Raw genomic sequence first — 115,343 nt, 5'->3', positions numbered from 1 at the left:
CGCGTGCCGGCGAACCCTATCGCCCAGATGCTGCTGGAAACGCTTGGCGAACCGATGCTCTCGACATCCTTGATGCTGCCAGGTAATGAATTCACGGAGTCCGATCCGGAAGAGATTAAAGACCGTCTGGAGAAGGTGGTCGATCTGATTATTCACGGCGGTTATCTCGGCCAGCAGCCGACGACGGTTATCGACCTGACCGAAGACGCGCCGGTGGTGCTTCGTGAAGGCGTCGGTGATATCAAACCCTTCCAGTGATGCTTCTCGCGGGTGGCGTTTCACGCGTCGCCCGCGGCTTAAATTTATTTTAAAATCCTTTCCGCATTGAGTCGCTCCTTTCTTATTTATATTATTAGTCCGCTTACGATATCACTCACTGATATTGCTTCCAGAAAGAAATTCAACATTATGCATAAGCTGACTATTCAACCCTCTGACGCGTTTAAGAGGAAGAAAGTACTGTTAAATTTTTTCATGCTTTCTAGTGTTACCGTTAATATATGCCAAAGCTGACCCCAAATACCTATCCCATCACCCTGGTAAAAAGCGTGCTGGTGGTTTCACTGCTGGCGCTAATACTGATTATTATCAGTTTGACTGGCTTGTTTAACTATCAGTCGCGTCAGGTCAGTAGTGCCATTGATAAAAAAATCATTGGTTCTCAGTATGCGTTTATTCAGCATACACTTGAGGATGCCGTCGATCGCCCACGACAAATAACGAATCTATTTTTACAATATATTCAGGGCGAAAGTAACAACATCGATAAGGATACTTTAGTTCCTGAAATGGTGTATTTGACGGCGCGCGCGTTTAAAACTATGCCCGCCTTCCAGAGCCTGTCGTGGTTTGCGGAAAATGGCTCCAGTATTGCTGTTATTCGTGACAATCATAGTAATCAAATTTATTTACAACGAACCCAGCGTGATAATCATCACTCCCTGGTTAAATACAGCGGTTTAAGCCCGCAGACCAATATTGTCAACGTCAATAACGCGTTTAATGTTGCTGATTTACCGCAGTTTCGCCGCGCTCGCCAGCAAACGCAAGGTTTCTGGCAACGCTCTCTCTCTACCGGCAGTTTGATCATGAGCTGGAACCAGCCAGTGTACGATAAACAAGGCCGCTTCATCGGGGCGATCGCCAGCGGCGCCACACCTGCAGATATGACCGCTTATTTACAGAGTCTCCTGCCGGATAAAAGCTATGCTCTTCTGCTTATCGATGACAACAATCGCATTGTCGCGCGTTCCGGCAACCAACATAAATGGCAGCAGGACCGCCAATTGATAGCAAAGCTTACCTCGGCGCAGCCGTCGCCGACGTCATTTTCCTTGCGTACAGAGGACGAGTCTTTGTTGGCGACCGCCTTTAGCGTGCAGGACCGCCAACATCTGCTGAACTGGAAGGCGGTACTTATCGCGCCACAGCATGCGGAAATGGCGGAAATGAATAAACAGCGTCAACTTGTGACCTTCGCCACGACACTGTTTATTTTTATTCTGATATTGATTCTGATGATGATTATTTCTCATTTCACCGGCGCCTTAAAGGACGTTGCAGATAAAGTGCGTCTGGGGTTAATGCCGTGGAAGAAACCAACTAAACGCGTATTTCCGGAAATAGCCTCGTTGGATGCAGCATTGAGCAACCTGTATGCAATTATTCCAGACACTTTCGAATCTAAACGCCGCAAACTGGAAGAAGATAGCGAAACCGGTTTTTTAACACGTAGCGGTTTACTGCATTGTGAGTCGCTGTACCGTCATCGCAATATGTTGGCGATGGTATACGTTAACAACTACAACTCGGTTAAGAATGTGCTCGGTACGACTCAGGCCCGACAGTTTATTCACCAGTTTACTTTACGCCTTCGCAAAATATTGCCTGAAGGGGCACTATGTTGTCGTGATCGAGAAGACTTGTTCATTATCGCTTTTGATGGCATGTATGCCGAAAAGGATGTCGACTGGTACAGCGCGCTACTTGCTTCTGTTTTTCGTATGTCTGCTTCTGATATGCCCGGCGAATCGCATATATTTACTGGTCATATTGGCATGTTGATTGAATCATTAACCCCAGAGAACATCGGCGAATGTCTGATGAATGTTAGTCTGGCTTTACAGCATGCCCAGATGGAGCGTAGCGGTACGAGTAAACTTTTCACGGCCGCCATGCGTGAAGAGGAAGTGAATAATCTACGTCTGCATCAGGCGTTATGCGACGATCTCCATTCGGAAGGTTTCCATCTCGTTTTGCAGCCGATCGTTTCATTTGAATCGCAGCGGCCTTGTAAAGAAGGTGAATGCCTGATCCGCTGGCAATCAAATGTGTTGGGCTTCGTGCCGCCCGACAAATTTATCGCCCTTGCCGAGCACACCGGCATGATTGTGCCGTTAGGGAAATGGATAATTGAAACCGCCTGTCGTGAACTTGCCGCGTTTATCACGCGCGGCGCGCCGCGTGATTTTAAACTGCACGTCAATATCTCGGCAATTCAGCTTCAGCAACCTGATTTTGCTCAGCATCTGCTGGAATCAATTCACGCTAATGATTTGATGAACAGCAATATTTGTCTTGAAATCACCGAAAGTGTCTTGCTGCATGACACTTGGCGAATTGTCGAAATACTGGCTTATCTACGTCGTCTTGGCGTATGTATAGCGATTGATGATTTTGGTTCCGGTTATTCCAGCCTCTCGTATCTGCATTCGCTGCCATTTGATTGTCTGAAGATTGACCGCGGGTTTGTCAGCAATGTGCTTGATGATAAAAAAAACGAAGCGGTTATCGCCTCGGTGTTAATGTTGGCGCGAAGTTTTTCCGTGCCGCTGGTGGCCGAAGGCGTTGAAACGCGCGAAATGGCAGAAAAACTGCAGGAGATGGGCTGTGATTTGGCCCAGGGATATTATTATTCCCGGCCGAAAACGTTTGATAGTTTTGACGTCGCCAATGGGTTTTTCGTTGTTGAACCGGAATGATGAGATAGACCAACGGCGATAATAACAATGCAAATATTAAAAAAACAGCTTTCGGTCAACAGCTACCCGTTCACCCTAACTCAGGCCATCATATTTACCTTAGCCACGACAATTCTCGTCGTGCTGCTGACGACATATGCTTTTCTCTACTACGAAGGTTATGCTTTTTTTGATGAGGTGAGTGAGGATATTCTGCGTGCGAAAAGAGTCAATATCGAGGAAGTCATCCACGATTATATTGATGTTCCCGCGCAATCGAACGCGATACTGGTTCATGCGATCGGACGTCAATCCAGTACTGCGATCCCGGTTCGCAGCCTGATCGGCGAAATGGTCAATACCACTAATAACGTCTTCAGCAACAAACATTATCTGAATCTGCTCGGATTTGGCGCGGTCAATGGCGATTTTATTCAAGTGGCGCGCGGCCAGGCCGAGTCGAATGATTATCTTGCGGTAAAAGATGCGCAAACAGATCACCATCTGACGGCGTATAGTCACCTGACGGTGAATTCATTAGTAAAAGCGGTGCGTGCGGATTATCAAATAACGCAGCGCGAATGGTATGCGGCGGTTGCCAAAGACCAGCGTCCGCACTGGACAAAACCCTTTCGCGATTATGAATATGAAAATGAAATTGGCGTTGCGTTCAGCTCACCGGCATTCAATCGCCAGGGACAGTTTGTTGGCGTCGTCGCCAGCGAGTTGCACCTCAACGAACTAAATAAAAGCCTGGAAAAATTTAAACCCCATCCTGAAAGTATTCTGCTGATTGTTAATGAAAAAAATGAGCTCATTTCTTCATCAGTGCCATCATTGACGCGAAATATGCTGGCCGGGGGAAAACACTCACGGCTGAATCTACAAACGCTTGAAAACACTCATTTACCGGTTGTTGTGGCAGCCAGTCGCACGTTAAAAGCGAATCACCATACGGGATTGCAGTTTTTCAGTTCCGGCAAAGAAGAATATTATGTTGATGCTTTTCCAATCACCGACCGTGATGACATATTGCACTGGACGGGGATTGTGATTAGCCCGGCGAGAATGATTACCCGTACCATCATTAAATATATAGCCATTACCATGATCATGCTGTTTGTCATTTTTGTACTTGGTCTGCTGGTGGTTTTCTATGGCCTGGCGAAGGTGGTAAAACCGTTGCGAGATATTGTCCGTAAAGCGGATCAGCTTGCGACGCACCGCTGGACGCCGCCAGATAATAAGCGTCATTTCCCGGAAATAGCCTCTCTGGAAACCACATTTATGGCGCTATCGCATAAGCTGGCAGAAAGTTTCGACGCCCAACGGCGTGAAATAGAGGAGGATAAAACCACCGGGTTATTCTCGCGGACAGGGTTACTGCGTCAGACATCGCTATATCAAGGTAGAAACCTGCTCGCGCTGGTACATATCAGTAATATGAACGCTATTATCAATTCCTTAAGTACGGAGTATGGTGAAAAATTTATTAGCGATTATATTCTTCGCCTGCATAATTTACTGCCGACGAATACGCTGATTGCCCGCGATACAGTGGATAAGCTCATCGTGGTTTTTCCAGGACAAACTCAGCCAAAAGAGCGTCAGCGCTACAGAGAACTGCTCTCCTCACTATTTATCGACGTCAATAATGAAGCGTCTCCTACGGCAAGCAAATACGTTTATACCGGCAATATTGGCCTGGTGACGACTGAGATCCACGCAGAGAATATTGAACAAACGTTGCGTGAGGCATGGATTGCATTACGCCATGCGCAGAAACAGGGAAACGGCGTTGCGACGTTTTTCAGCGGCGAGATGCATGAGGCTGAGCTTTATAATATCCAACTCCATGAGCATCTTCATGATGCGATCCAGCAACATGAATTTCATCTGATGCTACAGCCAATTGTGGATTTGCAGGATCAAAGCGCTTTTCAGGAAGGAGAATGTTTGCTTCGCTGGTGCTCCGAAACGGTAGGCGAAATTCCTCCCGATCGTTTCCTCCCCCTGGCGGAAGAGAGCGGGTTGATAATCCCGCTGGGACGCTGGATTATTGAACAGGCCTGTCGGGAACTTTCCGCGATGATTCTCCGCGGGGCGCCGGCGAACTTTATTCTGCATATCAACGTATCGGCGATTCAACTCCTGCAACAGGATTTTGCCTGGCATTTAATGGATGCAATTTATCGTCATGGGCTGGTCGCGGGCAATATTTGTCTTGAGATAACCGAACGGTTATTGATGAATGATGCTGTGCGAATTAGCCGGATGATTGCTTATCTCCGCCGCCATGGTATTGCCGTCGCGCTGGATGATTTTGGCGTCAATTTATCCAGTTTGCCTTATTTACATACGCTGTCATTTGATAGCATCAAAATTGACCGCCGTCTGATTTGCCAATTTGCCGATGATGATAAAGCAGAATCGATGATTGCATCGCTGATTGTGCTGGCTCAGGGGTTTAAGGTACCCGTCGTTGCTGAGGGTATTGAAGATGAGGCGATAAAAAACCAGTTACGCGACCTCGGTTGCCAGAAAGCGCAAGGTTATCTGTTTGGTCACCCGGCGCCATTTGCCGACTTTCCCTTCCTGGCAAGTGCATTGACGGCGAGCGATAATCTATAGACAGAGAAATGTATCGCAGTGAAGCATTCATTTTGAAGTTAGTGTAGTATGTTCGCCCACGCAGGCGCGCGCGCTGTTTTACAGTGCTGACGAATGGCGCCTTAAAATGTGTAAAGTATTTATATAACAACAGGTTGGTGATTTTATATGGCCTGTTGTTGCCAAAGCATATCAGACGCCTGGGAAGGCGACACCTAAAGGAAGCTCTATGAGCGAGAAATTACAGAAAGTGCTGGCTCGTGCTGGCCATGGCTCCCGCCGCGAAATTGAAACTATCATCGAAGCTGGACGCGTCAGCGTGGATGGTAAGATCGCAACCCTCGGCGATCGTGTTGAAATCGTACCTGGTTTGAAAATCCGTATCGACGGTCATCTTATTTCGGTAAAAGAATCTGCCGAGCAAATTTGTCGGGTATTGGCCTATTACAAACCAGAAGGCGAACTCTGCACCCGTAACGATCCGGAAGGGCGCCCAACGGTTTTCGACCGTCTGCCGAAACTGCGCGGCGCGCGCTGGATTGCGGTAGGTCGCCTCGATGTGAACACCTGCGGCCTGCTGCTGTTTACCACCGATGGTGAACTGGCGAACCGTTTGATGCACCCAAGCCGCGAAGTTGAGCGTGAATACGCCGTCCGCGTTTTCGGCCAGGTCGATGAAGACAAACTGCGCCAGCTGGCGCGTGGCGTACAGTTAGAAGATGGCCCTGCAGCGTTTAAAACGATTAAGTTCACTGGCGGTGAAGGGATCAACCAATGGTATAACGTTACCTTGACCGAAGGGCGCAACCGCGAAGTGCGTCGCCTGTGGGAAGCCGTCGGCGTTCAGGTTAGCCGTCTTATCCGCGTACGCTACGGCGATATTCTGCTGCCGAAAGGCCTGCCGCGCGGCGGCTGGACTGAACTGGATCTGGCACAGACCAACTATCTTCGTGAACTGGTGGAGCTGCCGGCGGAAACCGAAAGCAAAGTAGCGGTGGAGAAAGATCGCCGTCGTATGAAAGCGAATCAAATCCGCCGCGCCGTCAAGCGTCATAGCCAGACCAGCGGCAATCCTCGCCAGGGGAATAACGGCAACCGCCGTTCCAGCACCCGCAACAAGACTAACGGCTAATGCTGTACATTCCGGCGGGTTCCCGCCGGGATGCTCCTCTTTTCCCTCGCTTGTGACATTTTTCACACTTTCGCATAAAGACAAGAAACAGGAATTACGCAGACAAATAACGCAAAGTGATGTTATTAGCGTCGCCATATACTGTCGGCACTGATTACAAAACAGGTAGCCCGCAATGAGTACAACAACAAAGTTATCGGCAAGCTATGTGGTCATCGGCGTAAAAGAAAAGATAGGCTATGGCTTAGGCGATTTCGCCTCTAATTTATCGTTCGGTTTTGTCTCGTTATTCTTACTATTTTTTTATACTAATGTTTATGGCATCAGCGCGGTACAGGCGAGTCTGATCTTTGTGATTGCCCGAGTGATTGACGCAATTTTTAATATCCTGATTGGCTTTGCAATTGATAAAACGCAGAGTAAATATGGCAAATTGCGTCCCTGGCTATTATATGGTGCGATACCGTTAGGCTTTTTAACCGTGTTGTGTTTTGTGCCATTTGGTGGGGAAGCTAAATTTTATTTCGCGCTGGCCTCCTATACCATCTATTGCCTGGCCTATACGGCGGTTAACACACCTTATTCGGCATTGACCAACCGTTTGACGCAGCATGAGGCCTCGCGTTCGTCGCTGTCGGTATATCGCTTTGTGTTGGCTATTGTCGGGTATCTGATTGTTTCCACAACGGCAGACTGGCTGATTTCGCCCTTTAACGACAAACAAATGGGCTATGTCTTTGCCGTTTCCTGCTTTGCGCTGTTAGCGACTTTTATGTTTCTTGCCTGTTTTGGCATGACCAAAGAACGCGTTGGCGAAGAGGATAAAATGAATGCGCCGACGCTTCGCGAAATGTTCCGTGCGGTATTAGGTAATGCACCACTGATTCATCTTTCATTATTTACCGTGTTTTTCTATATCGCCTATACAGTCTGGATGGCGATCGCCATTTACTTTATTAAATACATTATCGGCAGCGAAGGGTTTACCGCTACTTTCTTCATGATTCAGTCTGGTGCTTATATTATTGGAACCATTATCTCTGAGAAAGTGATTGCGTTAATGGGGAAAAAGAAAATGGCGCTTCTGGCGTTGTTAATTGGCGTGCTGGGGGTACTGATGCAATATTTCATCGCTGGTAATAACCTGTGGCTGATAATGATCGGCGTGTGTCTTTACAGCATTACGCTTGGCATGGGCTTTGTCGCCATGTGGTCGATGATTGCCGACACCGTCGAATATGCTGAATGGCATCACGGTGTACGCTCTGAGGGGGCCATCTACGGTTTCTTTAACTTCATCACCAAAATTGCGATGGCGATTGGCGGCGGCTGCGCGGGCTGGATGCTGGATCTTTATCACTATGATGCGGGTAATGTGACCAGCGATGCGATTAATGGCATCAATATTCTGATGACGCTTTTCCCCGGCGCAATGTTCGCCATCAGCGCCATCTTCGTGGCCTGCTATGCGTTAGATGAAAATACCTATCGCGATATCGTGCAGAAAATCAGCCTGCGTAAGCAAAACGCGCTTTAACCTCAAGGAGTCAGAGAGATGAACAACGATTTTAGTACCGTTATCGCCGCCATGTCGGTAGAGGAAAAAGTGGCGCTGCTGACCGGCAGCGGCCTGTGGCGCACGGCATCGATGCCGCAGCACGGTATCCCCGATATCGTGATGACCGATGGTACCTACGGCGTGCGCTATAGCAGCGCGCAAATAGATGGCAATGAAAAGTGGAGCATGGATGACTTCATCTCGGTGATTACCCAAACCGCCGACCAGGCCAGCGCCGACGAGCCTGTCGCCAAGGGCGGCAGCGAAGCGTTGTTCAGCGCCTCGCTGCCGGCCACCTGTTTTCCGAATGGCTCCAGTCTGGCCTGTAGCTGGGATGTTGAACTGGTACGGGAGATGGGCGAAGCGCTGGGTCGCGAATGCCAACAGATGGGGGTGGGTATTCTATTGGGGCCGGGAATTAACATTCGGCGCACCCCGCTGGCTGGACGCGGCTATGAATACTATTCAGAGGACCCGGTCGTTAGTGGGGATATCGCCGCGGCGCTGATTAACGGCTTACAGGCCGAAGGCGTCGGCGCCAGCCTTAAACATTTTGCCGCCAATAACTCCGAGTATCGGCGTACCGAAATGGATTCGATTATTGAGGAGCGGGCGCTGCGTGAAATCTATCTCGCCGGATTTCAACGAGCGATCGCCAAATCCCAGCCCTGGACGGTGATGTCTTCTTATAATCGTCTTAATGGCGTTCAAACATCGCAGGATCCGTTCTTACTGACCCAGGTATTGCGTGATGAATGGGGGTATGACGGTCTGGTGATGTCCGACTGGTACGGTATTAAAGATCGCCCGGCATCGCTGCTTGCCGGCAATGACCTGGCAATGCCGGAAACCCGCCGGGACAAACAAACCCTGCTGGCGGCAATCTCCTGCGGGGAGGTACCGATGCCGGTGGTCGACCGGGCGTGTCTGCGGATGCTGGAACTGGTTGATAAAGTGCAACGACATCGCCGGCCGCACACGCGTGCTGACTTTGCCGCACATCATGCGTTATCACAGCGTTTAGCGGCAGAATCCATCGTATTACTGAAAAATGAAGACAACCTGCTGCCGCTGAAGCCACACAAAACGCCGCGCATCGCGGTGATCGGTAAACCCGCTCAGGAGCCGGTTATTCAGGGCTCGGGTTGCGCCACTACGGTTCCCTATTTACTCGACCGTCCGCTGGATGAGATTTTCGATCTTGCCGGGGATGACTTTAAGGTCACGTGGGCGCCGGGCGCGCCAGACGACAATCAAAGCGACGAGCAGGCGCTGGCGCAGGCGCGTGACGTCGCCGGAGCCGCCGATGTGGCAGTGATTTTTGTCAGCACGGCGGTCGGTGAAGATGGCGAGAATGGCGATCGCCAGGATCTGAATATTCTTCCCGCGCACGAACAGCTGATCCGTGAGGTCGCCGGGGTACAGCCAAACGTGGTTGTGGTGTTGGCCAACAGCGATGCGGTGGTGATGCCATGGCTTGGCGAATGCCGGGCGCTGCTGGAAACCTTCTTCGCCGGACAGGGGATGGGGCGCGCCGTGGCTGAAATTCTCTTCGGTAAGCGCAACCCCTGCGGTAAGCTAACCGTCACGGTGCCAAATACCCTCGAAGAGACGCCTGCCTGGCTGCAGTATCCGGGGGAAAATCTGCGTCATCACTATGGCGAGGGCCTATTTGTTGGCTATCGCTATTACGATAAACGCCTTCTTTCGCCGCGTTTCCCGTTTGGCTTTGGCCTGAGCTATACCCAATTCAGCTATGCCAATCTTGCGCTTTCCGCATCGCGGCTTGCCGAAGGCGAAACCCTGCATGTCGCCTTTGATTTAACGAATACCGGCGATTGCGAGGGCAAGGAGATTGTACAGCTGTATGTTACGGCCCCGAAGGGGGAGCTGATCCGCGAGGTTCGCGCGCTGAAAGCCTTTAGCAAAGTGTCGTTGCTGGCAGGGGAAACGCGTCGCGTTGAGCTTGCGCTGCCCGTCGCTGATTTAGCCTGCTATCATCCGGGGCTGGCGGATTGGCTGGTGACCCCTGGGCAGTGGCAAATCTACGTGGGCGCCTCGTCTCGCGATCTTCCCTTAACGGCAAGCGTTGAGATTGATTGCCCTGCGCGCTACGTACCGCTGCGCGACGACAATTCTCTGCAGCAGCTTATTCAACAGCCGGAAGCCTTTGCCCGCGTGGTGGCGCTGATATCGGCGAAGAGCGGGGTAGCGCCTGACCTGGTACGTGAAAAGCTTATCCGCCTGGCGCCAGATCTGTTCTGTGGTTTGCTGATTGCATTGACTGAGTTCCTGGCGCTGGATATCGATCGCGACGAACTCAATGCCGTGCTGGCGGGTCATTAATCAACAAAAGTTCAGGAGGTACTCCGTGTTCCCGTTTTCAGTGACGCATCCCCGTCAGGTGACACAAAGCGGGCAGCCGGCGACCAATAGCGGCTACGAGCTGATCGCCTTCGACGCTGAGAAACTCAACGTCTTCGCCGCCGAGGTGCGCTACTGCGAACCTCACTGGCACCCGGCGCCGGAGCTTATCACCGTCCTGCATGGCGGTTTCACGCTGGCCGTCGGCCAGCGGGAGTGGCAATTGCGCGCGGGCGATATGTTGTATATCAACGCGGAGGAAGTGCATTCACTCAGCGCGGAGATGCCCGGTAGCCAACTGGTCACCGTGCAGTTTTCGCCAGGTCTGTTTGATGAAATGCATCCCTCTCCGCGGCTGGAGTGGTGTACCGCCGGGCGTATTGCGCAGAGCGTGGATTGGCAGGTGCGCCAGCGGTTAACGGCGCTGCTGCAACAGCTTGTCGATAACCGTACGCCATTCCAGCGTATCGCGGCGATATATTTGCTGCTTGATGCATTGGTGACGGCAGGAGAGCCTCAGGAGCGTGAGGAGAGCTCGCTACGCGAAGAGTCGATGATTAAAAAAGGCATTGATTATATTAATCTGCATTACGACCGGCCATTGACCTTGAGCGAAGTGGCAGAGCACAGCGGCATGAGCTATTCGTGGTTTTCCCGGCTGTTTAAGCGGGTGAGTCGTTACAACTTTAAAGAGTATCTGACCCTGGTGCGGCTGAATAAGGCTCGCAATCTACTGCGTGATACGCGTACGCCGATCACCGAAATCAGCCATAGCTGCGGTTTTCAGGAGCACAAATACCTGATCGCCGCCTTTAACAAATACTGCGGACTGACGCCGACCGAGTACCGCAAACGCTTTGTTTCGCGGCAAAACGTCCTCGACCAACAGCTGGCGCTCGGCGAGGACTGCGTATGCCTGCCATTAAACGGCCAACTGCTGGCGAGGCTGGCGGTTAGTAATCAATCCCCATCTGCGCTTTGACCCCGGCGTCAAAGGCGTGCTTTACCGGGCGTAGTTCGCTGACGGTGTCAGCTATCTCGATAATCTCGCGGTGGCAGCCGCGGCCGGTAATCATCACCGTTTGATGCGCTGGGCGGTTGCGCAGCGCCGTCAGCACCTCTTCCAGCGGCAGATAGTCGTAAGCCACCATGTAGGTCAGTTCATCCAGCAGTACCAGATCCAGGCTATCGTCGGCGAGCATTCGGCGCCCGTGCTGCCAGACATCGAGGCAGGCGGCGGTATCGCTGTCGCGATTTTGCGTATCCCAGGTAAAGCCGGTGGCCATCACCTGGAACTCGACGCCGTGCGGCTCCAGCAAATTACGCTCACCGTTAGGCCAGGTACCTTTGATGAATTGCACCACGCCGGCTTTTTTACCGTGTCCAACCGCACGGGTGACGGTACCGAAGGCGGCGGTGGTTTTGCCTTTGCCGTTACCGGTAAATACCATGATCAACCCGCGTTCTTGCTGGGCGGCGGCGACCCGCGCATCGACTTTGTCTTTTACCCGCTGCTGGCGCTCGCGGTAGCGTTGATCGCTCATTGGGAGATCCCTGGTTTACGCCCCGGCTGGGCATCGAAGGTCATACCGGTTTTGCGCCGGCTATCGTCGCCCATCAGCCATAAATAGACCGGCATGATATCGGCGGGGGTTTTCAGCTTTTGCGGATCTTCTGTCGGGAAGGCGCTGGCGCGCATTTTGGTACGCGTCCCGCCGGGATTAATACAATTTACCCGCAGATGACGGCTTTGGTACTCTTCGGCCAGGACCTGCATCATCCCTTCGGTAGCGAATTTAGAGGCCGCGTAGGCGCCCCAGTTGGCGCGGCCCTGGCGGCCAACGCTGGAAGAGGTAAACACCAGCGAGCCGGAATCGGACTTGAGTAATAAAGGAAGAAGCGCCTGGGTAAGCATAAACGTGCCATTAACGTTCACCTGCATCACCTGCTGCCATACCTCAGGATCCTGCTGGTCCATCGGACAGACGTCGCCAAGCAGGCCGGCATTGTGCAGCACGCCGTCAAGGCGCGGGTAGTGAATCGCGATTTTCTGCGCCAGCTGCTGGCACTCCTGCGGCGTGCAGGTCAACAGGTCGAGGGTGAACCAGCGTGCCGCAATACCGCCAGCCTGTTCAATTTCTTGCGCGACGCCGCGCAGTTTTTCTTCATTGCGACCAACCAGGACCACGCTTGCGCTGTAGCGCGCATAGGTGAGGGCGGCTTCACGGCCAATGCCGTCGCTGGCGCCGGTGACCAGAATGATACGGTCTTTAAGTAGGTGATATTGCGGTTGATAGTGCACGGCGACTCCTCTGCTGGCCTGCGTACGGCCATGTCTTATTCGGTATCTTACTTTTGCGCTTTATGCCTCAAACGATTGATGATTGCAATCAGTCAAAGGGAAACTCTTCGCAGAATTAATATCTTGCAACGATTTCATTGCGACAAAAAAAACGGGAATGCGCCTCGCAGCGCACGGAAAGCGCAGAGACTTGATGATAAAGGCTGATGTACACTGTGCGTCAACGTCAGTGCTTTACACAAGGTGAAAACGTGGAATTACTTGCTCAGTACGGCTTATTTTTAGCCAAGGCTGCGACTATCGTCGTCGCCATTGCGGTTATCGCCGCCATTATCGTTAATCTGACTCAGCGTAAGAAGCAGCGCGGCGAGCTGCGGGTAACGAATCTTAGCGAGCAATATAAGGAGATGAAAGAAGAGCTGGCGGTGGCGCTACTGGATGGCCCGCAGCAAAAACTCTGGCATAAAGCGCAGAAGAAAAAACATAAGCAGGAAGCCAAAGAGGCCAAAGCCCGGGCAAAATTGGGTACCGCGGAACCCAGCGGCAAGGCGCGTGTCTGGGTGCTGGATTTCAAAGGCAGTATGGATGCTCACGAGGTAAGCGGCCTGCGCGAAGAAATTACGGCGGTGCTGGCTTCGGCGAAGGCGCGCGACCAGGTGGTGGTGCGTCTGGAAAGCCCTGGCGGAGTGGTTCACGGCTATGGCCTGGCGGCTTCGCAGCTGCAGCGCTTACGTGATAAACAAATCCCGCTAACGGTCGCGGTCGATAAGGTCGCTGCCAGCGGCGGCTATATGATGGCCTGCGTGGCGAACAAAATCGTCTGCGCACCGTTTGCTATCCTTGGCTCGATTGGCGTAGTGGCGCAGATCCCCAACATCAATCGCTTCCTGAAAAACAAAGACATCGATATTGAACTCCATACCGCCGGGCAATATAAACGCACGTTAACCATGTTGGGCGAGAACACCGAGGAAGGTCGACAGAAGTTTCGCGACGATCTCAATGAAACCCATCAGCTTTTTAAAGATTTCGTCCATCAGATGCGCCCGTCGCTGGATATCGAAAAGGTGGCGACCGGCGAGCACTGGTACGGCGTGCAGGCGCTGGAAAAAGGGCTGGCGGATGCGGTACAAACCAGCGATGAACTCCTGTTGAGCATGATGGATAATCACGATGTGATTAGCGTGCGTTATCAGCAGCGTAAGAAATTGCTCGATCGCGTTACCGGGAGTGCGGCGGAAAGCGCTGACCGTCTATTGTTGCGCTGGTGGCAGCGTGGACAAAAACCGTTAATGTAATAAAAACAACGCGAGGCTGATACCTCGCGTTGTTGTTTCTGGCTGGCTTAAGCCGAGAGCCGGCCCATCAATGACTGGCGATTAATCAACCAGGTGATACTTATCTGACAACTCATGAGCGAGATACTTGAACATGTTAAATACGGCAGTGCTCTTCGCTGTCGGCAAACCTTGTTCATCAAGATAAAACTCGCCGCTGAACACCAAAACCCCGTTACGCTGAACGACGTTGGTGGCTTCAATTCCGGCTAACGTATCTTCATGATCGCGAATGAGTTGGTTGGCAATTTCAAGTAACGCCTGGCGTTCGATGGGTTGGGTTGTACCTTGCATAACGGACTCCTGTAGTTCTTCGCCGGTAGTCTACGCCGCGAGAGGGCAACGGGCAAATTTTCCATTGATTGTGCAGGGGTAATTGCAACTGGCTAAGAAACATCACTTTACTGGCGGAGTTAGCTTTTGCATGCTAATAAAGTTGCGTAACGAATTTTATCAGGTACAGTGTGACGCTTTCAGCGATCTGGCAACAGATTTGCTTGACATTCGGCCAAAAATTCTTCGTGCTATGCAACCTGGCTCGCAAAAGCCAGCAAACTCAGCTATCTGGTTTTATGGATGTGAAACTGGGCGTGCAGAGGGTTGATATCCATCGACGTGGCCGCAACATATCAGGCACGTCGCTAGTGGATGGTGAATCAATGTGCGATGTATTCCTGGATGAATTAAATTAGGTAAAGGTGAATATGGGTAAAGCTCTCGTTATCGTTGAGTCCCCGGCAAAAGCCAAAACGATCAATAAGTATCTGGGTAATGACTACGTGGTGAAATCCAGCGTCGGTCATATCCGCGATTTGCCGACCAGTGGCTCAGCTTCCAAAAAGAGCGCCGACTCTACCTCCACCAAAGGGGCTAAAAAGCCTAAAAAGGATGAACGTGGCGCTCTGGTCAACCGCATGGGCGTGGACCCATGGCACGACTGGAATGCGCATTATGAAGTACTTCCGGGTAAAGAAAAGGTAGTTTCAGAACTCAAACAGTTGGCGGAAAAAGCCGACCACATCTATCTCGCAACCGACCTTGACCGCGAAGGGGAAGCCATTGCCTGGCACCTGCGGGAAGTTATCGGTGGTGATGAGCAACGGTACAGCCGCGTGGTGTTTAATGAAATCACCAAAAACGCGATTCGTCAGGCTTTTGAGAAGCCGGGCGAGCTGAATATCGATCGTGTTAATGCCCAGCAGGCGCGCCGCTTTATGGACCGCGTCGTGGGCTATATGGTTTCTCCACTGCTGTGGAAAAAAATTGCCCGCGGTCTGTCCGCAGGACGCGTGCAGTCTGTCGCAGTCCGCCTGGTCGTTGAACGCGAGCGCGAAATTAAAGCCTTCGTACCGGAAGAGTTCTGGGAGATCGACGCCAGTACTACCACGCCGGGCGGCGACGCGTTACCGCTGCAGGTGACTCACAAGAATGACAAGCCGTTCCGTCCGGTTAACCGCGACGAAACCATGGCTGCCGTCGCGCTGCTGGAAAAAGCGCGCTATAGCGTGCTGGAGCGCGAAGATAAGCCGACCAGCAGCAAGCCGGGCGCGCCCTTTATCACCTCCACGCTGCAACAGGCCGCCAGTACCCGTCTTGGCTTCGGCGTGAAGAAAACCATGATGATGGCCCAGCGTTTGTATGAAGCCGGCCATATTACCTACATGCGTACCGACTCAACCAACCTGAGTCAGGATGCGCTGAACATGGTTCGCGGCTATATCGGCGATAACTTCGGCAAAAAATACCTGCCTGAAAACGCGAATCAGTACGCCAGCAAAGAAAATTCGCAGGAAGCGCACGAAGCGATTCGTCCTTCTGACGTGAACGTGATGGCGGAATCGCTGAAAGACATGGAAGCCGATGCGCAGAAATTATACCAACTGATTTGGCGTCAGTTCGTCGCCTGTCAGATGACACCGGCAAAATACGACTCAACCACCCTGACGGTACAGGCTGGCGAGTTCAAACTGAAAGCCCGCGGTCGTACGCTGCGCTTTGACGGCTGGACGAAAGTAATGCCCGCGCTGCGTAAAGGCGATGAAGACCGTACGTTACCGGTGGTCAATCAGGGCGACAGCCTGAGCCTGGTGGAACTGACCCCAGCGCAGCACTTCACCAAACCGCCTGCGCGTTTCAGCGAAGCCTCGCTGGTGAAAGAGCTGGAAAAACGCGGCATTGGTCGTCCGTCCACTTATGCGTCGATCATTTCGACCATCCAGGACCGCGGCTATGTACGCGCCGAGAACCGTCGTTTTTACGCTGAAAAGATGGGTGAAATCGTCACCGACCGTCTGGAAGAGAACTTCCGCGATCTGATGAACTACGATTTTACCGCCCAGATGGAAGATCGCCTCGATCAGGTGGCTAATCATCAGGCCGAGTGGAAACAGGTACTGGATAACTTCTTTGGCGATTTCACTTCTCAGCTACAGACTGCTGAGAAGGATCCTGAAGAAGGCGGCATGCAGCCGAACCCAATGGTGCTGACCAGCATCGACTGCCCGACCTGCGGGCGTAAAATGGGCATTCGTACCGCCAGTACCGGGGTATTCCTCGGCTGCTCTGGCTACGCGCTGTCGCCGAAAGAGCGTTGCAAAACCACTATTAACCTGGTACCGGAAAACGAAGTCCTCAACGTGCTGGAAGGCGATGATGCCGAAACCAACGCGCTGCGCGCTAAACGTCGCTGTCAGAAATGCGGCACCGCGATGGACAGTTACCTTATCGATCCGAAGCGCAAACTGCATGTCTGCGGCAACAACCCGACCTGCGATGGCTATGAGATTGAAGAGGGCGAGTTCCGTATCAAAGGCTATGACGGCCCTATCGTGGAGTGTGAGAAATGCGGCTCCGAAATGCACCTGAAAATGGGGCGTTTTGGTAAGTACATGGCTTGTACCAACGACGAGTGTAAAAATACGCGTAAGATCCTGCGTAATGGCGAAGTGGCTCCGCCGAAGGAAGATCCGGTGCCTTTACCGGAACTGCCATGCGAGAAGTCCGACGCTTACTTCGTCCTGCGCGATGGCGCGGCGGGCGTTTTCCTGGCGGCAAACACCTTCCCGAAATCACGTGAAACGCGTGCGCCATTAGTGGAAGAGTTGTACCGCTTCCGCGATCGCCTGCCTGAAAAGCTGCGTTATCTGGCCGATGCGCCGCAGCAGGATCCGGAAGGCAATAAAACGCTGGTACGCTTTAGTCGTAAGACCAAGCAACAGTACGTCTCCTCCGAGAAAGAGGGCAAAGCGACCGGCTGGTCCGCTTTCTTTATCGACGGCAAATGGACTGAAGCGAAAAAGTAACCTTCTGAATGGGCCGCAATGCGGCCCATTTTTTCTCCTGTTATCCACGCGCACCGCCTCGTCGCTCCCGCTTTATAACCGACTTATTATTTTTTGTTACCATCTATACACTGTAGATATAAATGATATAGTGGTTATAGCGAATCACTTTTTTATTATCAAATCGTCTTATACATCATCGGTTTCAGGACGCGTTGTGGCGCTGGTTCGGCGCGCCACAGGGAATGTCTGGCATTTTGCCGCCAGCAGGCAGCAGTCTGAACGTAATGTGTATTAAGCGGATTCATTTTACGCGTTTACGGATATCAGCCATGAAACTACAGCAACTCCGCTACATCGTTGAGGTTGTTAACCATAACCTGAATGTCTCCTCTACCGCCGAAGGTTTGTATACTTCGCAGCCAGGCATCAGCAAGCAGGTGCGGATGCTGGAAGATGAGTTAGGGATTCAGATATTTGCCCGCAGCGGTAAGCATTTAACTCAGGTCACTCCAGCCGGGCAGGAAATTATCCGCATCGCGCGCGAAGTGCTGTCCAAAGTTGAGGCCATTAAATCCGTGGCAGGGGAGCACACCTGGCCGGATAAAGGCTCATTGTACGTCGCCACCACCCATACTCAGGCGCGTTACGCGCTGCCTGGGGTGATTAAGGGCTTTATTGAGCGTTATCCGCGGGTCTCTTTGCATATGCATCAGGGGTCGCCGACGCAGATTGCAGAAGCGGTTTCAAAGGGCAATGCCGACTTTGCCATTGCTACCGAAGCGCTGCATCTGTACGACGATTTGGTGATGCTGCCGTGTTACCACTGGAACCGCTCAATTGTGGTGACCCCGGATCACCCGCTCGCTTCTAAAGGCTCGGTGACCATCGAAGAGCTGGCGCAGTACCCGCTGGTGACTTATACCTTCGGCTTCACCGGACGTTCCGAACTGGATACCGCGTTTAATCGCGCCGGGCTCACTCCGCGTATCGTCTTCACCGCGACTGATGCCGATGTTATCAAAACCTATGTGCGTTTAGGGCTTGGCGTTGGGGTCATTGCCAGCATGGCGGTCGATCCGGTGTCCGATCCGGACCTGGTAAAACTTGATGCCAATGGTATTTTCAGCCACAGCACCACCAAGATAGGCTTCCGCCGAAGCACCTTCCTCAGAAGTTATATGTATGATTTTATTCAGCGTTTTGCGCCACATTTGACGCGGGATGTGGTAGACACAGCCGTGGCGCTACGTTCGAATGAGGATATAGAGGCGATGTTCAAAGATATTAAACTGCCGGAAAAATAATCGTATTGCTAAATGGCATTTCCTCCGGGGAGTGCCATTTTTTATTATGGACCTTATCAGAACTTATAAACCTCGTTGTAATCACATTTCTGCGTATTTCACTTCATTACTTTTTCATTATACCCGCTGCGATCAAAATAACGGCTAAAAGCCTTTTACCTGTTCCTGAATTAGCTGGATCTATTTTATATATCTTATTAAGATTTATCTGTACCTGATGATTTTAGCAATTGGTGGTGATGAAATGATAAACAATATCGATTATACAAAACTCGCGATGGCATACCAAAGTGACAAAGCGGAAATCGATCCAACGCTGCGCAGTCAGGTCTGGGGCTCACTACTGGTGGGGCTTAGCGCTTTCTGGTGCATCGTTGCATTATTCATCTGGATTATTAGCTAAAGCAGTTTATCAGAGAAAGTTATATTTCACTTTTGTGACAAAAGGAGGTTGGTAAAATTAGCACCCGGAATTGTGAAACACTGTGGAAGAAATTATTTTCCGACTTATCAGCTTTAAATGTTAATCCATCCTGAGCTAATCACGACAAGCCGTGATTAGCTCTTTTTCGATCACACTTCTTTAGCTGTTTGGAACTTACTTAACCTCATCAAATATCTCCTCGTTGTAATATCGCTATCATCAAATTTTCTGAATTGTACGGTTTTGTCAATTTTAGCAATTTGAGTTGTTATCAAAGTGTTATGTCAGGTTTGTGTTATCTTTAATAAAGACCCTGAGGAGTTCAGGGCATGCATCCCTGTGATAAAGGAGGAGCTATGTCGTCAACACTACGAGCAGCCAGTAAGGATACGCTACAGGTCAAAGACAAAACCTACCATTACTACAGCCTGGCGCTGGCCGCTAAACATCTGGGCGATCTCACTCGACTGCCCAAATCTCTCAAAGTTCTGCTTGAAAACCTCCTGCGCTGGCAGGACGGCGATTCGGTCACCGAACAGGACATTCAAGCGCTGGCCGGCTGGCTGGCGACAGCGCATGCTGACCGCGAAATCGCTTATCGCCCGGCACGCGTGCTGATGCAGGATTTCACCGGCGTACCGGCGGTGGTCGATTTAGCTGCCATGCGCGAAGCGGTAAAACGTCTGGGCGGCGATACGGCGAAAGTGAATCCGCTCTCGCCGGTTGACCTGGTGATTGACCACTCGGTGACGGTGGACCGTTTTGGTAATGAAAACGCTTTTGAAGACAACGTGCGTCTTGAAATGGAGCGGAACCACGAGCGTTATGCTTTCCTGCGCTGGGGACAGCAGGCCTTTAGCCGCTTTAGCGTTGTGCCGCCGGGGACCGGGATCTGCCACCAGGTGAACCTTGAATATCTCGGCCGTGCCGTCTGGAGCGAACTGCAGAATGGCGAATGGGTGGCGTACCCGGATACGCTGGTGGGTACCGATTCGCACACTACCATGATCAACGGCCTTGGCGTATTAGGGTGGGGCGTCGGTGGGATTGAAGCGGAAGCCGCGATGCTTGGCCAGCCGGTATCCATGCTCATTCCCGATGTCGTTGGTTTCAAGCTGACCGGTAAACTGCGTGAAGGGATCACCGCGACCGACCTGGTGCTGACAGTGACCCAGATGCTGCGCAAACACGGTGTGGTAGGCAAGTTCGTCGAATTCTATGGCGATGGTCTCGACTCGTTACCGCTGGCCGACCGGGCGACCATTGCGAATATGTCGCCGGAATATGGCGCGACCTGCGGATTCTTCCCGATCGATGCTGTGACCCTCAGCTATATGCGCCTGAGCGGGCGCAGCGAAGAGCAGGTGGCGTTGGTTGAAGCTTATGCCAAAGCGCAGGGTATGTGGCGGCAGACGGGCGATGAGCCGGTCTTTACCAGCACCCTGGCGCTGGATATGGGCACGGTTGAGGCCAGCCTCGCCGGGCCGAAACGGCCGCAGGATCGCGTCGCGTTGGGCGATGTGCCGAAAGCGTTTGCCGCCAGTAACGAACTGGAAGTGAATCAAAGGCAAAAATCGCGCCAGCCGGTTGATTATACGCTCAATGGGCAACGCTATTCGCTGCCGGAAGGCGCGGTGGCGATTGCGGCAATCACCTCATGTACCAATACCTCCAACCCGAGCGTGCTGATGGCCGCCGGCCTGCTGGCGAAGAACGCCGTTGAGCGTGGCCTGAAACCGCAGCCGTGGGTGAAAGCCTCGCTGGCGCCGGGTTCGAAAGTGGTTTCTGATTATCTGGCGCATGCCGGGTTGACGCCTTATCTTGATGAGTTGGGCTTTAACCTCGTGGGGTACGGTTGCACAACCTGTATCGGTAACTCCGGGCCGCTGCCGGAACCTATCGAAGAGGCAATCAAAAAAGGCGACCTGACCGTCGGCGCAGTGCTCTCCGGCAACCGCAACTTCGAAGGTCGTATCCATCCGCTGGTGAAAACCAACTGGCTGGCGTCGCCACCGCTGGTCGTGGCTTATGCGCTGGCTGGCAATATGAACATTGACCTGACCCGTGAACCGCTCGGCGTCGGTAAAGACGGTAAGCCGGTGTTCCTGAAGGATATCTGGCCGAGCGGCGAGGAGATTGCTCGCGCGGTGCAGCAGGTTTCCACCGACATGTTCCGTAAAGAGTATGCCGAAGTCTTCGAAGGCACCGAGGAGTGGAAAGCGATTCAGGTTGAGCGTTCCGATACCTATCGCTGGCAGGATGACTCTACCTATATTCGCCTGTCGCCGTTCTTTGATGAGATGGAGGTTGAGCCGAAACCGGTAGAAGATATTCACGGCGCCCGGATCCTGGCGATGTTAGGCGATTCAGTGACCACCGACCATATCTCTCCGGCAGGAAGCATCAAGGCAGATAGCCCGGCAGGACGCTATTTGCAGGAGCACGGCGTGGCGCGCGGTGATTTCAACTCTTATGGGTCGCGACGCGGTAACCATGAAGTCATGATGCGCGGCACCTTTGCGAATATCCGTATCCGCAACGAAATGGTGCCGGGCGTGGAAGGGGGAATGACGCGTCATTTGCCGGACACGCAGCCTATCGCCATCTACGATGCGGCTATGCTGTACAAAGCTGAAGGTACCCCTCTGGCGGTGATCGCCGGTAAAGAGTATGGCTCAGGCTCCAGCCGCGACTGGGCGGCAAAAGGGCCGCGTCTGTTGGGCGTGCGGGTGGTCATTGCCGAGTCCTTCGAGCGTATTCACCGCTCCAACCTCATTGGCATGGGAATATTACCGCTGGAGTTCCCGCAGGGCGTGACGCGTAAAACGCTACAGCTGACCGGCGAAGAGCGGATCGATATCAGTAACCTGCAGGCGCTGCATCCTGCGGCAACGGTTCCAGTCACGATTACCCGCGCCGATGGACAGCAGGAGGTCATTCAGTGTCGCTGTCGTATCGATACTGCGACAGAACTGACTTACTATCAGAACGACGGCATTCTGCATTATGTGATTCGTAATATGCTGTAAAAGAAAGGGCCAGCGAATGCTGGCCCTGATTCATTCTGGAGCTGATTTATTTATTCAGCAGATGCCCCATCTTGGCAGCTTTGGTATCGAGATAGTGTTCGTTTTTCGGGTTACGCCCGACGATGAGCGGCACGCGCTCGACGATATTGATCCCCGCCTCGGTCAGAATTTCGACTTTCTTCGGGTTGTTGGTCAACAGGCGAACCTGCTCTACGCCGAGCAGTTTGAACATGTCGGCGCATAGCGTAAAGTCGCGCTCATCGGCGGCAAAGCCGAGCTGGTGGTTGGCTTCGACGGTATCGTAGCCTTGATCCTGTAGCGCGTAAGCGCGAATTTTATTTAGCAAACCGATATTTCGGCCTTCCTGACGGTGATAGAGCAGGATCCCGCGCCCCTCTTCAGCGATGTGCGACAGCGCCGCTTCCAGCTGAAAACCGCAATCACAACGCAGACTAAAAAGGGCATCGCCCGTCAGACATTCTGAATGTACGCGAGCCAGTACCGGGGCTTGCCCCGAAATATCGCCATACACCAGCGCGACATGATCCTGCCCGGTTGCCAGTTCTTCAAAGCCCACCATCAGGAAATCGCCCCAGGGGGTTGGCAGTTTGGCTTCTGCCACACGTTTAAGCTGCATGTGATTCTCCAGATTCTGACAGCACCTGAATGTGCTTTCTGTTTACTACTATTTTGCCACAACGCCGCGACGTTCTCCTAATTACCAACGACCGCCTGCGCGGAAAGCGCACAAACGATCTACTTTCCGTTATGATATTCAGAAGGAAAGAGAAGGAGATACGATGCTGTTAATTGCCAAAAGGACCGCCATCGGGGCGGCGCTATTGCTTGTTATGCCCGTTATAGTCTGGCTCTCCGGCTGGCAGTGGCAGCCGGGTCAAGCACCGGCCATGTTGAAAATGTGGTACTGGGTGACTGAAACCGTCACCCAGCCGTGGGGAATAATTACTCACGTAGCGCTATTTGGCTGGTTTTTGTGGTGTTTACGATTTCGTCTGCGCGAAGCGCTGGTGCTGTTTCTCATTCTCGGCGCCGCTATCCTGGCAGGACAGGGGCTTAAATCCTGGATCAAAGAACGGGTGCAGGAACCACGGCCGTTTGTGATTTGGTTAGAAAGAACCCAACAGGTTCCGGTGGCGCAATTCTATGAGTTAAAACGTAAAGAACGCGCTAAACTGGTGCATGAGCAATTGGCTGAGCAACAGACAATACCGGGGTTCTTGCGTAAACACTGGCAAAAAGAGACCGGTTTTGCCTTTCCGTCCGGCCATACCATGTTTGCCGCCAGTTGGGCGCTACTGGGGGTCGGGCTGTTGTGGCCGCGCCGGCGCTGGGTAACTATCGGTTTGCTGTTGGGTTGGGCTACTGCGGTCATGGGCAGTCGTCTGGCGTTGGGTATGCACTGGCCGCAGGATCTTATCGTGGCGACCAGCCTTTCATGGCTGCTGGTTTCCGCGGCGACCTGGCTCACGCAGCGTTTTTGCGGCCCGTTAACCCCGCCTGTTGAAGAGGCGAGCGATATCAAAAAACGCGCAACCTGACGGCGTTTATGTTGAATTTCGCGGCATCTGGCCGCATATCATGATGGGTGTCATGCTTTTCCATTTCACCACTGCGGTGAAAATGATACTTTATAGGGCTTGAACGCGTTTTACTCGCGCCACCCACAGAACGGGAAGTCATGTGAAATATTTACTTATTTTCTTACTGGTATTAGCTATCTTCGTCATCTCTGTGACGCTGGGCGCGCAAAATGACCAACTGGTCACGTTCAACTATTTGCTTGCCCAGGGTGAGTTCCGTATCTCCACGCTGCTGGCGGTACTGTTTGCTGGCGGATTTGCCATTGGTTGGCTGATCTGTGGTCTGTTCTGGCTGCGGGTACGTGTGTCGTTGGCGCGCGCCGAGCGTAAAATTAAACGCCTGGAGCAGCAGATCGCGCCAGTGGCCGCGGCGCCCGCTGATGCCGGCGTCCCTGCGGTCAAGGAATAACCTTCTATGCTGGAGTTGTTGTTTCTGCTTCTTCCCGTTGCCGCTGCCTATGGATGGTATATGGGGCGCAGGAGCGCACAACAGTCCAAACAGGACGATGCTAGTCGCCTGTCGCGTGATTACGTGGCCGGGGTCAACTTCCTGCTGAGCAATCAGCAGGACAAAGCCGTAGATCTGTTCCTCGATATGTTAAAAGAGGACACCGGCACCGTCGAAGCTCATCTGACGCTTGGCAACCTGTTTCGTTCCCGTGGCGAAGTTGACCGCGCCATCCGTATTCACCAAAGCCTGATGGAGAGCGCCTCGCTCACCTACGATCAACGCCTGCTCGCCGTCCAACAGTTGGGGCGCGATTATATGGCCGCTGGCCTGTACGATCGCGCGGAAGATATGTTCAAGCAGCTGGTGGATGAAACCGACTTCCGCCTGGGCGCGCTACAACAACTGCTGCAGATTTATCAACTGACCAGCGATTGGCAGTCCGCGATTGAAGTCGCCGAACGGCTGGTAAAATTGGGCAAAGAAAAACATCGCAGCGACATCGCCAACTTCTGGTGTGAACTGGCGCTACAGCAGATGGCCAGCAACGATCTCGATAAAGCGATGACGCTGCTGAAGAAAGGCGCGTCTGCGGACCGCAATAGCGCCCGCGTCTCGATTATGATGGGGCGCGTGTGGATGGAAAAAGGCGACTACGCGAAAGCGGTAGAAAGCCTGGAACGGGTGATTGGCCAGGATAAAGAACTGGTGGGTGAAACCCTGGAAATGCTGCAAACCTGTTATCAGCAGTTGGGTAAGCATGCGGAGTGGGAAGCGTTTTTGCGCCGCTGTGTAGAAGAGAACACCGGTGCGACGGCGGAACTCATGCTGGCGCAGATTATCGAGCAGCAGGAAGGTGCCGAGGCCGCACAGAGCTATGTTACCCGCCAGCTTGAGCGTCACCCAACGATGCGCGTGTTCCATAAACTGATGGACTACCATCTTAATGAGGCGGAAGAAGGGCGCGCGAAGGCGAGTCTGGGGGTTTTGCGTAACATGGTTGGTGAACAGGTGCGGAGCAAACCGCGCTACCGCTGCCAGAAGTGCGGTTTTACTTCCCACACCCTGTACTGGCACTGCCCGTCCTGCCGCTCGTGGGCGACTATCAAGCCAATTCGTGGCCTGGATGGTCAGTAACTTCTAAAAAAAGCCAGACTTTAGTTACAACATACTTATCTGGGTTTTACCATGCCCAATCCTGTTGCCGCGTGCCCGTTTTTGTCTGTAGAGGGGCAAAAGCAGCCTGTCATTTTCCCCACTTCGCAGGTAGAATGCTGCCCGTTTACCTTTTTTGCGCCCTGGCGGCGCTCATCCACAATTAAGGTCCGGTCATGACGTCTACTGCTACCTCTTCTCCTCGCGTTATCACATCCTCTCCCGTCGTTGTTGCGCTTGATTATGATAACCGTGACAAGGCGTTAGCCTTTGTTGATCGAATCGATCCCCGCGACTGCCGGTTGAAAGTAGGTAAGGAGATGTTCACGCTGCTGGGGCCGCAGTTTGTTCGCGACCTGCATCAACGCGGCTTTGAAGTGTTCCTCGACCTGAAATTCCACGATATTCCTAATACCACCGCACGTGCGGTCGCCGCTGCGGCGGAACTCGGCGTATGGATGGTGAACGTTCACGCCTCAGGCGGTGCGCGCATGATGACGGCGGCCCGCGAGGCGCTGTTGCCGTTCGGAAAAGAGGCGCCGTTACTGATTGCGGTCACCGTATTGACCAGCATGGAAGCCAGCGATTTGCAGGACCTTGGCATCACGCTTTCTCCTGCCGATCATGCCGCTAAACTGGCTGCGCTAACCAAACGCTGTGGTCTGGACGGCGTAGTCTGTTCCGCGCAGGAAGCCGTCCGCTTTAAGCAGGAGTTAGGGCAGGAATTTAAGTTAGTCACGCCAGGGATCCGCCCTACAGGCAGCGATGCTGGCGACCAGCGCCGAATCATGACCCCGGAACAGGCGCAGCAGGCGGGAGTTGATTATATGGTGATTGGTCGCCCGGTTACCCAGTCTGCCGATCCGGCGGCAACGCTTGCGGCAATCAACGCATCGCTGAAGCAGGGGGCGTAATGAGTGATTCTAATAGCCGCCTGGTTTACTCCACCGATAGCGGCCGTATCGAAGAGCCGAAAGCGGCGCCGCAACGAGCGAAAGGCGATGGCATCGTGCGTATTCAACGCCAGACCAGCGGGCGCAAAGGAAAGGGCGTCTGCCTGATTACCGGCATCGATCTGGATGACGACGCGCTGGCGAAGCTGGCCGCTGAGCTGAAAAAGAAATGCGGCTGCGGCGGTTCACTGAAAGATGGAGTGATTGAAATTCAGGGGGATAAACGCGACTTGCTGAAATCACTGCTGGAAGCCAAAGGGATGAAAGTGAAATTAGCGGGTGGCTAAGATAATTTCTATGAAATAAACAACAAGGCCACGGTATTTACCGTGGCCTTAATTATTTGTAGATGCGTGAGTCAGTAACTACGAAATTATTATTAATTTAATATGCGGGGTGGTTATTTGCCAACCTGGTGGCCAATGATGCCGCCAACCGCTGCGCCACCCAGGGTGCCCAGGGTGCTGCCGTCAGTTAATACCGCGCCGCCCAGTGCGCCGGCGCCGGCGCCGATTGCGGTGTTACGGTCGCGTTTAGACCAGTGAGAGCAAGCGCTCAGAGACATTACTACAGTAACCGCCAGTACGGCCGCAGCCATTTTTTTGCTCATCGAAGTCATCATTTTATTCTCCTGAATAATCTATTCATGGATACAACTTCCTTTAAGCATAGCAACAGGCTATGACTTACGGGTTATTCCATGAAACTTAAGTTGCGCAGGTGTTGCTCTAATCACGCAGGTGATAGTCACTTCCTGTTATATCGCTAATAATAATTCTACTTATTTTAAAATTTAACGTCAGGTAAAAAATCTTAATTGCGGGTCGGAATACTCTCAGACGCAGAAGGGACGCCAACGCCATTTTATCGGGCGCTGGCGGAAGCGATCAGGCGGGGTTAACAATATCGACGGTTAAACCGCTGTCGGTGAGCTGCTGGCGGATAGTGTCGTGCAAATTATTATCGGTAATGATGCGATTGAAACGGGAAATCGGGCCCAGCGGATAGGGATGCACAACGCTGAATTTCGAGCTGTCGCTCAGCACAATGGCTTCGCACTGTTTTTCCAGCACCGCATTAACCACATCGGCGCGCATCATGTCGCGGCCGGTGAAGCCGGTTTCGCTCTGCCAGCCGTCAACGCCGATAAATGCCTTGCTAAAGTGTACCTGCTGAATGCACTGGCGGGTTAACGGGCCCACCATGCTTTCACTGCGCTTCTGATAAATACCGCCCAGCAGAATCACCTCGCCCGGCGTTTCCTTGAGTAAATGCGCGATATAGCTGCTCACGGTGATGATGGTGATATCGCCTCGTTCCGCCAATGTGCGAGCCAGAAGGGCGTTTGAACTGCCATTTTCGATGAACACCGTCTCTCCGGCTGCCACCAGCGACGCGGCGCGCGCGGCGAGTTCACGCTTAATGGCAAAGTTGGTCATCATCCGGGTTTCGACGTCTTCACTATCCAGCGGTACCGCAAAGCCGTGGGTACGGCGCAGGTAGCTTTGTTTTTCCAGAGAATTCAGATCCTGACGAATAGTGACTTCTGAGACACCGGTCATCCTGGCCAGATCGGCTACGCTCATACGGCCTTTATCGATGACCATTTGCAAAATACTTTGTTGTCGGGCGTTCATAGCTACATCACAGTTAGAGGTCTATACGGCGCCCAGCAGGCCTTAAGGCGTGCTGGGGGACAGGAATGATTTAGATTTCCCACGGCGCTTTCGATTGCCCTGAGTCCTTCTCTGGCTCGTCGTGAGACAACGCCTGCAGCTCGGCTTTGAGGATCTCCAGATTATGGATCGCCGAGTGATAATCTCCGGCAACCAGAATATCCAGCACGGTATCGATACGTTGGGCGAGCAGGCGGGCATTCAGATCAGACATAGCATTATCCTGGTTACAAAAATGAATGAAATCAATGATGCAAAAAACAGTTGCAAAAGAGAAGCGAAAAAAACGCACATCCTTGCGCGGCTGGCGATATTCACTCAAAACGAGAAATGTATGGCCCCTGGGCAGGGGCCATAAAAGCGTTACGCCGCCGGACGGGCGATGACGCTGCGGGTTTCCATACGGACTTCAGCGATAGTCACGTCGATAACATCGGTGACTTTGTAAACGACTTCACCTTTAATCTGTACGGTTCCGTTCTCCTGACTGCAGACCAGTTCATCGCGCACCGCGTGCAGGAAAGGTGCCGGGATAAAGGCGACAGCGCCGTTATCGACCAGGCGCACGCGCATGCCGCCGCGGCTGACATCAATGATTTCTGCCGCGTAGCGGGTATCGGTTCCGGCTTTATCATTGAGGAAGCGAGCATACAGCCAATCTGCGACGTCGCGTTCCGCCATCCGGTTCAGACGACGGCGTTCCGCCATCTGCACGGTGACGTCATCCTGCGGGCGACCAATGGTCTCGCCTTTGATGACGGCTTTTAACAGACGGTGGTTGATCATATCGCCGTATTTACGGATTGGCGAAGTCCAGGTGGCGTAAGCTTCCAGCCCAAGGCCGAAGTGCGGGCCCGGTTCGGTACTGATTTCGGCGAACGACTGGAAGCGGCGGATGCGGCTATCAAGGAAACCTGAAGGCTGAGCATCCAGTTCGCGGCGCAGTTTACAGAAACCGTCGAGTGTCAGGACTTCCTGCGGATCGACGTGCACATCGTGCGTCTTCAGCAGCGCGGCCAGTTGTTCGGTGTTGGCCGGATCGAAACCGGTGTGCACGTTATAAACGCCAAAGCCCAGGTTATCTCGCAGCACGCGTGCCGCGCAGATATTAGCGGCAATCATTGACTCTTCAACGATGCGGTTGGCGATGCGGCGCGGTTCGGCAACGATATCCAGCACTTCACCTTTCTCACCCAACACGAAGCGATAATCAGGGCGGTCTTTGAATACCAGCGCGTGGGTTTGACGCCATTCGCTGCGGTGCTGGCAGACTTCCTGCAGCAGTTTGATTTGCTGCGCGATAGCGTCATCAGCAGGCTGCCATGAGCCGATATTTTCCAGCCAGTTGGAGACGTCGTCATAAGCCAGTTTGGCTTTAGATTCGATAGTTGCTGCGAAGAATTCGATATTATCTTCAATGGCGCCGTCAGCCGCCAGAGTCATGCGGCAGGCGAGTACCGGACGCACTTCGTTGGCGCGCAGCGAACACAAATCGTCAGACAGCTCGCGCGGCAACATTGGGATATTAAAGCCCGGCAGATAGTTGGTGAAGGCGCGGATTTTCGCCGCGTTGTCCAGTTTACTGCCCTCGGCAATCCACGCTGTCGGATCGGCGATAGCGACGGTCAGCAGCAGTTTACCGTCGTCGGCGCGCTCGACATACAGCGCATCGTCCATATCTTCGGTGCTGGCGCTGTCGATGGTTACGAACTCAAGCGGCGTCAGATCGCGGCGTTCCAGTCCTTCATCGAGCATCTCGGTGGCAACGCCATTCGGCGCTTCTTTTTCCAGGTTATGACGCGCCAGCGTCACCCACCACGGCACGAAATGATCGTCGCTAAAGGTGATGAATTGCGTTAATTCGGCATAGAAACCGCGGTCGCCTTTCAGCGGATGGCGACGCATTTCAGCCACCGCCCAGTCACCCTGTTTGAAGTCGTGTTCTACGCCGCGCGCGGCGCGGCAAGGGATGGCGTCTTTCAGCAGCGGATGATCAGGAACAATAGACAGACGATCGTCTTTTTTCTGCACTTTACCGACAAAACGGGTCAGGAAAGGCTCAACCAGCTCTTCCGGCTCGGCGCTTTCACGTTCTTTTTCGGTATGGACCACAGCGATAATACGATCGCCATGCATCACTTTTTTCATTTGCGGCGGCGGAATGAAGTAGCTTTTTTGCGAGTCGACTTCAAGGAAGCCAAAACCTTTTTCCGTGCCTTTAACGACCCCTTCAACGCGGGGAGTCTGGGAATGCAATTGCTGTTTAAGCTGCGCTAGCAGCGGGTTGTCCTGAAACATAATTAGGTTTTTTCGTGGCTAAAAGAGCGGCTGACATTTTTACGCGAATATGCCTGCCTCAGCAAGCGCTGTTTCAGCATTTTACGTCGCTTGACGTACCTCACCGAGGGCGATTTTAAGCCGGTTCAGCCACCCGCAGAGGCCGCACCACGCCAGCAGATCGATAGCCTCAACGCGGGAAAGCCCATATTCAGTGAGGGGAGTTAGCTGCGCGGCGCTAAAACGGTCCGGCGCACGAGTCAATAGCTGCGCCGCCTGTAGGAAAACGTGTTCCAAAGAATGGCTTCGCGCCCAGTGCTGAACCGTTCGTTCATCGCCGCGCAATGCCTGCAACAATCCGTTGTCACCTGTCCAGCGAGCTCTCCAGGCGTTAAAACAGCTGACGCTGCCGTTGATTCGCGCCGCGAGTAACGCCGCCATTGCGCTTAAGGGCTGCGCAGAATTATCCAGTTGATTCAGCAGTTGATGTAGCAGGGCCAACGCGCCTTCATCCGTTGCCAGAAGGGGGGCGAGAGGCTGCAGGCCGGGATGACGGTTCCATGCGGCGAGCCTGACTTGCTTGTCATCATTGGCGTAACGCAGGTCGGCATCATCGATATCCAGGGACCACTCTCCAGTAACATCAGTAAAGCGTTCTGCCGGGGCATCATTCTGCTGCGGCATACCGGGAAGCCAGCGTACCGGTTGCCCAAGCGCGGCCTGAAATGCGGCCACCGCGCGGGCCTGAAAGCCCACGAAGCCGATAATTTGGTTAATTAACACAATATCGCGGCTGGTCAGCCCGACCTCCTCAAGCTGGCGGCGGGAGACCTCGTTGATAACCGAGGGAGAACTGGCTAACTGGCGGGCGTACTGGGTTATCTGCGCCAACCGGTGATTACTTTCTCGTGAGGAGTCAGGGCCAGGCAACGGCGCCAGACGGGCGGCGTAGTGGTTACACAAGCGCTGTACGCCGTAGACCTGAGCGACGGTCAGGGCGGTGCTAAGACGGTCGTAGGCGCTGAAGGTTTGTAATCGGGTTACCGTGACGTTGTCCGGGAAAAGGACCTTTGTCAACTGACGCGCGGGCGCCAGCCAGCCTTCATGAGGGTGGCTGAGATCGGCTGCGAGTGGCAGATCGAGCAAAAAACGGTCATCAACGTCAGCGGCCTCCGGGACCAGAGGAAGAATCTCGACCGGGCTATTGGTTGACTGGGTCTCGTGATACCAGTGGTTTTTGCCATACACGCGGCGTTGCTCCATGGGCGTTCCTTGTTCGGTAGGTGGCGAACCGCCGTTTCGCGGTACCTCTATGCACAACTATCCTGGCGTAACCCTGAAGCAGGAGAAAATATTGATACGTACTAACAAATAGCGGATTGGAATAACAGAAGAGAAGCGTAAGCAGAGAAAGGAGAGAGATCCTCCTCACCGGGGTGAGGAGGATAGGGAACTTATTTCAGTTCCAGTTCGTTCATCGCAGCGATGCTGAAACCGCCGTCAACGTGAACGACTTCACCAGAGATGCCCGCAGACAGGTTAGAGCACAGGAAGGCCGCGCTGTTGCCGACGTCTTCGATGGTGACGGTGCGACGGATCGGGGTGACCGCTTCGCAGTGCGCCAGCATTTTACGGAAATCTTTGATACCGGATGCCGCCAGGGTGCGGATCGGACCCGCGGAGATGGCGTTAACGCGAATACCTTCCGGACCCATCGCGTTCGCCATATAGCGTACGTTGGCTTCCAGAGACGCTTTTGCCAGACCCATCACGTTATAATTCGGGATCGCGCGCTCAGCGCCCAGATAGGAGAGGGTCAGCAGCGCGGAGCCCGGGTTCAGCATCGAGCGGCAAGCTTTCGCCATCGCCACGAAGCTGTAAGCGCTGATGTCGTGGGCAATTTTGAAACCTTCGCGAGTGACGGCATTGACGTAGTCGCCATCTAACTGGTCAGCCGGCGCATAACCGATAGAGTGCACGAAACCATCAAATTTCGGCCATACTTTTTCAAGCTCAGTGAACAGCGCGGTGATGCTTTCGTCTTCAGCCACGTCGCACTGCAGCACAATGTTAGAACCCAGCGCAGCAGCAAACTCTTCTACGCGGCCTTTCAGTTTTTCGTTCTGATAGGTGAATGCCAGTTCAGCCCCTTCACGGTGCATTGCTTGCGCAATACCGTAGGCGATGGACAGTTTACTGGCCACGCCAGTGATCAGAATGCGCTTACCGGAAAGAAAACCCATAGCTTTAATCCTTATCGTTATTGCTTATTTTTACTCTAACAATCAAACGGTTAACGTTGTTATTTCAAAATAACTCAAATTTAGCCGGGAATTATATCCCACTGAAGACCCCTTGTGTCACGATTTTTTGTGCCGCCTATCGCAACGCAGCGCGTAATGATAAATGCGCTTACCCCAGTATATCACCGGATAATCACTACGTTTTACCGTGAGATCACGACGCGTTACCGATATTTCTGCGGTTAACGGCGCACGATCGTGGTGAGTAACAGTAGGGCGTCCGTCGTGAGCGGCGCGAGTTCGCCCGGCGTTTGCTGATGCCAGAAAATACCCGATTGCGCTTCACATTGCCGTTCACCAAGTTGCCAGCGCCCCTGTAATACCCAAGCGACGCCTTCGTCGCCGGGAGTCTGTATATCATCAACGACCCGTACCTCGGCGGCTGCGCGGTTGCGCTGGGTCATGATATTAAAGTCGAGACCGGGTTCGCGGATCCCTTCGCTACGCAGCGGCCACTCGCCGGCAAAAGCCCAGGGTTGCCAAAGCGTTAAAGCGTGATCGATAGCTTCGCCTTTCAGGCGCAGCGGCTGCCCGGCCAGTAGAGTAATGACCCGGTCGACGCCGGGAAAGCAGGAAAACGGGCCATCATTTTGCAGGGTGGCAATGCTGGCTCGCCATAAAAAAGGGGCGTCAGGAGAGGGGACACAGACTATCTCACGGGTCTCGCCTGCGCCATTTTTCCAGGGCGTGACGGGCAGAGTGGATAGTTGGACGGGAACGATCATGAGCGTTACACCTCGGTTTAGCGCGGTATGCGCAGGCGTTATCAACGTTATTGTTATGGTTTTGTTACTTTTTGCAATACAAAGAATTTACATATTCATCACAAAAATAGGATGCGTGCGGTGCGGGCAGTTGTCAATGCTTGTATATACAGGATCGGTCAGATGGGGAGTGAATAAATAATAATAGCGAGGTACCTATGTCTTCTTTTTCATCTACAGATGGGCAGTCAAAAAATAGTCAGGCTGGATTAAGTGAAACGCGGTCGATTGATTACATCCCCGAGCGCGAAAGGCATGGGCATCCGTTTAGCCAGTTTACCCTGTGGTTTGGCGGCAACCTGCAAATTACCGCTATTGTCACCGGCGCTTTAGCCGTGGTGCTGGGCGGCGACGTGGTGTGGTCGCTGATAGGTCTTCTCCTCGGTCAGGTGCTGGGGGCGGCGGTAATGTCGCTGCATGCGCTGCAGGGACCACGGCTGGGTTTGCCGCAGATGATAATCAGCCGCGCCCAGTTTGGCGTCTTTGGCGCGGTAGTGCCGCTGGTACTGGTCTGCATCATGTATGTTGGCTTCTCCGCTAGCGGTACCGTACTGGCCGGGCAGGCGATGGCAAAGCTGTTGAATATCAGCAATGTCGCTGGAATGTTGCTATTCAGCGCGATTATTATTGTCATTGCGGTACTGGGTTATAAGGTGATTCATAAGCTGGGTAAACTGGCGAGCATTATCGGCATTCTGGCCTTCGTCTATATGTTCGTTACCCTGCTGATGTCGGCGGATCTCGCGGCCCTGGCGCAAAATAACCATTTCTCCCTGCCGATGTTCCTGCTGGCGGTGTCTCTATCCTCGTCGTGGCAAATCGCGTTTTGCCCGTATGTGTCCGACTATTCGCGCTACCTGCCACGCAATGTATCGGCAACGAAAACGTTCTGCTCGGTGTTTTTCGGTACCGTATTGGGAACCCAGACATCTATGACGCTGGGGGTGTTTACCGCCGCGATTGCCGGCAGCGCTTTCCCCGGTCATGAAGTGAGTTATCTGGTGGGATTGGGTAAAAGCCAGGTGATGGCGATGGTTATCTACTTTGCTATTTGCTTTGGCAAGATCACCTTCACGACGCTTAACGCCTACGGCAGTTTTATGTCTCTGACCACCATTGTTTCCGGTTTCCGTCGCCAGACGGCGTTGTCGCAGAAATGCCGCGTTGCTTTCGTCGTCCTGATGGTCGCGGCTTCGTGTATTATCGCGCTGCTTAGCGAACCGGCTTTCTTAAAGCACTTTACCCATTTCCTGTTATTCCTGCTGGCCTTTTTCGTTCCCTGGAGCGCCATCAGCCTGACCGATTACTACATTATTTCTAAAGGCGCGGTCGATATTCCGGCGCTTAGCGATCCGCATCAGCGCTATGGTTTCTGGAATTTGTATGCCATTACCATTTATATCATTGGCGTGCTTATTCAACTGCCGTTTATTGAGAACCCGCTGTTCCATGGTTCGCTGACGTGGATATTCGCCGGCAATGATGTGTCATGGATTATCGGCTGGGTAGGTACCGGATGGTTGTATTATGCGCTGCGCCGCTTTGACCGCCGACCATTACCGGCGCAGAGTGTGTTTCCGCAGTGATAAATAGCTGGGGCGGCTATTATGCCGCCCCTGAAGGAAGGTTAACGCTATTTACCATCTTTTCGCCAGGCGTCGGCAGTCAGCGCCTCGCCGAAATGGCCGGCGATCAGCCGCTTGGTCAGTTCGTGGAGCGGCGAGGCCAGCACATCGGCGGTGCTGCCGCGTTCGACCACTTCACCCTCGTGCATCACCAGCACCTGATCGCTGATATGCTTCATCATCCCCAGATGCTGGGTGACATAGATGTAGGATATTCCCTGTTTTTCCTGTAGTTCCAGCATCAGGTTGATTAGCTGCGAACGCATTGACATATCCAACGAGGCCAGCGCCTCATCGCAGATAATCACTTTCGGACGCAGGATCAAGGCACGAGCAAGACCCAGGCGCTGCTTTTGCCCCGGCGCCAGCATATGCGGATAGTAGCTGACGTGGTCCGGTAGCAAGCCCACCATGCGCATCGTCTCGATAATCTGCTTTTCCCGGGCTTCTGGTTCAAGATCGGTATTGAGCCGCAGCGGGAAATCGAGGATCTGCGAAATACGCTGACGCGGGTTGAGCGAGGTCGAGGGATCCTGAAAAATCATGCGAATACGCTGGCTGCGGAATGAGTAGTCGCCAAACTCCAGCGGATGGTCGTCAATCAACAGTTCGCCGGTGGTCGGCTCAACCATCCCGGCCAGCATTTTGGCCAGCGTTGATTTACCGGAGCCGTTTTCACCAATAATCGCCAGCGTCTGACGCTCGCGCAGGGTAAAGCTCAGCGGCTTCACCGCCTCTACCGTCTGACGGTGGAACCAGCCGGTGCGATAGCGAAAGGTCTTACTCAGATTGCGAACTTCCAGCAATGTTTCGACCATTTCACTCTTTCTCCATGTTCAGCGGGAAATGACAGGCGTACAGATGATTACGCGCGCCGGTCAAACGCGGCGTGACGATACACTCGCGTTGCGCATAGGGACAACGTGGCCCCAGTCGACAGCCGATCGGCAGTTGTTCCAGCAGCGGAATGGCGCCGGGCAGGGTATTCAGCCGGCTTTTATGCGGCATTGAGCTGCCGAAATCCGGGATCGCACGAATCAGCGCCTGAGTGTAGGGGTGATGAGGGATGGTCACCAGCTCTTCGCTCGGCGCGGTTTCCACCGTCTGCCCGCAATACATGACGTTAATTTTATCCGCCCATTTGCTGAGCATCTGCATATCGTGACTGATCAACAAAATAGTGGTGTTGTTATTCTGGTTGAGCCGGGTCAACAGGCGAATAATCTGCGCCTGGGTGGTTGGCTCCATGGCGTTAGTGGGTTCATCAGCAATCAGCAAGCGCGGCTGGTTAGCAAGCGCGATGGCGATCATGACCTTCTGACATTCGCCGTCGGTCAGCTCGTAGGGGAAGCTGCGCATAATATCTTTGTGATCTTTAATTCCCACCCGGTGCAGCAGTTCAATAGCGCGGCGCTTACGCCAGCCAAAGCGTTGCCACCAGTGGCCTTTAAAGGTCCAGCCGGGGATATTTTGCATCAACTGCAGCCCAATACGCTCGGAAGGATCAAGACAGGATTGCGGCTCCTGGAAGATCATCGATACGTTGTGGCCAATCAGTTTTCGGCGCTCGCGGTTAGAGAGACGCAGCAGATCGATATCATCAAAACGCATACGGTCGGCGGTGACCCGCCAGTTATCTTTGGTGACGCCGCAAATCGCCTTGGCGATTAAGCTTTTGCCGGAACCTGATTCACCGACAAGACCACGGACTTCACCTTCAGCCAGCGTCAGGCTGACCCGATCGACGGCCTTTACCCAGCCCTCGTTGGTTTTAAACTCAATGGTGAGATTACGAATATCCAGTAACGGCATTATTGAACCCCGGCAATAATTGCGCGGCGAATACCGTCGCCCAGCAGATTGATGAGCAGTACGCTTATCATGATGGCCGCTCCCGGCAGCATGACCGTCCAGGGGGCGACGTAAATCAGTTCCAGCGCGTCGCCGAGCATGGCGCCCCATTCCGGAGAGGGTAGCTGAGCGCCGAGGTCGAGAAAACCGAGCGCGGCAATGTCGAGGATCGCCATCGACAACGCGCGGGTAATTTCGGTGACCAGTCCTGCGGTAATATTAGGCAGAACCGCAAACCAGAGAATATTGAGCGTGGAAGCGCCGTCGAGGCGGGCGGCAATCACGTACTCTTTTTCCAGTTCATCGTGCACCATGCTGTAGACCGAGCGCACCATGCGCGGCAGCAGCGCCAGCCAGACGGCGAACATGGCATGGCTCAGATGCGGCCCGGCAAAAGCGACGACGATAATCGCCAGCAGCAGCGACGGAATCGACAGCAGGGTGTCGAGAATGTGGTTCATTATCGCTGAACGCAAACCGTGGGTGGAACCGGCAATCACGCCAAGCACCAGGCCGAACAGCGCGGCGCCGAGCGTTACCACAAAGGCGCCGCCGACGGTCGGCGCCGCGCCGCTGAGTAGTCGACTCAGTACGTCGCGGCCAAGGTCGTCGGTGCCGAGGAAGAACGACACTTCGCCATAGCGCGACCACGAAGGCGGCAGCAGCTGGTAGCCGAGGAACTGCTGATCGATGCCATAGGGCGCAAACCAGCCGCCGAATACGCACAGCAGCACCAGCGCGCCGCAGCCGTATAAACCAATCATCGCGGTGGTATCGCCGTAGAATTTACGCCATACGGTGCGCAATGCGCCTGGCGGGCGCTTTTCGAGATAGACGCTATCGTAGGGCATATGAATCCGTTTTAAGTTTGTTAGTCATGCTTAATTTCTTTTCAAGAATCCCGCTATTATCAACGCCTTGCCAGTATGTAACGCTTTATTTTTGTGTGTTCTTCATAGATTTGAAGGTTATCAATTTACGCATAATGTGTACACTGATGTGTATATCTTCTTCCGGAGTGTACACATTGCTTACCGACACAAAATTAAGAAAAGCTCTTGGCAAAAAAAGAGACCAAATCGAGGTCATTTCAGACGCACATGGTCTGAATGTCAGGTTGTCTACATCCGGCAGTATAACATTCTTTTACCGCTACAGATGGAACGGGAAAGCCGCTCAACTAACGATTGGTGATTATCCAACCACCTCATTAGCTCATGCGCGAGAACGTAGGCAGCAGTTCAGGGCTTGGCTAGCGGAAGGGCTTGATCCTAGACGGCAAGTAGTACTCGAGAAACAGAAAAAAGTAGAAGCGCTTACAGTGAAAGAAGCATTCGATTACTGGGAGAAGTACTACTGCATCCCTGAAGGTCTGGTAAAAATCAAAGTTAACCGCCGCGACTTCAATAATCATATAGCCCCAGTGCTCGGAAATATGATTGTAGATCAGACAACTAAAGCTCACTGGCTAAATCTTTTTGACGGTATGGGGCGAAGAGTGGTTACAGGGCAAATGCTCGGTTTGATGCAGCGCACATTTCGTTTCTGTTCCAACCGTGGGGTAATTAACGTGAACCCTATTGAAAGCCTTAGACGATCAGATGTAGGGCTCACAGCAGCTGTAAAAGATCGCAGGTTAAGTGATGATGAAATCATTACAGTTTGGAATGCCCTGCCTGAGATGAAATATAGGCAGCAATTGATAATGAAGTTTCTCATTATGACTGGCTGTCGAAGTACAGAGATCAGAACAGCAAAATGGGAATGGTTTGATTTCAAGGAACAAACATGGACTATCCCGGCAAGTGATTATAAAACTGGGAAGTCGGTGAGAAGGGCGCTTCCTGAGGCTGTAATACAGATGATGGTAGCTGAAAAAGAAACATCAGTTTCAAAACATGTTGTGACGTTGTCACGATACAGGGGGCCAGAAGATGACAGGCCGCCACTTCAACCAAACGTGGCTCTGTTCTCTGCGCAGATAATTGCAAAAACAGGGATGAAACCTTGGTCGCTTCATGATTTGAGAAGAACAGTGGCGACGCGCCTTTCTGAATTAGGTGCGCCACCACATGTTGTGGAAAAACTACTAGGGCATCATATGTCTGGAGTCATGGCGCGGTATAACCTCCACGATTATTTGGATGATCAGCGTCATTGGCTTGCTGTTTGGCAACGTCATCTTGAGAAGTTGATTGGCCAGCCTCTGGTTTGATACCCATGTTGTCTTCCCAAGCAAGAAGGTCTGACAAACGCCATCTTTTAGGACTGCCATTTATTTTTGGCTTCGGAAACGGCTGAGAAAAGTACGATGGCATCCGGGATGGTGTGCTCCAGAAATACAGTGTGCTGCGCGAAATTTTGTATCTGGACAGAATGTCACTGGTTATCAATATTTCATCTTGGAAATGAGATGCGTTATTCATAAAAGCCCCTTAGTTACATTGTCCAGGAAGATGCTGCAGCCTACGGGCGCAGCTCATGGCCGTCGCCACATAACTGCATTTTCTGTTTACAACTTCTACAGTGATCTTTGAGCCTTGAACCACCACCGTATAAGTTCTCTTCGTTTTCTGTCGCCCGTAGGCGCCATAAAGCTCAACATGTTTTGCCAGTGCGGCATCACAAGCCTGGCGGCCCAGCGGTGATTGCTTGCTTCGGTTTATCAGTCGCATATCCACCTCACACAAATACATCAACTGGATCGCCAGCTGCGCGCGCGTTGTCGTTCGCCTCCCGACGGAGGCCGAGAACATAGCCAACGGGATCCCAACTGGACAGAATTGCATTGAGCTCTTTCTGGCTGTGCCAGGTTGTCAGGCGTTTTTTAAGCTCGGTGGCGCAGGCGCGCAAGTTCTCCCGAGTAGGGCCGGCCATCTTCATGCACAAGCACAAAGTCAGAAGCAGATCCGAATATTCGTCGGCGGCCGCGCGCAATGCCGCAGGGTCGATGCTGGCTTCCAGCTCAGGTAATCGATGTTTAAGACTCATGCTGCACCGCCTTTGACGCGGGAGATGGTGTTATCAGCCTTCTGCACTTCCGGATGCTCGTCATAATCCGGAAGATAGCGGCGAGCGACAGCAGCCAGGGAAACCAGCGCCGCCAGAAGCTCGTCGCGCTGCCCGGCGACTTTCGCATGCTCAAGCGCTGCGTTTTCCAGCAGGGCCTTGTGCTTCTTGTAAGCCTCATATGCGTGCCAGGACTGGCCTTTGCTCACGCTGGTGGTAATGTCCGCTACCTGTTCAGGCGTCAGCGTGGTCAGTGGTTGCGCAGGGTAAATCAGAACCTGCCCGGCGTCCCAGTCGAATCCAGCCTGAATTGACTCTACTTCAACGGATGGCGACGCGCCGATGCTGCCAGGCGAGAGTATGAAGATGGTGATCTCCGGGTCGCGACGCTGCGTAGTTGGGTTTGACCAGATGCGGGCTACCAGCTCAGTGAATTTGGAGAATTTCATTCCGCGCTCAGTCATTCCAGGCCTCCAGTTCGTTCTCTATTTCGTCGTCGATTTCGTCGTTGGTGGCTTCTTCATTCAGGTAGTCGCGCGCTTCTTTGAGATAATGCTCTCGACGCCCGTCGTACCATGCTGAGAACTCTGGCGACCAGCAATTCCTGTCACCCACATGAGCGAAAAAATCGTGCATTGCGTTGTTGTAGGCCAAGTTTTCAACCATGCAATACGCCGTAGTCAGTGCCGCCTCACGGATGTAACCGCGGAGATCGCGCTTGTGCCAGTAGGGGCTATATTTCGAATCGCAGCGCCCTTTGAATTCAACTTTCCAGCGGCGTATGCATCGTGCGTTAAGTGATTTGCTCATATCGTTATCGGGAGGGCTAACCCTCCCGCCTCCCTTAGCCCAGGTATTCCGGTTTCATGTCGTCCAGGGTGATACGGAACTGGTCATACAGTTCATCACCGAGGTGGCGGCGCGATGAGGTCAGGGTGCCTTCTGCCTTCGCGAATAACGCTTCGGCTTCCGGATCCCCCGGGTTAGGAAGTGAATTTATGGCAGCCTCAATCTTGTTCTTCGCATCAACAAGGTAGTAGCGCTTCACCGCCTTATTCTTCAGCTCGGTATAAAGAGCAGTACCCAGCAGAGCTTTCTGTGATTCGATGTCTGCGCGAATGGCTTTGGCCTGATCCACTGAGTCAGCTGTATCAATTCGGTCGCGGAGTCCATCGGCAACTGCGTCGACGTTAGATGCAGACTCTTGCGTGCTGGTGGAAGCGCCAACGGAGTTTGTTATCTCATTCAGCGTGACTTTTTCTGTTTGCGCTGGGTTGATAACCTTTTCTTCGCGTTCGTCAATTTCGTCGGCGGTATATACCCCGAGGATTACATCTGGACAATACAGCCTCGCCCAACGTTTAACGGCAAGATAGGCCAACTGCTGGCGTGGGTCGCTCGCCCACAGTGTAGAATTGCGTACTTGTGCCTGAGAAAGCATCAGCACAAGCTCACGAGGTTCTGATTCTCCTTTGAGCGTTGCCCAGGCGCGGACGCCCACGCCAGCTTCATCTTTCAAATCCCAGCCCGGCGCGATGTAGTCGTTACCTTTGCCGCTGGTTTTTTTAATGAAGCGGCCAACGATATTTTCCCATGCACCAAACCATTCAAAATGGATCCGGTCTTTGGTTGGGGCCATGGTGTTAATTACCGCATTCACCAGTTGTGCCTCATAGCCAAGCACACCTGAGTTACCCACGATGAAGGTTTTCTGTGCCACTGCAAACGGATCCATACCCCAACGCGCTGCTTGCATCACTACAGCCATGCACGCATCTGGTTTACCGCGGTAATGTTCAGGGACGAAATTTCCACTGTTGGCCATTACTTCAGAAAGCGTGCGCAGGCGGTTGAACAATTCACCATTCGTCAGAATAGAAACGTTGTCGATCTTCTGGGTCTGGTTTTCAGTAGTTGCGACTAAATTGGACATTGTTATTCCCCTTATGCCTGTACGCGCAGCGCTTCGAGACGGCGCACATCAAAATCGTTAAGTTCTTCGGCGTAGTCTTCAGTGATTGGCGCCGGCCATTCGCCAGTGTCGAAACCGTTCGCGATGGCGCGCATTGCTTTGCGGTATTCCAGCATGCCGAGTTCCAGTAGTTCTTCTGATGCCTCGATAATGGCGATCCAGTGGTAGTTCTCGTCTTTGTTGACGAAAATCCAGAAGAACTGATCCAGAGCCGCGGTTTCGCAGTACATGGCTGCGCTGAGGTGGTAATCGCGCTCAATGATTTCCCTGTGCAACTTCGCGCGCAGCCCTTCCTGCTTGATGTTCCACATGCTGATGGTCTTCAGGTCCGCACCAATGCGCAGGCCGCTCATGTCTATCTCAAGGTCAGGGCGTACGCGAACTTCCAGCCCGGTTTCCTCATCAATACCGAAATAGCTCACCTCAACGGCGCGGCTCGGATGCTGGAGCAGCTTGCCGGCGGTGGGGTGATTCAAAAGTGCTTTCTGAATGTCCAGCGCAGTGCTCATCTGCTGGCGGGTAACCAGTATTTTTCCTTCCGGGTTTTCGCGCCATGCATCCAGCAGTTCGTCGGCAAACACGGCATCCGGTTTAACCGATTTCACAGCCTGAATCAGATCCGCTTTAGTGCCTGATACTTTCAGCGGCTGCGCCTTCTGGGCCTCCTGAGCTACCATGTCAGGGTTGATAATCGCCAGTTGTTCTAACAGGGCATCCCGGCTGCCGCTGGTTCTCACTAGGGCGGGCAGAGTGGCGTTATATTCTTTGATGCATGCCTTCATTTTGGCCGCGGTAACTTTCTGACCATCTTCGACGCGCTGAAATTCAGCGGGTAAGGCCATGTAGTTTTCACCTGTTTGGGTAACGTCATCACCCATAGGAACCGGTTGAGGCAGTGTGGCGTTGTGTGCCTCCAGCAACGCCTTGATGTTGTCAGCACTCAACAGCGACGGAAGCCCGGCGTTGTACTCGTCGATAAACGCGCGGATCGTCGCAGTCGTGGTGAAGGCGCCTTCAGGGATTTCCGGCTCGATGCTGAATTCTTTTTCCAGCTGTTCAGGCTGCAGCGCCAGCGCATGCACCAAATTGCCCATATCCAGAACAGGAGATCGCGTTTTTTCAATGACTTTCGAGACGTGACGCTTTTCGAAATACATCAGAGATATACGGGCATCTTTAACCTGAGTAGAACTGATGCCGTTCGCCGCGTGGTAAATCTCGTTCGGAACACTTTCATATCGACCGGGCTCGAAGAATTCAGGCCATTTTGTTGCTTCAGGCTCTGGCTCATGCTCTTCTTCTGCAGTTGCTGATTGCTGGTCCTTCAATACTGCCGCGGTAAGGTCAGGGCAGCGCTCAGCAAGAATGTCGCGCATGTTCACGGCATCTGCTTGCGGAGCAGTTGCATCAGTGCCTTCGCTTGCTGATACCGCATTATCATTTTCGTCTTCGACTGGCTGAGCCGTTTCCATCTGCACATCGCTAGTGGTTTCCCCGGAATTAGCTGGATGTAATTTTTCTTCTGCAGCGCGCTGGCGCGCCTGGTCCACAATAGAAAGTGCTGAAGCTGGTGCTGGCTGGCTATCCATCAGACCATCAATCGAAAAAACACCATTGCCCATGTTTGAAACTACAGGCTGTTTGGGTTTAGTCAGGTCTTCCGTTACCCAGTTCGGTGCATCCGGATCGCTTACCCCTTCGATATATTCACCGCGCTCAGCTGCGAGAATCTTATCCACGGCAGACCGTTCTTTTTGGGCTTCCTCCACCAGTTGAGCGCCAACAACCTGATATTCGGTTGAGAGGTTTTCCAGCTCCGGTTTGTTTTCCTCGCCATCAATAGCTTTCTTCACGGTGTTAAGAACAACGGCGGCAGATGAGACATGCCCTGCTTTCTCAAGCGTTTCAGCAGAGGGCGTTTCATGCTTATGCTCTGTCAGGTTCGCATTGATATAGGTCTGCAGACTTACCGGGAAATGATGAATATCGCTGGTGGCGTCACGAATGAGGGCAAAAATGGCAGCGCGTGAATAATCCAGGATGCCTGCGGTTTTACGCAGCGCAGCAGACCATTCTTTGAATGGGCTTTCTTTTTTCTGGACGATTTCTTTAGCCCGGCGATGAATGGATGCCGGGAAATTGTAGATATCGAAATCCATCGGCATTGTGGCCAGCGCAATCTCAACATCAAGCGTATCTAGCGTATGTGTGTAGTCAGGATTGCGATCGGTTTTATTACCGCCGCCAGCATTCGTTCCTGCATCAGTTTTCATAACCGAAGAAATGCAGTTACCGGCAGCCCATTCCCTGGTGAGAATGCCGCGGTCGATCGCGTTCGTGGCGAACCACAGTTTTGCAAACTGGATACGTTTACCGAGCTCATGCCGTTTCCCTTCCGGGAAGACTTTTTTATTGGCGCTGGTGAATTTCCAGAGCGCCGGCATATCGTATTTTTTGATTTCAGGGATATTCTCGGCGGCCAGAATCAGATCCTGGACGGCTGCGTTATCAGTGTCCATTTCAAGAACTGACAGCTCCTGCCGGTGAGGCATGCTGATATGATAAACGTGACGTTCTTCGGCCATGTACTGCGCCAGCAGCTGAGCGCGAAAGGGGAGTTCTGCCACGTTAAATAGCGCGCTCGAATCGTCCTGGTATTCATCGCTACCGAAAGTTTCCACGGTCTCACCTTGTGCCGCGTCACCAGTAGTATTGGCATCAACCAGCTCGCCACTAACGGGCTCAGCAGATACTCCGGCATCATCGATGTGATGATCCGCAGGCGCCTGACCTGGCTTCAGAGCCCAGGTGCGGCCATCGTTGCCGAGCTGGTAGCGTTCGCACCATGAGTAATCGAGAACACCTTCCGCCGGCAGGTCATTGAATACCGGGAAATCGGTACGAATTGGTTTTTGATAGTCTTTGCCGCGGCCTGTTTCGATCCCAGCGTCTTCCAGATCGACGTCGAGCTGCAGTAGGGCGCGAGCTTCTGATTTATTAGTGCGCCAGATTACGGCATCAGCTTTACCCGATTTTTGAGTCGCTTTTATCAGATAAAAATATTCCATGTGATAGCCTCTATTTTGGATGTAGAATCCCCCGGGCCATTGGTAGCGCCCATTCAGGGTGGTCATTGGTTATTGGTAATTTCCGGTGGAACTTTGGTCGGTGTCACCGGACGTACAGCCCGCTTCGGCGGGTTTACGTTAGCTCTCGTGCGCCATCTGGTCGTAAGAGGCGCAGCGTTCAGAGCAGTACTCTTTTTCTTTCCGTGCGAGCTGGTTTCCCTGGAGATATAACAGGGGGCTTACTACTGGTTTTCCCTCGATTGCTTTACGGCAGTAACCGCATTTCTTCTGCATTCCTCCCCCTACATTTGCACCGTGAACCCGGCTGGATGCTCGTCCAGTACACCTTTCAGCGGATAACATTCAGCTTTCACGTGTTGCTCTTCTGCCGCTGCCTTGCAGTCATTCTCAGTGTCGTAAACCCCGAGCAGGACATCCTGATTACCGCCCGTCAGCATGCTGACGGTGAGAACCAGGGCAAACATCGTGCTCATGAAGGGTCTCCTTTTTGCGCGAGCATGTAGCACACCCGGCGGATGAAAGCTGACAGCGGACTTAAACGAACAGCCTGCTGACGAGCGGGTTTGCGTGCGAAATCAATCATAGAAATAACTCCCTCAGTGCGCTGATAAGCGCTATCCAGATGAAGAGTCCAATTACTGCCGAAATGACCAGGGCTCTGATGCCGCGCTTGCTCATTTCAACCTCTGCCTTGTCGCCGGCCAGCGGAACGTTTAAACCTACTGCGCGTTGATCTCTCCACCTCATCCGGTGTTTCGTATGCCGCCGGCAGCTACTTCGTGGGCTCCATGCCTGGGTGGTTTTTTTCGATGGAATAATTAAACACAATGTTTACTCAGTAGTCAACTAAATGAGTTGTTTTAAGTAAACAAAAAGTTTACACGCAATTGATTTAAGAGGTGGGTTGACTGTTTTTAATGCTGTTATTGGTTTAAAAATCATCAGCTAGAATGGTTGTGGAGCGAGATGAGTTGGATAGAGTTCGAGCTTTCATCGCTGACAGGATTGGATGTACTCAACTGCGCACCTTAGACAACGTCATTCCAAGGGAGCGCCAAAGGATGTATAGGAAAGGGAATCAGAGGGGATGGTATACTTATATTGGCTACGCCTGTGGTGAATCCATGTTCTGCTTGTAGTCATGAACGGTTGTTACATGATTGCTAGTAAAAAGCACGGCTTAAAGAGGAAGAATGATCGCAACGATGTTGAGGTTTACAACATTTGCATTAAAATACATGAAGCATAATTCTATGAATAATATGGGTTTTACAATTACAAGACTTTTATAATGTCCAATATATTGAATAGGTAATCTGCAAAGCTAGAGGTGTGCACACGGTTTCTCTCACCATAGAGAAACCATTCCGCCACCATGCGGAAGGCGAAAGGCCCCGAACAAAACTACTATTCGGGGATTTTATTCAGAGAGGTTTCTTAATATCACCATTTATAAGCAAATCGTAGGCTAAGAACAATTTCCTATAAACAGTCTTTAAGTTTTCATTATCACATGATATAAATTGTAAAAATATATCTTCTTTTACATAGACAGATAATTCACGCACATCTATGTGTCTAATATTTTTTATAACGACAACTGGTTCTTTTCGCTTGCTAAATCCTGCGTTTTTTATCTCTGTAATTGTGGTAAAGATTCGTTCTGCATTTGCTTTATCTAATGTTATAGAGTTAATTATATTATCCAAGTTACCATGACGCTCGATTCTTTGATTAAGTCGAGTTAATGCTTTTTGCTGCAAATTTAAATCACGGAAGTTGCAACTGGATATAATCTTTGAAAACGGTAATCTTATTGTATTTTTTGCATCAATGATAAACTCAATTGCTAACTTGTTGGATATTTCATTTTTCTCAAACAAATAGTCCTCTAGATAATTAAGTTCTTTTATTTGAGTGAAAACGTATTTTTTATCACCTAAAGCTACAACCAGGTTTTTTCCCTGTTTAACGCTTTCTTCAAGTTTATCTAAGTCTGATGGAGATACTAGTAATGTGTCGAGATTGCCTTTTTCGCCTTCATTAACAATAAGTGTCTTAATTGCTCTCTGATATCGTAAAACATCATAAGGAGACAATCCTTCATCAACAGTGCTTATCTCATCATAAATCTGTTTGTAATTGTCTGTTTCAACAGAGGTGTAAGTAACCTGAAGTTGCTGATCAGTTATTTGCTTTATGATTACTTGCTCTTCATTTGGTTTGTGTTGAATAAGAATTATTCTTTCAGCTGATTTCCTTCCATCTTCTTTTGGTAATTGTGATGAGAAGTCTGACAATAGTTTTTTCACATTTCTATCTGTTAACGAATACCCTATAAAGAGAATTGGATTTTTAATCATATTCGATAGTATTTTTGCACTTATGAGAATTGCACTATCATCATATTTCTCATAGTCCTCAGCGCTAATTACAATTGATTTCGGTTCCTTGATATCTCCATGTATCTTGTATAACTCACACCATCCGATGGTGTCTTCGAAGAAACCATTATTTCCAATATATAGTTTAGGGGTGACGCCTTGATCATTAAGCAGATGCTCTATAAAGGCATCATAATTAGTAGTAATGATCATTTTTGCTTTTTTTAATAGTGCTTTGAAAGAGTTTAATTCATCTAGGTCTACATCATCCTTAAGCGTAGGAGAAGAGAACCGTTGACATATTGAGTATTTGAAAGGTGAAATGTTTTCACTAAACACACGTTTTGCGTCTAGCCCTTCAAGTTTAATTGCGTTGCCAGTAAAAAGCTTGTTAAAGTCATTCTCTATTTTAGTTGCTGCTTCGGTGTATATTTTATGATCTAAATCAGAATCATCGCCAATGCTGGCTCGAAATTTCTCTTTTATTGTCAGAAGATAATTATAGAAATCTATTTCAGGATTTATTTTTTGCCAATACTCATTTAGTAAATCTTCCCAAGTAGGGTAATTTTTTAGATATCTTTTAGATATACCTGAACCAATGAATACGATAGGGTAGCTTTTGAATTCAAAAAGTTGGTTTGGCATATCAAAATCCTTCTAGTTAAACGAAGCATATTGTGTGTTTTATATCAGTTAAGACAAACATACCGTATTTATAGGGTTGAAAAGTAAAAATAACCGTCTTGCCTATATGTTTGTATCATGCTGCCGAACAACCAAAATACCTCATCAGCCCACTATTGAGTACGAATGCTGTCTATACCTCTGAGGCGGTTACTCAGCATCACCCTTAATCCGCCGCCCCATGTACTTGGCGTACAGCTCATCGAGCTCCTTCAGCCGAAGAGATATGATCCGCTGCATGTTCTGTTGTTCTTCTTCGTTTGGCAGTTGGTTGTAAAGTTCAAGCAACCTTCGCTCGTCAGGTCTCAATCCGTCTTTAGAGCCCACATCTTGGCCTAAAACCCATTCAAGGCTGACGCCAAGCGCATCCGCGAGCTTTATCGCAGAGCTTTTTCCTATTGCGCCCCGCACAAACCAGTTGTTAACAGACTGCGCGCTCACACCACAGATCCTCGCGATATCAGCTTTTGATATGCGCTTCTTCTCAATGATTTCGTTAAGCCGCTGAACCTGCGGGTTATCTGCTTGGTGCGTATTTTTTCTCATATATCACGATTTTAAACTAAATGTTTACGCTCACAACATTCATAAAGTTGACATTAAAATAAACATAATGTTTAATTTGATTCGTAAACTATAAGGAGTCACTTATGAATGCATTAGAGAAAGCCATAAAAAATGCCGGTAACGCAACAAAGCTTGCTGAAAAATTGGACGTCTCATCAATGACAATTAGTCATTGGAAAAAACGTTGTGGGGGGCTTGTGCCTCAGGGACGCATTTCCTCTATTTTTCAGGCTACAGGCATTACACCTCACGAACTTCGCCCTGATCTTTATCCAAATCCAACAGACGGCCTACCGAAAGAGGAAGGCTGACCATGCAAATACTCTCCTTTCAACAAAATACCGGATTCAAGACCGGCACTTTGATAAAGCGAAATCAGCTGAGAGAGTCAGATCACGACGCTATTCGCTCCGCCGTTCGCGCCTGGGCTGCAGCTGAAGGGCAGGATGTTGTGTCGGCACACATCATCGATGAGTGGCGACAGCAGGGCGGCGAGGAGATCGCGTTTCCTGATGATATCAGCCGTGCCCGCCAGAAGCTTTTTCGCTACCTGGACAACCCGGCCGAGTCTGAGCGCTATCGCGAGTATGTTCGCCTTCTTACACCGGCGATCATGGCCGTTCTTCCGCTGGAATACCGCCACCGCCTATTGCCCGAAGAGAGTTTTATGTCCCGACTGGCTCGTCTGGAGAAAGAAACCAGCGAAGCGAAGGTTGCCGTTGCTATGGGGGCACCACGCCATCAGAAGCTGAAAGAGCTGAGTGAGGGCATTGTCGAGATGTTCCGGGTTGACCCAGAGCTAACGGGGCCGCTAATGGCAATCGTCACCTCAATGCTCGGCACGTTGTAGCTGGAGGTTTACGTGAACCATATCGAATTCATTGAGAAAAACGTCCGCGAAGAGCTTATCCGGCAGGGATTTACCCAGTCAGTGGCTCAGGGGGGCATTTCAGGCTGTCGATATGTACAAGCGCATGTCACAGGCCAGTCGTAAGGGAGGCATTTTTGATGATGTTATGCGCCACGCCAGGCTGTGGGCTGAGAAGCAAACCAGCGCTGCAGAAAAGCGAGAAGCAAAGAAATCAATCCGTAAGGGGAATAGCCAGGTTGGGTTGTTCTGAGTGGGTGAAGACTGTTGTGCGCCAACACAGCCAGTCTTCGGGGTGTGAAAAAAGGGCTCTTAGTTCACGGAGTGAGTATGTCAAATACCGCTGAAGTTATCAATTTTCCGATTAAAACCGAGCGTTCGGGAGGTCAAATGGCCGACCTGGCTAACGGGTATACCAAGATCGCAAACGAGATACAGAAGCTCAAGCCACGTCTGCGGATGTCTGGTCGTGAGTGGCAGTGTCTTGAGGCTGTTATCTGGCTTACCTATGGATGGAACAAGAAGCAGGACCGAGTAACAAACACGGTGATTGCTGAGCTTACAGACCTCGGAGAGTCGCATATTTCCGACACAATCAAATCTCTCGCGGAGCGGAAAATTATCTTCGCTCATAAGCAGGGAGTGATGAAAATTGTCGGTATAAATACTGAGCTATCTGAGTGGATTTTAGACAAGCCGAAAACGGGAAAACTCTTCCCGGAATCGGGAAAAGTGTTACCGAAAACGGGAAAACTCTTCCCGGAAACGGGAGACACCCAATACAAGAACAAGAACAATAGTAAAAGATCTTCTTCGTCTCGGAATTCTAAAGAATCCCGAAACGAGGAAACTTTGAAGTTTCTCTCTCGTCATCCAGAAGCGTCCGATGGGATTTATACCCCTGCGGGAAAATCCTGGGGAACAGCTGACGACCTCAAAGCCGCGCGATGGATTTTCGATAAAGCCCTCACCGTGAATGCCTCACTCTCAGAACCGAACTGGGTTGAATGGGCAAACACCATCCGTCTGATGCGCATGCAGGACAAGCGCAGCCATTACGAAATCTGCGAATTGTTCAAGTGGGCCAACGAAGACAGCTTCTGGCAGAACAACATTCTGAGCCCCACCAGCCTGCGAAAACAGTGGGATAAGCTCACGACTAAACGTCAGCGCAACCCAAACCCACAACACGCGAAATCCTGTGCAGCTGCGCTGGACAATACCGACTGGATCAAGGGGGTACTTGAATGAAATCTCTCGCAGAAAGCATGCATAACTTTGACCGGAAGAACTTCCAGCGTATCGCAGCCGGCATGTCTGAAATGCAGGATGCGCATAGCTTTGCACATCAGGCGACAAAAACGGCTGAGATATTCAACGAGCTGTTTCGCCAGCTGCTCGCCGTATTCCCGGCACTGGCCAGCAAGTCTGCAGAAGACCTCAACGAGATGCGCCGGCAATGGCTTCTTGCGTTCAAAGAGAACGGGATCACCACCATGGAGCAGATTAACGCCGGAATGCGTGTTGCCCGCAAACAGGAAAAACCGTTCATGCCGTCGCCGGGACAATTCGTCGCCTGGTGCCGTTCAGAACAGGCTGTTTCTGCTGGACTGCCAGATGCGAATGAACTGGTTGATATGGTCTACCAGTATTGCCGAACTCGCGGACAGTACCCCGACGCAGAGTCATATCCTTGGCCTGAGCACAAAGTCATCCCGGCCACGCTGAAGCACAAAGCCTGCTACTGGATGGTCACGGGACTGTACACCGATATGCGCGCAAATGGCCTCAGCGATTCAGAACTGCGTCGTAAAGCATCGGATGAACTGTTGCGTATGGTTCGTCGCTTGAACGCCGGAGAAACGCTTCCAGAACCGGTTAAGCAGATCCCAAAACTCGGCGGACGTCCGTTAAGCAACGAGCAGGGGTTAAACAAAATTGCTGAGATTCGCGCGAAGTTCGGTTTGGGAAGAGAGCGGAATCATGGCTAGAGCATTTTCAACTGCTGAGCGCCGGGAGTATGTCCGCGCAGTGATTCGTCTCACGAAACATAAGGGGCGACTGACGACCAGCGAAGCAATGAAAAAACTGGGGTTAAGCCGCGATACCGTTCTGAAGTATTTCCGTGATGCGGAAGCCACTGGCGAAGTTGTTCGGCATGGCCGATCCGGTTTATTCCGCGATCAGCGCGCCATCATCGATTTTGACATGAAACGATTTGGTCTGGTGCCGAAAGCAGTTGTTGGGATGAATTACAGCCTGCTTGGCAGTCCTGTTTTTCAGCGAGTTTTAGATGTTCAGGAGGCTATTCATGGCTAAGAATTCTATCGATGTATACGGTGCCAGCGGCAAAACAAACGTGCTCAACTTCGAGCCTGAAAACCTGCACCTGGTCACCGATAAGGCCCACCCACTTTACGATGAGCGTATTCACCTTCCTATCAGCGAGGCAATGGTGCTGAACATCATGGACCAGGGAGTACTGGAACCAATCATTGTCTGGAAAGACCGCTGAGAGCGGGTTGTCCTGTGTGGTTGATGGTCGCCAGCGTGTGCGCCATACACTGGAAGCCAACAAGCGTCTGTCGAATGAGGGCAAAGAACCGTTACAGGTTCCGGCAGTCACTAAACGTGGCTCTGCTATCCGCATGGCGCAGGCGATGGTAAGCGCTAACGAAATCCGCCAGGCAGATACGCCGCTGGGCCGCGCAAAAAAAATGGCTGATGCGCTGGAACGTGGACACGATGAACAAGACCTCTCTCAGATGTTTGGCTGTAGCGTCCAGACCGTACGCGCAACGCTGTCACTGCTGGATGCTACTCAGGCTGTTCGCGATGCAGTGGAGTCTGGAACTGTCACCGTTACTCAGGCGCGTCAGCTGGTATCGCTTAAACCAGAAGAGCAGCGGGAGAAGGTCGCTCAAATCGAAGCGGCAACTGCTGGCACAACCGGCCATGAAAAAGCCCGGCGTCAGCGCGCTGTGCTTGGCGAAACTAAGTCACGTCTCAAATCACGCAAAGAAATCACAAAAGCCCTCGAAGGTGCCAGCGGTGAATACGCGGCGGCTCTGCGCTGGGTGCTTGGGGAGGCTGTATGACAATCGTAAAAACCCATACCGGCACCGTGATCACCAAAGACGGTCCGAAGGTAAAAAAACTGCACCAGACAGAGCGGATGTGGGTCGTCGGCAAAAACGAGTTTTACCACAAAGAAACCGGGCGCCGTCACTTTGCAGAAAATACGCGCCGCCGGTTGTTGTTGGAAACGATTGAGGCGATAGGTGGTTCACATGACTGAACACGTCGAAAAATACACAAACAAGGCTATAGAAATCATTGCCGACTATATCCAGCGCACTAACAAGAAAAACGAGCAGTTGCAGGAAGCGAAGGTGCGCTTGGATAAAAAAATCGCTCTGTTCGCAGACGATGAGAACTGCAACACAAACAGGCTGATGGCCGTATTTTTACCAGCAATGACCAGCCATACCCGAGATGGCTTTTTCGAAGAGATAGCCAGAGCCTTAGATAGGCTAGAGTCGGTGTGAAACAAACCACCGTATGGGGGGGAGGATGTTATAAACTATCAAGGAATGGTCGTCATGATACTCAACCTTTCCCTTCTAAATCCCAGCTAGTACAAGGCGTAGTTTAATACTAATTGAAATATTACAATGCCGTTCAGAGAGTCGCATACTGCGAAAGTCCATAATCGATACAGGTATTGAACGGAGAAGAATTGATGACTGACAACGTTCTGACTGATGAAGAATTGAATGCTATCATCGCAAAATTACAAGCACACTATGCAACAATGTCTGAATTTGGCTTGAAGAAGAAACCGAAGAGGCTAGTCAGTTACTAAGGGGGTTATGTGAATTGAGGCAGCACAGACTATTGGCATTGCTGTGATCATTTGTATAGCGTAATAAGAGAGCATCAGTTTCCCTGCTATGAAGATGAGTATTTCTTAGGTTCAGGGCTCTTTCAAAGTTAGCAAATGCTCTTTTTTGCTGTATATTAATATAAAAACGGAAGTAAGTGAGCGAATTTTTATAACTCGATAGCATATGGAGATAGTGATGAAGAAAAAGATTGGAAACATATTACCTGTATTGCTGGCAGCGGTATTCATCGCCTCATGTAGCGTTCATGCTAAAAACAGAGAGCTCAGTTTCAGTGCAGGGGATGAAACCTTCACATTGAAAAAAGATTGTATTGATGATGTTTCATTTAAAGATGCATCCTCTCCCAGCGTTTTTATAAAAGTCAAAAAGAGTGAAGTCTGCTCTCAAAAATTCGACAAGCTTATCTCTGATAATATAGGAAAAAATCTAGTCGTCACTTTCAATAGTCAGGCTCTCCTGAATGCTAAAATTGCATCACAGATAAAAACAGAAGACGGATTTAATCTTTCCGTACCTAATAAAGATACGGCTCATAGTATTTATGGGGTTTATGAATAACATAAATGGGCACCTTGTAAAAGGCGCCCTGTATTTAGTAGTTAATATTGAATGCTAATATTTTGCCCGATCGTATGGCTCTTAAAACGAATACGATCAGTTCCTGCACCATTATTATCTGTTACTTGATATGAACCAGGGCCTAAAGTATTAATCGTAACCATACCATTTGTGCCGGCATACTCAATTTGTATAGAAAAAGTTGATGGAGCTTCAGACACAGTATCAAAATTGATTGTATATACGTCAACACCAACATGCGAAGCTAAATCAACCCATGGACCCCAAGTGAGCGGAGGTGCCCATGCTTGTGTGGAGGCGCCATGATTCTGACCACCGGGTGTTCCACGAGCTTTAGAACGATTAGCGAAAGCAAATAATTGATGAAAACTATCGAAACTGATGGATAAACCATCGGTAAGAATTAAGCGCGGCTGTTGATTATGATACTTTTTCGCTAAAACAGTAATACGTTCTTCAACCTGCCCGATGGGGATATAGTTCGTTACTAATCGATATCCATTGGCAGGTGTACCATTTTCCACTACGACTTTGGTGTCAACTGGTAATGAATCAACGTCTGGTCTGATTTCACTTTTCTTCCTTTCAGAGATATCTACTGGCCACCCGTCTGGGGTAATAGCGACTGGGAAATTGACTCCTCCTTTAATGTGACCAGTCACAGGTACGTGTGGGGCATTCGAACCACCTGGAATAGATAAGTCTTGTCCAAAACTGGGTGATGCAGTGCCTTTTACAACCATGGTTTCATCAGCCATGATAATTCCTCTTTGACGTTTAAAGTTGTAAATAAAATACTGTATAAATAACCAGTATTTCTACTGTATTGTTGTTGATAATCATTGTCAACAAGTCTGGAGTTTTTTTTAGGTTGGAACAGTCATTAGCCTGTTATGCGCATCATTCAAACATTTGACCTTAAGGTTGAACAATATTATTTTTGAGTGTACTGTTTGTATATACAGTGCTTTTGGGGGTGTTAATGTACACCGAACTGAAAATGAATAAGTGGATAAAGTCATCTACAGTTGCGGAACTGGCGTTATGTGAGTACGTCTGCAGGTCACTCAGGGAGGGAACGTGACGATTTGTTTTGAAACTCCTAATGATCAGGCTTGGTACGATGTAGTAAGGCGGACTGATGGGGTCGTTATATGTAGCTTTCCTTCAACGGGAAGGCATCTCGTTTATAGGTCCGATGGTATTATCTCCATGCGCCCATTATTGCCAGAAGAAGAAATATTTACCTTAAATGGATTTATGAGGTTTGCTGAACGACTCGGCTATCGTGTTATTCCACCTTCTGATAATATGAAATCAACGGCCTGAACAACCGTTACCTACTGCGCCACGGAGAAAAACCATGGCGCAATTGCACTTAATAAAACATTCTCAAGGTATCCTGATCCCCGCAACGCCGGAGACCAGCGATTTTCTTCAAACAAAATGCAAGCTCGGTGCCGTCCTGGAGGCCGAATATAAGCTTGTCCGCAACCCGGCGTTTCACCGCCGATATTTCGCCTTACTCAATCTGGGCTTTGAATACTGGGAGCCTACTGGCGGCGCAATCTCTTCGAACGAGCGCAGGCTAATTCTCGGTTATTCCAAATTCCTTGCATCCCATGGTGGCAATGAATCGGTATTCCAGGATATCGCCGAGCAATATCTTGACCGCGTCGCAGAAAAACGAGCCGGAAGCATCAGTATCTGCAAATCCTTTGACGCCTATCGCTCATGGGTAATCGTGGAAGCCGGCCATTACGATGCGCTTCAGCTGCCAGATGGCACTCTGAAAAAGCACCCACGCAGCATTTCTTTCGCGAGTATGGACGAAACCGAATTCCACCAGCTTTACCAGGCCTCACTGGATGTGCTCTGGCGGTGGATTCTGTCCCATAAATTCGCCAGTCGTGAAGCTGCTGAAAATGCAGCGTCTCAATTGCTCAGCTTTGCGGGGTGAATCGATGAAATATTCATGGTTTCACCATCACGACTGCACGACCGAGCAGGCCGATGAACTGATAGATAATTACCGCAAACGCGGGGTAAAGGTCGAACGTAGTTTAAACCAGGACTTTACGACCTGGACCGTCAGCGCTCAGCTGGTGGAAGACAAGAATCCACCGCGCCCTGATTCCCGCTGGCGCAACCGGATGTGGGGTTGAATATGGCAAAGAGACCCCAACGACGCTGCAAAATCTGCCGGGCGAAATTCACTCCAGCTTTCGAGAACCACCGCTGGTGCTCTCCTGAGCATGGCGCTGAATTTGCCATGCAGGAATTGGAGAAGAAGCGCGAAAAACAGGCGCATGCGAAAGCGAAGAAAGAGCGCGCCGAATGGCGTAAACGCAAAGCCTCGGTGAAGCCCCTCAGGCACTGGGAAGATATGACCCAGCGTGTCGTTAACGACTATATCCGCGAACGAGACTACGACTTGCCATGCATCAGCTGCGGCACTTTTGACACGGTTCAGTGGGAGGCTGGTCATTACCGTTCCCGCGGTAAAGCATCGCACCTGCGTTACAACGAGGACAACATTCACAAGCAGTGCCATCACTGCAACGTGCAGATGTCAGGAAACCAGCAGCAGTACCGCATTGGCCTGGTAGAGAAAATCGGCGCTGAGCGCGTCGAGGCGCTGGAAAACAACAACACCCCTCACCGATACACCATCGAAGAACTGGAAGGCATCAGACGCCATTACAGCGCGCTACGCCGTGCGCTAATAAAACAACGGGAGGCCGCATGAGCCGTGACGGTATCGAACGTATCCGCGAACGCTGGCAAAAGCTCCGCCTCTGCCGGCACCGCGGAACAGTAATGACCGATTATCGAATTTTGAAAAACTTTGTCCGCATTTATCAGTATCTGGGAGAAATAGCATGAACCTCGAAAATACAGTGAAATACCACTTCGCGAAGTCCACTATGATTAGCGATTCTCCACGAGCGACGACATCAGACTCATTAACCGGCACTGACATTATGGCTGCAATGGGCATGACACAGGAACGTGCTGCTATGGGGTATAGCGCTTTTCTGGGCAAGATGGGCATTAGCAACAATGATCGAGAACGAGCTATCGGTCTATTAGCTGAATATGCGCTGACAAAATGCGATAAAGTTGCCGCGCTGCGCAAGCTCGCGACGAACGTAAAACCTCAGGTTATTCAGATCCTCGCAACGTTCGCCTTTGAGGACTATTCGCGAAGCGCTTCCAGCAAAAAAAAATGTGACTGCTGCTGCGGTTCCGGATTCATCGACGTAGAGGTCTTCACCAACAAAGTATCGTATCCGGACGGCAAACCGCCGAAGTGGGTCAAAGTTACAAAGGGGATCTATCCATCATACTGGGAGGAGGTGAAGTCGGTCCGGGAGCAGGTCCGGGTGCTTTGCCAAAAGTGCAAGGGAAAAAGGACTGTTAGCGCTGCCTGTAACGACTGCCACGGTCGGGGGAAGGTAGTGAACCAGGATGAGACGGAGAAGCAGGGAGTGCCTGTCATGGGCAACTGCAAGCGCTGTGGTGGTCGTGGGTATGAGCGAATCCTCTCCACTGCTGTGCACAGTGCCATTTGCCAGGTAACGGATGCCATCACCCTGGATACATGGAAGAAGACGGTTAAACCATTTTTTGACGAACTGATCACTAAATTCGATATAGAAGAGGCATGGGCGGAGGGACAGCTCAAACAAATAACGCGCTGAGATATTTACTTTTCCCGAATTCGTGTTAATTTGTTCTAACGATGGGCATTGTCTGTTCACCGTTGATCAACCCGCCAGCGAGCGGGTTTTTTTATGGACATAAATTACCATTGCCATTCGCATGTGTATAATTCCCTGCTTTGCATCAGGCGATATTATGAGAAAGATTATTTTCCCAGCATTGTTTTTAGTGGCTTCCGCGCATGCCACTAACCAGCCAACGATGATGGTTTTCAAATGCTCTCCAGAACATTCTAAAAACAACACTATGGTTACTTGGCAAGATGTGAAGAAACAAGATGGCTGGCATCGTTATGCTAGCTGGAAAGATAAGGAGGGAGAGCATTATGGCATTGAACTGTATTTCAATGGTTCATCGCCTAATAAGGATGGACAGATTGAGGATATATATGTGTTTGGCAATATGGATAGCCAGAAAAAAATATCAGGACCCGCAATCTCTATGATTCTCAATAAAAAGGCAAAGTTGCTAACTTACAGTATTACGAACGACTTGGTAGGGTCGGACGTGCACAACCCTCTGGAGAAAGGGACGTGCACCTTAAGCGATAAAGGTTAAATCTACTATCGAGCCACATCAGTATAACAACTTCATTAAAGCTGCCTTTTGGCGGCTTTTTTTATATCAGGCTCACGGGAATCATCTGCGACGAGCTTGGTTGATAAATCAGCCCAACGGTCCTGACCCTTTCAAACACACACAGCACCCCGTTTTTTCGGAGGTGATATGGCTAAACGTATGCAAGATAAAGAAAGCATTGCCGGAGTCTCATGGCTGATTGTCCTTGCTCTGTCATGCTGGGGCGGTCTTGTCCGATACCTGATTGACGTTAAGCAAAACAAAGCTACCTGGAGCTGGATTAACGCTCTCGCGCAAATCGTGGTTTCAGGATTCACCGGTGTCATCGGTGGGCTTGTCAGCATAGAAGGCGGCCTAAGTATTTACATGATTCTGGCCACTGCCGGTATCAGTGGGACTATGGGTTCTGTAGCGCTCACGTATTTCTGGGAGCGAATCACCGGAGTGAGAGCACAATGACAGCAGACCAGATTATCGAGGGTATCCTCGGCAAAGAGGGTGGTTATGTCGATCACCCCTCTGATAAAGGCGGCCCTACTCGCTGGGGTATCACGCAGAACACAGCGCGTGCATACGGTTACAAAGGCGATATGAAAGAGCTCCCTCGGGAAACTGCGAAAGAAATCTATATGCAGCAGTATTGGCTGGAGCCCAAATTTGACAAGATCGCCGAATTGTCACCATCAATCGCAGAAGAGTTATGCGATACCGGCGTCAACATGGGGCCGCGTGTTTCCACAACGTTCCTTCAGCGTTGGCTGACGGCACTGAACCAACGCGGCAAACTATATCCCGACCTGAAACCTGATGGCGTCATTGGGAACATCACGATCGCCGCGCTGCGCAGTTACCTAGCCGTACGGGGTAGCGCAGGGGGCACGGTGATACAGAAAGGGTTGAACTGCAGTCAGGGCGCACGGTATCTCGAACTTGCGGAAGCGCGGGAAGCCAATGAAGAATTTCTCTTCGGGTGGGTGAAGGAGAGAGTAAACCTATGAAGCTAATTATCTTCTTTCTGCTTGCGCTGGTGGTTGTTTTAACGTTGTTGCTGTTAAGAAAGTATACCCGGATTGAGTTTGTGGGACATGCTCGCCTGTTACTTAGAACTTGGTCTGTTCGTCTGGGGACTGCTGGCGCGCTGGTCGGTGTATGGGCGCAGTCATTCCCGGATGCCGCGCTTCATGCTTGGGCAATGCTGCCGCCGGATATCAAAAACATCCTTCCGCCAAATATCGTTGCACTAATTAGCCCTGCGCTGGTAGTGCTGGCGGTGCTCTCACAATATGTACGGCAGCCGGCATTGAAAGATAAGGCCGACAAACAGAAAGAGCCGAAGCAATGAGTTTTGAAATTATTGCTGGGCTGGTGGTCCTTATCCTGGGTGCTATCGCTGGTGCATTCGGTATTGGCCATGCTCGCGGTACCAGCAAGGCAGAAGCCAAATCAGCACAAACGCGTACTGAAGAGAAAGCCGCTGCTAGCGTCGCCGCGTCTGAACGGAAAGAGGAAGCCACAAGAGAGGCCTGCAATGTACAGCAGACAGTTAGCCATATGCCTGATGACGATGTTGATCGGGAGCTGCGCGAAAAGTTTACCCGCCCCGGTGGTGGTTGATACGGCCTGCAACTGGGTACGAATCATCTACCTGACCGACTACGATATCAATGTGCTGGATAAGCAGACCAAGCGCGACATTCTGGCGCACAACAAATCAGTGCTGGCCAATTGCTCGCAAATTACAGAGAAGGGTGCTAAGTAATACAGAGAAGGTCTAACTTATTGATATATATACTGCCACTTTAGTAAAAATCTGAAAGCGAGACAATAGAGCGGTAAACAATGAAAAGTTTGTATCTAATTCATGGGCGCTAATGCACTATTGATTTTTAAATTCCTTCAATCTAAGAAGCTGCCCATGACGAAAAATTCACTTCCTAAACTTCCCCACGATTATCGTTACGGAGACGAACACTCAATCCAGCCTCATTCTGATGGGGAATATTTTGCGCCACAGGGGTGTGTTATCAAGTCTGTTGATCTTTCTAACGGAGTGGTTATCTATGTTCCTATCCAGCGCTACATTGAGCATTTAAATATATGGTTCACTGTCTAAGGAACCCTCGAGTAATTTGTTAGCAACCCACTTGGTTGGAGCGAATTGATCATTGGTATCAAAAGAACAGCATATACATCTTTTGTTCTGGTTCAATGTTCTGGATAGTAGTGAATAATTAATATAAAGGGCTTTTTCAGTAATTAAATGATATCGATAGCCAAAATGAAGCTATCATCTCGTAACTACTGCCAGCTAACACCGAAATGGCAGAGGTCAGTTATTAAGCAGAAAAGTCTCACCCGGGTGGCTCCTTAGAGATTTTAGTTTTCTAACTGGTATTAACCAAAGGTCGCATCTTTATGCGGCCTTTTTTATTGTGCGCAACAAGTATCCTGTAGGTAACCGCTCTGCTTGTATACGTGGCAAGGATAAATGCGAATGCATCACAGAGGCCATTCTCAGAGTGACCTCGATAATGCCCCACATCGCACAGAGGTAAGACATGTCAGAGATCACCGCATCCGAACAAATCCGCCTAGATATCATCAAGAAAGTTAACTACGACACTGCCGCGGCTAAGCTGGCCATTGATTGGGTTGGCGATAGCTATCTCAAAGCAGAGCTCTTTGCAGACTCTTTCGATCGTGTTTACACGGAAAGTGAGATTGTCTCGAAAACCCGAAAGGCTATTCAGGAAGCAACCGAAGCGCTGGCACTGTTTGATACAGTCACGGAGCAGTCCAGTTAAGTCGTTACAGCAGGCATTCTATGAGTGCATGTGATAATGACAATTTGTGGTGTACTTGTTAATCGTCAAAGAAGCAGGAGATAGAACGCAACTATCACGATGGCTACCCTACAGAGAGAGGCACACCCGAGCCAATATGTACACCACAACCCACACAGGCCACAGGCGTTCGCTGGTGGCTTTTTTTATTGGAGTAATCCATGGCAAAGCCGGACTGGGGCGAGCTTCAGCAACGGTTCCTGTCCGATCATGCCGCAACCGGCGTATCACCGAAGGATTGGTGTGAAGCGCAGGGACTGAATTACGCTACTGCCCGCCGATATATCAAGAAACCCACTGCGCAAAAACCTGCGCAGAAGAAATTGCGCACTGCGCAAAAGGAAAAGTGCGCAGAAGAGCTGGTGGATAGCAAACTGAGTCCAAAGGTAAAGCGCTTCATTGCCGAATACCTCAAGGACAATAACGCCACTGCCGCCGCAGAGCGAGCGGGTTATAGCGACCCAAACTATGGCCGTCAGCTTCTAACGAATCCTAACGTTACGCAGGCCATTGCGCAGCAGCAGAAAGCATCCATTGCGCGCACGCTGGGAAGTGCTGATGAAGTGCTTGAGCAGATGTGGCGGCTGGCAACTTTCGACGCCAACCAGCTTTCTCAGTATCGCCGCGGTAGCTGCCGTTACTGCTGGGGCTTCGGTCATCAGTATCAGTGGCGCGATGCCGTAGAGTACGAAGAGAAGCGCCTCGAAGCACTTGAGCGTAAACGTCGGGAACCTTTGGATGATGGGGGATACGGCTACGACCACACTAGCGCACCTAACCCGGAATGTCCTCGCTGCAATGGGGATGGTATCGGCCAGCCTTTCTTCGCTGATACGCGCAAGCTGGCGCCTGATGCAGCGCTTGCCTATTCCGGCGTGAAGCTCGGAAAGAACGGTGTGGAGATAACCGCTATCAGCCGCGAGCGAATGTTCGAGGCGGTGATGAAGCGTCTCGGCCTGGCTGATAGTGAATTCGCCCAGCGCCTGCAGCAGATAGAAATTGAGCGCCGGCAGCTGGAGATCGACAAACTTCGCAAAGAACTGGCCGCTGACCCGGAAGATGACGAGCCAACGCCAGTTGCGATCAATATCAACGTAGTCGATGCGCGAGTGAGGGAAGAGGATGGCGATAGCACCGACGCTTAACGTTCCTCAGGCCAAATTCCTTGCGATGCAGTACAAGTTTAAGGCCTATGTCGCCGGCTTCGGTTCTGGCAAAACATGGGTCGGTTGCGGCGGCATCTGCAAAGGAATGTGGGAACACCCAAAAATCAACCAGGGTTACTTTGCCCCTACGTATCCGCAGATCCGTGACATCTTTTATCCCACCGTTGAGGAAGTAGCCAATGACTGGGGGCTGAATGTCAAAATCAACGAGGGGAACAAAGAGGTTCACTTCTACGCCGGGCGCCAGTATCGCGGAACCACGATCTGCCGCTCGATGGAGAAACCACAAACCATCGTTGGTTTTAAAATTGGTAACGCGCTGATTGATGAGCTGGACGTGATGCCCGCGCAAAAGGCGCAATTAGCCTGGCGAAAAATCATCGCGCGTATGCGTTACAAGGTGCCCGGCCTGCGTAACGGAATAGACGTCACCACGACGCCGGAAGGGTTTAAATTCGTTTATCAGCAGTTCGCAAAGGCTGTGCGTGATAAACCCTCTCTCTCAACGCTGTACGGACTGGTTCAGGCCTCGACGTTCGACAACGAAAAGAACCTGCCGGCGGACTACATCCCGTCATTGATGGAGTCATACCCGCCGGAACTGATAAAGGCTTATCTGCGTGGCCAGTTCACCAACCTGACCAGCGGGACGATTTACCATCAGTTCGATCGTAAGCTGAATAACTGCCGGGAAGAGGAGCAGCCCGGCGAGCCTCTGTATATTGGTATGGACTTTAACGTCGGGAAGATGGCCGGGATTGTTCACGTGTTACGTCTGGGGCTTCCGTTTGCGGTGAATGAAATCGTGAAGGCTTACGATACCCCTGACATGATTCGCATCATCAAAGAACGGTTCTGGCTGTACGACGGCAAAGATTATCGCAAGGTGCGTGAAATCTATATCTATCCGGATGCTTCCGGTGATTCTCGTAAATCCAGCAATGCCAGCGCCACTGATATCGCCCAGCTTAAGCAGGCTGGCTTCAATGTGGTTGTTAATGCATCAAACCCACCAGTGAAAGACCGCATCAACTCGATGAATGCCATGTTCTGCAATGGCAACGGCGAACGTCGCTACAAGGTGAACGTACAGCGCTGCCCGGTGTACGCAGAATCGCTCGAACAACAGGTCTGGGCCGAGAACGGTGAGCCGGATAAAACGGCGGATAACGATCACCCTAACGATGCCGGCGGGTATTTCATTGTGAAGCAATTCCCGATCATCAAACCAACCGGAAAAGTCACCCAACTGCGGATGTAAAAACATGCCTGATATTTCAACGCCCAACCTCGACTATAACGATATGGTTGAGGCATGGGATATTAATGATGCGCTGATGGGCGGCACGCTGGAAATGCGCCGGCAGGGCAAGAAGTATCTCCCGAAATGGCCGAACGAAGATCCTGAAAGCTATAAGGAGCGTTTAGCTTCGGCAACGTTACTACCTGCCTATGAAGAGGCCATTAAACAAAACATCGGGCGAGTGTTTGCTGAGCCGACGGTATTGAGTGAGGACTCTCCTGAACAAATACGAGAGTTGTCGCCAGATATTGATATGGAAGGAAACCGGCTCGATGTCTGGGCACAGCAATTTTTCAGCATCGGATTCCAGTATGGTCTGGTACATGCGCTGGTGGACTTCCCGAAAATTGACCCGGAGGCAGTAAAAACTAAAGCCGACGAAAAAGCCGCGGGATCCCGCCCGTATGCCACGATGTTAAATCCTCGCCAGGTCATCGGCTGGAAATCGAAAGTGGTTAAAGGGAAAGTGGTGCTGACCGATCTGCGTATCAGAGAGGTCATCATTATTGATGGCGATGATTACGGGCAAACGAAAGTTGAGCAAATACGCCATATCATGCCGGGTAAGGTTGAAATTTATCGCCGAAATAAAGGTGAAAATGGTGAAAGCCAGTGGCAGATTCACGACGAGTGGGAAACCAGTCGCGATGATATTCCCCTGGTGACGCTTTACACGAAGCGAACAGGCTTTATGCGCGGTTCACCGCCACTGCTTAATCTCGCTTTACTGAATATCAAGCACTGGCAGAGTCAGAGTGAACAGGACAACATCCTGCATGTCGCTCGTGTGCCGTTGCTGGTGGCTTACGGTCTGGCTGATGGCGAAACGTTGACGATAGGTTCTTCCTCTGCGACTCGTTTCGATGACCGCCAGCGGCAGGGACTGGAATATGTCGAGCATACCGGGGCTGCGATTGAAGCCGGTAAGATTTCCCTTGAGGATCTGGAAAACCAGATGCGTCAGGCCGGCGCAAAATTGCTGCGCGCGGAAAACACATCGACTAAATCCTTAGACCAGACTCACGAAGAGCGGATGCAGGAGAATTCACCTCTCTACACCATGGCAAGCTCGCTTGAGGATGCGCTCGATAATATCCTGCAGATTATGGCGGAATGGCTGGGCGAGAAAGAAGGCGGCAATGTCGATGTACGCACCGAACTGGACGTTTCAGCCCAGACGTTTGATGCCGCAGCTGCAACGGCTGTTCAGTCGCTCCGTCAGGGGGGGGATATACGTCAGGTTGATGCTGTTCGCGTTTTGCAGGCCCTCAAATTTATCGATCCGGACGCGAAGCCCGAAGAGGTAATCGACGAGTTGCGGAATCAGCAGGTCACGCTTGCCGGCGGGCTGAGTAACCAGGGGGGTGCAAATGGCAACGGCGAATGACAAGCTTCAGGATGAATCGATAGCGCATGCGATATGGGTAGCGCGGTACAGCACCAGCGTTGCAAACAGAATGATAAAAATCCTGAATGACAGCGATGCGGAACTGACAGCCAGATTGCTGGTGGCGATGGATAGTCTGGATGCTGACAGCTTTACCGTGTCGCGAATGGAAGCGCTGCTCGTTAGTGTCAGAGCTCTCAATCGTGAGGCTGTGCAGTCAATGTACGCGGGCCTATCTGATGAGCTGCAGCAACTCGCCCAGCACGAAGCAGGCTTTCAGATGAGCCTGTTCCAGTTTGCGATCCCCGATGATGTTCTATCGCTTCATCCACTGGTGGGCATTTCACCGGATGTCGTTTATGCAACTGCGATGGCACAGCCGTTTCAGGGGCGCCTGCTTTCGGAGTGGGCAGATAACCTTGAAGCTGACAGGATGGCTAGAATATCCAATACAGTGCGGCAGGGTTTTCTCCTGGGCGATACCCATGAGCAAATCGCCAGAAAGGTCCGGGGTCATGCTAACCGTGGCTATCAGGATGGCGCGCTGCAGATGAGCCGCTCCAATGCTGGCAGTATTGCAAAAACGGCTGTAGGGCATCTTGCTTCGACTGCCAGGAAAAGCTTTGCAGACGCGAACGATGACATTTTGAAGGGTAAGCAGTGGTTATCCACTTTGGATAACCGTACATCAAAAGACTGTCGGATTCGCGACCGCCTCAAGTACACACTGGATAACAAGCCGATCGGCCATAAGGTGCCGTATCTGCAGGGACCCGGGAAAATCCATTTCTGCTGTCGCAGCGTCGAAACCTACATCCTGAAATCGTCTGATGAGCTCGGTATTGCTGTAGGGCAAATATCAAATAGCTCGCGCGCCAGCATGGACGGGCAGGTGCCTTTGGATACCGATTATCAGGGCTGGTTCTCGCGCCAGTCGTTCACGCGACAGTCCCAGATCGTTGGCGTAACCCGGGCCCGGCTGATTCGTGACGGCGGCATGTCGCCTGATGACTTCTACAACGACAAGGGCGAATGGCTGACTCTGGAGCAACTTCGTAACCTGGATGCTCAGGCGTTCAGCAACGCCAGACTTTAAAGCTTTTTAAGTCTTCAATCAGGCTGCCTCCGGGCGGCCTTTTTTATTGCCGTGATCCGGATGGTGAGCGGTGCAACGGTCGGATGACCACCGAAAAGGTAACCACATGAAACTGAAAACAGTCGAAGTTAACGGCAAAAGCTATGCAGAAGTCGATTCCAGCGGTTTACCCGTCTACGTCCACGATGACGGCCAGGAAGTTGGTTTTGATGCTGTGCAGGCCGTTGGGAAAATCTCCTCTCTGAATGGCGAGGCAAAATCTCATCGTGAAGCCAAAGAAGCCGCTGAAGCCGGTCTGGCTAAGTTTGCCAAAATCGGCGATCCGGCAAAGGCGCTCGAAGCGCTGGAGATGATGACTAAAATCGACCAGAAAAAACTGATCGACGCAGGCGCCGTTGATCAGGTTAAAGCGGATATCACCAAATCCTTCCAGGCGCAGCTTGATGAAGCTACCCAGCGTGCGACGACCCTTGAAGGCCAGCTTTATCAGGAAATGATCGGCGGCCGTTTCTCTGGGTCGAAATTCATCGCAGATAAAGTAGCAATCCCGGCAGATATGCTTCAGGCGCGGTTCGGTCAATCCTTCAAAGTCGAGGATGGCAAAGTCGTTGCCTATGACGGTTCAGGCAACAAAATTTATTCCCGCTCTAAACCGGGCGAACTGGCGGCCTTTGATGAGGCGCTGGAGTTCCTGGTGGAGCAGTACCCACAGAAAGACCACATTCTGAAGGCCAGCGGCAACCAGGGAGGCGGCTCACGGCAGTCTCAGCATTCACTCGGGCAGAAAACGATGAAACGCGATGCGTTTACCAGTTTGAGCCCGACAGATCAGCAATCAACTCTCAAAGACGGTATCACCATCGTCGATTAATTCTTTGCCAGCTGCCGGATGGCTGCTGGTGCCGGAGCTGGATAGCTCAACCAACCCTATATTTTAATCTCCAAGGAATCCATACACATGGCTAATACGCTTACCGGGTTGATCCCGACTATCTTCACGGCTCTGGATACCGTATCTCGCGAACAGGTCGGTTTTATCCCGGCTGTATCGCGTAATGCGAAAGCTGATGCAGCTGCGAAGGACCAGACTGTTACTGCGCCGGTTGCGCCACCGGCAACCACTGTTGATATTACCCCGGGGGCTACTGCGCCAAATGACGGCGACCAGACGATCGGCGCCGTTGATGTCAAAATCACCAAATCCAAAATGGCCCCGGTCAAATGGAACGGTGAGGAACAACTGGCGCTGGGGCCCGCAGGGACATACAACACCATCCTTGCTGATCAGTTTAAGCAGGCTTTTCGCGCGCTGGCTAATGAGATGGATGCAGATCTCGCGGCTTTGTATTTCGCTTCCTCCCGCGCTGTCGGTACGGCTGGTACTGCCCCATTCGGGATTGCGGGCGATCTGTCAGATGCGGCAAATGCGCGCCAGGTATTGTCCGATAACGGCTCCCCGACTACCGATTTGCAGATGGTCCTTGGTTCCTCTGCGATTGCTAACCTCCGTGGTAAACAGTCAGTTCTGTTCAAGGTGAACGAGTCTGGTACCGATGCGCTGCTGCGTGAAGGTATCGTGGGCCGTCTGGAGGGATTCAACATCCACGAATCTGCACACGTCAAAAAACGTGCAGCATCGGCTGCCGCTGATTATCTGGTAAATGGTGCAAAATCTGAGGGTGACATCCTGATCGCGATTGATACCGGCACGGGTTCTTTCACGGCAGGTGATATTGTGACGTTTGACGGTGACAGCAACAAATACCTCGTTGCTGCAGCTACTGCTACCACTATTACCCTGGCGGCACCGGGCTTGCGTCAGGCGCTGGCGGATAACTCCGCGATTACTACCGTAGGTGGATATACCGCAAACATGGCATTCGACCGTAACGCGTTCCTGCTGGCTGCGCGTACCCCGGCAATGCCGCAGGGCGGTGATACTGCGGATGACGTCATGAACGTTACTGACCCGGTGTCAGGCATCACTTATCAGGTTGCTCTGTACCGCCAGTATCGCCAGGTGCGTTACGAAGTCGGTTTGTCCTGGGGCGTAGCAGCAGTTAAGTCGGCGCACTCAGCGTTGTTGCTGGGCTGATAAATAGGGGCTTCGGCCCCTTTATTTTTGTGGAGGGCTTATGGCCGGATTAACAAAAGAGCAGCGCGCACAACGAGCTGCTGAGCAAACTGCGTTTACGCAGGCGGATAACAACGTATCTGTATCGACCACATCGCAGTTGGTGGCGATGGTTACCGATTTCCCGGCATTCCCCGGCGCTCCTAATACCGCCAACGTTCACCCTGATGAAGTGGAGAACTGGAAGGCGCACGGCTGGAAAGAAATGGAGTGATGCATGATCACTTTCATCACCGTTGGAGATGTCAATTCGATTCTCGGTGCCACCTGGACAGATGAAAGCAAAAAAGCCAAATCTGTGCTGATGACTAATACCTGGATGAATGGGCTTAACCTGAAACTGCCGTGCGATAAGGCAACTCACGAAACCATCATTCCTGACGATGTAAAACAGGCTGGCGCCTATGCGGCGCTGGCGGCGGCAAATGGCGGGTTGTATCAGCAGAAAACTGACTCTGGCGTGCTCCTCAGCAAGACGGTAGATGCCGACGATGTCAGCGTTTCCAAAACCTTCGCAGAACTCGCTACCAACAGCTCTGCATTGCTTGATTCTGATCTGCAGCTGGCGCTTGCAATGCTTAAGCCATATGGCGTTAGTCAGTCTCAGGTGCGGCTGGTAAGGGGGTAACATGCAAAATCCGGATGTGCATTATGCCGGTGACGGGCTCGGTCCTCGCGATGTATTTGTGAATGGAAACCCGTTCAAACATGTCGTTTACGCAAACCCGGCAAAGGGCGTTGTTGAGTTTGCTCCGCTCCCGCTGCGGGTTAAGCGCAACGGCGAAATTTATACCCGAAAACTCCACGGTACGGTGATCGTTAAACCTCAGCTGCGTAGTGGTGGGTGCAATGGGAATTCGTGACGAACTGCAAACCGAAGTCGCCGCGGCATTCGATACCGACCTGAAGGATGCTGTTAAGGATTTCACTGGAACATACACCGTTCGAGGTGACTGGGACCCGGTTACGGAAACCGGCACTGAAACGCAGGTGACTTACTCGGGGCGCGGAGTGCTGGCGCGCTATAAACTCCGCCGCATCGATGGCGTTAATATCCTTCATGGTGATGTGAAACTAACCGCCCTGGTTAATGAGGTCACAGACAAGCCAGCGGTTGAGCACATTATCACGGCTCCTGACCCGATTACTGGCGCACTCCAGCGCTACGAGGTCATCACCGCTTCTGCCGACTCTGCTGGTGCTGCGTACTCCATTCAACTGCGGAGGGCGTGATATGGCTAAGGGCTGGAACATTGACCCTGCGGCATTTGCCGGGCTGGTGGAGGACGACGTCAGGTTACGGCAAAGAACCATCGCCATTCAGTTGCTGAATGAAATCGTCCAGCGATCGCCTGTAGGTAACCCGGAGTTATGGGCTATCAACGCCACTGCGATGCAGTACAACAAAGCGGTAGGTGAGTGGAACGAATCTCTATATGCCGATCCTGCCAACCTGACAAAGACTGGCCGTCTCAGAAAGAAAGTCCGTGTTAACGATGGCATGGATATCCGGCGCCCGGCTGAGTATCGAGCAGGAACCTTTCGGGCGTCGCATTTTGTCAGCATCGGCGAACCGGATCATTCAATACCATCAGAGCCTGACCCGCGCGGAACAATGACATTCCTCAACGGGAAAAATATCATCAATCAGGCGCCGGCCTACTCGGTGATTTACATTCAGTCAAACCTCCCTTACTCCGTACCGCTGGAGAATGGCCACTCTACGCAAGCGCCGACAGGCGTCTATGCCGTCTCATTTAATGGTGTAATTCAGGCCTACAAATGACCCTCACAGAAATAAGAAACGTTGTCATCAGACGAATGACGACGCAGACCGCTATTGCCCAGGATGCGGTGGACTACCCAAACGGTCCTGTATTCGATCCCAGCGGTCGAAAAATCTGGGCTCGTCTTACTGACATCCCCGGACAAGCAGGTGCTAACGAAATTGGAGCAGGGCCGACTGTCCACCGAACAGGGGTTCTCATCATCCAGCTTTTCGTCCCTGTTGGTTCAGGCACTCTGCAGCTGGCTCAGGCCGCCGACAAATTAACGCAACTCTTCGAGTTCCAGGACGACGGAAAGCTGAGTTATTTCGCCGTATCCGCCATCCCGGCAGGTGAAACCGATGGCTGGTCACAGCTCAATCTTCAAATCCCTTATCGCGCTCTGTAGCGCACAATCAACAGGAGGCTCCTGTGAGTTCAGGCGCAAAAGTAGTAACCGCGTTTATTCGCGAAACCACACCGGGGGAGACACCCTCTGCTGGTGTCTGGAACCTGTTACGCCGTTCGTCGTTCGGGGTGATGCCAACGCAGAACACCAACGATAACGATGAAATCGGCGGTGACCGCATGGCGCAGGGCGTTTCCCGTGGCACGATTGATGTCGGCGGCGATGTCGGCACCAGATTTCGCTGGAATCAGCATGATGATTTTCTGGCGAGCTGTTTCGGAGCGGATTGGCTCGATAATGTGCTGACGATGGGCAACAACCGCATTACTTTTTCAGTTTCTTCATACGCTGATGATGTAGGGATCGCACAGATTGCCCGCGGTTGCCAGGTTGCCACTTTCCAGATTGAAATCCCGAATGATGGCGACATAACTGCGACCATTACCTTCGCCGGGCTTGACTGGGAAACCAAAGCCGACGATACCAGCTATTTCACTAACCCGGTGGATGGTGCAGGCGCGCTGCGCTATTCGTTTAAGGAAGTGACAGGCCTGAGTCTGAACGGGGTGGCGGGTGGTGCTGGCTTCTGTGTGGATACGTTTAATATCCAGTTTGATAACAACATGCAGACTCAGCGTTGTATCGGTACCGGCTCAGCATTTGCTGGCGCAAACATTCCGACGACCTTTACACCGTCAGGCCAGATCACGCTGTCATGGTCCAAGGCGGCCTGGGAGATTTATAAAAAAACCTTCACCGGCGAAACGGTGCCGTTTACCTTCACGCTGGAGAACGCCGAAGGCGCTTATACCTTCAGCTTCCCTGAAGTTCAGATTTCTGGCGACTGGCCGGACGCCGGGAATACTGACATCGTACAGGTTCAGCTCGATATCACCGCCGCCAATACGCCGCCAACGATTACCCGCGCGCCAAAAGTACCGGCGACGGCAATCAGTGTTGCGCCAGCCACTTCAAATGGCGCAGTCGGCTCTACGGTGACATTAACTGCCACGCTTACGCCTGCTGATTCAACAGATATCGTCCAGTGGACGTCATCTGACCCTGCGATTGCCAGCGTAGTTTCTACCGGGCAAAAAACGGCGAAAGTGACCCGCAATGCTGCCGGAAACGCCACGATCACCGGGAAGGCTCGTACCTTTACGGCAACGTCTGAAATCACTGTCACCGCACCTTAATTTCCCTGACCCGTTCCGCAGAACATCGCGGTTCGGGCTTTTTATGGAGTCTGTATGCTGATTATTTCTTCTCAACTTGATCTGAGTGGCGAGCGTTGGTTTTTCCCTTTTAAAAAGCCTGATGGCCGTAAAAAGAAATACACACCGGAAGAAGAAGCACTGTTTAAACTCCGCCTGCTGGTGACCAGCAGCGAGAATCCACAGTACCGCTCACGCAATGCGCTGGTGCGGCGCCATATCGACAAAATGGACGCGAGCTATCAGGTCGGTACCGACGCGTTCGATCTCGCCAGCGTGGGTGAAATTGACTCAATTGATGATCTGCTCATCGATAACTGCGCGCGCTTTCTTTTGAAAGACTGGGAGGGAGTAGGTGAGCTGGTGGATGGTATTGAGAAGGCTGTAGCGTATACGCCCGAACTTGGCGTCGCGTTACTGAAGCAGAACCCCGCGTTGTATTGGCTGATTCTGGCAGAGGCTGCAAACATAGCTCAGGGTAAGGAGCAGCAGACTCAGGAAACCGTAAAAAAGCCCTAGAGGCGCAGGCGTGGCTAAAGGAGTTCGGGGGCGAAAGGGGAGATAAGGCTAAATGGCGCCGGGAGCAACTGAACCTTCCACCGATTCCTGAGCCAGAAATTGATGAAGTAACAGGGGAGATCCTCAATGCCTATGCCATGATATCGCGCAGCAGGAAATATGCTGGCATGGCCGGAGTACCGCTCCCATTATCCCTGAATGATATTGAGCTATATCTGGCATCGCGCACCATCCTGATTGACCGCACCGAGTTTGACGCCGCTATCCTGGCGCTCGACGATGCGTGGCGTGACGAGTGGGCAGCGGAGCAGAAACGACAGGAAAAACGCTAAATAATTGTAGCATTGCGATGCATAACTCATGTGTTAGGATGTTTCCGATTGCAATCAAAGGAAATATAAAATGAAAAAAGTCATCGCATTGGCGCTTGGAGCGCTGTTACTTTCGGGTTGTACTGTGCGTGTTGCAGACTTAACTGTAGCAAGTACCAAAAACTACAACCTTAACGGGGGCAAGTTCTACAAAGGTAAACGAGTTACTGCTGAAGATAGCTACCCGGTCATCATCTTCCCTACTGGGATCCCTAACGTGAAAACTGCAGCAGACCGCGCGATTGAAAAAGATCGTTGTGCTGTTGGTCTGTCAGACGTAGTTGTCACTCAGCTAAACCATGCTTTCCTGTTTGGTAAAATAGGTCTGCGTGTTGAAGGCAACCTTGTGATTGACCGCAGTCTGCCGGGTTGCGAGAACGCAAGCTGATTTATTAAGCCACCTCCGGGTGGCTTTTTAACTGATGGGTAGGGGTATGAAAGCAATTTTTGTAGGATTGGTATTATCCTTTTTTTGTACATATTCTTTTGCTCAGATTGAGGAAGTGCGGCTTTTGGATAGCATGAAATCTCAAGCGTGTAATGGAAATAAGGCGTGTGAGTCTATATTCATATCAGCAATTAGTATGACATCGAATATTGCTAGATATCATGGCGAATGCCTTAGGGACGGTGACACCTCCAGGCAATGCCTCAATGCCAAGATTACTTACGATCATATAGCATCTGAGTATGAGCAAGATAAAAAAGCTAGGCAATGAACCATGCATCTGACAGGGGGCTGACTTAGCTATAGCTAAGCGGTGTAATGCAATGCCTTGCAATAAAGAAGATAACCTTCACTGATTATCACTTCTTAAACTATTCTTAACCCGCTTAATCAGCGGGTTTTTTATTGCCCGGAGATCGCTAAATGACAGAACAAACCTCCCGCCTTGCCATTGTTATTGATAGCTCCGGAGCAGAGAAACAGGCCGATAATCTCGCAACTGCACTGGTAAAAATGACTCAGGCTGGAGACCGTGCTGCTTCGAGCGCTGGCAAGGTGATAAAGGCTACGGACGAAGAAAAGCAGGCTCTATCTGAACTTCTTGATCGTATTGACCCGGTGAATGCTGCCCTGAATAAGTTGGACAAACAACAACAGGATTTGGCGAAGTTCAAATCGAAAGGGATGGTAGATACAGATACATTTGAGCTTTATTCAAAGCGAATTGAAGAGACTCGTAACAAATTAACCGGCTTTCGTGACGACTTGAAAAAAACTGGGCAGTCTGCTGCCCAGACAGCTTTTGCAATGCGCATGATTCCCGCTCAGATGACGGATATCGTAGTCGGACTTTCTACAGGCCAATCCCCTTTTATGGTGCTTATGCAGCAGGGGGGGCAGTTAAAAGATATGTTTGGCGGTATTGGGCCAGCTATTAAGGGAGTTGGTACCTATGTTATGGGGTTGGTTAACCCTTTTACGATTACTGCCGCAGCTGTTGGTGTTCTTGGTCTTGCTTACTATAAAGGCGCTCAAGAGCAGGACGAATTTTATAAATCCCTCGTATTAACTGGTAATCAGGTAGGGAAAACATCCGGTCAACTTGCTGATATGGCTGCTCGTGCAGGAGCTGTTGCAGATTCAACCACCGGGAAAGCCGCTTCAACGTTAAATCAGTTAGTTTCATCTGGAAAAGTCGCAGGCGATTCACTGGAGCGTGTAACAACTGCAGTCATAAAAATCAGTGACGCGACAGGAATAGCCACTGAAAAACTTGTGAGTGACTTCAACGATATTGCAGCTGATCCGGTTGCGGCCATTACTAAACTAAACGACCAATACCATTTTTTAACTCTGGCAACCTACAACCAGATTAAGGCCTTGCAGGATGAAGGGAATCAGCAAGAGGCGGCACGCGTAGCGACCGATGCGTACGCCAATACCATGCAGCAGCGTGCAAATGATATTCATCAGAATCTAGGCCTTCTTGAAAGTGCCTGGGACTCGCTGGGGAAAGCAGCTAAAGGTGCATGGGATGCGATGCTCAACATTGGGCGCGAGCAGACCCTACAAGTCAAGTTAAGTACCTTAAATGAAAACATTGCCGAGGCGCAGAAAGGTCAGGCGGATGGGGGTTTTTGGAACGGGTTAAATGCTCGGTTTAGTAACCTTCCGGAGATGCTCAAACAACGGGATGCTATTCAGTCGCAAATTACAGCGGAAGATACGCTAAATGATATTTTGTCAGATCATGACAAAGCAGAACAAAAGCGCATTAAAACTCAGCAGGAAGCGGATCGAGTTAACCTTCAATACTTGAGCAATGCTGATAAGCGAAATAAAGCTATTAAGCAGCAGAGTGAGTTCTTGAAGGCTGGCGCTATCACGGCAGACCAGTACGCTAAAAATGTTTCTCGTATTAACGAGATGTATAAAGATCCAAAAGCACCAAAGATCGCGAAGACGCCTCAAGGAAAAGCCTACGCAGAGGACGCAGCAACTCGGCTTCTTGACCAGATACACCAGCAGACTGCCGCGATGCAGTCCCAGTTGGATGCCAGCGATAAACTTAATAGCGCTACGCAGGCACGGGTTAAGTTCGAACAGCAGATCGCTGACCTCAAATCTAAAACGCAACTAACCGCCGACCAGAAGTCGATTCTTTCCCGTTCTGACGAAGTATTGCAGGCCTATAAGCAGCAGGAGGCTTTGCAGAGTTCAGTTAAAACGCTGGATGACTACCGGAAAATGCAGGAGCAAATTGCACCAAAGGAATTGCGCCAAAATGAGACGTTGCAAAAACGCCTCGAAATTCTTCAGAAGATGGTTGAGCTGAAGAAACTGACGCCGGAGGCTGCTGGGAAGCAGGCGAGCGACCTGATTGGTAAATCAGTGCTGCCTGATTCCGTTATATCAGGTGTGAACAAGGCCGGTGGTACGCTGACGTCTGGAGCAACCAATAGTGACCTGTCAGGGCAGGGATTGAACATGATAGGGCTGCAAATAGAGCCGCAGCTTGAGGTTATCGAAAAGCTGAAGCAAGCCCAGACTGATTATGCTTCCTGGCTGAACCAGCAGCAGCAGGCGATCACACAAAGTACTTTACTGAATGAGCAGCAGAAGCAGCAGCAATTGCTGGCTCTCCAACAGCAAGGACAACAGAACCAGCAAGCACTAAGCACCGCAGTTTATGCCGCACAGATGCAATCAGCGCAAAACTCTTTCTCCAGTATCACCGATTCGATGGGGGCGATGTTCGGCGAGCAATCTGTAATGTATAAAGCGGCATTTGTTACGCAAAAAGCTTTTGCGCTTGCTCAGGCGGCTGTTCAATTGCCAATGGCAATGGCGCAGGCGCTTTCAAGCCAGCCATTCCCATACAACTTAGCAGCAATGGCTACTGTTGCAGGCCTCATGGCTACAATAACGTCCAGCATCTCCAGTGCTGCCGCCGTCGGCTTTGCTTCTGGTGGATATACTGGCTCAGGCGGAAAGTATCAGCCAGCGGGTATTGTTCATAAAGGGGAGTACGTTTTCGACCAGGAGTCTACAAATCGAATCGGCGTGTCACAACTTGAGGCGTTACGGAACGGCAAGCCACTTGATGCCACATTGGGGCGTTCGGGGTTTGGGACTGGCGTTCAGAACGTTAGCAACAGCCAGCAAACGACCATCATCCGCCCCACAGTCACGGTTCCTCCAATAACCATCAATGGAAATCCTTCTGACGCGACTGTGCTGCTTGTACAGCAGGCTACTCGTGAAGGAGCAAAACAAGGTTACCAGCAGGTTGCTAACGATCTGGCAAAAGGGGTTGGCCAAGTGCACAAGGCATTAACTGGGGGGTATAACACTGGACGGAGAACAGGGTAATGGCTGAAATATTTTATCCGCATGACTATCTCCCTATGCCTTTACAAGAAGGCTATGGATTCCAGCCAGTCAGCCCTTTGAAACGAACTCAACTCACCACAGGCCGGGCGAGACAACGCAGGGCGTATACCTCGACTCCCACGGAAGCGACTGTATCCTGGTTTATGGAGAGCGATGTTCAGGGGCTAACGTTTGAATCGTGGTACCGCGATGCGCTCTCTGATGGTGCGGCCTGGTTCATGATGAAGTTGCAAACCCCCGCAGGCATAAAATTCTACAAATGTCGTTTTACGGATATCTATCAGGGGCCAGTGCTGGTGGCTCCCATCTACTGGCGGTATTCGGCGACGCTGGAGTTATGGGAGCGTCCACTATTGCCTCCGCCGTGGGGTAACTACCCCGAGTGGATAGCAGGTAGTTCACTGCTTGATATCGCATTAAACAGGGAGTGGCCAAAGCATGACGGTGCTTAACCGGCTTTATGCCAGTAGCGGATCGGAAGTCATCATTGAAACGCTGCAAATCAATATCGGTTCGACGGTGCATTATTTCTGCAAGGGCTACGACGATATTACAGCGACGACCGAAAATGGCGCTGTTATAACCTTTTCAGCCGCAGCTATCGATATCGCCATCCCGGCCAGAAACAGCGACGGTACACAGGATTTAAAGTTCGCTGTCAGCAACATAAAAGGGGAGGCGAGTACAGCGATTCGTGATGCCCTGGCAGCGAGGCAAGATGGCTCTATGACTTACAGGCAATATGTTTCAACGGACCTTAACGCTCCGGCTACCGTGCCGTATACGCTCGCTATCAAATCGGGATCCTGGACAGCGCTGCAGGCACAAATCACAGCCGGCTATATGAACGTTCTCGATACCGCCTGGCCGAGATTCCGTTACACCCTTAATGAGTATCCCGGCCTCCGTTACATGAGTTGAGGTTTCCCCATGTTTGAACCTGATAAATACCTTTCGGTCACCTGGCTGAAGGGCGGCAGAGTGTATCCGCAACTCGACTGCTTTGGCATCGTAAATGAGATACGACGCGACCTTGGATTACCCGAATGGCCAGACTTTGCAGGTGTGACCAAAGATGGCGGCGGCCTTGATAAAGAAGCCAGAAAGCTGATGTTGAAGCTTGAGCGTTGTGAACCATGCGTCGGCGCTGGCGTGGCGTGTTATTCGGGAACAATGGTCACCCATGTGGGGATTGTTGTTGAGCTGAACGGGTTGCTGCAGGTAGCGGAATGTAACCCCGGCTCGAACGTTTCTTTTATGCCGGTCTGGAAATTTAAACGGCGATTTATCAAGGTGGAATTCTGGCGATGACGATCAATATTTATCCCTCCCGGTTACCTGGCGGACCACTTGAAAGCCATCAGCATGCGCGCATAACCCTGCATGAGTGGATGCAGAGGAATGTCGAAAATTATGATCCCGGGCTGCCACAGCCAATCAGCGTTGAGATTGATGGCGTGCCCGTAGCATCAGAGGAATGGCCGCGGTGCGAACTGTTACCAGATACTGACGTGAAGATTTACCCCGTCCCTTACGCGACAGGCTTTGCCATTGCCGCCCTGGTTGTAGCGGTAGCCGCTGCAGCTTATTCCATCTACATGATGAATAACCTCGATACGGGAGCCTACGATTCATCTACGGGTAAGTCTCTGGACTTAAACCCGGCAAAAGCGAATACAGCAAAACTTGGCGATCCTATTCGGGAATTGTTCGGGCGTGCGCGGGTTTATCCGGATTATGTTGTTCAGCCGGTCAGTCGTTTTAACCCTGATGACCCAACCAGAATGACAGTTGAGATGTTGATCTGCGTGAGTCGTGGAAATGTGGCATTTGCTAACGGCGATATCAGGATTGGTTCGACGCCTATTTCCGCCTTGGGTGATTCATTCTCCTGGACACTGTATCCGCCGGGAGCGGATGTTTCCGGCGATCGCCGCAGTGAAAACTGGTTCAACTCTACCGAGGTGGGCGGAACGTCCAGCGGCAGCGGCCTTGATATGGCGCAGACGGCACCGGATTCATCCGATATTACCGCCGACAGCATGACCGTTTCGGGATCGTCGGTTTCGTTCACCGGGCTGAGCGATGATGATGGCGATGATTCTCTGCCTGAGTCCTGGGTGGAAGGTGCGCTGGTGACTATCATCGCGCCGACCAACTACCTGATTTCGTCTTCATCGGGTTACAGCGTCCTGTTCAGTGACACGCTGACTGAGATTAACCCCTATGCCGGCATGCCCGTTACGCTGGAAATTAACGGGGCAGAATATGATCTCTTCATCGCTACGTTCACGCCAAAGCAGGATGCTGTTCCGGGCGTGGGGGGATCGGCAGCTTCATTGCGCGGCAGTGCAGCCCCAACAACCTATGATTTTTCGACCAGCAGCCAGACGTTTACCCTGACTTGGCAGGCGACTACTTATACCGTTTCGCTGATCGCTAACTACGGCAATATGTCTGGCCTGCTGGCGGCAATCAATGAAGCGATAGCTGGGTCTAACCTGGTCGCGCAGGATGATGGCGGGGTAGTTCGCATCGTTGAGAAGTCCAGTCCGTGGCTGGGCGGCAGTATTACCGCCTCATCACTTCCGGTTTCCGTTTTCGGGGATAGTCCAGTTTTTACCGCTGGTACCGCATCCAGCGGCGGCAGCCCGGCGATCACCGCCAATGTTACCCTTGCTTATGGGAGTGGAAGCGGCGCGGCATTTTCCGGCATTCCTGAAGGGACGCAGCGGCTGTCGCTGGCGCATCGGGGAAATGAATACCGTATTGCCTCAGCAGATGGTACAACCGCGACGGTACAGCGAATGGTTAACGGAACCGTTGATAATACCTGGCCAGGCTACTCACCCAGGACGATGATTGATTACCAGGCGACCGGGATTAACGACAACAATAGCTGGATGGGCCCGTTTCTCGCCTGCCCGGATAATGAGGTGGTAAATGCATTTGAAGTGAATTTTTCATTCCCTTCCGGAATTTGCGGTTTCGGAAAATCCGGTGGCAAGAATTACCGTAACGTTGATTATGAAATTCAGTACCGGGTATATGGTTCTGGTTCGGGCTGGGTGAGCAAAACCGGACGGTACCGGATGAAGAACATTAATGCCCTGGGGTTCACTGAGCGATTTGAACTGGCTACCCCTGGACTGGTTGAGGTTCGCTGCCGGCGGCGTAATGAGCAGGGCAGTAAAAACTCCAGGGACTCTATGTACTGGCAGGCGCTGCGCGGCAGGTTACTGACCCGCCCGGCATCATATGCCGGTGTATCGTTAATGGCCGTGACGGTGGAATCTGGCGGCAAACTGGCGGCGCAGTCTGATCGGCGCGTAAACGTTGTGGCCACGCGTATTTATGATACCGGCGCCCCGCGGCGCATCTCCAGCGCGCTGTTTCATGTTGGTAATTCTCTTGGCCTGGCAATGGACACCGAAGCCATTAACACCCTTGAGGCAACCTACTGGACCCCGAAAAATGAGTATTTCGACTTCGCGACAGGTGACAGTGTCTCCGCGCTGGAAATGCTGCAGAAGATCACCACAGCGGGGAAATCATATTTCCTGCTGAGTGACGGGCTCGCATCTGTAGGCAGGGAAGGGATTAAGAACTGGTCCGGCATTATCAGCCCGCATGAAATGACCGAAGAGTTACAGACCACCTTCTCGGCGCCGTCCGCCGATGATTACGATGCTGTGGATGTCACTTATATCAATGGCACGACGTGGTCAGAAGAAACGGTGCAATGCCGGACTCCGGATAACCCCACACCGAGGAAAATTGAGAGTTATACCCTCGATGGGGTGCTTGACCCGAACCGCGCCTATCAAATCGGCATGCGTCGCCTGATGAAATACCTGTATCAACGGCTGGGCCATAACACGACAACAGAACTGGATGCGCTGGTCTATCAGTATGGCGATCGCATTCTGCTGACGGATGACATTCCGGGAAATAAAACAGTAAGTAGCCTGGTTATGGATATGGCCACATCTGGCGGTCAAACGGTATTTACCGTCTCCGAGCCACTGGACTGGTCCTTTGAAAACCCGCGCGCAATTCTGCGATACCAGGATGGTTCTGCCTCCGGGCTGCTGGTGGCCACCTTTGTCGGGGATTATCAGTTGTCCGTTCCGTGGCAGGCTGCTTTTGATGAAATTCTGCTGGACGATCCGAGCATCGAACCGCCGCGGCTGGTGTTCTGCAGCTCAACGCGAAGTGTCTACGATGCCATATTTGAGGAGATAGCCCCGCAGGCGGACGGAACCTGCCAGGTGACGACAAGACAATACAGCGACATTTTCTACCAATACGACGACGCCAGTTACCCCGGCAGCGTCTCTTAAAACCAAAAATTTCCCCGATTAACTTTCTTTCGCTCAAACCCTCGTTTGGGCGAAGCGTCTTTTTGGAGCAAAAAACATGGCCTTTAATCCGCCGCTGGGAACTACCAACGCCGATGTTTTTATGGGCAACGTTCAACGTCTGGATGAACTAGTTAACGGTCCTGCAGCCGACGTTCCCGATCGTGCAGGTGACCCGCTATATTCCTGGCGCCTAACCCGTCAGAGCCTGATTCCTCTTAGCCGTCAGTACATGACACTTGCAGACGCACAGGCGGATATTGCCAACATTCCTGATGGCTCAGCGACCTATGTGCGCAGTGCTGACGGGAGTTCACTTGCGGATGAATATATCAACAACGGCGGAACACTGGAGGCAACCGGGCGTAAAATGCCGTCACAAAGTGGTATCGCCACGGCGATTAATTATTTACTGAGTGGTATTTATCCATCTGACGTATCCTCTTCATGGGAAATTACTAAGAATTTTGTCATTTTCAGGGATGGCACTTTTGCTGCTAATGACGCATGGGATGGGTATTTTGTTCCCTGCAAAGAAGGCGATCAGGCTGATTATTTTGGTGTTATCAACACAGTAACAGCTGGAGAAACAACTGCCTGGCTGATTCAGTGCGACAATAACAAAAACTACGTTAAGGTTCTGGCGGAAACCGTTTCGACAGGTGTTGCAACTGAGCAGGGAACTGTACACGGCGTTGCAACTCAGGAGGGGTATATTTATGTTCGCGTGCGTAATAGTGTAAACCCGAACTGGAATATCAACTTTCTCAAAAAGCATTTGATTACCACTGATGACTATTTGAACGGCATTTCTCAGCTTAACCAGGGGCTTTGGCCGGAAAGTGCATCATCTGTCTGGGAAATTACCCGCCAGTTTGTTTTGTTTTCTGGCGGTCTTTCCGGCTCTTATCCTGAATGGGATGCGTATTACATTCCTTGCAGCAAAGGGGACCAGGCTGAATATTCTGGCATTATTGATCTGGCAACCGCAGGGACCGTTACGGCATGGCTGATTCAGTGCGATACCGACAAAAAGTACGTGTCTGATTTAGCAGTCAATGTCACTACTGGTGATGCAACAAGGCAGGGCACGGTTAGAGGAACGGCTATCCAGGATGGTTATATTTATGTCCGGGTAAAAAATAGCGGGAATGCTGGGTGGTATATCAATTTCATGAAGAAGTTTCTGATTGCTTCTTCCGATGTTGGTATTGCTGGCGGGGTTGCTGAATATGACGTTTTAAAAGCTATCGGGGATAACGGTCAGTCCATTGATTACACCAAAAACGGCAATTACTATGTTTTTGGCGTCGTAATGCTGTATGACGGGACGATTAACAGCAGTGCCGGTAATGACTGGCTGGCGTATTACCTGCCAGTATCAAAAGGCGATCAAGTCACGATGTCCGGCATCTACGGTTCAGCGACCGTCGGCCAGCAAATGGCATATTTCATTCAGCTGGACCATGACAAAAATTTTGTTGCGCCCCTGGATATCTATATCAGTACCGGCGCCTCTGACGTCCAGTTAACCCGCAGCGTTATCGCTTCTCAGGATGGGGTGATGTATGTCAGGGTGCGGCGTGTACTGGGTGGCGTCGAACAGGCATACAGCGTTACAGCATTCCAGCGCAGCTACAAGCTGCTGCAGGACCTGTACGCTCTGCAAAATCAGGTTGATGACCTGATTAATAACGGGGCAGTGCAGACGCCTGTTATTGGTGCGACTCTGGAGCAGTTACCCGTAAAACTGGATAACAGATTTAACTACAACGCTGCCGTATATATTCAGGATAACGTTGTCACTGCCGGGAATTACACTTTCGCAGTTGGTACACGTGGGAACCGTCATCCCATCATCATGCGCAAAGAGAATCTCACCGGAGTGTGGACATATTTCGACCTTCACTATGTCACCGGAAACCCTTTAGCATCGCCAACCGAAGAAGATAGTCATAACGTTTACAGCCTGGGCGTGACGAAGGATGGTTATCTAATTGTCAGCGGGAATATGCACGCCAAACCGTGCCGGGCTGTTATATCCAATGCTCCATATGACATTACGGCATGGACGGCAATCAGTTATACCGCGTCAGCGGAGGTAACCTATCCTCGGTTTGTCAATTACCCGGACGGAACCACGCAGGCATTCTGGCGACAGGGGCTATCGGCTGCTGGTCAGTATTATTCAGCCCTGTTTAATGACACGACCAGAACGTTTGGACCTGTATTCCAGATTGCAGCAACAGACCTCAACGCGAACGCCTATGAACAACGCCTCGGTGTTGGCCGGGATGATTCGCTGCACTTCTGCTTTGGCCTACGCGTCAATGCGAACACAGCAGATGCTAACCGCGGCCTGTACTATGCGAAATCGATGGATAAGGGACTGACATGGACAAACGCTGCCGGCACTGTAAATTACCCTGCACCACTGACAGAAGCCAACAGCGAGAAGATCGCTGATATCGCTCTGTATTCTGGTTATGTTAATCAGAATGGCGGCGCGTGTGATTATGACAGCCACTACCACACTTGCCTGTGGCAGACTGATGAGAATAACCATACGCAAATCGCTCATATCTGGTTTGACGGCTCAGACTGGCATGAGGAATTCGTTTCAAAGTTCACATTCAAGGTCAATACTACAAAGCCTCTACTGGACGGTTCCCTTAGTCGTCCGGCCATTGGCTGCAACAAGTATGGGAAAACATGGATATTCTATCGAACAACCGAAATGGGGCGCGATGGAGAAATCAGGGCAATCGATGTATCTGAGCCAGGTAACCCGGTAGAGCATATTGTTACCGGGTTCAATATGGGGACACTAGAGCTGGCGGTAAATACCAATACTCTGATGAACGATAACCAACTGCTGATGCTGGCAACTCGCGGTGCGATTGGTTATGCGGACCCTATGTACGCTCGATACACAGATGAGCCAGGGTATCTGTTAGTTGCAGTGATGCCTTAATAACCCCCACCCGATAACCGTATGCAAGAGTTACCGGGTGGGATTAAAGGGTCTCCCTACCAAATTCAACTTTATATCTGTGGAAGCAACATAGCCCTGATTAGTGCGGCTGCAATCGCATACCCACCAGTATCCGGGTCAGGATGCAATCCATCCCCCACCATCCACGGACGCGCGGAACCATAGGCATAATCTGCAGGGTGAACTCCGAAAGAGCTTTGCAGATTAAGGAATGCTACATCCTGCTCCCGGGAGAGTTCGTACATTTCCCGGGCATAGCTAGACATTGGGATAGTATTTCCTCCCGGACGGTTATTTTCTGCAGGACAAATCAGCATAATATCAGTGGTCGGCGACGCTGTGCGGATGCGGTTAATCATCGTCAGGAGGTTTGATTTAAACGTCTCCGGAGTAATCTTCACCCCCTGGTCGTTTGTGCCCAACATGATGGTAGCCAGATTTGCTTTCAGGGTTGTAAATGCCGTCTCCCAGCGAGTTTCATCGGCATTCACCCAATTGTTAGTATGCGAACCACTACCACCAAGCTTATGCACGATGACACCCGGCTGCGTGGCGTTCTGGATACTGACGCCGTAAAGCACCACACTACCGGAAACCAGCGTTATCGTTACCGTTCCGCTACCTACAGTCGGCATCGACGGCATCGGGATCATCTGCATACCCGCTGCATAGGTGGACAAATCAATCTCCACCGGCGCTGCCATCCCTGGGGCGTTATAGCTGATTATTCCGCCGCCGCCTTCGGCGTAAAGCGTATAAGTGAACCCCAGGCTAAAGTCGTCATTCCAGGTCAGCGTCGCTCCTGCAGCAGCACTAGTGACTGATGAGATATCCAACCCGTTACCGGTGTTGTACTGGCAGGCGAAACCAGTTTGCGTTATCACCGTGCCGATAATATCGGTATTGTCGCCGAACTGGTCATAACCGAACGATCGATACCCAAAACCAATGGGCGGAACGGTGACCGTCGCCGCAGTACCGTTATAGAGATGCCATAATTTCTGCGCACATTTCAGGGCATAACGTACCTGCCCCCTTGTGTAGCTGTCACCAATCATCGCCCAGGAGAACTGCACATTACCGCCATAGGTAAGTTTGTTCAGTCGCATATGGGTTTCACGCAACCGTTCAAGTCCGTATGAGTCAGGAACGGTAGTATCTTCCGGTGCCGCACCGCCGCCAGTAACCGGAGTCCCGTCTGGCATCGTTGACAGCAAAGAGTAGGTAAATGCTTCATACGCCGTAGACACTTCACCCGCTTCCATCTGGAACGTATCGCTGATGGCAACGGACGTGGTGATCCGCACAAAATAGCAATCGGCAGGAGTGGTAATCACCCGGATATGCTGGCCCGTATCAGACAGAGAGCTGATGAACCCTTTATTCCTGGCATAGAAAGCGACGAATCGGGAGTCAGAGTTAAAGGCGAATTTCATCCCAGGTGTCACCGGGATAAAATCCGAGTAGTAGTACCGGGAATCAGGCTCATGAATTATGCCCTGCTCATCGATATAGCCAGATTTTCTGGTGTTTTTGTTATAGAGGTTTTTCCCCGATACAAGAAGCCCTTGCTGAACGAAGTTAATATCAAGCCCATCAGCGAGCACCATTTCCCCCGGAACTCTGAGTGCTGAACCATCTGAAGCTACCGGCTCCATCAGGTGCTGGTAATCAGCTCGCGGCGCGAGATAATCACCTTCTGACAGAAACATGGTTTCCATTACATTCTGTGCCAGCGTGATGCGTGCATAGGCAGAATTTTCAGGCGGGGTAAACTCGGTAACCAGTGAAAGCGTGGAGATGTACTGCTTGTCAGCATTGTAAAACGCCACAAACCGTAACTGAGCAGCGGCTTTATATTTCGTGGCAGGTATGACCCGGATATAGTCAGAATAGACATAGCCAGCCCCTGACGCCCCCTGTACGGGATAGACAGATCCCCATTCATTGATGTAACCAAAACTGGCAGCGTTCTTGTTAAACAGGTTTACGCCGGGGCCAAACAATATGGTCTCCTCCGGCTCCTCAGCGAACGTGACCTGTACACCGTCAAATGCATCAGGTGCAACCTGCCGGAACGGCTCGAACTCAGTAGCCAGGCTGTTCTCTTCAATCATCATCGCCGGAACAACCAGAGTAGGAACCTCAATGCGCATAAACACTGCGCCAGCAGGGATAACAAGTGCGGCTATCGTTTTCGAGCCATAACCATCAACTGCCTGCACACTGATAAACCGGCCTTTAGCATCGTAATACGCTGCCGCCCGCCACTGCTGGTTAGAGCAGTAGCTTTTGGTTGCGTCAATCTTCATATAGCCTGACACCGACATTGACGTGTCGCTGTTATTAGTTATCGTTCCGGTCGATGATAAATGCCTACCGTCAAATACCAGCGAGGGGTTAAAGAAGTTTTTCCCATGCGCAAAACCCAGCGCGACATATCCATTTGTGGTAGCACCATTAATGACAGGGCTGACGATGGACTCGTAATTCGTGTACGGCATCTGGCCGACGCCAAAGTTTAACTGGAATACATCCAGATTACTGATTAGTACAGAGACAACAACAAACGCTGCACTGGCTGGCGCTGTAAATGACGTCACACTGCTGACATCGGATAGGTACATGCCATCAGCATCAAAAAATGTCGCAACCCTGGTGTTGATTCGGGTTGTGTACGGGGCATCGCCAACAATGCCTATCCGTTCTGAATAACAATAATCCGGGTTTGCCGTCGGCACGCCCGAACCTTCGAACAAATAATATCCAGGGGTAACCGTATTTTTGTTGAAAAGATTAACGCCCGGGTTAATCAGTTCCGGCATGATGGCATCAACAGTTCGTTGCGATGGCATTTGACGCCCTGTAGGGGTCAGCGTGCCGGCATTATTAATATACTCGTCCGCCAGCGCAGAGCCATCCACGCTGCGAACATAGACGGCGCTCCCGGCAGGAATATTGGCAATATCCGCCTGTGCGTCTGCAAGTGTCATGTACTGACGGCTAAGAGGAATCAGGCTCTGACGGATTAGACGCCAGGAATATAGCGGGTCACCTGCGCGATCGGGAACATCAGCAGCAGGACCGTTAATCAGTTCATCCAGACGTTGAACGTTGCCCATAAAAACATCGGCGTTGGTCGATCCCAGCGGCGGGTTAAAGGCCATGTTTTTTGCTCCAAAAAGAGGCTTCGCCCAAACGAGGGTTTGAGCGAAAGTCCGGAGATTTTTACAATCAGCTATTTCAAAGGGTTATGTGATGCTGATTGGTTACGCCAGGGTGTCTACCGGGGATCAGAACCTCGATTTACAGAAAAACGCACTGATTCGAGCAGAATGTGAGCTTGTTTTTGAAGATATGGCCAGCGGGAAAAATGCCAGGCGACCTGGTTTAAAGCGTGCGTTGCGCAGACTCAAGCCTGGTGATGTGCTGGTGGTCTGGAAGCTGGATCGGCTTGGGCGCAGCGTGCGCGACTTAATAACCATGGTATCGGAGCTACAGCAGCGCGGCGTAAACTTTCGCAGCCTGACTGACTCGATCGACACGTCGACCCCTGCAGGCCGTTTCTTCTTTCATGTCATGAGTGCGCTGGCAGAAATGGAACGAGAGTTGATCGTCGAACGTACTCGCGCTGGTTTAGCCGCAGCAAGGGAGCAGGGGAGAATTGGAGGGCGGCGTCGGGTAATGACGACTGATATCGTGGAACATTGCCGCCGGATGCTCGCAAATGGAGCTACCCGACAGCAGGCTGCAGATGTTATTGGGGTTGGGGTAAAGACGATTTACAAATATTTCCCTGTAGCTGGCGTAGGGAATTTTGAGAATCAGTAATCGTCAGGGATGTTGGAGATACCGCCCCACACGATAATCAGGCCAAGTATAGTCATGGCAAATAAGGTTACAGATACGCCTGAGATGATTAAAAATGTCATATAGTTCCTTGAGGTGTGTGTTGTCATTCATTAGACAGCAGGAACTGTAGAAGGTTGTGAGCTTTACAAATTTCTGGCAATCGTTTTTTGGTTAAGTAAACGGCCAATGGCTATATGTAAGAGTTAGTTGGGAACCACCAAGTACTTACTCGGAACCTCTTGGTAAAGAATTGCAGGGATAATCGGAGATAGTTTGAAGACTACTAAGATATTTCCCCGGAAAACATTGCCTCATCCTTATAAACTTAAGGTTTTCAACGTGGTAAAGCCTGCTGCTATTACAAAGTAGTCAGCAAGATAGATTCATGGTACATGACAAGTAGAATGGTTCATTTATATAAAGAGGCTTCGCCTTCAGGACGCGTTTTGAATCTGCGGTGCATCCACAGGTATTGCTCAGGGGCTCGGAGAATTTCATGCTCGATGATCTTATTCATATAACCCGCTGCGGCGACCTTGTCTTCCCCTGGATAGCCTGACAACGGATTGCTGATATACATGCGATAACCTTTTTTATCGCTACGTCGAATCATGCTAAGTGTGATCAGTTGTGCACCTGCGAGTTTTGACAGAGCATATGTTCCGTTCGTTGAGGCTGCTTTTTTTACCGAGAAAAAAGGTGCAAAAACGCTTCCCTTAGGCCCATAATCCTGATCTGGTGCAAACCACACGGCTTCACCAGCTTTCAATGCATGAACAAAACCAGATAAATTACGCCGATTAATCATCGCCTTATTTGAACGCATACGACCTTTTGTCTGTACCCATTCCATTAATAGATTATTGTGTGGGCGATACGTAGCCATCATAGGATGGCATAAACCCATTACTCTTCCACACAACTCAAGGGACATAAAATGAATCCCGACAACCATTACCCCTCTGGTCGCACCGGTCAGGTTTTCAAGCCCTTCGACATCAAACCATTTTTTGACTCTCGCATCACTCCAGAACCAGGCCATTCCTGTTTCCATCAGTCCCAGTCCGAGAGAAACAAAGTTTTTCTTGACCATCTGGTTTCGGGCAAACGGTGTCATTCCTGGAAAGCAGAGTTCGATATTTCTAATCGCAATTCCTTCCCGACGTTTCAGAAAGGGTCTGGATATTTTTCCAAGACCAGAGCCCAGAATATGTAAAACCGGGTAAGGAAGCTGAACGAGAAGCCACAGCAGACCCAAACCAGTCCAGGTAAGCCAGTAGCGAGGATGGAGTAAATTATAAGTAAAAGTCTGTGACATAAATTTCCTTAATGCTAATGGAGTTATAACGCAAAAGGGAAATGCTGAGAAAATTCGTCTTTAGCGATACTCATTCTTTTAGACAGTTTGAATTCGTATAAATTCAGAAGAAACAATTTCAATTACTGGCAACAGTTTTTGAATAGTCAGGGATACATTGTAAATCAGCAAAGTTATGCTGTTATAACTTCATGGGTTTTTCATTGATATTCAAGAAATTGTCTTATGGATTCATCATCATCAAGGTACTCAAAAGAAAGAAGGCGAATTTTGGTAAGTTTATAAAACCACTCACAATCGTTTCGTTGAATAATTTCGCCTGGTTTGAAACATATCCCGGATGCCACCCGGATAATGGCATATTTACCATTACTAAACCTGACCCGGTGAATACAGAAAGGTTGGCCAGCCTGCCCGTGACAGCTGTTCGACAGGATACGTCCTTCAATAAAAACAGATTTTTTAGATTTCATTATCATACCCTCGACAACTGCAGTACAGGAGGAACGTTGTCATTTTCCGACATCACTGACGTTAAGTGGCAGAAGCTAATCAGCCGCCGATACACCAGCATTCTGAAGGTCTGAACAACAGTCCGCAGGCAGGGCACTCAAGAACCGCATCTTTTCTTAGCTTACCTGCTTTCTGATCAGCTCTGTGTGCGCATACCGGGCAGGCAACATGAACCGGTCTTTCTTTAAAATATCTGAGCCCTTTTGTATAAGACATAAATGATTCTCTGAGGAATACAGTAATTATTATACGCTTTGATATAAAAATAACTGGCATAAGTTATGTTAAGTTGTGTCTGAATCAGGATGTAAGATATTGAAAATTGAACGTCTGATTTATGATACACTATCCTTCCGTGAGAAATTTATGATGAAATCAGAAGACACCCTTGACTGGTATCCGGCACAACTACCGCCAGTGAAAATTATTCTTGGTGAAGCCGTGCTGGCTGTGGGTAAACAGGGCAGACCGATTAATACCCGCACCTTGCTGGAATACCTTCAGGTCATGCAGGACAAACAAAAAAGGCGGGATGACAAAATCGCCATGCAGACTGCGATTGATGTTCTCAGGGATAATCAGCGCATTAACGGCAGACGTTAATGCACCTCCGGGATCAGTGTCAGTTCTGAATGATCTCAACCGTATGGTTTTGTCCATCATCCTTCAGCGGTATTCTGTCATCAGGGAGGAGAACACCATCCAGCGTCACGGAATATTCTGCATCGCCGCGTGAGACACTAATCTGATAGTGGCTTTCACCATACTGATAAGCAATAGAAAAAGACGGCCACGCATCAGGTAATAGGGCATGAACACTAAAGTCAGTGCCGGTGCGTTTTATCCCCAGTAATTCCTCGGTAAGTAAACGCCAGGCCCAGCCTGCAGAACCGGTGTACCAGCTCCAGCCTGCACGACCAGTATGGGGAGCTACGCTGTAGACATCAGCACTCATGACATAAGGTTCAGCTTTATAAATCCCGACAGAGCCCGCATTGAGAGTATGATTTACAGGGTTGAGCATTGACCAGAGTTGCCAGGCACGTTTGGCATTCCCCATCCGGGCAAATGCCATCACGGCCCAGATGGCACCATGAGTATACTGCCCTCCGTTTTCCCGCACACCGGGCAGGTACCCCTGTATGTAGCCCGGATTTGGACCGTGTCCGTCGAAAGGAGGCGTTAACAGTTTGATCAGCCCGCCTTTGTTATCCACAAGGTGCTTATCCAGCGCCTGCAGGGCCTTTGCGCACCGTCCCGGGCTCGCGGCACCGGACAATACAGACCAGCTCTGCGCAATCGCATCAATCCGGCAGTCCTGTGAGGTTTTCGATCCCAGGGGAGTACCATCGTCAAAATACCCGCGCCGGTACCATTCCCCATCCCAGGCGTGGGCTTCGAGATTGCTTTGCAGGCGCAGAGCCTGTGAATGGCACATCGCGGCGACGCTTTCATCCAGCCTGCGCTCCGCCAGCGTTGCAAACCGCTGCAAAATGTCGTACAGGAAGAAGCCCAGCCAGACGCTTTCACCTTTGCCTTCGATACCCACCCGGTTCATCCCGTCATTCCAGTCACCAGCCCCCATCAGCGGCAGGCCATGCCCCCCGAACCGAAGTCCATGGCGAATAGCTTTGACACAGTGTAACCAGAGAGTCTCTCCGATGCCGCTGATGACCGGCGTGTCATAGACAGACTCTTCACCAGGCGGAAGCGGGCGCCCCTCCAGATAAGGAATGTGTATTCCCAGAGCCTCCATATCCCCCGTCGTTTCAACATAGTGGCAAACGGCAAGCGGCAGCCACAGGTAGTCATCTGAACAACGGGTACGGACACCGTTACCGTGTGGTGGGTGCCACCAGTGCTGCACATCCCCCTCGATAAACTGCCGGGAGGCACAGAGTATTATCTGTTCACGCAACCGGTTCGGATCAGCATGGCTCAGTGCCAGTGAATCCTGCAACTGATCGCGAAAACCATATGCACCGCCAGACTGATAGTAACCACTGCGGGCCATAAGACGACAGGCGACTGTCTGATATAACAGCCAGCCATTGACCAGTAAATTTACTGACGTGTCGGGGGTGTTAACCACGATTTTATCGAGCACATTGTGCCAGTGGTTATGAATCCGGTTCAGCTCCTGGCGGACTGTATCCTCGTTCATGTAATGGGCCAGCGTCTCATTAGCACAAACATCATTCTCTTCTGCGCCGAGGATAAAAATAAACGTCCTCTGATCCCCATCAATTAATGTTACCGTCGATTGTACCGCCCCGCAGGGATCCAGACCGGCGCCCGTGTTACCTGAAAGCCTGCGCAATTTCATGGCTGACGGCGCGTGAAGGGAACCATTACGGCCAATAAACTCCCGACGGTCCCCGGTCAGCGAACAGTCATTACCGCTGACGGCAAAAAATGCAGTTCGGCCTCCACCATTATCACCATAAAAGTTGTTCGCCAGCACCCCGCAACCGCCAGACGTTCTGGCCGCATGTGTCACAATGTGAGGAGCTGAGCGAGTTCGTGATCCTCCGAGCGTCCACTCTACATAACCTGTGACGGAGAGTTGACGTGTCCGTCCCGAAGAGTTACTGAGTGTCAGGAGCACCAGTTTAACTGGCGCCTCTTCGGCAACCAGGACCGTCAGCTCGCTGTCTATTCCACTCTCTCGATGGGCAAAAACGCTGTAGCCAAAACCATGCCGGGTCAGGTAATCACCGTGTCCGCGAACAGGCAACGCTGTCGGTGACCAGTTTTCCCCGGTCTCTTCATCACGCAGATAAAACGCCTCGCCAGAGCGATCGCTCACAGGATCGTTTTCCCAGGGTGTTAACCGGTATTCATGGGCATTCTCATACCAGGTATAGGCCTGTCCTGCCTCTGAGATCACGCTGCCAAAACGGGGATTTGCCAGTACGTTTGACCAGGGAGCCGGTGTCTGCGCATTTTCCCGCATAACAATTTGATATTCCCGTCCATCCTGAGAAAATCCACCGAACCCATTGAAATAGCATAACTGACTGATATCGGGGGGCCAGTCCGTATGTTGATTACGCTCGCGCACTGCACGCGGCATGAATGCTATGACCGGCGATTTCAGGGTATGGATACGCTGGTTAAGCTGCTCATTAATACTCCCTGCGCGGTCATCAAGATAAAGACAGGCCACGCTCATCAGAAGCAACTTATCTTCTGCGGAGAGATGCTCGCCATTACGGACAAAAAGACCGCCCGTTTTGTCCAGCAGACTGGCTTCAGACCCCGCATAAATTAATTCCATAATTTGATTTTGTAATCCCTGCTGGTAGCCACCGGGGCTGTTATTTAGGATAACCAAATCAACATCCAGTCCTTTCTGTCGCCAGTAACGGTGTGCCTGAATCAGTGTGGTCACTATGGCGATACTTTCTTCGCCGGTTATACTGAGCAGTACTATCGGCAGATCGCCTGAAATTGCCCAGCCCCACAGACCGGACTGACCACGCCGGTTGCGGCTGATCACCTGGCCTTCAGCGCGTAGCTCCTGGACAGGGTAAAGCACAGCACTGGCGAGACGATTAAACAAAGTTGCATCATCTTCACTGGCATTCATCTGGCGTAATACCACCAGACTGTGAGACCAGGCCAGTTCAAAGACGCGATCGGCAATAGGGTAATCGCGATATTTTTCCAGCAGGGCCAGGCTCTGCTGGCGGTTCTCGCTGATACCATAAACGATATCAATCGTAACCGGATGCCCCGGCTGTAGAGTGATGGAGTGACGTATAGCCAGTATCGGATCCAGCACTGACCCCGACGTGTTGCTGAGCGTCCCTCCCGCCTCTATTGCCTGGGCATTCGCAGGATTTCTGCCACGTCCAATAAACCTTGCCCTGTCCGTTTCAAACGACACGTTATTTCGGTTATCGCCGTGCACCACCATCATGTGAAACAGGCAAGGACCCGGTTCATCCGGTGAGCGCGGGCGCCGGTGGCAAAGAATAGCGTCACGCTCAGGAGCCAGCTCAGTCTGAATAAACAGATTGCTGAATGCCGGGTGTGCCAGATCGCTGGCAGCCGCTGCCAGGACCACTTCAACATAGGTTGTCAGCTCCAGAGAGCGAGGCTTGCGACCACGATGAATCAGTGTGAGCCGTCGTAATTCAACATCATCCTCCGGAGAGATCACCACCTGAGTTTTGACGCTGAGTCCCCCGAAGCTGCGTCTGAATTCTGCCCCCGCATCGGTGAATAACACTTCCTCGTCTTGTCCGCTGATGTAGCCTGTCGGTTGCCAGGTATTGCTCCACACATCTCCCGTCTGGGTATCGCGGATATAGCAGAATGCTCCCCAGTTATCACGGGTGGTATCACTGCGCCAGCGTGTTATTGCAATATCGTTCCAGCGACTGTAACCACCGCCGGCTGCGGTCAGCATCAGATGATAATGGCCGTTGGACAGAAGTTGAATATCCGGGGCAGGGGTATCCACGCTATAGAAAATACGGGGTTCATAGCGGATGGGTTTGACCCTGCCCTCATGAGATTCAAAATGACGGCGCGGACTGTACAGATCGACCGCATCCGGCACGCGCTCCTGTAACAGCAGACTCGCTGACCGGAATACCGTACTGGACATAAAGCGTTCAGTCATGGGGGCGTCAAGCAGCACATGAGCCAGCGCCTGAAATGCCATACCCTGGTGATGCGCCATCCAGGACTGTACCACCGCATAGAGCTGACCGGTTGCAAGACGTGAGGGGGTATAGTCCAGCGCTTCATAAAAACCGTATTCTCCGCGTGCACCATTTTTTTGCAGCCTGAACAGGTTCTCACAGGCTTTCTGCGGGGAAACCATCAGCGCCAGCAGCGTGGCGTAAGGAGCAACAACCATGTCATCGGCAAGCCCCCTGCGCAGACCGAGCCCCGGTACGCCAAATGCCTGATACTGATAATTATGCTGAACATCAAAAGCATGATAGCCAGACTCTGAAACACCCCATGGTACCCCGCGTTCTTTCCCCCAGTGAATCTGGCGCATAACCGCCGACTGACTCATTTCATCGAGCAGGCTGCCGGGCCAGGTGGGCATCACCAGATTCGGCATCAGATATTCAAACATGGATCCGCTCCATGACATCAGGGCCGTTTCATTATCAATCGTGGTAAACAATCGACCCAGCGCGTACCAGCTTTTAAGAGGCAGCTGATTAGTCGCAATGGCAAGAAAACTGGTCAGGCGGATTTCAGACGGCAGGAGATCGTAGTGGCTCTTGTCAGGCGTATTCGTGTCACAGTTATAACCGACGCTGAGCAGACTGGTTGCTTCACTGTACAGAAAGGCGAAATCCATCCGGGCATGCTCATCCAGCCGCTGTTCCAGCTCGGTGATAATATTGAGTCGCATTCGGGCCTGCTCCGCCACTGACGCCGGAGGCGTTTCTGTACCGGTTAATGTCGGACGGGCAAGCTCGCTCAGCGTCGGCAGCGTCTGCTCATTCCAGGATACAGGTAACCAGCCAAGCAACAGAGACCACTCATGGCAAAGCTGAACCAGTTGATGCTCCAGATGTCCTGCCCAGCGCATCTGAAGAGGTGACCCCTGATGGCATAACATGGTCAGATGGTTGCACTGGGTGCGCATGTTTTTCAGTTCGCTGATAAACGCCTGCGGAGAGAGCGACACCGCATTCAGGCAATGCTTGCGCAGCAGTCTCAGGCTGTCAGGTGGGTTCTTACCCCACTGTTTTTCCAGAATATCCAGCGTATCGTTCAGTCCTGCCAGTATCTGTTGGCTGCTTAAAACAGGCTGATGACGCATGGCGGACAGCCCTGCACGCAGCGTCAACAAATGCCCGGCCATGTTGCCGCTGTCGACGCTGGAGATATAGCGTGGACTGAGGGGGACCAGCGTACGGGTGTCATACCAGTTGTACAGATGGCCCCGGTAGTGCTCCATTTTATCCAGCGTGTCGAGTGTGAGCGACACGCGCCGGAGCACCTCTCCGCCGGGCAGGTAGCCAAAGTCCCATGCCGTCAGGTTAGCCATTAGTGAAAGACCAATATTGGTAGGAGAAGTTCGGTGTGCCACCGTCGGTTGTGGTATTTCCTGATAATTATCAGGCGGAAGCCAGTTCTCTTTTTCTGTGGCAAAGGTTTCAAAAAATGCCCAGATTTCACGGCTTGTCTGGCGTAACAGCTGTTTTTGTTCCTGACCTGGCGAAAAAACCTTACGCACGGGCTGACGACTCAGCCAGCTCATCAGCAACGGTGCCACACACCATACCAAACCGATCGGTAACACAATCCCCAGCAGCTGGGGGGCCAATTTTCCGGTCAGAATTATCAGCGTCACGCCACCGGCAACATTCAGCCACATCGCCTGATAAAAACGTGCAACAGTGGATCTGGCCTGATTGCTGTCCTGGCTGTGGCTGACCCACTGGCTGAGGTGACGCCTGCTTATCCCCAGTCGCCATAGCGTCACGGCGATCGCTTTCAGCGAATATCCGGCTTCGTGTGGCAGTATCGCAAAATTAAGACCGATACCTGACAGACGCTTCAGCGCGCCCGCCATTACAAGTAACAGATGCGGCTTCAGGCGACGGCGCAGAGGTTTATTGAGAAGGTCATGGGTGATGCAGAGGAGGGCTGGCAACAGCCAAATCAGTGACAGTATGCACAGCCAGTAAACCGGATTGGGAACCCAAAGCAGGGTGAAGTAGAGCAATACCACTAAAGAGGGGGCGACCAGGCTGCGACGCAGATTGTCGAGTAATTTCCAGTAAGAAAGCGCGGTCAGTGGATTCCGGGTACGGGTTCCATCGGCTTTTCTGACGTGTGGTTTCAGCCAGTTAAGCAGTTGCCAGTCACCCCGGATCCAGCGTGAACGGCGTGCAACGTCCGACAGATAATTATTAGGGTACTGTTCGTAGAGTAACACCTCACTCAGCAGACCCGAGCGCGCATAGCACCCTTCGAGGAGATCATGGCTGAGAACCAGATTTTCCGGGCAGGTATTGGCAGTGGCCTGCATAAAAATGTCAACATCGTAAATCCCTTTGCCCACGAACGACCCTTCCCCAAAGAGATCCTGATAGATATCCGAAGACATCATAGAATAGGGGTTATTACCCGGTATGCTGCTGCGCAGGGCGGCGTAACGCCCCTGACCGTTACGTGGTATCTCCTCAGCAAGACCGGGTTGTAAAATACCAAATCCTTTGACCACCCTCTGGCGTACCGGATCATACTCTGGCGTATTCAACGGATGGGCCATCGCCGCGACCAGTTTGTGAGCCGTATCGCGCGGCAACACCGTATCACTGTCCAGGGTAATGACGTATTTTATGTGACCCGGTAAAAGGTGGGCAGGCATGTCTGCAACGCTGACGAATTGCGTTCCGGGATGGCGCAACCAGCTGTTCAGTAACGCCAGTTTTCCCCGCTTGCGTTCATAGCCCATCCACGCTCCTTCCGAGGGGTTCCATTCAGGCTGACGATGTAACAGATAAAAACGTGGTCGGCCGGAGGGGTAGCGGCGATTCAGCACCTGCGTATCAGCGATAGCCTGTCTGAGCAGCGCGTGACTTTCCGGCGAGGGTTCATTTTCAGAATCTGCAAAATCAGTGAGCAGCGCGAACCTGAGATTTTCGTTTTCATTCCCCAACCAACAGACTTCAAGACTGGAGAGGAGCTGGCTGAAACTTTCGTGGCTGGTCAGCATGCAGGGGATGACGATCATGGTGGCACTGTCAGCGGGAATGCCGGTTGAAAAATCCATCCCCGGCAAGGGGCGAGGAACGCGAAAACGGGTGGTTGCGTCACTGAGTAAATCACTCATTAACTGAGTTAAAGCGATAACCAGAGGTAATATCACCGCGATTAACAACCAACCTGCGCCCTGCATGGCAGTTTCGTGCAATATTGCCGCGGTCGCTGCGGTTGTCAACAACGCCAGGCTACCAAGCCATGACAGCAGGGTTATTCTGTTGAAACTGTGCCGCAAGCGTATGAGTCTTGAGGTGTCTGCCAGGAGATGTATATCCAGTGCCTGTCGACCTTCGCCGGCGAGATAATAACCAACATGATGTTCCGGTGTATTGGGGGCTTTTTCCTCTGAAAGCGCCAGCACCCTGTCAGCAACCTCAGGCTCGCTGAGCCCACTGTCTCTGGCCAGGACCTCAACTACGTGCCGGTAATGATCCCGGGTATTGAAGTGCATCCGGGGATAGATACCGGCAGGATCATTGCTTAATACCTGTTCGACGACGCTTATCGTTTCGGCGAAATCAGCCCAGTCCGTTTCACCCAGTAATCGCAGACCTGCGATGCTGTTACTGACAGACAGCTGGCTGGCGGCAAGCTGTTGATTGAAGTTATTTATGAGAATGTCAGTGGTGACTCCCTGTTCCCGAAGGCACTGATCAACCCAGGTAAGAGGTAACGACAGCGCGTTGCCGTGCCCCTGCAGACGCCGCACCAGTTCTGCGACAAACGCGCTGGATAACGGAGGACGGGAGCGCGCCAAATCGGCAACCACCATAATTAAATCACCAGGCGCACTCTCTGCACATTCGAAAATCCTGGTTATCCACGTATCTGCCAGGTTTCTGTCCTGTTGCGCTTTTATCACTTCCATACTGATACGACGAAGATTTTCAATCAGCGCCAGTCGAAGCATTCCCGGTAATGCCCAGACTTCACCCAGCGTCAGCGGCGTCACCTGTTGATAGGCAGCGAGATAGCTGGTTAGACTGGTGGCATCCCAGCGGCCATCACCGTGAGCAATGGCCTCTGATGCGATATGATAAATTCTTGGGCAATTCAGCGGCGACATCAGCGACGGGAGACCTTTACCAAAACTTTTCGGCAAGTGCTGGCGGACGGTACGGATTTGTTCCTCAATCAGATAATAATTGTCCAGCAACCACTCCCCGGCGGGCATGATACTGGTCTTTTTACCTGCATTAAGCTCATAGCAGTTTTGGGTGATAACGGCCTCATTGTCGCCAAGCCGTTTCAGAAGATAATAGGGATGTTTATCCGGTGATACTTTATGGGTCCGCGCCAGCTTCTGACCATAGCGTTCCATCTGGGCAGTCGAAAAGAGTTCTGACCGCGGAGTGCTTTCGCTTGCAGGATCGTTCGCCGAAAACGTTACGTTTTCGGCAGCATTCACCGGAATACGGGAGCGGTTAAACCACGCTCTGGGGTTCATTTTCATAGCATTGCTCTGATGCGACATTAGCGCGCAGGAGCAGTTGCGAAATCAGTTCAGAAACGTTCTCTCAGGATGGGCGTAAGGCATCAGGGATTTAACAGCTGCTGGGATTTAACTTAAGTATAGAAGATGGTTCTGTCCACGGCGGATCAGTTGATACTAGCGCCGTGAGATAAACAGGGCTTTACACCGAGGGCAAAGCATGGCCTGATTGCGCCGGATTTTTGCCATCGGTTGAACTGATTTGAAACCACAAACAGTGCAGACAACAGTGGCAGTAGATGCACCGCTGAAGAATTTCATTGCGTAATTGATAATAGACATAACCATTAACCTTTCAATGAATGAACTTCACCGTATCACATATGGTTAAGTTTTAATCTGTTTATTTTGTGACCCTGAAATTCAGGAGAGGTAAATGTTCGCAGCCACAGGCCCTCTGGGACCATTGATCCGACAGAATTCTATGCGGCTTCCTGGGATGAGTAATTCTGATTCGCGGGAGTTAACGGCTGAAATGTGAAGCAGAACATCTTTTCGCCCATCTGAAGGGATGATGAGGCCTTTACCACTGAGAATGTCAAAGCTTTTGACAATGCCTGTCATTTTATGGGACAAGTCGATTCCTTATTAAAAACACGTAAAGACTATACATTCAAAATAGTATATTGCCACACTTAATTTTCCTGCAGGACTTCTGGATGGCTAAAAAATAATTTGCGTATTAGTATCTCCCGTGTCTTAATGAATCCTGTTAGTTCAATGTACAAACGAACGTTAAACATTTTCTGGTCAGTCCTCATTACCAGGCGCTATCGCTGATATCCCCTCCTTTTGAGTCATACCTTTAATACTATACGTTTACTATTAATACTATCATGTATAACGGGAGTCAGTATGTCCACAAGAATTAAAGGTTTGGTAAAATGGTTTAACGAAGATAAAGGTTTTGGTTTCATTTCACCTCTTGACGGAAGCAAGGATGTCTTCGTCCATTTTTCCGCACTCCATGGTGAGAATTTCAATACCTTATTTGAAGGGCAGAAAGTTGAGTTCGCCATGCAGAGTGGTGAAAAAGGGCCTGCTGCTACAAACGTAATACTTTGCGATAAATGAAGATTTGCGGGCCCGCGACAACGATGAAGGATTATTCCTGAGTAGACAGGTCCATAAATTAAATCAGAGAAAGTCGGTTGTTTTTTTAATATCAGGTCAACATGTTTTTCGCAATTATGAGTGTGCTGACCGATGTGATGAAGTGCAGGACTACTGCCTGAAAGCCTGAAAGCCTGAAAGCCTGAAAGCCTGAAAGCAGAAGCTAACTGCTTGTTAAATAATAAAGTGCGTAAGAGACGAGACTGCCTTCGAAAGCATCACGTCCCTGATTGTATTTTAATGGCATCGGCATTTAACATCACTGATAGAAGAGAGTGACGGGAAAGACTAACAGAATTATGGTGGCATATGATAAAAGTACTCGTTTTCTTTAATACCGAATCCTGTAAAGTCATGACCGTTCCGGAGGGTACATCCTCAATCAGACAGGAATACCCAAACGGTGAAGAAATACATCTACAGATTATGTCTGCAGGCTTTCCTTCATTAACCGGTGATCATGATGTTATTTACGTAGCCTCTGACAGACAGTTAATGTCACAGGAAATACTCGATGCGTTCCGGAAATATTTATAGCATTTTCGTTATGTTCTCTGCTTCAAATTGAATTGCGTATTTACCCTATTTATCAGAAGCGAACAAAAAATGAGTTAAAATCTTTGTGGCTTGCTAATAGCAGGCCTTTTTTTTACATGTTCATTTTTAATAATCGTTCTCATATAAGGAAGTCACTCTTTGTGCACTGACAAAATGCAGATATCTTTCTAACCTGATGACTTTGCTGCTGGAATGTTCATCATGCACGACTGAAGCCGCGAGTCATGGGGGGATACCTAAATATTTACCGGGAGGAACCCGGCATCATATTGATACATCCAGACAATGCAACAAGGGCTTTTTCACCGGATATTCCGTTTTCTGACCCAGTAAGTTATTATCGAAAAATTATTATTTATTTCCGCTTTTGGCATTAGGCGTACGTCTGGCTATGTGCATTTGATTGCCTCAATCAATTATTCCCCTGATTTTTCACATTTCTTACGGCGCGCGTCACTGCATGCCAGATAAATTTGTCTGCGGGCACGGTGCCATTCGCAGCTAACTCCTCTGACTCTTTCCCTCCAATGTCCTGCCTCATCCATTATCTTGCTGCTTCTGGCGACAGTACCAGAGACTGGTGGTCGTGGATATCTATTAGACCTTTTTCTGTTGCTGCGGTGACGATCAGAAAGCCTTCTGTTTCGTCTCCACGTTCAAATGGTGTGCTTCCGATTGCCGCCATGAATATCGGCTGGCCATCGGCGCGATGGATAAAGTAGAGTGGGTTGATTCTTGTCACCTTCTTTCTTCCATCCGAAGCCCCCATCAGCAAAGCAGATCGCCCGGCCATGTTGCCATAGCGCCTTAAACATCCTGCTGGTGGCCACAGTTTCAACACGCGCGTTAATCAGTGGAGCCTTATCCCACCACCCGGGCGCATAACCCCAGAAGACAGGATCGATATGCAGTTGTTCGTCGCGTTCGCTCAGGAGCAAAACCTTTGTACCTGGCGACACGTTGTACCGGCCGATTGGTTCGGGGTCATAAGCGATATCCCGCTCAGCCTCTTCAGCCAAATAAGCCAGGTACTCTTCACGGGTTTGTGATTGAGCAAAGCGTCCGCACATGGTTACCTCCAGTTTGCAGACTGAAAGTATAGAAGGTGTGGAGGAGTAGGAAGGGAACTCCGACAGCCATCGAACTGATGACTGTCGGAGCTGACGTTAAAAACAATGTGTACAAAATTGTGTATTAAAATCAGAATTACAGAATTATTTTAAATATTAACTCATTGTTTTTAATTGATAAATTTGTTTATTGAGTAGGTGCTATCGTAGGGCATACCATTCCTTATGTTTCAGTGGGTTAGCCATGGCTCCTAAAATATCTGAGATCACATTGACGATAATGACCAGCGCGCCGATCACCATCACTCCGGCGGAAATCGCTGCGTAATCCTGTTGGCGGATGGCGTTGATCAGCCAGCGCCCCAGTCCCGGCCAGCTGAAGACCATTTCGGTAATCATTGCCAGCGTTAGCATGGTGGAGAACTGCAGTCCCAGGCGCGGGATCACCGGCGGCAGGGCATTGTGCAACACGTGACGATGCAGAATCGTCCTGCGGGTAACGCCGCGGGTCGCCGCCGCTTTAACATAGTTAGTATCGTAGACTTCACTGGTGCTGATACGCATCAGGCGAATCACTTCGGTGGTCGGCGCGACGGCCAGCGTCAACACCGGCAGCACCATATGCCGCGCGGCGCTGACGATCATCTCATGGCGCCACGGCGAATCAGAGAGCCAGGCATCAATGAGCGCGAAGCCGGTCACCGTCTTCACTTCGTACAACAGATCAAAGCGGCCGGAGACCGGGAACCATCCCAGCGTTAGCGAGAAGAACAGAGTGAACAGCAACGCCAGCCAGAACACCGGAATGGAGAACCCCACCAGCGCCAGGGCGCTAATGAGCGTGTCCGGCCATTTATTACGCATAATTCCGGCAATCATCCCCACGGGAATGCCGACCAGCAGCGCAAAACCAAACGCCAGAATGCACAGTTCCATCGTGGCAGGGAAGACCACCTTCAGCTGTTCGGAAATCAACTGGCCGTTGATGCTGGAGACGCCAAAGTCCCAGTGCAGAACCCCTTTGAACCAGAACAGCCAGGCATTCCATAGCGATGCGCCCTGCAGCGGCGCGTGCGGCGTAAAGTAGCTGAGGCTAAAGCCGATAAAGGTGAGAAAAAACAGCGTCACAAGCAACAACAGCAGGCGGCGCAGAGTAAAAATAATCATGGTTTTTTCACCTCTTCTTTTTCGCGCGACACGCCTGCGAAGGAGGCGTTGCCAAACGGACTCAGCACCAGTCCTTTCATATCATAGCGATAAGCCTGCAGACGCAGCGAAGAGGCCAGAGGCAGCACCGGTAATTCACGGGCGAGAATATGCTGCGCCTCTTTGTAGGCTTCGATACGCGACGCCAGCTGTTGTGAAATCAGCGCTTTTTGTAATATCTCGTCAAACTCGCGGTTGCACCAGTGGGCGAGGTTGGTCTGCGAACCAATCGCCGCGCAGCTTAACAGCGGGCGGAAGAAGCTATCCGGGTCATTACTGTCGGTGGCCCAGCCGGAAAGCGTTAAATCGTGGCTCATATCCATTAAACGCGCCTCCTGGAAGCGGCCTTCAACCGGAATAATAATCACTTTGACACCCACCTGCGCCATATCCGCCTGTATCAGCTCGGCGGTTTTCAATGGGCTGGGGTTCCACGCCTGGGAACTGGTCGGCACCCACAATTTTAACGTGAGATTACTGAGCCCCAGCGCCTGCAGGCGACGGCGCGCCTCCGCGGGGTTGTATTCGGTAATTTTAGCGTCGTTATCATAAGCCCACGAGGCGCGTGGTAGCATTGAGGCCGCGGTTTCCGCGGTGCCGTAGTAGATCGATTGCATCAGACGCTGGTTGTTGATCGCCAGCGCCAGCGCGTGGCGAACTTCCGGATTATCCAGCGGCGGTTTAGCAGTGTTAAAAGCCAGCCAGGCGATATTCATACCCGGGCGCAGCGTCAGACGCAGGCGCGGATCGTCGCGCAGGATGGTGAGCTGGCTGGCGGCGGGCCAGGCCAGCACGTCGCATTCGCCGGTCAGCAGTTTTGACAGACGGCCGGTGCCGCCGGAACCGAGATCCACCACCACCTGCGGCATCAATGGCTTGCCGCGCCAGTAGGCCGCGTGGCGCTGCAGGCGGATGTACTGCCCGGTGCGATACTCTTCCAGTTTAAACGGGCCGGTACCGACGGGCTGGCGGTCGAGTTGTTCTTCACGGTCGCTTTTGGTCAGCTGCGCGGCATACTCCGCCGACATGACTGAAGCATAGTGTGTTGCCAGGTGCCACAGGAATGAGGCATCCGGGCGTTTCAAGCGAAACTCGACGGTATGGTTATCCAGCTTACGAACGCTTTCTACGGTGTCGGCGAACTGCAGGCTATCGAAATAGGGGAAGCTACTGCCGTTGACGCTGTGCCACGGGTCGTCGCGATTAAAGATGCGCCCGAAGGTGAAGATGACATCATCAGCGTTAAAAGCGCGGGTCGGTTTAAACCAGTCGGTAGTCTGGAACTGGACCTTATCGCGCAGGTGGAAGCGGTAGGTGGCGCCGTTATCAAGCACTTCCCAGCTTTCCGCCAGTTCAGGCACCAGACGATAGGTATAAGGGTCGACGTCGAGCAGGCGATCGTAGATCTGGGCGGCGAGGGTGTCGACAATCAGGCCGCTGCTGACTTTTTGCGGGTTAAAGGTATTTACCTGCCCGCTGACGCAATAGACAAACCCGCTATCGCGGATATCGGCATTAGCCGGCAGCGCCGGGGCCGGTGCGGCAAAAGCCTGCCCGCACAGCATCGAGGCTGCCGCTAAAAGAGAGGACAATTTCAGGCGCATATTTTCTTTTTGATCATAGAGCAGAGCTCTATATTATTAATATTAAATGACATTTACCACCACCTTTACGACATCGAGGGGGATAATGCGGTCACCGGCAGCGCATGTTGTCCAGCCAGTTGGTCAAAATAGTGTCGGAAATAAACCAGTATTAAGAAACATGGTATCTTTTTATTGCCGATTTCTCCAGTTAGCCATCTGTATGCGTTCTGTAGAGGGGTGGTGTGAATTGCGGGATCAGAGCGGAAGGAGTTGATTATAGCGGGCGATATAATCCTTTGGCGTGATCTCCAGTTCTCCGCCGTCGCGATGGATAGCGACAAAGGTACGCAGCACCAGTCCGCTTTTACGTTCTGATATTTGCCATCCTTGTTCGCTGTAGGCATCGCGCGTGGAGCGCACGCAGAGATCCGAGAAAATCATCATTAAAGAGAGGGCTGGGGCATGATGATTTTTCATGGTGTGGATCAAACTGGCATGGGCGGCATAGCGGGTTAGCGTATGAGAATTAACCGGAATCACGTGAATTTTCAGTCCATTGAATATAATTGCCGCCGATGATAATTCACATTAAGACATCTTACCAGTTACATATTATTAACTCCTCGCGTTTTCATATGTGAATTGATAGTGACGTTGTCACGTTTTAATCCTGTAGCGGTGTGAATTCATATAATGCCAGCGCATTGCTCTGCAGTGAATCCACCCGCAGCCAGCCATCATCCATCTGTTCCTCATGCACGCTCAGCGCCGGGCGGGCGTGGTGCCGGAGCCAGCGATAATCTTCTTCGTCCGGGCCGCTGCGGCTGCGGAATGCCTCAAACAGCGGAAATAGCGCGCCGTGATGTTGATCGAACAGATGCTGTTTGATGCGCCAGCGTCCCTCCAGCCCTTCAAGCCGCAGGGTATAGGGCTGGCGAAACCGCTGAGTAAAGGCCTCTTCGCTCGATAGCCAGGGGTTGAAAATCACCGTATTGCGCAGCAGCAACTGGTAGTGTCCGTTATGGCGCAATAACAACAGGTTTTTGTCATTGATTAAGACTTCGCCGCGCAGACGCCGCCACAGCCATAATACCCAGTAAACCGGGCGCGGCAGACCATGCAGGTAATGCAGCGCCAGGCTGGAGGTGTCAAGTTTACCGTTGTCCCGCGCCTCCCCCTGCAGCCCGGAATTAAGCCAGAAGCCTGCCAGCCACACCTGTTCGGCAATGCCCAGCAGGTTATCCATCAATAGCGCGCCGCGGAAAAAACGTCCGTTGGTATCGCGGGTATCGCCGGTCAACGTATTCCACGATAGCAGCCACAGCGGCAACGAGAGCTGCCGTTGCCGTAGGGCATTATGTATTTGGCGTAATTTCTGTCGCGGATAGCTTTCACTGGCGGCCAGCTTGCTGCTATCGGCCTGCGCCAGGTCAAGCAGTTCATTAGCATCCGCCTGGCAGGCGAGAAAATCGGCTTTGCTGAGCAGCGGGGAATGCAGTAGCGGATCGTCGGCAATATCGCTTTGCGGGAAACGATGCCAGATCCCCATTTGCGGTTGTTGCAAGGTGGACGCGAGCACTTCGCGCTGTTGTCGCCAGGCCTGCTGTCGCGCCGCTTCACTGGCCTGCGGCGACCAGTGCCAGACAAAACGCCAGCTCGCAAGCGTCGTGGGTGAAAAGTGATTGGCGGCAAGTTGCAGAAAACGCTGTAGTAAATCGCAGCGGGTGGTTAAACCGGTGTGGAGTAGCACCGTCCAGCCTTTCTGCGCCAGCCAGCTAAACAGCTGCTGAAGATTGTACCAACAGGCATAACCCGCGAGCGTCGGGTCGTCCCAGCCTTCGCCAAACAGGCGGCTACTGAGAAACGGATCGTGAATATCGATGCCGTAGACGGGTAGCGTCTGCTGCAGTTGCTCCAGCTCGCGGCGGACATCTTCGCGGAGTAAATCATCAAGTTCGCGAACGGTGACGATCGTACGGGTATGGCGCAATAACGGCGCGCGCGCTGGCAACTGGCGGATATCCACCAGCCTGGTCTGACGCGGGTTGAGCAGCAGCGGCGGCGTATTATCGCTGTTTTTTTCCGCCTCGTTAAGGCGGGCGTAAAGCCGCTCAACCGCGACCGGATACCAGACCTCACTGGCGTTGACTCGCGGACGAGCGGCGGGCTGCGGCTGCTGTTGGCGAAATTGCCGCGGTGTGACGCCATGCTGGCGCTTAAACAGATCGCTCATGATGCGGGCACTGGCGAAACCGTTGTCCTGCGCCACCTGCTGCACCGAACGCCGGGTGGCCAGCAGTTGCTCGGCGGCCTTGCCGAGACGCAGGGCGGTAATGTACTGCACGAAGCTGACGCCGACCTCTTTATGAAACAGGCGGGAAAGCCAGGCCTCCGAGACAAACTCAGCGGCGGCCACTTCCTGCAGCGAGATCCGCCGCTGATAGTTGGCTTCAATGCGCGCTACTACGTTGATAATTCGTCGGCTCCAGTTTTCGGCGCCGCGGCGCAGGCTGGGTACGATGGGCTGCGTAAAGCGGGTCGCCAGCAGCAGGGCGATTTCGCTGAGCCAGCGGTTGGCCTCTAAGCGGTAACGCGACTGATGATTAACCAGCCCGGCTACCAGCAACTGGCGCATCAGCTGGCGCAGGTTATCTGCCGCATCCATGTTTTCGCCGTTAACCCGATAATCACAGGCAAAAAAATCGCTATCAAGGCGGGTGAGCCAACCAGCGGCAAGGTTGAGGATCATGACCGCATTGGCCTCTTCGCCGGTAATCTGCCAGCGCTGGCGGCGGTTAACGATCGCCAGTTCATCAACCCGCATCGGTTGCGGCGCTTCGCCGAGTTGCAACCGCGCGCTGCCTTCCAGCAGCCACAGCAGCGTTAATCCGTCGCTTTCCGGCGGGCTGAGGTGGCGAATATCGCGCACCGTGAGGCTGAAATCGCCGAGATAGTGTTCCATGCGCCGCTCCTTAAAAGACAAAAAATAACAGGGTGTTTTTTGTCATAACAGAATTGTATAGAAAACAGTCATTGATAATTCGTCAATATAAAACAAAAAAGCGCATTTTAAAGCCGGGTGGGGCGCATAAACTCGAAAGTGTCGTGCAAACACAACACAGGAATAATAAAAATGACACATCCATTGATTGAATCTTTGCAAGTTAATGAAGCGCAGTTTGTGGCGTTACGTCGCCGCTTCCACCAACAGCCCGAGATTGGCTTTGAAGAACATAAAACCAGCGATGAAGTCGCCAGGCTGCTTGCTGAGTGGGGATATGAAGTGCATCGCGGCCTCGCCGGTACCGGCGTGGTCGGGACGCTGAAAGTCGGCAGCGGCGAAAAACGTCTGGGTCTACGCGCGGATATGGATGCGCTGCCGATGCAGGAAATGAGCGGTAAAGCATGGGCAAGCCAGGTCGACGGGCGTTTTCACGGCTGCGGCCATGACGGTCACACCACCACGCTGCTGTATGCGGCGGAATATCTGGCGCGCACGCGTCAGTTTAACGGTACGCTGCAGTTAATTTTCCAACCGGCAGAAGAGCTGCTGTACGGCGGACGGGTGATGGTCGAAGATGGCCTGTTCACAAAATTCCCCTGCGACGCCATCTTTGGCCTGCATAACATGCCGGGCCAGAAACTGGGCAAAATCGGCCTGCGCGACGGCGCGATGATGGCTTCTTCCGATACGCTGCATATCGAAGTGAAGGGCGTTGGCGGCCATGGCGCGGTACCGGAACATACCGTGGATGCGACGCTGGTTGCCTGCCACATTACCCTCGCGCTGCAATCGATCGTTTCACGCAACATCACGCCATTTGAACCTGCGGTAGTCACCGTCGGCAGCATTCAGGCTGGTCACGCGCCGAACATCATCAACGATAAAGTGTTGATGAAGCTAACGGTCCGTACCCTTAACCAGCAGGTGCGCGAGACGGTGCTGCAGCGCATTCACGATATTGCGGTCGCTCAGGCAGAAAGTTTTAACGCCAGCGCTACCTTAACCCACGTCAACGGCAGCCCGGTATTACGTAACGATCCGGCGGCTAATGAGCTGGTCCGTGAAGTGGCGACCTCGCTGTTTGGCAAAGAACAGGTTGGTACCGTGAATCCATTTATGGGCAGCGAAGATTTCGCCTTCATGCTGGAGAGCAATCCCAACGGCTGCTACTTCACTATCGGCGCGGGTGATGAAGCCGACCGCTGCATGGTGCATAACCCGGGATACGATTTTAACGATCAAATCCTGCTTACCGGCGCAGCGCTGTGGTGCGGCCTGACGGAACGCTATCTGCGTTAACCTATCGCGACGGGGGGACCCGATTATGAGTTCTGTATCGTTAAGCGAATCTCGTTTCGTCGGTAGCGATCGCCTGCTGGCGGGTATTGTGCTCAGCGTGCTGACGTTCTGGCTGTTTGCGCAATCGGTTATCAATGTTGTTCCGGCGATGAAAAGCAGCCTCGATATTTCACTGGAGACGCTAACCCTGGCGGTGAGTCTCAGCGCCTTATTTAGCGGCTGCTTCGTGGTGGCCAGCGGCGGGCTGGTGGATAAATTCGGCAGGGTGCGGATGACCTATCTCGGCCTGGCGTTGAGTATTATCGGCAGCGCGTTTCTGGCGGCGTCGCAGGGGCCGGGTCTGTTTATCACCGGTCGTATCCTGCAAGGGCTTTCGGCGGCCTGCATTATGCCGGCGACGCTGGCGCTGATTAAAACCTGGTATGAAGGTAGGGCGCGGCAGCGGGCGGTGAGTTTCTGGGTCATTGGTTCCTGGGGCGGCAGCGGGCTTTGCTCGTTTGTCGGCGGCGCGATTGCCACCGGTCTTGGCTGGCGGTGGATCTTCGTGTTCTCGATTGCGGTGGCGCTGCTGGCGTTGCTGCTGCTGCGCGGCACGCCGGAGAGTCGAAGCGCCAGCGCCGATCGGCATAAGCTTGATGTGGGCGGATTATTAAGCCTGATCGCGTCGCTGGTGCTGCTTAATCTGTTTATCAGCAAGGGCCATCAATGGGGCTGGAGCAGTGGCTTATCGCTGTCGATGCTGGGCGGCGCGGTAATTACGGGTGGTTTGTTTATCCGTAGCGGTTTGCGTAAAGGTGAAGCGGCGCTAATCGACTTCGCTTTATTTCGCAACCGGGCCTACGGCGCGGCGGTGCTGTCGAACTTCATGCTTAATGGCGCTATCGGCACCATGATGATCACCAGCATCTGGCTGCAGCAGGGGCATCATCTTACCCCGCTGGAAACCGGCATGATGACGCTGGGGTATCTGGTGACGGTACTGGCGATGATTCGCGTTGGGGAAAAGTTGCTCCAGCGCTACGGCGCGCGGTTGCCGATGATGACCGGGCCGGTCTTTACCGCCATCGGCATTTTGCTGATCTCCTGTACCTTCCTCGATAAGTCACTGTATATCGGGACCGTCTTCTTCAGCAATATTCTGTTTGGCCTCGGGCTCGGCTGTTACGCCACGCCTTCGACCGATACCGCCGTCGCCAATGCGCCGGAGAACAAAATCGGAGTCGCATCAGGGGTTTATAAGATGGGAAGCTCGCTTGGCGGCGCGATGGGTATTGCCGTGACGGCGTCACTTTTCGCGCTGTTCCTGCCGTTGGGAATGGCCAGCGCCGCGCAATACGCGTTGTGGTTTAACGCCGCGCTGTGTTTAGGCTCAATGGTGGTGAGCGCGATGATGCTGCCGCGCGCCGCTCATAGCTGATGCTTCTTCAACAAGGCGCGAAGCTGGTGGTAGGTTAGCCCCAGCAGCTCCGCCGCCTGCTTTTGATTGTACTTCGCCTGCTGCAGGCTCAACTGCAGCAGGCTTTTTTCTTGCTCCAGCTGAAAGGCGCGCAGGTCCAGTGGCAACGCGGGAAGCGCATGTTCAACGACCGGTGCAGGCGCAGGCGTCGCGCTATTAAATGGGTTGATAATGATATTATCCAGCTCGCTATCACTGCTGCCGTGGCGGTAAACCGAACGTTCAACCACGTTTTTCAGCTCACGAATATTGCCCGGCCAGCGGTATGCGAGCAGCGTGTCGACGGCTCGCTCGCTAAAGCCGGGAAACAGAGGAAGCCCCAGTTCGCGGCACATCTGAATGGCAAACTGGTTGGCAAGCAGCATGATGTCGCTCTGGCGCTCGCGCAATGGCGGTAGTTGCACGACATCAAACGCCAGCCGGTCGAGCAGGTCGGCGCGGAAATGACCTTCCTCGACCATTTTGGGCAGATCGGCGTTGGTGGCGCACACCAGCCGTACGTTAACCTGCAGCGGCTGGCTGCCGCCGACGCGTTCGAGCTCGCCGTATTCAATTACCCGCAGCAATTTTTCCTGCACCAGCATCGGAGCGGTGGCCAGCTCATCGAGAAACAGCGTGCCGCCATCGGCACGTTCAAAGCGCCCCGGATGCCGTTTGCTGGCGCCGGTAAAGGCGCCGGCTTCATGACCAAACAATTCGGAATCGAGAAGGTTTTCATTCAGCGCCGCGCAATTCAGCGAAATAAACGGTCCCTGCCAGCGCGAAGAGAGAAAGTGCAGTCGGTTGGCAATGAGCTCTTTGCCGGTCCCGCGCTCGCCGATCACCAGCACCGGTTTATCCAGCGGCGCCAGCTGCGAGACCTGTTCGAGCACCTCCAGAAAGCTGTTAGCCTCGCCCAGCAGGTTATCCTTGTATTCCGCCATGATGAATTTCGCCATTAAGTAGTGTGATTCGCCAACTCACTGTAGCAAGCAGGCGGCCATATCTCAACCACCTTGTTTAAAATCAATAAGATAAAAAGTTGGCACGCCATTTGTATTAACTACTGCACAGGCCGCTGCCTGCTATCAGAACTATGAGGATTGAAATTATGGGTATTTTTTCTCGCTTTGCCGACATCGTGAACGCCAACATCAACTCCCTGCTGGAGAAAGCGGAGGATCCGCAGAAGCTGGTCCGTCTGATGATTCAGGAGATGGAAGATACATTGGTTGAAGTGCGTTCTACCTCCGCCCGCGCGCTGGCGGAAAAGAAACAGCTGACCCGCCGTATCGAACAGGCGCAGGCGCAGCAGGTGGAATGGCAAGAAAAGGCCGAGCTGGCCCTGCGTAAAGAGAAAGAAGATCTGGCGCGTGCGGCGCTGATCGAAAAACAGAAGCTGACTGACCTTATCGGCAGCCTGGAACACGAAGCGCAACTGGTGGATGAAACCCTGGCGCGAATGAAAAAAGAGATTGGCGAGCTGGAGAATAAGCTCAGCGAAACCCGCGCTCGTCAGCAGGCGCTGATGCTGCGTCATCAGGCGGCCAGCTCTTCGCGTGATGTTCGCCGCCAGCTGGATAGCGGTAAAATGGATGAAGCGATGGCGCGTTTTGAGTCTTTCGAACGCCGTATTGACCAAATGGAAGCCGAGGCGGAGAGCCATCGTTTTGGCAAACAACAATCGCTGGATCAGCAGTTTGCCGAACTGAAAGCGGATGATGAAATCAGCGAGCAACTGGCGGCGCTGAAAGCCAAAATGAATCAGAATAACCAGTAATGCATATTGCGCGGCGCGGTGTTGCGCCGCGGCTCACCACCTGTAAGGAGTACACATGAGCATGCTTCTTCTTGCCATCCCGCTCACGCTGTTTGTGCTGTTCGTGTTGCCGGTCTGGTTATGGCTGCACTACAACAATCGCTCGGCGGACGGGGCGTTAACCCAGAACGAACAGCAGCGCCTGCTGCAGCTGACCGATGACGCGAAACGGATGCGCGAACGTATTCAGGCGCTGGAAGCGATCCTTGATGCGGAACATCCGAACTGGAGAGACAAATAATGGCCGGATTGGACTTTAATAAAAAACTGTGGCGTATCCCGCAGCGCGGAATGGTGAAGGGTGTCTGCGCCGGTATCGCGCAGCACCTGGATGTGCCGGTGAAGCTGGTGCGTCTGATAACCGTGCTGGCGATGATTTTTGGCCTCTTCTTTTTCGTGCTGGTGGCCTACATCATTCTGACCTTCGCGCTGGATCCGATACCGGATAGCGAACTGTACGGCGAGAAAGGGCCGAGCAATGGTGATTTACTGGCCGCCGTGGATGCCGAACTGGCTTCCGGCGAACAGCGCCTGCGTGATATGGAGCGTTATATCACCTCCGATACCTTCACGCTGCGCAGCCGTTTTCGTCAACTGTAAAATTTTTCCATGTAACCAACGAGGCAACGCATGAATATGAAATGGCAACAGGCAGGGCAAAAAGTGAAACCGGGTCTTAAGATCGCCGGTAAGCTGGTGCTACTGACCGCGCTGCGATACGGCCCGGCTGGCGTTGCCGGTTGGGCGGTGAAATCGGTGGCGCGTCGGCCGCTGAAAATGTTGCTGGCGGTAGCGCTTGAGCCGCTGCTCAGTCGGCTGGCCAATCGTTTTGCCCGCGGCATGAAATAATTCCTCAGGGGGAGGAATACCGGCGCGCTTTATATTGGCCCTGATTATCCCCATCTAAATAGCTTATCATTAAACGACATTCCTTCTGGGCATAACGGACTGGCGATGAAGCGACTCAAAACTGAATTCAATGCGCTGGTCAACCGCGGGGTTGACCGGCATTTACGTCTTGCCGTGACCGGACTCAGCCGCAGCGGCAAAACGGCTTTTATCACCGCGATGGTTAATCAACTGCTGAATATCCACGCCGGGGCGCGACTGCCGCTGCTGAGCGCGGCGCGCGAAGAACGCCTGTTGGGCGTTAAACGGGTTCCGCAGCGTGATTTCGGCATTCCGCGTTTTACCTATGATGAAGGCCTGGCGCAGCTTTATGGCCAGCCGCCGGCCTGGCCGACGCCGACCCGTGGGGTGAGCGAAATTCGCCTCGCGCTGCGCTATCGCTCTAACGATTCTCTGCTGCGTCATTTCAAAGACACTTCTACTCTGTATCTGGAAATCGTGGATTATCCGGGAGAATGGTTGCTCGACCTGCCAATGCTGGCGCAGGATTATTTAAGCTGGTCGCGGCAAATGACAGGGCTGTTGCAGGGGCAGCGCCGGGCGTGGTCTGCCCGCTGGCGGCAGCTGTGTGATGGGCTCGATCCGCTGGCGCCCGCCGACGAAACCCGGCTGGCGGAGATCGCCGCCGCCTGGACCGATTATCTGCACGCCTGCAAGCGCGAGGGGTTGCACTTTATTCAGCCGGGGCGGTTTGTGCTTCCCGGTGACATGGCGGGAGCTCCGGCGCTGCAGTTCTTCCCCTGGCCGGATGTTGATGCGATTGGCGAAGCCAGGCTGGCGCAGGCGGATAAACACACCAATGCCGGAATGCTGCGCGAGCGTTTCAAATTCTACTGCGAGAAAGTGGTGAAAGGCTTCTATAAAGACCACTTCCTGCGCTTTGACCGCCAGATTGTGTTGGTGGACTGTCTGCAGCCGTTAAACAGCGGGCCGCAGGCGTTTAATGATATGCGTCTGGCGCTGACCCAGTTGATGCAAAGCTTCCATTACGGCCAGCGAACGCTTTTTCGCCGCCTGTTTTCACCGGTTATTGACAAGCTACTGTTTGCCGCCACTAAAGCCGATCACGTGACCGTCGATCAGCACGGCAACATGGTGTCGCTACTTCAGCAACTGATTCAGGACGCCTGGCAGAATGCCGCCTTTGAAGGCATCAGCATGGATTGTCTGGGGCTGGCGTCCATTCAGGCTACCCAGGGCGGGCTTATCGAGGTTAATGGTGAGAAGATCCCAGCGCTGCGCGGCGATCGTCTGAGCGATGGGCAACCGCTTACCATTTTCCCGGGGGAGGTGCCGGCGCGGCTGCCGGGCCAGGCCTTCTGGGAACAGCAGGGCTTCCAGTTTGAGAACTTCCGCCCGAGAGCGATGGATGTCGATAAACCGCTGCCGCATATACGCCTTGACGCGGCGCTGGAATTTTTGATTGGAGATAAATTGCGATGAGCGAGCCGATAAAACCGCGGATCGATTTCGATGGCCCACTGGAAACGGAAAAGAGCCAGACTTTAAAATCGGCCCGCGCCTTTGACGCGGCCGATGCGCAAACCTTCTCTCCGATGCTGCCTGAAATGGTTGCTGAAGAGGAGGGGGCCGCCGAAGCGGTGGTGGAATCGGTACTGCGCCCGAAACGCAGCCTGTGGCGGCGGATGGTTAGTGCCGGGCTGGCAATTTTTGGTATTAGCGTGGTGGCGCAGGGCGTGCAGTGGACGGTGACGGCCTGGCAGACTCAGGACTGGATTGCGCTCGGCGGCTGCGCGGCCGGGGCGCTGATTGTCGGCGCGGGCGTGGGGTCGGTAGCGACCGAATGGCGTCGCCTGTGGCGTCTGCGCCAGCGCGCGCACGAACGCGATGAAGCGCGGGATCTGATGCATAGTCACGCGGTGGGCAAAGGGCGCACGTTCTGTGAGAAACTGGCGCAGCAGGCCGGGCTGGATCAATCGCATCCGGCGCTGCAGCGTTGGTATGCGGCCATCCATGAAACGCAAAACGATCGCGAAGTGGTGAGCCTGTACGCGCAACTGGTGCAGCCGGTGCTGGACGCGCAGGCGCGGCGGGAAATCAGCCGCTCGGCGGCGGAATCGACGCTGATGATCGCCGTCAGCCCGCTGGCGCTGGTGGATATGGCGTTTATCGCCTGGCGTAACCTGAGATTGATTAACCGTATCGCCACCCTCTACGGTATTGAACTTGGCTATTATAGCCGCCTGCGTTTATTCCGTCTGGTGTTGCTGAATATCGCCTTTGCCGGCGCCAGCGAACTGGTGCGCGAAGTCGGCATGGACTGGATGTCGCAGGATCTGGCGGCCCGCCTGTCGGCGCGCGCCGCCCAGGGTATCGGCGCCGGGTTGTTGACCGCCCGTCTGGGGATTAAGGCAATGGAGCTGTGTCGTCCGCTACCGTGGATCGCCGATGATAAACCGCGGCTCGGCGATTTCCGCCGCGAACTGATCGGCCAGTTAAAAGAGACGCTGCAGAAAAGCAAAACCGGCGCGGAGAAATAACGCCGGCAAGCGTAAATGCCGGGTGGCGGCTGCGCCTTACCCGGCCTACGGTTCGTGCGGCCTGTCGTTAATTTATTCACCATGCTGGATCCCCCGGTGGCGGCTGCCACTTACCGGGGCTACAGCGCTGCGCGATTTGGTAGCCCGGAGAAGGCGCAACGCGCCGCCTCCGGGAAAACCCCTTAA

The 115,343-nt window shown here is 51.9% G+C and carries 110 protein-coding genes and 2 pseudogenes (1 of these 112 running past the window's edge); 75 read left to right on the top strand and 37 right to left on the bottom strand.

Features of this window, described 5'->3' with window-relative positions; genetic code table 11:
- The 7 genes from ABLU78_RS06925 to ABLU78_RS06895 all read left to right on the top strand — a co-directional run.
- A protein-coding gene (locus ABLU78_RS06925; RefSeq protein WP_015366212.1) for an L-threonylcarbamoyladenylate synthase crosses the window boundary here: on the top strand, positions 1-258 show its final stretch. It extends 363 nt beyond the left edge of the window; only the last 258 of its 621 coding nucleotides appear in the window; its start codon lies beyond the left edge, outside the window; the stop codon is at positions 256-258.
- 296 nt (positions 259-554) lie between these two features.
- Positions 555-2,981 (top strand): EAL domain-containing protein, encoded by a 2,427-nt coding sequence (locus ABLU78_RS06920; protein ID WP_227505591.1) that lies wholly within the window; start codon positions 555-557, stop codon positions 2,979-2,981.
- 27 nt (positions 2,982-3,008) lie between these two features.
- Complete coding sequence (locus ABLU78_RS06915; protein WP_048228871.1) at positions 3,009-5,591, top strand: EAL domain-containing protein; 2,583 nt, start codon at positions 3,009-3,011, stop codon at positions 5,589-5,591.
- 208 nt (positions 5,592-5,799) lie between these two features.
- Positions 5,800-6,702: a 23S rRNA pseudouridine(2605) synthase RluB gene (gene rluB / locus ABLU78_RS06910; protein WP_015366215.1), complete on the top strand. Its 903-nt coding sequence runs from the start codon at positions 5,800-5,802 to the stop codon at positions 6,700-6,702.
- 175 nt (positions 6,703-6,877) lie between these two features.
- Positions 6,878-8,239 carry an MFS transporter gene (locus tag ABLU78_RS06905; RefSeq protein WP_015366216.1) on the top strand — a complete coding sequence of 454 codons (1,362 nt, stop codon included), beginning with the start codon at positions 6,878-6,880 and terminating at the stop codon, positions 8,237-8,239.
- 18 nt (positions 8,240-8,257) lie between these two features.
- Positions 8,258-10,606, top strand: coding sequence for a glycoside hydrolase family 3 C-terminal domain-containing protein (locus tag ABLU78_RS06900; protein ID WP_048228870.1), 2,349 nt, complete (start codon positions 8,258-8,260; stop codon positions 10,604-10,606).
- Between the two features lie 25 nt (positions 10,607-10,631).
- On the top strand, positions 10,632-11,606 hold the full coding sequence (locus ABLU78_RS06895) for an AraC family transcriptional regulator (protein ID WP_015366218.1): 975 nt from the start codon (positions 10,632-10,634) through the stop codon (positions 11,604-11,606).
- Here ABLU78_RS06895 and cobO read toward each other — a convergent pair.
- Complete coding sequence (gene cobO / locus ABLU78_RS06890; RefSeq protein ID WP_015366219.1) at positions 11,578-12,168, bottom strand: cob(I)yrinic acid a,c-diamide adenosyltransferase; 591 nt, start codon at positions 12,166-12,168, stop codon at positions 11,578-11,580. The genes ABLU78_RS06895 and cobO overlap by 29 nt on opposite strands.
- The gene (locus ABLU78_RS06885) at positions 12,165-12,926 is read right to left on the bottom strand and encodes a YciK family oxidoreductase (RefSeq protein WP_015366220.1); all 762 of its coding nucleotides are present in this window, start codon (positions 12,924-12,926) and stop codon (positions 12,165-12,167) included. The genes cobO and ABLU78_RS06885 overlap by 4 nt, the downstream gene beginning before the upstream one ends.
- A 251-nt stretch (positions 12,927-13,177) precedes the next feature.
- Between ABLU78_RS06885 and sohB the strand changes: the two genes are divergently transcribed.
- Complete coding sequence (gene sohB, locus ABLU78_RS06880; protein WP_015366221.1) at positions 13,178-14,224, top strand: protease SohB; 1,047 nt, start codon at positions 13,178-13,180, stop codon at positions 14,222-14,224.
- An 81-nt stretch (positions 14,225-14,305) separates the two neighbouring features.
- Here sohB and ABLU78_RS06875 read toward each other — a convergent pair whose 3' ends face one another.
- Positions 14,306-14,557, bottom strand: a complete 252-nt coding sequence (locus tag ABLU78_RS06875; protein ID WP_015366222.1) for a YciN family protein — start codon at positions 14,555-14,557, stop codon at positions 14,306-14,308.
- 410 nt (positions 14,558-14,967) lie between these two features.
- On the opposite strand from ABLU78_RS06875, the gene topA reads away from it, so the two are divergent.
- The 4 genes from topA (at position 14,968) to acnA (ending at position 22,304) form a co-directional block, all read left to right on the top strand.
- Complete coding sequence (gene topA / locus ABLU78_RS06870; protein ID WP_015366223.1) at positions 14,968-17,565, top strand: type I DNA topoisomerase; 2,598 nt, start codon at positions 14,968-14,970, stop codon at positions 17,563-17,565.
- 311 nt (positions 17,566-17,876) lie between these two features.
- Positions 17,877-18,851: an HTH-type transcriptional regulator CysB gene (gene cysB, locus ABLU78_RS06865; protein WP_015705738.1), complete on the top strand. Its 975-nt coding sequence runs from the start codon at positions 17,877-17,879 to the stop codon at positions 18,849-18,851.
- Positions 18,852-19,095: 244 nt separating this feature from the next.
- Entirely contained in the window at positions 19,096-19,254 is a 159-nt protein-coding gene (locus ABLU78_RS06860) for a YmiA family putative membrane protein (protein ID WP_020078578.1), read from the top strand.
- Between the two features lie 377 nt (positions 19,255-19,631).
- Positions 19,632-22,304 (top strand): aconitate hydratase AcnA, encoded by a 2,673-nt coding sequence (gene acnA, locus ABLU78_RS06855; RefSeq protein ID WP_046883203.1) that lies wholly within the window; start codon positions 19,632-19,634, stop codon positions 22,302-22,304.
- Positions 22,305-22,350: 46 nt separating this feature from the next.
- On the opposite strand, the gene ribA is transcribed toward acnA, so the two are convergent.
- Positions 22,351-22,941 carry a GTP cyclohydrolase II gene (ribA, locus tag ABLU78_RS06850; RefSeq protein ID WP_015366227.1) on the bottom strand — a complete coding sequence of 197 codons (591 nt, stop codon included), beginning with the start codon at positions 22,939-22,941 and terminating at the stop codon, positions 22,351-22,353.
- 163 nt (positions 22,942-23,104) lie between these two features.
- Here ribA and pgpB point away from each other — a divergent pair, with 163 nt between their 5' ends.
- The 5 genes from pgpB (at position 23,105) to yciH (ending at position 26,748) form a co-directional block, all read left to right on the top strand.
- Positions 23,105-23,863: a phosphatidylglycerophosphatase B gene (pgpB, locus tag ABLU78_RS06845; RefSeq protein WP_048228869.1), complete on the top strand. Its 759-nt coding sequence runs from the start codon at positions 23,105-23,107 to the stop codon at positions 23,861-23,863.
- A 142-nt stretch (positions 23,864-24,005) separates the two neighbouring features.
- A complete protein-coding gene (locus tag ABLU78_RS06840) occupies positions 24,006-24,314 on the top strand; it encodes a LapA family protein (RefSeq protein ID WP_015366229.1) in 309 nt (102 codons plus the stop codon).
- A gap of 6 nt (positions 24,315-24,320) precedes the next feature.
- The gene (gene lapB / locus ABLU78_RS06835; RefSeq protein WP_015366230.1) at positions 24,321-25,490 is read left to right on the top strand and encodes a lipopolysaccharide assembly protein LapB; all 1,170 of its coding nucleotides are present in this window, start codon (positions 24,321-24,323) and stop codon (positions 25,488-25,490) included.
- A 194-nt stretch (positions 25,491-25,684) separates the two neighbouring features.
- On the top strand, positions 25,685-26,422 hold the full coding sequence (pyrF, locus tag ABLU78_RS06830; RefSeq protein ID WP_015705735.1) for an orotidine-5'-phosphate decarboxylase: 738 nt from the start codon (positions 25,685-25,687) through the stop codon (positions 26,420-26,422).
- Entirely contained in the window at positions 26,422-26,748 is a 327-nt protein-coding gene (yciH, locus tag ABLU78_RS06825; RefSeq protein WP_015705734.1) for a stress response translation initiation inhibitor YciH, read from the top strand. The genes pyrF and yciH overlap by 1 nt, the downstream gene beginning before the upstream one ends.
- Before the next feature lie 113 nt (positions 26,749-26,861).
- Here yciH and osmB read toward each other — a convergent pair whose 3' ends face one another.
- The 7 genes from osmB to ABLU78_RS06790 form a co-directional block, all read right to left on the bottom strand.
- Positions 26,862-27,080, bottom strand: coding sequence for an osmotically-inducible lipoprotein OsmB (gene osmB / locus ABLU78_RS06820; protein ID WP_026612282.1), 219 nt, complete (start codon positions 27,078-27,080; stop codon positions 26,862-26,864).
- A 268-nt stretch (positions 27,081-27,348) separates the two neighbouring features.
- The gene (locus tag ABLU78_RS06815) at positions 27,349-28,098 is read right to left on the bottom strand and encodes a DNA-binding transcriptional regulator YciT (RefSeq protein WP_015366234.1); all 750 of its coding nucleotides are present in this window, start codon (positions 28,096-28,098) and stop codon (positions 27,349-27,351) included.
- Positions 28,099-28,168: 70 nt separating this feature from the next.
- Positions 28,169-28,351 (bottom strand): hypothetical protein, encoded by a 183-nt coding sequence (locus ABLU78_RS06810; protein ID WP_015366235.1) that lies wholly within the window; start codon positions 28,349-28,351, stop codon positions 28,169-28,171.
- A 149-nt stretch (positions 28,352-28,500) separates the two neighbouring features.
- The gene (locus tag ABLU78_RS06805) at positions 28,501-30,435 is read right to left on the bottom strand and encodes an exoribonuclease II (protein ID WP_045387626.1); all 1,935 of its coding nucleotides are present in this window, start codon (positions 30,433-30,435) and stop codon (positions 28,501-28,503) included.
- Between the two features lie 81 nt (positions 30,436-30,516).
- On the bottom strand, positions 30,517-31,677 hold the full coding sequence (locus tag ABLU78_RS06800; protein WP_032708276.1) for a carboxymuconolactone decarboxylase family protein: 1,161 nt from the start codon (positions 31,675-31,677) through the stop codon (positions 30,517-30,519).
- A gap of 191 nt (positions 31,678-31,868) precedes the next feature.
- Positions 31,869-32,657, bottom strand: a complete 789-nt coding sequence (gene fabI, locus ABLU78_RS06795; RefSeq protein WP_015366239.1) for an enoyl-ACP reductase FabI — start codon at positions 32,655-32,657, stop codon at positions 31,869-31,871.
- A gap of 242 nt (positions 32,658-32,899) precedes the next feature.
- Positions 32,900-33,442, bottom strand: coding sequence for a HutD family protein (locus ABLU78_RS06790; RefSeq protein ID WP_015705731.1), 543 nt, complete (start codon positions 33,440-33,442; stop codon positions 32,900-32,902).
- A gap of 197 nt (positions 33,443-33,639) precedes the next feature.
- On the opposite strand from ABLU78_RS06790, the gene ABLU78_RS06785 reads away from it, so the two are divergent.
- Positions 33,640-35,067, top strand: a complete 1,428-nt coding sequence (locus tag ABLU78_RS06785) for a cytosine permease (RefSeq protein ID WP_015705730.1) — start codon at positions 33,640-33,642, stop codon at positions 35,065-35,067.
- A 47-nt stretch (positions 35,068-35,114) separates the two neighbouring features.
- On the opposite strand, the gene sapF is transcribed toward ABLU78_RS06785, so the two are convergent.
- From sapF to sapC, 3 genes are read right to left on the bottom strand one after another with little or no spacing between them, the layout of a single operon-like run.
- The gene (sapF, locus tag ABLU78_RS06780) at positions 35,115-35,924 is read right to left on the bottom strand and encodes a peptide ABC transporter ATP-binding protein SapF (RefSeq protein WP_015366242.1); all 810 of its coding nucleotides are present in this window, start codon (positions 35,922-35,924) and stop codon (positions 35,115-35,117) included.
- A 1-nt stretch (position 35,925) separates the two neighbouring features.
- Positions 35,926-36,918 carry a putrescine export ABC transporter ATP-binding protein SapD gene (gene sapD, locus ABLU78_RS06775; protein WP_015366243.1) on the bottom strand — a complete coding sequence of 331 codons (993 nt, stop codon included), beginning with the start codon at positions 36,916-36,918 and terminating at the stop codon, positions 35,926-35,928.
- Positions 36,918-37,808: a putrescine export ABC transporter permease SapC gene (gene sapC, locus ABLU78_RS06770; protein ID WP_020078584.1), complete on the bottom strand. Its 891-nt coding sequence runs from the start codon at positions 37,806-37,808 to the stop codon at positions 36,918-36,920. Before sapC ends, sapD begins: the two co-directional genes overlap by 1 nt.
- 146 nt (positions 37,809-37,954) lie before the next feature.
- On the opposite strand from sapC, the gene ABLU78_RS06765 reads away from it, so the two are divergent.
- Entirely contained in the window at positions 37,955-39,172 is a 1,218-nt protein-coding gene (locus ABLU78_RS06765) for a site-specific integrase (protein ID WP_047053504.1), read from the top strand.
- Between the two features lie 220 nt (positions 39,173-39,392).
- On the opposite strand, the gene ABLU78_RS06760 is transcribed toward ABLU78_RS06765, so the two are convergent.
- The 10 genes from ABLU78_RS06760 to ABLU78_RS06715 all read right to left on the bottom strand — a co-directional run bounded on the left by ABLU78_RS06760 (position 39,393) and on the right by ABLU78_RS06715 (position 48,644).
- A complete protein-coding gene (locus ABLU78_RS06760) occupies positions 39,393-39,632 on the bottom strand; it encodes a DUF4060 family protein (RefSeq protein ID WP_072056188.1) in 240 nt (79 codons plus the stop codon).
- 7 nt (positions 39,633-39,639) lie between these two features.
- Complete coding sequence (locus ABLU78_RS06755; RefSeq protein WP_047053502.1) at positions 39,640-39,948, bottom strand: hypothetical protein; 309 nt, start codon at positions 39,946-39,948, stop codon at positions 39,640-39,642.
- The gene (locus tag ABLU78_RS06750) at positions 39,945-40,415 is read right to left on the bottom strand and encodes a hypothetical protein (RefSeq protein WP_080956931.1); all 471 of its coding nucleotides are present in this window, start codon (positions 40,413-40,415) and stop codon (positions 39,945-39,947) included. Before ABLU78_RS06750 ends, ABLU78_RS06755 begins: the two co-directional genes overlap by 4 nt.
- A gap of 7 nt (positions 40,416-40,422) precedes the next feature.
- A complete protein-coding gene (locus ABLU78_RS06745; protein ID WP_047053500.1) occupies positions 40,423-40,776 on the bottom strand; it encodes a hypothetical protein in 354 nt (117 codons plus the stop codon).
- Between the two features lie 34 nt (positions 40,777-40,810).
- On the bottom strand, positions 40,811-41,899 hold the full coding sequence (locus ABLU78_RS06740; RefSeq protein ID WP_196092906.1) for a RecT family recombinase: 1,089 nt from the start codon (positions 41,897-41,899) through the stop codon (positions 40,811-40,813).
- 11 nt (positions 41,900-41,910) lie between these two features.
- Positions 41,911-45,006: a RecE family exodeoxyribonuclease gene (locus ABLU78_RS06735; RefSeq protein WP_320905268.1), complete on the bottom strand. Its 3,096-nt coding sequence runs from the start codon at positions 45,004-45,006 to the stop codon at positions 41,911-41,913.
- A gap of 138 nt (positions 45,007-45,144) precedes the next feature.
- Positions 45,145-45,300, bottom strand: coding sequence for a YdaE family protein (locus tag ABLU78_RS06730; RefSeq protein ID WP_348820309.1), 156 nt, complete (start codon positions 45,298-45,300; stop codon positions 45,145-45,147).
- An 8-nt stretch (positions 45,301-45,308) separates the two neighbouring features.
- Entirely contained in the window at positions 45,309-45,500 is a 192-nt protein-coding gene (locus ABLU78_RS06725; RefSeq protein WP_004179600.1) for a YebW family protein, read from the bottom strand.
- Between the two features lie 951 nt (positions 45,501-46,451).
- Positions 46,452-48,059 carry an SIR2 family protein gene (locus ABLU78_RS06720; protein WP_032436022.1) on the bottom strand — a complete coding sequence of 536 codons (1,608 nt, stop codon included), beginning with the start codon at positions 48,057-48,059 and terminating at the stop codon, positions 46,452-46,454.
- Positions 48,060-48,248: 189 nt separating this feature from the next.
- Complete coding sequence (locus ABLU78_RS06715; RefSeq protein ID WP_032436023.1) at positions 48,249-48,644, bottom strand: helix-turn-helix transcriptional regulator; 396 nt, start codon at positions 48,642-48,644, stop codon at positions 48,249-48,251.
- Between the two features lie 104 nt (positions 48,645-48,748).
- Between ABLU78_RS06715 and ABLU78_RS06710 the strand changes: the two genes are divergently transcribed.
- From ABLU78_RS06710 to ABLU78_RS06670, 9 genes and pseudogenes are all read left to right on the top strand, one after another.
- Positions 48,749-48,976 carry a YdaS family helix-turn-helix protein gene (locus tag ABLU78_RS06710; protein WP_032436024.1) on the top strand — a complete coding sequence of 76 codons (228 nt, stop codon included), beginning with the start codon at positions 48,749-48,751 and terminating at the stop codon, positions 48,974-48,976.
- Between the two features lie 2 nt (positions 48,977-48,978).
- On the top strand, positions 48,979-49,515 hold the full coding sequence (locus tag ABLU78_RS06705; protein ID WP_113373668.1) for a toxin YdaT domain-containing protein: 537 nt from the start codon (positions 48,979-48,981) through the stop codon (positions 49,513-49,515).
- Positions 49,516-49,863: 348 nt separating this feature from the next.
- Positions 49,864-50,784 (top strand): replication protein, encoded by a 921-nt coding sequence (locus tag ABLU78_RS06700; protein ID WP_048228860.1) that lies wholly within the window; start codon positions 49,864-49,866, stop codon positions 50,782-50,784.
- The gene (locus tag ABLU78_RS06695; RefSeq protein WP_196092735.1) at positions 50,781-51,524 is read left to right on the top strand and encodes a replication protein P; all 744 of its coding nucleotides are present in this window, start codon (positions 50,781-50,783) and stop codon (positions 51,522-51,524) included. The genes ABLU78_RS06700 and ABLU78_RS06695 overlap by 4 nt, the downstream gene beginning before the upstream one ends.
- The gene (locus tag ABLU78_RS06690) at positions 51,517-51,852 is read left to right on the top strand and encodes a DUF977 family protein (protein ID WP_048228858.1); all 336 of its coding nucleotides are present in this window, start codon (positions 51,517-51,519) and stop codon (positions 51,850-51,852) included. Before ABLU78_RS06695 ends, ABLU78_RS06690 begins: the two co-directional genes overlap by 8 nt.
- Positions 51,845-52,631, top strand: a pseudogene (locus ABLU78_RS06685) (hypothetical protein). The gene ABLU78_RS06690 and the pseudogene ABLU78_RS06685 overlap by 8 nt, the downstream one beginning before the upstream one ends.
- The gene (locus ABLU78_RS06680; RefSeq protein WP_020804603.1) at positions 52,628-52,831 is read left to right on the top strand and encodes a hypothetical protein; all 204 of its coding nucleotides are present in this window, start codon (positions 52,628-52,630) and stop codon (positions 52,829-52,831) included. The pseudogene ABLU78_RS06685 and the gene ABLU78_RS06680 overlap by 4 nt, the downstream one beginning before the upstream one ends.
- Positions 52,824-53,081 carry a hypothetical protein gene (locus tag ABLU78_RS06675; protein WP_048228856.1) on the top strand — a complete coding sequence of 86 codons (258 nt, stop codon included), beginning with the start codon at positions 52,824-52,826 and terminating at the stop codon, positions 53,079-53,081. The genes ABLU78_RS06680 and ABLU78_RS06675 overlap by 8 nt, the downstream gene beginning before the upstream one ends.
- Before the next feature lie 534 nt (positions 53,082-53,615).
- Positions 53,616-53,999 (top strand): hypothetical protein, encoded by a 384-nt coding sequence (locus ABLU78_RS06670; protein ID WP_048228855.1) that lies wholly within the window; start codon positions 53,616-53,618, stop codon positions 53,997-53,999.
- A gap of 41 nt (positions 54,000-54,040) precedes the next feature.
- Here ABLU78_RS06670 and ABLU78_RS06665 read toward each other — a convergent pair whose 3' ends face one another.
- A complete protein-coding gene (locus ABLU78_RS06665; protein WP_080968052.1) occupies positions 54,041-54,778 on the bottom strand; it encodes a colicin Z C-terminal domain-related protein in 738 nt (245 codons plus the stop codon).
- Between the two features lie 322 nt (positions 54,779-55,100).
- On the opposite strand from ABLU78_RS06665, the gene ABLU78_RS06660 reads away from it, so the two are divergent.
- The 35 genes from ABLU78_RS06660 to ABLU78_RS06490 all read left to right on the top strand — a co-directional run bounded on the left by ABLU78_RS06660 (position 55,101) and on the right by ABLU78_RS06490 (position 83,709).
- Positions 55,101-55,349, top strand: coding sequence for a hypothetical protein (locus ABLU78_RS06660; RefSeq protein WP_072060198.1), 249 nt, complete (start codon positions 55,101-55,103; stop codon positions 55,347-55,349).
- 34 nt (positions 55,350-55,383) lie between these two features.
- Positions 55,384-55,980, top strand: a complete 597-nt coding sequence (locus ABLU78_RS06655; protein WP_048228854.1) for a DUF1367 family protein — start codon at positions 55,384-55,386, stop codon at positions 55,978-55,980.
- Positions 55,981-55,984: 4 nt separating this feature from the next.
- A complete protein-coding gene (locus tag ABLU78_RS06650; protein ID WP_049056602.1) occupies positions 55,985-56,185 on the top strand; it encodes a hypothetical protein in 201 nt (66 codons plus the stop codon).
- A 2-nt stretch (positions 56,186-56,187) separates the two neighbouring features.
- The gene (locus tag ABLU78_RS06645) at positions 56,188-56,769 is read left to right on the top strand and encodes a recombination protein NinG (protein ID WP_049056601.1); all 582 of its coding nucleotides are present in this window, start codon (positions 56,188-56,190) and stop codon (positions 56,767-56,769) included.
- The gene (locus ABLU78_RS06640; protein ID WP_049056600.1) at positions 56,766-56,906 is read left to right on the top strand and encodes a YlcG family protein; all 141 of its coding nucleotides are present in this window, start codon (positions 56,766-56,768) and stop codon (positions 56,904-56,906) included. The genes ABLU78_RS06645 and ABLU78_RS06640 overlap by 4 nt, the downstream gene beginning before the upstream one ends.
- Positions 56,903-57,724: an antitermination protein gene (locus ABLU78_RS06635; protein ID WP_320905269.1), complete on the top strand. Its 822-nt coding sequence runs from the start codon at positions 56,903-56,905 to the stop codon at positions 57,722-57,724. Before ABLU78_RS06640 ends, ABLU78_RS06635 begins: the two co-directional genes overlap by 4 nt.
- Positions 57,725-57,881: 157 nt before the next feature.
- Complete coding sequence (locus ABLU78_RS06630) at positions 57,882-58,304, top strand: hypothetical protein (protein WP_116548389.1); 423 nt, start codon at positions 57,882-57,884, stop codon at positions 58,302-58,304.
- Between the two features lie 180 nt (positions 58,305-58,484).
- A complete protein-coding gene (locus ABLU78_RS06625) occupies positions 58,485-58,784 on the top strand; it encodes a phage holin family protein (RefSeq protein ID WP_058675830.1) in 300 nt (99 codons plus the stop codon).
- Positions 58,781-59,323: a glycosyl hydrolase 108 family protein gene (locus ABLU78_RS06620; RefSeq protein ID WP_143830238.1), complete on the top strand. Its 543-nt coding sequence runs from the start codon at positions 58,781-58,783 to the stop codon at positions 59,321-59,323. Before ABLU78_RS06625 ends, ABLU78_RS06620 begins: the two co-directional genes overlap by 4 nt.
- Complete coding sequence (locus tag ABLU78_RS06615) at positions 59,320-59,667, top strand: hypothetical protein (protein ID WP_047077968.1); 348 nt, start codon at positions 59,320-59,322, stop codon at positions 59,665-59,667. Before ABLU78_RS06620 ends, ABLU78_RS06615 begins: the two co-directional genes overlap by 4 nt.
- Positions 59,664-59,939, top strand: coding sequence for a hypothetical protein (locus ABLU78_RS06610; protein WP_048228851.1), 276 nt, complete (start codon positions 59,664-59,666; stop codon positions 59,937-59,939). The genes ABLU78_RS06615 and ABLU78_RS06610 overlap by 4 nt, the downstream gene beginning before the upstream one ends.
- Complete coding sequence (locus ABLU78_RS06605; protein ID WP_242490672.1) at positions 59,890-60,084, top strand: hypothetical protein; 195 nt, start codon at positions 59,890-59,892, stop codon at positions 60,082-60,084. The genes ABLU78_RS06610 and ABLU78_RS06605 overlap by 50 nt, the downstream gene beginning before the upstream one ends.
- A gap of 799 nt (positions 60,085-60,883) precedes the next feature.
- Positions 60,884-61,129, top strand: coding sequence for a DUF2560 family protein (locus tag ABLU78_RS06600; protein WP_047053459.1), 246 nt, complete (start codon positions 60,884-60,886; stop codon positions 61,127-61,129).
- Between the two features lie 200 nt (positions 61,130-61,329).
- Complete coding sequence (locus tag ABLU78_RS06595) at positions 61,330-62,313, top strand: terminase small subunit (RefSeq protein ID WP_320905270.1); 984 nt, start codon at positions 61,330-61,332, stop codon at positions 62,311-62,313.
- On the top strand, positions 62,291-63,595 hold the full coding sequence (locus ABLU78_RS06590; protein ID WP_047053455.1) for a terminase family protein: 1,305 nt from the start codon (positions 62,291-62,293) through the stop codon (positions 63,593-63,595). The genes ABLU78_RS06595 and ABLU78_RS06590 overlap by 23 nt, the downstream gene beginning before the upstream one ends.
- Positions 63,596-63,599: 4 nt before the next feature.
- On the top strand, positions 63,600-65,024 hold the full coding sequence (locus ABLU78_RS06585) for a DUF4055 domain-containing protein (RefSeq protein WP_045419392.1): 1,425 nt from the start codon (positions 63,600-63,602) through the stop codon (positions 65,022-65,024).
- Positions 65,008-66,120, top strand: a complete 1,113-nt coding sequence (locus ABLU78_RS06580) for a phage minor head protein (RefSeq protein WP_117025805.1) — start codon at positions 65,008-65,010, stop codon at positions 66,118-66,120. Before ABLU78_RS06585 ends, ABLU78_RS06580 begins: the two co-directional genes overlap by 17 nt.
- A gap of 106 nt (positions 66,121-66,226) precedes the next feature.
- Positions 66,227-66,991, top strand: coding sequence for a DUF6651 domain-containing protein (locus tag ABLU78_RS06575; RefSeq protein WP_024359389.1), 765 nt, complete (start codon positions 66,227-66,229; stop codon positions 66,989-66,991).
- An 87-nt stretch (positions 66,992-67,078) separates the two neighbouring features.
- Positions 67,079-68,215 carry a P22 phage major capsid protein family protein gene (locus ABLU78_RS06570; protein WP_063422101.1) on the top strand — a complete coding sequence of 379 codons (1,137 nt, stop codon included), beginning with the start codon at positions 67,079-67,081 and terminating at the stop codon, positions 68,213-68,215.
- Between the two features lie 40 nt (positions 68,216-68,255).
- Positions 68,256-68,468 (top strand): hypothetical protein, encoded by a 213-nt coding sequence (locus ABLU78_RS06565; RefSeq protein WP_063422102.1) that lies wholly within the window; start codon positions 68,256-68,258, stop codon positions 68,466-68,468.
- Positions 68,469-68,471: 3 nt separating this feature from the next.
- On the top strand, positions 68,472-68,882 hold the full coding sequence (locus tag ABLU78_RS06560) for a hypothetical protein (protein WP_063422103.1): 411 nt from the start codon (positions 68,472-68,474) through the stop codon (positions 68,880-68,882).
- A gap of 1 nt (position 68,883) precedes the next feature.
- On the top strand, positions 68,884-69,117 hold the full coding sequence (locus ABLU78_RS06555; protein WP_063422104.1) for a hypothetical protein: 234 nt from the start codon (positions 68,884-68,886) through the stop codon (positions 69,115-69,117).
- Entirely contained in the window at positions 69,104-69,487 is a 384-nt protein-coding gene (locus ABLU78_RS06550) for a hypothetical protein (protein ID WP_063422105.1), read from the top strand. Before ABLU78_RS06555 ends, ABLU78_RS06550 begins: the two co-directional genes overlap by 14 nt.
- A gap of 1 nt (position 69,488) precedes the next feature.
- Complete coding sequence (locus tag ABLU78_RS06545; protein ID WP_063422106.1) at positions 69,489-70,040, top strand: hypothetical protein; 552 nt, start codon at positions 69,489-69,491, stop codon at positions 70,038-70,040.
- Positions 70,037-70,429, top strand: a complete 393-nt coding sequence (locus ABLU78_RS06540; RefSeq protein ID WP_063422107.1) for a phage tail terminator-like protein — start codon at positions 70,037-70,039, stop codon at positions 70,427-70,429. Before ABLU78_RS06545 ends, ABLU78_RS06540 begins: the two co-directional genes overlap by 4 nt.
- Before the next feature lie 23 nt (positions 70,430-70,452).
- The gene (locus tag ABLU78_RS06535) at positions 70,453-71,625 is read left to right on the top strand and encodes a phage tail tube protein (RefSeq protein WP_163366192.1); all 1,173 of its coding nucleotides are present in this window, start codon (positions 70,453-70,455) and stop codon (positions 71,623-71,625) included.
- Positions 71,626-71,679: 54 nt separating this feature from the next.
- The gene (locus tag ABLU78_RS06530) at positions 71,680-72,162 is read left to right on the top strand and encodes a hypothetical protein (protein WP_117025802.1); all 483 of its coding nucleotides are present in this window, start codon (positions 71,680-71,682) and stop codon (positions 72,160-72,162) included.
- Positions 72,163-72,329: 167 nt separating this feature from the next.
- A complete protein-coding gene (locus ABLU78_RS06525) occupies positions 72,330-72,494 on the top strand; it encodes a hypothetical protein (RefSeq protein WP_072205652.1) in 165 nt (54 codons plus the stop codon).
- A 70-nt stretch (positions 72,495-72,564) separates the two neighbouring features.
- Entirely contained in the window at positions 72,565-72,921 is a 357-nt protein-coding gene (locus ABLU78_RS06520) for a hypothetical protein (protein WP_047053439.1), read from the top strand.
- A 483-nt stretch (positions 72,922-73,404) separates the two neighbouring features.
- Entirely contained in the window at positions 73,405-76,353 is a 2,949-nt protein-coding gene (locus tag ABLU78_RS06515; protein WP_117025800.1) for a phage tail length tape measure family protein, read from the top strand.
- Positions 76,353-76,826: a hypothetical protein gene (locus tag ABLU78_RS06510; protein ID WP_032712199.1), complete on the top strand. Its 474-nt coding sequence runs from the start codon at positions 76,353-76,355 to the stop codon at positions 76,824-76,826. The genes ABLU78_RS06515 and ABLU78_RS06510 overlap by 1 nt, the downstream gene beginning before the upstream one ends.
- The gene (locus ABLU78_RS06505; protein WP_045419358.1) at positions 76,813-77,295 is read left to right on the top strand and encodes a DUF1833 family protein; all 483 of its coding nucleotides are present in this window, start codon (positions 76,813-76,815) and stop codon (positions 77,293-77,295) included. The genes ABLU78_RS06510 and ABLU78_RS06505 overlap by 14 nt, the downstream gene beginning before the upstream one ends.
- Before the next feature lie 9 nt (positions 77,296-77,304).
- On the top strand, positions 77,305-77,685 hold the full coding sequence (locus ABLU78_RS06500; protein ID WP_032712197.1) for a hypothetical protein: 381 nt from the start codon (positions 77,305-77,307) through the stop codon (positions 77,683-77,685).
- Positions 77,682-80,717: a host specificity factor TipJ family phage tail protein gene (locus ABLU78_RS06495; protein WP_063422110.1), complete on the top strand. Its 3,036-nt coding sequence runs from the start codon at positions 77,682-77,684 to the stop codon at positions 80,715-80,717. The genes ABLU78_RS06500 and ABLU78_RS06495 overlap by 4 nt, the downstream gene beginning before the upstream one ends.
- A gap of 76 nt (positions 80,718-80,793) precedes the next feature.
- The gene (locus ABLU78_RS06490; RefSeq protein ID WP_320905271.1) at positions 80,794-83,709 is read left to right on the top strand and encodes a BNR-4 repeat-containing protein; all 2,916 of its coding nucleotides are present in this window, start codon (positions 80,794-80,796) and stop codon (positions 83,707-83,709) included.
- Positions 83,710-83,780: 71 nt separating this feature from the next.
- Here ABLU78_RS06490 and ABLU78_RS06485 read toward each other — a convergent pair whose 3' ends face one another.
- Complete coding sequence (locus ABLU78_RS06485; protein WP_238984054.1) at positions 83,781-86,897, bottom strand: SGNH/GDSL hydrolase family protein; 3,117 nt, start codon at positions 86,895-86,897, stop codon at positions 83,781-83,783.
- Positions 86,898-86,988: 91 nt separating this feature from the next.
- On the opposite strand from ABLU78_RS06485, the gene ABLU78_RS06480 reads away from it, so the two are divergent.
- Complete coding sequence (locus tag ABLU78_RS06480) at positions 86,989-87,561, top strand: recombinase family protein (protein ID WP_049057147.1); 573 nt, start codon at positions 86,989-86,991, stop codon at positions 87,559-87,561.
- A gap of 430 nt (positions 87,562-87,991) precedes the next feature.
- Here the strand turns inward: ABLU78_RS06480 and lpxP are convergent, their stop codons facing one another.
- Together lpxP and ABLU78_RS06470 are read right to left on the bottom strand one after the other, a co-directional pair.
- Positions 87,992-88,900: a kdo(2)-lipid IV(A) palmitoleoyltransferase gene (gene lpxP / locus ABLU78_RS06475; RefSeq protein ID WP_047053427.1), complete on the bottom strand. Its 909-nt coding sequence runs from the start codon at positions 88,898-88,900 to the stop codon at positions 87,992-87,994.
- Between the two features lie 200 nt (positions 88,901-89,100).
- Complete coding sequence (locus ABLU78_RS06470; RefSeq protein WP_162378656.1) at positions 89,101-89,373, bottom strand: hypothetical protein; 273 nt, start codon at positions 89,371-89,373, stop codon at positions 89,101-89,103.
- Between the two features lie 409 nt (positions 89,374-89,782).
- Between ABLU78_RS06470 and ABLU78_RS06465 the strand changes: the two genes are divergently transcribed.
- Positions 89,783-90,016: a hypothetical protein gene (locus ABLU78_RS06465; protein ID WP_004132711.1), complete on the top strand. Its 234-nt coding sequence runs from the start codon at positions 89,783-89,785 to the stop codon at positions 90,014-90,016.
- 19 nt (positions 90,017-90,035) lie between these two features.
- Here ABLU78_RS06465 and ABLU78_RS06460 read toward each other — a convergent pair whose 3' ends face one another.
- From ABLU78_RS06460 to cspF, 3 genes are all read right to left on the bottom strand, one after another.
- A complete protein-coding gene (locus ABLU78_RS06460) occupies positions 90,036-98,618 on the bottom strand; it encodes a glucoamylase family protein (RefSeq protein WP_348820286.1) in 8,583 nt (2,860 codons plus the stop codon).
- A 156-nt stretch (positions 98,619-98,774) separates the two neighbouring features.
- Positions 98,775-98,939, bottom strand: coding sequence for a YnfU family zinc-binding protein (locus tag ABLU78_RS06455; RefSeq protein WP_213191361.1), 165 nt, complete (start codon positions 98,937-98,939; stop codon positions 98,775-98,777).
- A gap of 81 nt (positions 98,940-99,020) precedes the next feature.
- Complete coding sequence (gene cspF / locus ABLU78_RS06450; protein WP_071787615.1) at positions 99,021-99,233, bottom strand: cold shock-like protein CspF; 213 nt, start codon at positions 99,231-99,233, stop codon at positions 99,021-99,023.
- A gap of 279 nt (positions 99,234-99,512) precedes the next feature.
- Between cspF and ABLU78_RS06445 the strand changes: the two genes are divergently transcribed.
- Positions 99,513-99,731, top strand: a complete 219-nt coding sequence (locus ABLU78_RS06445; protein WP_023279058.1) for a cold shock domain-containing protein — start codon at positions 99,513-99,515, stop codon at positions 99,729-99,731.
- A gap of 348 nt (positions 99,732-100,079) precedes the next feature.
- Positions 100,080-100,307, top strand: coding sequence for a hypothetical protein (locus tag ABLU78_RS06440; protein WP_072051401.1), 228 nt, complete (start codon positions 100,080-100,082; stop codon positions 100,305-100,307).
- A 433-nt stretch (positions 100,308-100,740) separates the two neighbouring features.
- Here ABLU78_RS06440 and ABLU78_RS06435 read toward each other — a convergent pair.
- From ABLU78_RS06435 to ABLU78_RS06415, 5 genes and pseudogenes are all read right to left on the bottom strand, one after another.
- Positions 100,741-101,398, bottom strand: a pseudogene (locus ABLU78_RS06435) (SOS response-associated peptidase).
- Between the two features lie 201 nt (positions 101,399-101,599).
- Entirely contained in the window at positions 101,600-102,565 is a 966-nt protein-coding gene (gene sapB, locus ABLU78_RS06430; RefSeq protein WP_020078599.1) for a putrescine export ABC transporter permease SapB, read from the bottom strand.
- Entirely contained in the window at positions 102,562-104,208 is a 1,647-nt protein-coding gene (sapA, locus tag ABLU78_RS06425) for an ABC transporter substrate-binding protein SapA (protein WP_171824487.1), read from the bottom strand. Before sapA ends, sapB begins: the two co-directional genes overlap by 4 nt.
- A gap of 237 nt (positions 104,209-104,445) precedes the next feature.
- On the bottom strand, positions 104,446-104,730 hold the full coding sequence (locus ABLU78_RS06420) for a hypothetical protein (protein WP_045360392.1): 285 nt from the start codon (positions 104,728-104,730) through the stop codon (positions 104,446-104,448).
- A gap of 124 nt (positions 104,731-104,854) precedes the next feature.
- Positions 104,855-107,152: a helix-turn-helix domain-containing protein gene (locus ABLU78_RS06415; protein WP_048228831.1), complete on the bottom strand. Its 2,298-nt coding sequence runs from the start codon at positions 107,150-107,152 to the stop codon at positions 104,855-104,857.
- A 171-nt stretch (positions 107,153-107,323) separates the two neighbouring features.
- Between ABLU78_RS06415 and ABLU78_RS06410 the strand changes: the two genes are divergently transcribed.
- Together ABLU78_RS06410 and ABLU78_RS06405 are read left to right on the top strand one after the other, a co-directional pair.
- Positions 107,324-108,493, top strand: coding sequence for a M20 aminoacylase family protein (locus ABLU78_RS06410; protein WP_015366269.1), 1,170 nt, complete (start codon positions 107,324-107,326; stop codon positions 108,491-108,493).
- A gap of 25 nt (positions 108,494-108,518) precedes the next feature.
- The gene (locus tag ABLU78_RS06405) at positions 108,519-109,910 is read left to right on the top strand and encodes an MFS transporter (protein WP_348820281.1); all 1,392 of its coding nucleotides are present in this window, start codon (positions 108,519-108,521) and stop codon (positions 109,908-109,910) included.
- On the opposite strand, the gene pspF is transcribed toward ABLU78_RS06405, so the two are convergent.
- The gene (gene pspF / locus ABLU78_RS06400; RefSeq protein WP_162198567.1) at positions 109,901-110,887 is read right to left on the bottom strand and encodes a phage shock protein operon transcriptional activator; all 987 of its coding nucleotides are present in this window, start codon (positions 110,885-110,887) and stop codon (positions 109,901-109,903) included. The genes ABLU78_RS06405 and pspF overlap by 10 nt on opposite strands.
- A 152-nt stretch (positions 110,888-111,039) precedes the next feature.
- Between pspF and pspA the strand changes: the two genes are divergently transcribed.
- From pspA to ABLU78_RS06370, 6 genes are all read left to right on the top strand, one after another.
- On the top strand, positions 111,040-111,708 hold the full coding sequence (gene pspA / locus ABLU78_RS06395) for a phage shock protein PspA (protein WP_015366272.1): 669 nt from the start codon (positions 111,040-111,042) through the stop codon (positions 111,706-111,708).
- Between the two features lie 55 nt (positions 111,709-111,763).
- Entirely contained in the window at positions 111,764-111,988 is a 225-nt protein-coding gene (pspB, locus tag ABLU78_RS06390) for an envelope stress response membrane protein PspB (RefSeq protein WP_048228830.1), read from the top strand.
- Positions 111,988-112,347 carry an envelope stress response membrane protein PspC gene (gene pspC / locus ABLU78_RS06385; protein ID WP_015366274.1) on the top strand — a complete coding sequence of 120 codons (360 nt, stop codon included), beginning with the start codon at positions 111,988-111,990 and terminating at the stop codon, positions 112,345-112,347. The genes pspB and pspC overlap by 1 nt, the downstream gene beginning before the upstream one ends.
- 30 nt (positions 112,348-112,377) lie before the next feature.
- Positions 112,378-112,596: a phage shock protein PspD gene (gene pspD / locus ABLU78_RS06380; RefSeq protein ID WP_015366275.1), complete on the top strand. Its 219-nt coding sequence runs from the start codon at positions 112,378-112,380 to the stop codon at positions 112,594-112,596.
- Between the two features lie 105 nt (positions 112,597-112,701).
- Positions 112,702-114,099 carry a YcjX family protein gene (locus ABLU78_RS06375; protein ID WP_048228829.1) on the top strand — a complete coding sequence of 466 codons (1,398 nt, stop codon included), beginning with the start codon at positions 112,702-112,704 and terminating at the stop codon, positions 114,097-114,099.
- A complete protein-coding gene (locus ABLU78_RS06370; RefSeq protein WP_048228828.1) occupies positions 114,096-115,157 on the top strand; it encodes a TIGR01620 family protein in 1,062 nt (353 codons plus the stop codon). Before ABLU78_RS06375 ends, ABLU78_RS06370 begins: the two co-directional genes overlap by 4 nt.
- Positions 115,158-115,343 lie beyond the last annotated feature (186 nt).

The sequence above is a fragment of the Klebsiella sp. JN_Kp122 genome (genome assembly GCF_040062085.1).
Classification (GTDB): Bacteria; Pseudomonadota; Gammaproteobacteria; order Enterobacterales; family Enterobacteriaceae; genus Klebsiella; species Klebsiella aerogenes.
This window is presented reverse-complemented; position numbering and strand designations above follow the sequence as displayed.

Excerpts from the sequence above, each read along its gene's own strand:
- ABLU78_RS06905 (WP_015366216.1), top strand. The coding sequence starts at position 6,878 with ATGAGTACAACAACAAAGTTATCGGCAAGCTATGTGGTCATCGGCGTA.
- lapB (WP_015366230.1), top strand. The coding sequence starts at position 24,321 with ATGCTGGAGTTGTTGTTTCTGCTTCTTCCCGTTGCCGCTGCCTATGGA.
- ABLU78_RS06375 (WP_048228829.1), top strand. The coding sequence starts at position 112,702 with ATGAAGCGACTCAAAACTGAATTCAATGCGCTGGTCAACCGCGGGGTT.
- ABLU78_RS06700 (WP_048228860.1), top strand. The coding sequence starts at position 49,864 with ATGTCAAATACCGCTGAAGTTATCAATTTTCCGATTAAAACCGAGCGT.
- pspB (WP_048228830.1), top strand. The coding sequence starts at position 111,764 with ATGAGCATGCTTCTTCTTGCCATCCCGCTCACGCTGTTTGTGCTGTTC.
- sapB (WP_020078599.1), bottom strand. The coding sequence starts at position 102,565 with ATGATTATTTTTACTCTGCGCCGCCTGCTGTTGTTGCTTGTGACGCTG.
- ABLU78_RS06715 (WP_032436023.1), bottom strand. The coding sequence starts at position 48,644 with ATGAGAAAAAATACGCACCAAGCAGATAACCCGCAGGTTCAGCGGCTT.
- lpxP (WP_047053427.1), bottom strand. The coding sequence starts at position 88,900 with ATGTCACAGACTTTTACTTATAATTTACTCCATCCTCGCTACTGGCTT.
- pyrF (WP_015705735.1), top strand. The coding sequence starts at position 25,685 with ATGACGTCTACTGCTACCTCTTCTCCTCGCGTTATCACATCCTCTCCC.
- ABLU78_RS06485 (WP_238984054.1), bottom strand. The coding sequence starts at position 86,897 with ATGGCCTTTAACCCGCCGCTGGGATCGACCAACGCCGATGTTTTTATG.
- ABLU78_RS06645 (WP_049056601.1), top strand. The coding sequence starts at position 56,188 with ATGGCAAAGAGACCCCAACGACGCTGCAAAATCTGCCGGGCGAAATTC.
- ABLU78_RS06710 (WP_032436024.1), top strand. The coding sequence starts at position 48,749 with ATGAATGCATTAGAGAAAGCCATAAAAAATGCCGGTAACGCAACAAAG.
- pspC (WP_015366274.1), top strand. The coding sequence starts at position 111,988 with ATGGCCGGATTGGACTTTAATAAAAAACTGTGGCGTATCCCGCAGCGC.
- ABLU78_RS06455 (WP_213191361.1), bottom strand. The coding sequence starts at position 98,939 with ATGTCTATTATCAATTACGCAATGAAATTCTTCAGCGGTGCATCTACT.
- pspD (WP_015366275.1), top strand. The coding sequence starts at position 112,378 with ATGAATATGAAATGGCAACAGGCAGGGCAAAAAGTGAAACCGGGTCTT.
- ABLU78_RS06680 (WP_020804603.1), top strand. The coding sequence starts at position 52,628 with ATGACAATCGTAAAAACCCATACCGGCACCGTGATCACCAAAGACGGT.
- ABLU78_RS06620 (WP_143830238.1), top strand. The coding sequence starts at position 58,781 with ATGACAGCAGACCAGATTATCGAGGGTATCCTCGGCAAAGAGGGTGGT.
- ABLU78_RS06720 (WP_032436022.1), bottom strand. The coding sequence starts at position 48,059 with ATGCCAAACCAACTTTTTGAATTCAAAAGCTACCCTATCGTATTCATT.
- ABLU78_RS06440 (WP_072051401.1), top strand. The coding sequence starts at position 100,080 with ATGATAAAAGTACTCGTTTTCTTTAATACCGAATCCTGTAAAGTCATG.
- ABLU78_RS06470 (WP_162378656.1), bottom strand. The coding sequence starts at position 89,373 with ATGAAATCTAAAAAATCTGTTTTTATTGAAGGACGTATCCTGTCGAAC.
- rluB (WP_015366215.1), top strand. The coding sequence starts at position 5,800 with ATGAGCGAGAAATTACAGAAAGTGCTGGCTCGTGCTGGCCATGGCTCC.
- ABLU78_RS06605 (WP_242490672.1), top strand. The coding sequence starts at position 59,890 with ATGTTGATCGGGAGCTGCGCGAAAAGTTTACCCGCCCCGGTGGTGGTT.
- yciH (WP_015705734.1), top strand. The coding sequence starts at position 26,422 with ATGAGTGATTCTAATAGCCGCCTGGTTTACTCCACCGATAGCGGCCGT.
- ABLU78_RS06415 (WP_048228831.1), bottom strand. The coding sequence starts at position 107,152 with ATGGAACACTATCTCGGCGATTTCAGCCTCACGGTGCGCGATATTCGC.
- ABLU78_RS06725 (WP_004179600.1), bottom strand. The coding sequence starts at position 45,500 with ATGAGCACGATGTTTGCCCTGGTTCTCACCGTCAGCATGCTGACGGGC.
- ABLU78_RS06610 (WP_048228851.1), top strand. The coding sequence starts at position 59,664 with ATGAGTTTTGAAATTATTGCTGGGCTGGTGGTCCTTATCCTGGGTGCT.
- ABLU78_RS06575 (WP_024359389.1), top strand. The coding sequence starts at position 66,227 with ATGAAACTGAAAACAGTCGAAGTTAACGGCAAAAGCTATGCAGAAGTC.
- ABLU78_RS06730 (WP_348820309.1), bottom strand. The coding sequence starts at position 45,300 with ATGCAGAAGAAATGCGGTTACTGCCGTAAAGCAATCGAGGGAAAACCA.
- ABLU78_RS06460 (WP_348820286.1), bottom strand. The coding sequence starts at position 98,618 with ATGAAAATGAACCCCAGAGCGTGGTTTAACCGCTCCCGTATTCCGGTG.
- ABLU78_RS06640 (WP_049056600.1), top strand. The coding sequence starts at position 56,766 with ATGAGCCGTGACGGTATCGAACGTATCCGCGAACGCTGGCAAAAGCTC.
- ABLU78_RS06480 (WP_049057147.1), top strand. The coding sequence starts at position 86,989 with ATGCTGATTGGTTACGCCAGGGTGTCTACCGGGGATCAGAACCTCGAT.
- ABLU78_RS06410 (WP_015366269.1), top strand. The coding sequence starts at position 107,324 with ATGACACATCCATTGATTGAATCTTTGCAAGTTAATGAAGCGCAGTTT.
- ABLU78_RS06650 (WP_049056602.1), top strand. The coding sequence starts at position 55,985 with ATGAAATATTCATGGTTTCACCATCACGACTGCACGACCGAGCAGGCC.
- ABLU78_RS06585 (WP_045419392.1), top strand. The coding sequence starts at position 63,600 with ATGCCTGATATTTCAACGCCCAACCTCGACTATAACGATATGGTTGAG.
- ABLU78_RS06525 (WP_072205652.1), top strand. The coding sequence starts at position 72,330 with ATGGCCGGAGTACCGCTCCCATTATCCCTGAATGATATTGAGCTATAT.
- ABLU78_RS06560 (WP_063422103.1), top strand. The coding sequence starts at position 68,472 with ATGATCACTTTCATCACCGTTGGAGATGTCAATTCGATTCTCGGTGCC.
- sapD (WP_015366243.1), bottom strand. The coding sequence starts at position 36,918 with ATGCCGTTACTGGATATTCGTAATCTCACCATTGAGTTTAAAACCAAC.
- pgpB (WP_048228869.1), top strand. The coding sequence starts at position 23,105 with ATGCTGTTAATTGCCAAAAGGACCGCCATCGGGGCGGCGCTATTGCTT.
- ABLU78_RS06625 (WP_058675830.1), top strand. The coding sequence starts at position 58,485 with ATGCAAGATAAAGAAAGCATTGCCGGAGTCTCATGGCTGATTGTCCTT.
- acnA (WP_046883203.1), top strand. The coding sequence starts at position 19,632 with ATGTCGTCAACACTACGAGCAGCCAGTAAGGATACGCTACAGGTCAAA.
- ABLU78_RS06805 (WP_045387626.1), bottom strand. The coding sequence starts at position 30,435 with ATGTTTCAGGACAACCCGCTGCTAGCGCAGCTTAAACAGCAATTGCAT.
- fabI (WP_015366239.1), bottom strand. The coding sequence starts at position 32,657 with ATGGGTTTTCTTTCCGGTAAGCGCATTCTGATCACTGGCGTGGCCAGT.
- ABLU78_RS06530 (WP_117025802.1), top strand. The coding sequence starts at position 71,680 with ATGCTGATTATTTCTTCTCAACTTGATCTGAGTGGCGAGCGTTGGTTT.
- cysB (WP_015705738.1), top strand. The coding sequence starts at position 17,877 with ATGAAACTACAGCAACTCCGCTACATCGTTGAGGTTGTTAACCATAAC.
- ABLU78_RS06675 (WP_048228856.1), top strand. The coding sequence starts at position 52,824 with ATGACTGAACACGTCGAAAAATACACAAACAAGGCTATAGAAATCATT.
- ABLU78_RS06900 (WP_048228870.1), top strand. The coding sequence starts at position 8,258 with ATGAACAACGATTTTAGTACCGTTATCGCCGCCATGTCGGTAGAGGAA.
- ABLU78_RS06745 (WP_047053500.1), bottom strand. The coding sequence starts at position 40,776 with ATGAGCAAATCACTTAACGCACGATGCATACGCCGCTGGAAAGTTGAA.
- ABLU78_RS06615 (WP_047077968.1), top strand. The coding sequence starts at position 59,320 with ATGAAGCTAATTATCTTCTTTCTGCTTGCGCTGGTGGTTGTTTTAACG.
- ABLU78_RS06815 (WP_015366234.1), bottom strand. The coding sequence starts at position 28,098 with ATGAACGCCCGACAACAAAGTATTTTGCAAATGGTCATCGATAAAGGC.
- pspF (WP_162198567.1), bottom strand. The coding sequence starts at position 110,887 with ATGGCGAAATTCATCATGGCGGAATACAAGGATAACCTGCTGGGCGAG.
- ABLU78_RS06670 (WP_048228855.1), top strand. The coding sequence starts at position 53,616 with ATGAAGAAAAAGATTGGAAACATATTACCTGTATTGCTGGCAGCGGTA.
- ABLU78_RS06600 (WP_047053459.1), top strand. The coding sequence starts at position 60,884 with ATGTCAGAGATCACCGCATCCGAACAAATCCGCCTAGATATCATCAAG.
- ABLU78_RS06570 (WP_063422101.1), top strand. The coding sequence starts at position 67,079 with ATGGCTAATACGCTTACCGGGTTGATCCCGACTATCTTCACGGCTCTG.
- ribA (WP_015366227.1), bottom strand. The coding sequence starts at position 22,941 with ATGCAGCTTAAACGTGTGGCAGAAGCCAAACTGCCAACCCCCTGGGGC.
- ABLU78_RS06510 (WP_032712199.1), top strand. The coding sequence starts at position 76,353 with ATGGCTGAAATATTTTATCCGCATGACTATCTCCCTATGCCTTTACAA.
- ABLU78_RS06785 (WP_015705730.1), top strand. The coding sequence starts at position 33,640 with ATGTCTTCTTTTTCATCTACAGATGGGCAGTCAAAAAATAGTCAGGCT.
- pspA (WP_015366272.1), top strand. The coding sequence starts at position 111,040 with ATGGGTATTTTTTCTCGCTTTGCCGACATCGTGAACGCCAACATCAAC.
- sapC (WP_020078584.1), bottom strand. The coding sequence starts at position 37,808 with ATGCCCTACGATAGCGTCTATCTCGAAAAGCGCCCGCCAGGCGCATTG.
- ABLU78_RS06800 (WP_032708276.1), bottom strand. The coding sequence starts at position 31,677 with ATGGAGCAACGCCGCGTGTATGGCAAAAACCACTGGTATCACGAGACC.
- ABLU78_RS06760 (WP_072056188.1), bottom strand. The coding sequence starts at position 39,632 with ATGCGACTGATAAACCGAAGCAAGCAATCACCGCTGGGCCGCCAGGCT.
- ABLU78_RS06655 (WP_048228854.1), top strand. The coding sequence starts at position 55,384 with ATGGCGCAATTGCACTTAATAAAACATTCTCAAGGTATCCTGATCCCC.
- ABLU78_RS06500 (WP_032712197.1), top strand. The coding sequence starts at position 77,305 with ATGTTTGAACCTGATAAATACCTTTCGGTCACCTGGCTGAAGGGCGGC.
- sapA (WP_171824487.1), bottom strand. The coding sequence starts at position 104,208 with ATGCGCCTGAAATTGTCCTCTCTTTTAGCGGCAGCCTCGATGCTGTGC.
- ABLU78_RS06445 (WP_023279058.1), top strand. The coding sequence starts at position 99,513 with ATGTCCACAAGAATTAAAGGTTTGGTAAAATGGTTTAACGAAGATAAA.
- ABLU78_RS06860 (WP_020078578.1), top strand. The coding sequence starts at position 19,096 with ATGATAAACAATATCGATTATACAAAACTCGCGATGGCATACCAAAGT.
- ABLU78_RS06695 (WP_196092735.1), top strand. The coding sequence starts at position 50,781 with ATGAAATCTCTCGCAGAAAGCATGCATAACTTTGACCGGAAGAACTTC.
- ABLU78_RS06580 (WP_117025805.1), top strand. The coding sequence starts at position 65,008 with ATGGCAACGGCGAATGACAAGCTTCAGGATGAATCGATAGCGCATGCG.
- ABLU78_RS06875 (WP_015366222.1), bottom strand. The coding sequence starts at position 14,557 with ATGCAAGGTACAACCCAACCCATCGAACGCCAGGCGTTACTTGAAATT.
- ABLU78_RS06635 (WP_320905269.1), top strand. The coding sequence starts at position 56,903 with ATGAACCTCGAAAATACAGTGAAATACCACTTCGCGAAGTCCACTATG.
- ABLU78_RS06630 (WP_116548389.1), top strand. The coding sequence starts at position 57,882 with ATGAGAAAGATTATTTTCCCAGCATTGTTTTTAGTGGCTTCCGCGCAT.
- ABLU78_RS06665 (WP_080968052.1), bottom strand. The coding sequence starts at position 54,778 with ATGGCTGATGAAACCATGGTTGTAAAAGGCACTGCATCACCCAGTTTT.
- ABLU78_RS06540 (WP_063422107.1), top strand. The coding sequence starts at position 70,037 with ATGACCCTCACAGAAATAAGAAACGTTGTCATCAGACGAATGACGACG.
- ABLU78_RS06750 (WP_080956931.1), bottom strand. The coding sequence starts at position 40,415 with ATGAAATTCTCCAAATTCACTGAGCTGGTAGCCCGCATCTGGTCAAAC.
- ABLU78_RS06740 (WP_196092906.1), bottom strand. The coding sequence starts at position 41,899 with ATGTCCAATTTAGTCGCAACTACTGAAAACCAGACCCAGAAGATCGAC.
- ABLU78_RS06405 (WP_348820281.1), top strand. The coding sequence starts at position 108,519 with ATGAGTTCTGTATCGTTAAGCGAATCTCGTTTCGTCGGTAGCGATCGC.
- ABLU78_RS06705 (WP_113373668.1), top strand. The coding sequence starts at position 48,979 with ATGCAAATACTCTCCTTTCAACAAAATACCGGATTCAAGACCGGCACT.
- ABLU78_RS06550 (WP_063422105.1), top strand. The coding sequence starts at position 69,104 with ATGGGAATTCGTGACGAACTGCAAACCGAAGTCGCCGCGGCATTCGAT.
- ABLU78_RS06915 (WP_048228871.1), top strand. The coding sequence starts at position 3,009 with ATGCAAATATTAAAAAAACAGCTTTCGGTCAACAGCTACCCGTTCACC.
- ABLU78_RS06505 (WP_045419358.1), top strand. The coding sequence starts at position 76,813 with ATGACGGTGCTTAACCGGCTTTATGCCAGTAGCGGATCGGAAGTCATC.
- ABLU78_RS06810 (WP_015366235.1), bottom strand. The coding sequence starts at position 28,351 with ATGTCTGATCTGAATGCCCGCCTGCTCGCCCAACGTATCGATACCGTG.
- ABLU78_RS06495 (WP_063422110.1), top strand. The coding sequence starts at position 77,682 with ATGACGATCAATATTTATCCCTCCCGGTTACCTGGCGGACCACTTGAA.
- ABLU78_RS06790 (WP_015705731.1), bottom strand. The coding sequence starts at position 33,442 with ATGATCGTTCCCGTCCAACTATCCACTCTGCCCGTCACGCCCTGGAAA.
- ABLU78_RS06690 (WP_048228858.1), top strand. The coding sequence starts at position 51,517 with ATGGCTAGAGCATTTTCAACTGCTGAGCGCCGGGAGTATGTCCGCGCA.
- ABLU78_RS06545 (WP_063422106.1), top strand. The coding sequence starts at position 69,489 with ATGGCTAAGGGCTGGAACATTGACCCTGCGGCATTTGCCGGGCTGGTG.
- ABLU78_RS06595 (WP_320905270.1), top strand. The coding sequence starts at position 61,330 with ATGGCAAAGCCGGACTGGGGCGAGCTTCAGCAACGGTTCCTGTCCGAT.
- ABLU78_RS06490 (WP_320905271.1), top strand. The coding sequence starts at position 80,794 with ATGGCCTTTAATCCGCCGCTGGGAACTACCAACGCCGATGTTTTTATG.
- ABLU78_RS06590 (WP_047053455.1), top strand. The coding sequence starts at position 62,291 with ATGGCGATAGCACCGACGCTTAACGTTCCTCAGGCCAAATTCCTTGCG.
- ABLU78_RS06565 (WP_063422102.1), top strand. The coding sequence starts at position 68,256 with ATGGCCGGATTAACAAAAGAGCAGCGCGCACAACGAGCTGCTGAGCAA.
- ABLU78_RS06370 (WP_048228828.1), top strand. The coding sequence starts at position 114,096 with ATGAGCGAGCCGATAAAACCGCGGATCGATTTCGATGGCCCACTGGAA.
- ABLU78_RS06515 (WP_117025800.1), top strand. The coding sequence starts at position 73,405 with ATGACAGAACAAACCTCCCGCCTTGCCATTGTTATTGATAGCTCCGGA.
- ABLU78_RS06765 (WP_047053504.1), top strand. The coding sequence starts at position 37,955 with ATGTGTATATCTTCTTCCGGAGTGTACACATTGCTTACCGACACAAAA.
- ABLU78_RS06735 (WP_320905268.1), bottom strand. The coding sequence starts at position 45,006 with ATGGAATATTTTTATCTGATAAAAGCGACTCAAAAATCGGGTAAAGCT.
- topA (WP_015366223.1), top strand. The coding sequence starts at position 14,968 with ATGGGTAAAGCTCTCGTTATCGTTGAGTCCCCGGCAAAAGCCAAAACG.
- ABLU78_RS06520 (WP_047053439.1), top strand. The coding sequence starts at position 72,565 with ATGAAAAAAGTCATCGCATTGGCGCTTGGAGCGCTGTTACTTTCGGGT.
- sapF (WP_015366242.1), bottom strand. The coding sequence starts at position 35,924 with ATGGTCGAAACATTGCTGGAAGTTCGCAATCTGAGTAAGACCTTTCGC.
- osmB (WP_026612282.1), bottom strand. The coding sequence starts at position 27,080 with ATGACTTCGATGAGCAAAAAAATGGCTGCGGCCGTACTGGCGGTTACT.
- ABLU78_RS06465 (WP_004132711.1), top strand. The coding sequence starts at position 89,783 with ATGAAATCAGAAGACACCCTTGACTGGTATCCGGCACAACTACCGCCA.
- cobO (WP_015366219.1), bottom strand. The coding sequence starts at position 12,168 with ATGAGCGATCAACGCTACCGCGAGCGCCAGCAGCGGGTAAAAGACAAA.
- ABLU78_RS06755 (WP_047053502.1), bottom strand. The coding sequence starts at position 39,948 with ATGAGTCTTAAACATCGATTACCTGAGCTGGAAGCCAGCATCGACCCT.
- ABLU78_RS06555 (WP_063422104.1), top strand. The coding sequence starts at position 68,884 with ATGCAAAATCCGGATGTGCATTATGCCGGTGACGGGCTCGGTCCTCGC.